102 protein-coding genes and 1 pseudogene (1 of these 103 running past the window's edge) are annotated in these 115,343 nt (G+C 53.8%); 43 read left to right on the top strand and 60 right to left on the bottom strand.

Going from position 1 to position 115,343, the window contains the following annotated elements; translation table 11 throughout:
• Positions 1-254 precede the first annotated feature (254 nt).
• The 7 genes from mglC to AC6HVW_RS08785 form a co-directional block, all read right to left on the bottom strand.
• The gene (gene mglC / locus AC6HVW_RS08815; protein WP_021805061.1) at positions 255-1,265 is read right to left on the bottom strand and encodes a galactose/methyl galactoside ABC transporter permease MglC; all 1,011 of its coding nucleotides are present in this window, start codon (positions 1,263-1,265) and stop codon (positions 255-257) included.
• A gap of 11 nt (positions 1,266-1,276) precedes the next feature.
• Positions 1,277-2,785, bottom strand: coding sequence for a galactose/methyl galactoside ABC transporter ATP-binding protein MglA (gene mglA / locus AC6HVW_RS08810; RefSeq protein WP_021180578.1), 1,509 nt, complete (start codon positions 2,783-2,785; stop codon positions 1,277-1,279).
• A 127-nt stretch (positions 2,786-2,912) separates the two neighbouring features.
• Positions 2,913-3,905 carry a galactose/glucose ABC transporter substrate-binding protein MglB gene (gene mglB / locus AC6HVW_RS08805; protein ID WP_021180577.1) on the bottom strand — a complete coding sequence of 331 codons (993 nt, stop codon included), beginning with the start codon at positions 3,903-3,905 and terminating at the stop codon, positions 2,913-2,915.
• Between the two features lie 257 nt (positions 3,906-4,162).
• Positions 4,163-5,200, bottom strand: a complete 1,038-nt coding sequence (gene galS, locus AC6HVW_RS08800; RefSeq protein WP_497569342.1) for an HTH-type transcriptional regulator GalS — start codon at positions 5,198-5,200, stop codon at positions 4,163-4,165.
• Between the two features lie 129 nt (positions 5,201-5,329).
• Positions 5,330-6,511 (bottom strand): DUF418 domain-containing protein YeiB, encoded by a 1,182-nt coding sequence (yeiB, locus tag AC6HVW_RS08795; protein ID WP_071682557.1) that lies wholly within the window; start codon positions 6,509-6,511, stop codon positions 5,330-5,332.
• 67 nt (positions 6,512-6,578) lie between these two features.
• The gene (gene folE, locus AC6HVW_RS08790) at positions 6,579-7,244 is read right to left on the bottom strand and encodes a GTP cyclohydrolase I FolE (RefSeq protein WP_021180574.1); all 666 of its coding nucleotides are present in this window, start codon (positions 7,242-7,244) and stop codon (positions 6,579-6,581) included.
• A gap of 314 nt (positions 7,245-7,558) precedes the next feature.
• A complete protein-coding gene (locus tag AC6HVW_RS08785) occupies positions 7,559-8,716 on the bottom strand; it encodes a YbfB/YjiJ family MFS transporter (protein WP_071682547.1) in 1,158 nt (385 codons plus the stop codon).
• 105 nt (positions 8,717-8,821) lie between these two features.
• Between AC6HVW_RS08785 and ptrR the strand changes: the two genes are divergently transcribed.
• Genes ptrR through fghA form a run of 3 tightly spaced genes read left to right on the top strand, consistent with a single transcriptional unit; the run spans position 8,822 to position 11,746 of the window.
• Complete coding sequence (ptrR, locus tag AC6HVW_RS08780) at positions 8,822-9,724, top strand: putrescine utilization regulator PtrR (protein WP_071682546.1); 903 nt, start codon at positions 8,822-8,824, stop codon at positions 9,722-9,724.
• Between the two features lie 39 nt (positions 9,725-9,763).
• Complete coding sequence (locus AC6HVW_RS08775) at positions 9,764-10,888, top strand: S-(hydroxymethyl)glutathione dehydrogenase/class III alcohol dehydrogenase (RefSeq protein ID WP_071682545.1); 1,125 nt, start codon at positions 9,764-9,766, stop codon at positions 10,886-10,888.
• Positions 10,889-10,903: 15 nt separating this feature from the next.
• The gene (gene fghA, locus AC6HVW_RS08770) at positions 10,904-11,746 is read left to right on the top strand and encodes an S-formylglutathione hydrolase (RefSeq protein WP_071682544.1); all 843 of its coding nucleotides are present in this window, start codon (positions 10,904-10,906) and stop codon (positions 11,744-11,746) included.
• Between the two features lie 305 nt (positions 11,747-12,051).
• Here the strand turns inward: fghA and gsiD are convergent, their stop codons facing one another.
• The 6 genes from gsiD to AC6HVW_RS08740 all read right to left on the bottom strand — a co-directional run bounded on the left by gsiD (position 12,052) and on the right by AC6HVW_RS08740 (position 19,242).
• The gene (gsiD, locus tag AC6HVW_RS08765) at positions 12,052-12,957 is read right to left on the bottom strand and encodes a glutathione ABC transporter permease GsiD (protein WP_024485755.1); all 906 of its coding nucleotides are present in this window, start codon (positions 12,955-12,957) and stop codon (positions 12,052-12,054) included.
• Between the two features lie 12 nt (positions 12,958-12,969).
• On the bottom strand, positions 12,970-13,890 hold the full coding sequence (gsiC, locus tag AC6HVW_RS08760; RefSeq protein WP_071682543.1) for a glutathione ABC transporter permease GsiC: 921 nt from the start codon (positions 13,888-13,890) through the stop codon (positions 12,970-12,972).
• Positions 13,891-13,947: 57 nt separating this feature from the next.
• Positions 13,948-15,483, bottom strand: coding sequence for a glutathione ABC transporter substrate-binding protein GsiB (gene gsiB / locus AC6HVW_RS08755; RefSeq protein ID WP_071682542.1), 1,536 nt, complete (start codon positions 15,481-15,483; stop codon positions 13,948-13,950).
• Positions 15,484-15,508: 25 nt separating this feature from the next.
• Positions 15,509-17,386 carry a dipeptide ABC transporter ATP-binding protein gene (locus AC6HVW_RS08750; protein ID WP_071682541.1) on the bottom strand — a complete coding sequence of 626 codons (1,878 nt, stop codon included), beginning with the start codon at positions 17,384-17,386 and terminating at the stop codon, positions 15,509-15,511.
• A 19-nt stretch (positions 17,387-17,405) separates the two neighbouring features.
• On the bottom strand, positions 17,406-18,365 hold the full coding sequence (locus tag AC6HVW_RS08745) for an isoaspartyl peptidase/L-asparaginase family protein (RefSeq protein ID WP_071682540.1): 960 nt from the start codon (positions 18,363-18,365) through the stop codon (positions 17,406-17,408).
• Between the two features lie 340 nt (positions 18,366-18,705).
• Positions 18,706-19,242, bottom strand: a complete 537-nt coding sequence (locus tag AC6HVW_RS08740) for a DUF924 family protein (protein ID WP_186486590.1) — start codon at positions 19,240-19,242, stop codon at positions 18,706-18,708.
• A gap of 107 nt (positions 19,243-19,349) precedes the next feature.
• Between AC6HVW_RS08740 and moeA the strand changes: the two genes are divergently transcribed.
• From moeA to AC6HVW_RS08725, 3 genes are all read left to right on the top strand, one after another.
• On the top strand, positions 19,350-20,588 hold the full coding sequence (gene moeA, locus AC6HVW_RS08735) for a molybdopterin molybdotransferase MoeA (protein WP_071682538.1): 1,239 nt from the start codon (positions 19,350-19,352) through the stop codon (positions 20,586-20,588).
• A gap of 2 nt (positions 20,589-20,590) precedes the next feature.
• Positions 20,591-21,352: a molybdopterin-synthase adenylyltransferase MoeB gene (gene moeB, locus AC6HVW_RS08730; protein ID WP_497569341.1), complete on the top strand. Its 762-nt coding sequence runs from the start codon at positions 20,591-20,593 to the stop codon at positions 21,350-21,352.
• Positions 21,353-21,638: 286 nt separating this feature from the next.
• On the top strand, positions 21,639-22,322 hold the full coding sequence (locus AC6HVW_RS08725) for a YdhT family protein (protein ID WP_447871045.1): 684 nt from the start codon (positions 21,639-21,641) through the stop codon (positions 22,320-22,322).
• A gap of 234 nt (positions 22,323-22,556) precedes the next feature.
• Here AC6HVW_RS08725 and AC6HVW_RS08720 read toward each other — a convergent pair whose 3' ends face one another.
• Together AC6HVW_RS08720 and cynR are read right to left on the bottom strand one after the other, a co-directional pair.
• Positions 22,557-24,149 carry an ABC-F family ATPase gene (locus AC6HVW_RS08720; protein ID WP_071682535.1) on the bottom strand — a complete coding sequence of 531 codons (1,593 nt, stop codon included), beginning with the start codon at positions 24,147-24,149 and terminating at the stop codon, positions 22,557-22,559.
• Between the two features lie 175 nt (positions 24,150-24,324).
• Complete coding sequence (gene cynR / locus AC6HVW_RS08715) at positions 24,325-25,212, bottom strand: transcriptional regulator CynR (protein ID WP_071682534.1); 888 nt, start codon at positions 25,210-25,212, stop codon at positions 24,325-24,327.
• A 118-nt stretch (positions 25,213-25,330) separates the two neighbouring features.
• On the opposite strand from cynR, the gene AC6HVW_RS08710 reads away from it, so the two are divergent.
• Together AC6HVW_RS08710 and cynS are read left to right on the top strand one after the other, a co-directional pair.
• On the top strand, positions 25,331-25,984 hold the full coding sequence (locus AC6HVW_RS08710) for a carbonic anhydrase (RefSeq protein WP_071682533.1): 654 nt from the start codon (positions 25,331-25,333) through the stop codon (positions 25,982-25,984).
• A 25-nt stretch (positions 25,985-26,009) separates the two neighbouring features.
• Positions 26,010-26,480, top strand: a complete 471-nt coding sequence (cynS, locus tag AC6HVW_RS08705; protein ID WP_059200294.1) for a cyanase — start codon at positions 26,010-26,012, stop codon at positions 26,478-26,480.
• 63 nt (positions 26,481-26,543) lie between these two features.
• On the opposite strand, the gene AC6HVW_RS08700 is transcribed toward cynS, so the two are convergent.
• Positions 26,544-26,888 carry an antibiotic biosynthesis monooxygenase family protein gene (locus AC6HVW_RS08700; protein ID WP_071682532.1) on the bottom strand — a complete coding sequence of 115 codons (345 nt, stop codon included), beginning with the start codon at positions 26,886-26,888 and terminating at the stop codon, positions 26,544-26,546.
• Entirely contained in the window at positions 26,869-27,846 is a 978-nt protein-coding gene (locus AC6HVW_RS08695) for a cytochrome P450 (RefSeq protein WP_497569340.1), read from the bottom strand. The genes AC6HVW_RS08700 and AC6HVW_RS08695 overlap by 20 nt, the downstream gene beginning before the upstream one ends.
• Positions 27,847-27,925: 79 nt before the next feature.
• On the opposite strand from AC6HVW_RS08695, the gene AC6HVW_RS08690 reads away from it, so the two are divergent.
• From AC6HVW_RS08690 to AC6HVW_RS08675, 4 genes are all read left to right on the top strand, one after another.
• Positions 27,926-28,609, top strand: coding sequence for an ArsR/SmtB family transcription factor (locus AC6HVW_RS08690; protein ID WP_497569339.1), 684 nt, complete (start codon positions 27,926-27,928; stop codon positions 28,607-28,609).
• Positions 28,610-28,686: 77 nt separating this feature from the next.
• Entirely contained in the window at positions 28,687-29,394 is a 708-nt protein-coding gene (locus tag AC6HVW_RS08685) for a glutathione S-transferase N-terminal domain-containing protein (protein WP_071682529.1), read from the top strand.
• A gap of 138 nt (positions 29,395-29,532) precedes the next feature.
• A complete protein-coding gene (gene phoA / locus AC6HVW_RS08680) occupies positions 29,533-30,945 on the top strand; it encodes an alkaline phosphatase (RefSeq protein ID WP_071682528.1) in 1,413 nt (470 codons plus the stop codon).
• A gap of 219 nt (positions 30,946-31,164) precedes the next feature.
• Entirely contained in the window at positions 31,165-31,608 is a 444-nt protein-coding gene (locus AC6HVW_RS08675) for a helix-turn-helix domain-containing protein (RefSeq protein ID WP_065686882.1), read from the top strand.
• Between the two features lie 99 nt (positions 31,609-31,707).
• Here the strand turns inward: AC6HVW_RS08675 and AC6HVW_RS08670 are convergent, their stop codons facing one another.
• The 4 genes from AC6HVW_RS08670 to AC6HVW_RS08655 form a co-directional block, all read right to left on the bottom strand.
• Positions 31,708-32,739, bottom strand: coding sequence for a fimbrial protein (locus AC6HVW_RS08670; protein WP_071682527.1), 1,032 nt, complete (start codon positions 32,737-32,739; stop codon positions 31,708-31,710).
• A complete protein-coding gene (locus AC6HVW_RS08665; RefSeq protein ID WP_071682556.1) occupies positions 32,736-35,294 on the bottom strand; it encodes a fimbria/pilus outer membrane usher protein in 2,559 nt (852 codons plus the stop codon). Before AC6HVW_RS08665 ends, AC6HVW_RS08670 begins: the two co-directional genes overlap by 4 nt.
• A 74-nt stretch (positions 35,295-35,368) precedes the next feature.
• On the bottom strand, positions 35,369-36,100 hold the full coding sequence (locus AC6HVW_RS08660; protein WP_071682526.1) for a fimbrial biogenesis chaperone: 732 nt from the start codon (positions 36,098-36,100) through the stop codon (positions 35,369-35,371).
• Between the two features lie 169 nt (positions 36,101-36,269).
• The gene (locus AC6HVW_RS08655) at positions 36,270-36,827 is read right to left on the bottom strand and encodes a fimbrial protein (protein ID WP_071682525.1); all 558 of its coding nucleotides are present in this window, start codon (positions 36,825-36,827) and stop codon (positions 36,270-36,272) included.
• Positions 36,828-37,298: 471 nt separating this feature from the next.
• Here AC6HVW_RS08655 and AC6HVW_RS08650 point away from each other — a divergent pair, with 471 nt between their 5' ends.
• The gene (locus AC6HVW_RS08650; RefSeq protein WP_071682524.1) at positions 37,299-38,015 is read left to right on the top strand and encodes an EAL domain-containing protein; all 717 of its coding nucleotides are present in this window, start codon (positions 37,299-37,301) and stop codon (positions 38,013-38,015) included.
• 21 nt (positions 38,016-38,036) lie between these two features.
• Positions 38,037-38,627: a helix-turn-helix transcriptional regulator gene (locus tag AC6HVW_RS08645; protein WP_166734567.1), complete on the top strand. Its 591-nt coding sequence runs from the start codon at positions 38,037-38,039 to the stop codon at positions 38,625-38,627.
• Positions 38,628-38,704: 77 nt separating this feature from the next.
• Here the strand turns inward: AC6HVW_RS08645 and AC6HVW_RS08640 are convergent, their stop codons facing one another.
• Genes AC6HVW_RS08640 through AC6HVW_RS08630 form a run of 3 tightly spaced genes read right to left on the bottom strand, consistent with a single transcriptional unit; the run spans position 38,705 to position 40,454 of the window.
• Positions 38,705-38,995, bottom strand: a complete 291-nt coding sequence (locus AC6HVW_RS08640; protein ID WP_071682522.1) for a pentapeptide MXKDX repeat protein — start codon at positions 38,993-38,995, stop codon at positions 38,705-38,707.
• 60 nt (positions 38,996-39,055) lie between these two features.
• Entirely contained in the window at positions 39,056-39,844 is a 789-nt protein-coding gene (locus tag AC6HVW_RS08635; protein WP_497569338.1) for a molybdopterin-dependent oxidoreductase, read from the bottom strand.
• Between the two features lie 10 nt (positions 39,845-39,854).
• Positions 39,855-40,454 (bottom strand): cytochrome b/b6 domain-containing protein, encoded by a 600-nt coding sequence (locus tag AC6HVW_RS08630; protein WP_071682520.1) that lies wholly within the window; start codon positions 40,452-40,454, stop codon positions 39,855-39,857.
• A gap of 150 nt (positions 40,455-40,604) precedes the next feature.
• Between AC6HVW_RS08630 and AC6HVW_RS08625 the strand changes: the two genes are divergently transcribed.
• Together AC6HVW_RS08625 and AC6HVW_RS08620 are read left to right on the top strand one after the other, a co-directional pair.
• Positions 40,605-41,318 (top strand): response regulator transcription factor, encoded by a 714-nt coding sequence (locus tag AC6HVW_RS08625; RefSeq protein WP_037375074.1) that lies wholly within the window; start codon positions 40,605-40,607, stop codon positions 41,316-41,318.
• A 3-nt stretch (positions 41,319-41,321) separates the two neighbouring features.
• A complete protein-coding gene (locus tag AC6HVW_RS08620) occupies positions 41,322-42,788 on the top strand; it encodes a sensor histidine kinase (RefSeq protein ID WP_071682519.1) in 1,467 nt (488 codons plus the stop codon).
• Between the two features lie 77 nt (positions 42,789-42,865).
• Here the strand turns inward: AC6HVW_RS08620 and AC6HVW_RS08615 are convergent, their stop codons facing one another.
• The 9 genes from AC6HVW_RS08615 to AC6HVW_RS08575 form a co-directional block, all read right to left on the bottom strand.
• Complete coding sequence (locus AC6HVW_RS08615; protein WP_497569337.1) at positions 42,866-44,953, bottom strand: fimbria/pilus outer membrane usher protein; 2,088 nt, start codon at positions 44,951-44,953, stop codon at positions 42,866-42,868.
• Positions 44,954-45,042: 89 nt separating this feature from the next.
• The gene (locus tag AC6HVW_RS08610; protein WP_497569336.1) at positions 45,043-45,531 is read right to left on the bottom strand and encodes a hypothetical protein; all 489 of its coding nucleotides are present in this window, start codon (positions 45,529-45,531) and stop codon (positions 45,043-45,045) included.
• Between the two features lie 412 nt (positions 45,532-45,943).
• Positions 45,944-46,609: a LuxR C-terminal-related transcriptional regulator gene (locus AC6HVW_RS08605; RefSeq protein ID WP_368439006.1), complete on the bottom strand. Its 666-nt coding sequence runs from the start codon at positions 46,607-46,609 to the stop codon at positions 45,944-45,946.
• A gap of 100 nt (positions 46,610-46,709) precedes the next feature.
• Complete coding sequence (locus AC6HVW_RS08600) at positions 46,710-47,369, bottom strand: fimbrial biogenesis chaperone (RefSeq protein WP_071682515.1); 660 nt, start codon at positions 47,367-47,369, stop codon at positions 46,710-46,712.
• Positions 47,370-47,378: 9 nt separating this feature from the next.
• Complete coding sequence (ecpD, locus tag AC6HVW_RS08595) at positions 47,379-49,022, bottom strand: fimbrial adhesin EcpD (protein ID WP_071682514.1); 1,644 nt, start codon at positions 49,020-49,022, stop codon at positions 47,379-47,381.
• Complete coding sequence (locus AC6HVW_RS08590; protein ID WP_071682513.1) at positions 49,012-51,495, bottom strand: fimbrial biogenesis outer membrane usher protein; 2,484 nt, start codon at positions 51,493-51,495, stop codon at positions 49,012-49,014. Before AC6HVW_RS08590 ends, ecpD begins: the two co-directional genes overlap by 11 nt.
• A gap of 115 nt (positions 51,496-51,610) precedes the next feature.
• Entirely contained in the window at positions 51,611-52,279 is a 669-nt protein-coding gene (locus AC6HVW_RS08585) for an EcpB family pilus assembly chaperone (protein WP_071682512.1), read from the bottom strand.
• A 77-nt stretch (positions 52,280-52,356) separates the two neighbouring features.
• Complete coding sequence (gene ecpA, locus AC6HVW_RS08580; protein WP_065686866.1) at positions 52,357-52,947, bottom strand: common pilus major fimbrillin subunit EcpA; 591 nt, start codon at positions 52,945-52,947, stop codon at positions 52,357-52,359.
• 1,039 nt (positions 52,948-53,986) lie between these two features.
• On the bottom strand, positions 53,987-54,775 hold the full coding sequence (locus tag AC6HVW_RS08575) for a winged helix-turn-helix domain-containing protein (RefSeq protein WP_071683283.1): 789 nt from the start codon (positions 54,773-54,775) through the stop codon (positions 53,987-53,989).
• Positions 54,776-55,391: 616 nt separating this feature from the next.
• Here AC6HVW_RS08575 and AC6HVW_RS08570 point away from each other — a divergent pair.
• Positions 55,392-55,520: a hypothetical protein gene (locus AC6HVW_RS08570; protein WP_497569335.1), complete on the top strand. Its 129-nt coding sequence runs from the start codon at positions 55,392-55,394 to the stop codon at positions 55,518-55,520.
• Here AC6HVW_RS08570 and ygbI read toward each other — a convergent pair.
• Positions 55,504-56,268, bottom strand: a complete 765-nt coding sequence (ygbI, locus tag AC6HVW_RS08565) for a DNA-binding transcriptional repressor YgbI (RefSeq protein ID WP_059200279.1) — start codon at positions 56,266-56,268, stop codon at positions 55,504-55,506. The two genes, AC6HVW_RS08570 and ygbI, sit on opposite strands and share 17 nt — an antisense overlap.
• A 260-nt stretch (positions 56,269-56,528) precedes the next feature.
• On the opposite strand from ygbI, the gene ltnD reads away from it, so the two are divergent.
• From ltnD to AC6HVW_RS08535, 6 genes are all read left to right on the top strand, one after another.
• Positions 56,529-57,443: an L-threonate dehydrogenase gene (ltnD, locus tag AC6HVW_RS08560; RefSeq protein ID WP_071683282.1), complete on the top strand. Its 915-nt coding sequence runs from the start codon at positions 56,529-56,531 to the stop codon at positions 57,441-57,443.
• Positions 57,443-58,705: a 3-oxo-tetronate kinase gene (gene otnK, locus AC6HVW_RS08555; RefSeq protein WP_081367096.1), complete on the top strand. Its 1,263-nt coding sequence runs from the start codon at positions 57,443-57,445 to the stop codon at positions 58,703-58,705. Before ltnD ends, otnK begins: the two co-directional genes overlap by 1 nt.
• Positions 58,706-58,707: 2 nt before the next feature.
• Complete coding sequence (gene otnC, locus AC6HVW_RS08550; protein ID WP_137751238.1) at positions 58,708-59,340, top strand: 3-oxo-tetronate 4-phosphate decarboxylase; 633 nt, start codon at positions 58,708-58,710, stop codon at positions 59,338-59,340.
• Between the two features lie 3 nt (positions 59,341-59,343).
• Positions 59,344-60,120 (top strand): HPr family phosphocarrier protein, encoded by a 777-nt coding sequence (locus AC6HVW_RS08545; protein ID WP_059200276.1) that lies wholly within the window; start codon positions 59,344-59,346, stop codon positions 60,118-60,120.
• Between the two features lie 111 nt (positions 60,121-60,231).
• A complete protein-coding gene (locus AC6HVW_RS08540; RefSeq protein WP_071683280.1) occupies positions 60,232-61,602 on the top strand; it encodes a GntP family transporter in 1,371 nt (456 codons plus the stop codon).
• Positions 61,603-61,701: 99 nt separating this feature from the next.
• A complete protein-coding gene (locus AC6HVW_RS08535) occupies positions 61,702-62,232 on the top strand; it encodes a GNAT family N-acetyltransferase (RefSeq protein ID WP_071683279.1) in 531 nt (176 codons plus the stop codon).
• Here AC6HVW_RS08535 and AC6HVW_RS08530 read toward each other — a convergent pair.
• Positions 62,215-63,090 carry a LysR family transcriptional regulator gene (locus tag AC6HVW_RS08530; RefSeq protein ID WP_071683278.1) on the bottom strand — a complete coding sequence of 292 codons (876 nt, stop codon included), beginning with the start codon at positions 63,088-63,090 and terminating at the stop codon, positions 62,215-62,217. The genes AC6HVW_RS08535 and AC6HVW_RS08530 overlap by 18 nt on opposite strands.
• 94 nt (positions 63,091-63,184) lie before the next feature.
• Here AC6HVW_RS08530 and AC6HVW_RS08525 point away from each other — a divergent pair, with 94 nt between their 5' ends.
• Positions 63,185-64,186: a nitrilase family protein gene (locus tag AC6HVW_RS08525; protein ID WP_071683277.1), complete on the top strand. Its 1,002-nt coding sequence runs from the start codon at positions 63,185-63,187 to the stop codon at positions 64,184-64,186.
• Positions 64,187-64,302: 116 nt separating this feature from the next.
• On the opposite strand, the gene ompX is transcribed toward AC6HVW_RS08525, so the two are convergent.
• Complete coding sequence (ompX, locus tag AC6HVW_RS08520; protein WP_024484558.1) at positions 64,303-64,821, bottom strand: outer membrane protein OmpX; 519 nt, start codon at positions 64,819-64,821, stop codon at positions 64,303-64,305.
• Positions 64,822-65,214: 393 nt separating this feature from the next.
• Here ompX and rhtA point away from each other — a divergent pair, with 393 nt between their 5' ends.
• Positions 65,215-66,102: a threonine/homoserine exporter RhtA gene (rhtA, locus tag AC6HVW_RS08515; protein WP_065686855.1), complete on the top strand. Its 888-nt coding sequence runs from the start codon at positions 65,215-65,217 to the stop codon at positions 66,100-66,102.
• Positions 66,103-66,235: 133 nt separating this feature from the next.
• Entirely contained in the window at positions 66,236-66,703 is a 468-nt protein-coding gene (gene nanQ, locus AC6HVW_RS08510) for an N-acetylneuraminate anomerase (RefSeq protein WP_071683276.1), read from the top strand.
• 43 nt (positions 66,704-66,746) lie between these two features.
• On the opposite strand, the gene AC6HVW_RS08505 is transcribed toward nanQ, so the two are convergent.
• The 6 genes from AC6HVW_RS08505 to AC6HVW_RS08480 form a co-directional block, all read right to left on the bottom strand.
• Entirely contained in the window at positions 66,747-67,952 is a 1,206-nt protein-coding gene (locus tag AC6HVW_RS08505) for an aldose 1-epimerase family protein (RefSeq protein WP_071683275.1), read from the bottom strand.
• Positions 67,953-68,228: 276 nt separating this feature from the next.
• On the bottom strand, positions 68,229-68,762 hold the full coding sequence (locus AC6HVW_RS08500) for a (d)CMP kinase (RefSeq protein WP_497569334.1): 534 nt from the start codon (positions 68,760-68,762) through the stop codon (positions 68,229-68,231).
• A gap of 66 nt (positions 68,763-68,828) precedes the next feature.
• A complete protein-coding gene (locus tag AC6HVW_RS08495) occupies positions 68,829-69,791 on the bottom strand; it encodes a PfkB family carbohydrate kinase (RefSeq protein WP_071683273.1) in 963 nt (320 codons plus the stop codon).
• Between the two features lie 23 nt (positions 69,792-69,814).
• On the bottom strand, positions 69,815-71,182 hold the full coding sequence (locus tag AC6HVW_RS08490; RefSeq protein WP_071683272.1) for a carbohydrate porin: 1,368 nt from the start codon (positions 71,180-71,182) through the stop codon (positions 69,815-69,817).
• A gap of 180 nt (positions 71,183-71,362) precedes the next feature.
• Positions 71,363-72,796: a glycoside hydrolase family 32 protein gene (locus tag AC6HVW_RS08485; RefSeq protein ID WP_071683271.1), complete on the bottom strand. Its 1,434-nt coding sequence runs from the start codon at positions 72,794-72,796 to the stop codon at positions 71,363-71,365.
• A gap of 18 nt (positions 72,797-72,814) precedes the next feature.
• Positions 72,815-74,056, bottom strand: a complete 1,242-nt coding sequence (locus tag AC6HVW_RS08480; RefSeq protein ID WP_037375204.1) for an MFS transporter — start codon at positions 74,054-74,056, stop codon at positions 72,815-72,817.
• Between the two features lie 245 nt (positions 74,057-74,301).
• Here AC6HVW_RS08480 and AC6HVW_RS08475 point away from each other — a divergent pair, with 245 nt between their 5' ends.
• From AC6HVW_RS08475 to glnQ, 6 genes are all read left to right on the top strand, one after another.
• Positions 74,302-75,309: a LacI family DNA-binding transcriptional regulator gene (locus tag AC6HVW_RS08475; protein ID WP_071683270.1), complete on the top strand. Its 1,008-nt coding sequence runs from the start codon at positions 74,302-74,304 to the stop codon at positions 75,307-75,309.
• Positions 75,310-75,799: 490 nt separating this feature from the next.
• Entirely contained in the window at positions 75,800-76,303 is a 504-nt protein-coding gene (dps, locus tag AC6HVW_RS08470; protein WP_021180512.1) for a DNA starvation/stationary phase protection protein Dps, read from the top strand.
• Between the two features lie 153 nt (positions 76,304-76,456).
• Positions 76,457-76,723, top strand: a complete 267-nt coding sequence (locus AC6HVW_RS08465) for a DksA/TraR family C4-type zinc finger protein (RefSeq protein ID WP_021805127.1) — start codon at positions 76,457-76,459, stop codon at positions 76,721-76,723.
• A gap of 337 nt (positions 76,724-77,060) precedes the next feature.
• The gene (gene glnH / locus AC6HVW_RS08460) at positions 77,061-77,804 is read left to right on the top strand and encodes a glutamine ABC transporter substrate-binding protein GlnH (RefSeq protein ID WP_021805128.1); all 744 of its coding nucleotides are present in this window, start codon (positions 77,061-77,063) and stop codon (positions 77,802-77,804) included.
• A 114-nt stretch (positions 77,805-77,918) separates the two neighbouring features.
• Positions 77,919-78,578 (top strand): glutamine ABC transporter permease GlnP, encoded by a 660-nt coding sequence (gene glnP / locus AC6HVW_RS08455; RefSeq protein ID WP_021805129.1) that lies wholly within the window; start codon positions 77,919-77,921, stop codon positions 78,576-78,578.
• Positions 78,575-79,297 carry a glutamine ABC transporter ATP-binding protein GlnQ gene (gene glnQ, locus AC6HVW_RS08450; RefSeq protein ID WP_021180508.1) on the top strand — a complete coding sequence of 241 codons (723 nt, stop codon included), beginning with the start codon at positions 78,575-78,577 and terminating at the stop codon, positions 79,295-79,297. Before glnP ends, glnQ begins: the two co-directional genes overlap by 4 nt.
• 119 nt (positions 79,298-79,416) lie before the next feature.
• Here glnQ and AC6HVW_RS08445 read toward each other — a convergent pair whose 3' ends face one another.
• The 10 genes from AC6HVW_RS08445 to ybiB all read right to left on the bottom strand — a co-directional run bounded on the left by AC6HVW_RS08445 (position 79,417) and on the right by ybiB (position 95,220).
• Positions 79,417-80,721, bottom strand: a complete 1,305-nt coding sequence (locus AC6HVW_RS08445) for a methyl-accepting chemotaxis protein (protein WP_071683269.1) — start codon at positions 80,719-80,721, stop codon at positions 79,417-79,419.
• A gap of 284 nt (positions 80,722-81,005) precedes the next feature.
• The gene (gene rlmF, locus AC6HVW_RS08440; protein ID WP_175415611.1) at positions 81,006-81,971 is read right to left on the bottom strand and encodes a 23S rRNA (adenine(1618)-N(6))-methyltransferase RlmF; all 966 of its coding nucleotides are present in this window, start codon (positions 81,969-81,971) and stop codon (positions 81,006-81,008) included.
• 381 nt (positions 81,972-82,352) lie between these two features.
• Positions 82,353-83,354, bottom strand: coding sequence for a family 8 glycosyl hydrolase (locus tag AC6HVW_RS08435; RefSeq protein WP_254698895.1), 1,002 nt, complete (start codon positions 83,352-83,354; stop codon positions 82,353-82,355).
• Positions 83,355-83,413: 59 nt separating this feature from the next.
• On the bottom strand, positions 83,414-83,899 hold the full coding sequence (gene bcsD, locus AC6HVW_RS08430; protein WP_071683268.1) for a cellulose biosynthesis protein BcsD: 486 nt from the start codon (positions 83,897-83,899) through the stop codon (positions 83,414-83,416).
• 2 nt (positions 83,900-83,901) lie between these two features.
• Positions 83,902-87,891: a cellulose biosynthesis protein BcsC gene (locus AC6HVW_RS08425; protein WP_071683267.1), complete on the bottom strand. Its 3,990-nt coding sequence runs from the start codon at positions 87,889-87,891 to the stop codon at positions 83,902-83,904.
• A 36-nt stretch (positions 87,892-87,927) separates the two neighbouring features.
• Positions 87,928-90,366 carry a cellulose biosynthesis cyclic di-GMP-binding regulatory protein BcsB gene (gene bcsB / locus AC6HVW_RS08420; protein ID WP_222436372.1) on the bottom strand — a complete coding sequence of 813 codons (2,439 nt, stop codon included), beginning with the start codon at positions 90,364-90,366 and terminating at the stop codon, positions 87,928-87,930.
• Positions 90,363-92,474, bottom strand: a complete 2,112-nt coding sequence (gene bcsA / locus AC6HVW_RS08415) for a UDP-forming cellulose synthase catalytic subunit (protein ID WP_071683266.1) — start codon at positions 92,472-92,474, stop codon at positions 90,363-90,365. Before bcsA ends, bcsB begins: the two co-directional genes overlap by 4 nt.
• A gap of 17 nt (positions 92,475-92,491) precedes the next feature.
• Positions 92,492-93,298, bottom strand: a complete 807-nt coding sequence (bcsQ, locus tag AC6HVW_RS08410) for a cellulose biosynthesis protein BcsQ (RefSeq protein WP_071683265.1) — start codon at positions 93,296-93,298, stop codon at positions 92,492-92,494.
• Entirely contained in the window at positions 93,289-93,822 is a 534-nt protein-coding gene (gene bcsO, locus AC6HVW_RS08405; protein ID WP_071683264.1) for a cellulose biosynthesis protein BcsO, read from the bottom strand. Before bcsO ends, bcsQ begins: the two co-directional genes overlap by 10 nt.
• Positions 93,823-94,266: 444 nt before the next feature.
• A complete protein-coding gene (gene ybiB / locus AC6HVW_RS08400; protein WP_186486914.1) occupies positions 94,267-95,220 on the bottom strand; it encodes a DNA-binding protein YbiB in 954 nt (317 codons plus the stop codon).
• 182 nt (positions 95,221-95,402) lie between these two features.
• On the opposite strand from ybiB, the gene AC6HVW_RS08395 reads away from it, so the two are divergent.
• The 3 genes from AC6HVW_RS08395 to AC6HVW_RS08385 are packed head-to-tail and all read left to right on the top strand — an operon-like array spanning position 95,403 to position 100,078.
• A complete protein-coding gene (locus tag AC6HVW_RS08395) occupies positions 95,403-95,945 on the top strand; it encodes a LemA family protein (protein WP_071683262.1) in 543 nt (180 codons plus the stop codon).
• A gap of 4 nt (positions 95,946-95,949) precedes the next feature.
• Positions 95,950-98,034: a DUF2207 domain-containing protein gene (locus AC6HVW_RS08390; RefSeq protein WP_497569333.1), complete on the top strand. Its 2,085-nt coding sequence runs from the start codon at positions 95,950-95,952 to the stop codon at positions 98,032-98,034.
• A 43-nt stretch (positions 98,035-98,077) separates the two neighbouring features.
• Complete coding sequence (locus AC6HVW_RS08385; protein ID WP_186486916.1) at positions 98,078-100,078, top strand: DUF2207 domain-containing protein; 2,001 nt, start codon at positions 98,078-98,080, stop codon at positions 100,076-100,078.
• A gap of 39 nt (positions 100,079-100,117) precedes the next feature.
• Here the strand turns inward: AC6HVW_RS08385 and AC6HVW_RS08380 are convergent, their stop codons facing one another.
• Positions 100,118-101,536 carry an MFS transporter gene (locus AC6HVW_RS08380; RefSeq protein WP_497569332.1) on the bottom strand — a complete coding sequence of 473 codons (1,419 nt, stop codon included), beginning with the start codon at positions 101,534-101,536 and terminating at the stop codon, positions 100,118-100,120.
• Positions 101,537-101,634: 98 nt separating this feature from the next.
• Here AC6HVW_RS08380 and AC6HVW_RS08375 point away from each other — a divergent pair, with 98 nt between their 5' ends.
• The gene (locus AC6HVW_RS08375; protein ID WP_021180495.1) at positions 101,635-102,465 is read left to right on the top strand and encodes a helix-turn-helix transcriptional regulator; all 831 of its coding nucleotides are present in this window, start codon (positions 101,635-101,637) and stop codon (positions 102,463-102,465) included.
• Here the strand turns inward: AC6HVW_RS08375 and dinG are convergent, their stop codons facing one another.
• Positions 102,466-104,667, bottom strand: a complete 2,202-nt coding sequence (gene dinG, locus AC6HVW_RS08370) for an ATP-dependent DNA helicase DinG (RefSeq protein ID WP_497569331.1) — start codon at positions 104,665-104,667, stop codon at positions 102,466-102,468. It lies immediately after the preceding gene.
• A 364-nt stretch (positions 104,668-105,031) separates the two neighbouring features.
• Between dinG and ompC the strand changes: the two genes are divergently transcribed.
• On the top strand, positions 105,032-106,126 hold the full coding sequence (gene ompC, locus AC6HVW_RS08365) for a porin OmpC (RefSeq protein ID WP_071683257.1): 1,095 nt from the start codon (positions 105,032-105,034) through the stop codon (positions 106,124-106,126).
• 192 nt (positions 106,127-106,318) lie between these two features.
• The gene (locus tag AC6HVW_RS08360) at positions 106,319-107,155 is read left to right on the top strand and encodes a GNAT family N-acetyltransferase (RefSeq protein WP_071683256.1); all 837 of its coding nucleotides are present in this window, start codon (positions 106,319-106,321) and stop codon (positions 107,153-107,155) included.
• Positions 107,156-107,200: 45 nt separating this feature from the next.
• Here AC6HVW_RS08360 and AC6HVW_RS08355 read toward each other — a convergent pair whose 3' ends face one another.
• The 3 genes from AC6HVW_RS08355 to AC6HVW_RS08345 form a co-directional block, all read right to left on the bottom strand.
• The gene (locus tag AC6HVW_RS08355; RefSeq protein ID WP_021805142.1) at positions 107,201-107,512 is read right to left on the bottom strand and encodes an AzlD domain-containing protein; all 312 of its coding nucleotides are present in this window, start codon (positions 107,510-107,512) and stop codon (positions 107,201-107,203) included.
• Positions 107,509-108,216: an AzlC family ABC transporter permease gene (locus AC6HVW_RS08350; RefSeq protein WP_071683255.1), complete on the bottom strand. Its 708-nt coding sequence runs from the start codon at positions 108,214-108,216 to the stop codon at positions 107,509-107,511. Before AC6HVW_RS08350 ends, AC6HVW_RS08355 begins: the two co-directional genes overlap by 4 nt.
• 70 nt (positions 108,217-108,286) lie before the next feature.
• Positions 108,287-109,132, bottom strand: coding sequence for an AraC family transcriptional regulator (locus AC6HVW_RS08345; RefSeq protein ID WP_071683254.1), 846 nt, complete (start codon positions 109,130-109,132; stop codon positions 108,287-108,289).
• 511 nt (positions 109,133-109,643) lie between these two features.
• Between AC6HVW_RS08345 and AC6HVW_RS08340 the strand changes: the two genes are divergently transcribed.
• Positions 109,644-110,012 carry a hypothetical protein gene (locus AC6HVW_RS08340; RefSeq protein WP_071683253.1) on the top strand — a complete coding sequence of 123 codons (369 nt, stop codon included), beginning with the start codon at positions 109,644-109,646 and terminating at the stop codon, positions 110,010-110,012.
• A gap of 312 nt (positions 110,013-110,324) precedes the next feature.
• Positions 110,325-110,543: a hypothetical protein gene (locus AC6HVW_RS08335; RefSeq protein ID WP_071683251.1), complete on the top strand. Its 219-nt coding sequence runs from the start codon at positions 110,325-110,327 to the stop codon at positions 110,541-110,543.
• Between the two features lie 28 nt (positions 110,544-110,571).
• Here AC6HVW_RS08335 and AC6HVW_RS08330 read toward each other — a convergent pair whose 3' ends face one another.
• Positions 110,572-112,020, bottom strand: a complete 1,449-nt coding sequence (locus tag AC6HVW_RS08330) for an MFS transporter (protein WP_071683250.1) — start codon at positions 112,018-112,020, stop codon at positions 110,572-110,574.
• 103 nt (positions 112,021-112,123) lie between these two features.
• Here AC6HVW_RS08330 and AC6HVW_RS08325 point away from each other — a divergent pair, with 103 nt between their 5' ends.
• Positions 112,124-112,777 carry a helix-turn-helix transcriptional regulator gene (locus AC6HVW_RS08325; RefSeq protein ID WP_447889424.1) on the top strand — a complete coding sequence of 218 codons (654 nt, stop codon included), beginning with the start codon at positions 112,124-112,126 and terminating at the stop codon, positions 112,775-112,777.
• A gap of 141 nt (positions 112,778-112,918) precedes the next feature.
• Entirely contained in the window at positions 112,919-113,833 is a 915-nt protein-coding gene (gene yedA / locus AC6HVW_RS08320) for a drug/metabolite exporter YedA (protein WP_071683248.1), read from the top strand.
• A gap of 99 nt (positions 113,834-113,932) precedes the next feature.
• Here the strand turns inward: yedA and AC6HVW_RS08315 are convergent.
• Positions 113,933-114,855, bottom strand: a pseudogene (locus AC6HVW_RS08315) (Rpn family recombination-promoting nuclease/putative transposase).
• 232 nt (positions 114,856-115,087) lie between these two features.
• On the opposite strand from AC6HVW_RS08315, the gene AC6HVW_RS08310 reads away from it, so the two are divergent.
• Positions 115,088-115,264 carry a YohO family small membrane protein gene (locus AC6HVW_RS08310; RefSeq protein WP_175415610.1) on the top strand — a complete coding sequence of 59 codons (177 nt, stop codon included), beginning with the start codon at positions 115,088-115,090 and terminating at the stop codon, positions 115,262-115,264.
• Between the two features lie 6 nt (positions 115,265-115,270).
• Here AC6HVW_RS08310 and AC6HVW_RS08305 read toward each other — a convergent pair whose 3' ends face one another.
• On the bottom strand, positions 115,271-115,343 hold the end of the coding sequence (locus AC6HVW_RS08305; RefSeq protein WP_137751136.1) for a phosphate/phosphite/phosphonate ABC transporter substrate-binding protein. Its footprint extends 710 nt past the window's final position; 73 of the gene's 783 nt are visible here — the last part of the coding sequence; its start codon lies off the right edge, out of view; the stop codon is at positions 115,271-115,273.

Raw genomic sequence — 115,343 nt, 5'->3', positions numbered from 1 at the left:
TTAAGCGATTGCCCCTCACCCTAGCCCTCTCCCACAGGGAGAGGGGACCGTACGTGCCACAGATTAACTCCTGCGTCTGACCACCGCTCCGGACTAGCCCCCTCTCCCCGAAACAAGTGTTCATAAGGTACGCCGTATGTACATTGGGAGAGGGTTGGGGTGAGGGCTTGTGCAGTCCCCCTAGGATGTGAGCTCAGCGAGAGAAGCAAAACGGCCAGCAGATGCTGGCCGTTATCGTAAAGCGCAAAACAGACTTATTTTTTCTTGGCGTACTTCAGGGAGTCCAGCGCTACCGCGAAGATGATAATGCTACCCTTGATGATGTACTGCCAGTAAGGGTTCACGCCGATATAGGTCAGGCCGTAGTTGATGACGGTAAAGATGATCACCCCGGTCACCACACCCAGCACCGTACCTACCCCACCGGCGAACGACACACCGCCGACCACACAGGCCGCGATTGCATCCAGTTCATACATAAAGCCGAGGTTGTTAGTGGCGCTACCGATACGGCCCGCTTCCAGTAAACCGCCAAAGGCGTAGAACACCCCGGACAGCGCATAAATCATGATCAGGTTCAGCGGGACGTTGACGCCAGAGACTTTCGCCGCTTCCGGGTTACCACCGATGGCGAAGATATTCTTGCCGAAGCGGGTTTTATTCCACAGCACCCAGACAAAGGCGATCGCAATAATGGCGTAGAAGGTGATATATGACAGCTTGAAGTCACCGAATCGCAAGAACCCTTGGGCAAAGGTGGAGAATTTCGGATCGAAACCGGCCACCGGTGAAGCCCCCACGTAATCGTAATACAGGGAGTTAATCCCATACACGATGATCATGGTGCCCAACGTGGTGATAAACGGCGTCACGTTGAGATAGGCAATAATCAAGCCGTTGACCAGGCCAATCACCGCGCCCACGGCGCAAACCAGCAAGATCACCAGCGGGATCGACCAGGTTTCCATATGCGGGAACACTTTGTTGACGTTATCCATCGATTGCAGCAGGGTCGCGGCAATTACCGCTGCCAACCCTACCTGACGCCCGGCGGAAAGGTCTGTCCCCTGCGTAACGATCAGCCCGGCCACGCCCAGCGCAATGATAATACGCACCGAGGATTGGGTCAGGATATTACTCAGGTTCATCAGGCTTAAAAAGGTGGGGTCCTGGATAATAATAATCGCCAGTAACACCAACAGGACCAGATAAATGCCACCCTCTTTAAAATAGGTGAACAAGGTTTTTTTATTCAGTGCGCTCATAATTACGATCCTTAAAGATGCAAGGAGGCTAGCCGCAATATTTCATTTTGCGAGGTCTGTTTGGTATTCACAATGCCCGCAACCTGACCATTACTCATCACCAATATTCTGTCGGTAATTCCCAAAAGCTCCGGCATTTCGGAAGAGATTATAATGATCCCCTTGCCCTTCTTCGCCAATTCGGTCATTAACTGGTAAATTTCAAACTTGGCCCCCACGTCGATACCCCGCGTTGGCTCATCCATCATCAGGATTTCCGGCTGTGTCAGTAGCCAGCGGCCAATGATCACCTTTTGCTGATTACCGCCGGAAAGCGATCCGATATTGGTATGATGGCCCGGCGTTTTCACCCGCATGGCATCGATCACCCATTGGGTGTCGCTTTTCATCCGGTTATTATCCAGCAGGCCCATCTTGTTTTTGTATTGGCGAATATTGGCAATCAACGAGTTAAAGCCAATATTCAGGTAAGCATAAATACCGGTGGAACGACGCTCTTCCGTCACCAGGGCAAAACCGTGGTTGATGGCTTCGTTAGCGCTGTTATTGTTGATATTTTTACCGTGCAGCTTGATGGTGCCGGCCACCTTCTCGCGGATGCCAAACAGGGTTTCCACAATGTCGGTGCGCTTGGCGCCCACCAGCCCGGCAATGCCCAGGATCTCTCCCTGATGCAGATCGAAAGAGATATCGCGGATCGAAGGCTGGCGCAAAGAGGTCAGGCCTTTCACCTCTAAAATCACCTCACCCGGCGTATTCTGACGATCGGGAAAACGCTGGCTCAGCGAACGCCCAACCATCATTGAGATAATCTTGTCCATATCCAGCCCTTCCAGCGGCTGGGTGGCGATCCATTGGCCGTCGCGCAGAATGGTGATTTCATCGCATAGCTGAAAGATCTCTTCCATCTTGTGCGAGATATACACGATGCCGCAGCCACGCTCTTTCAGCTTACGGATAATGGTGAACAGATGATTCACCTCCTTCTCGGTCAGAGAAGAGGTTGGCTCATCCATAATCACAATTTTAGCGTTGTAGGAGAACGCCTTGGCAATTTCGATCATCTGCATCTGGGATACCGAAAGCGTGCCGACTTTGGCGCGGGGATCGATATCGATATCCAGTTCGTCGAAAATTTCCTTGGTGTCTTTGTACATCTTGTCCTGATCGACAAACAGCCCTTTGGTGGGGTAGCGCCCCAGCCACATGTTGTCCATCACGGTACGTTGCAACACCAGGTTCAGTTCCTGATGCACCATCGAAACGCCCTGCTCCAACGCCTCTTTGGAACTTTTGAAATCAACTTCCTGCCCCTGAAACAGAATACTGCCGGAGTCTTTTTTATAAATGCCAAACAGGCATTTTAATAAGGTGGATTTTCCGGCGCCGTTCTCCCCCATTAGTGCATGAATGGAGTTTGGACGTACGCGTAAATTCACTTTGTCTAATGCCTTTACGCCGGGAAACGACTTACTGATATCCGTCATTTCCAGTAGCCACTCACGAGAGTTTTCGGCCATAAATAGTCCTGGCTAATTCTGGAACCAGCACTCTCCCAATCTGGCTTGCAGCAGTGGAGAATTAACGGGTTCTTCTAATAAGTTCCCCCGCCTAAATTCCGGCGGGGGCATTTCTCTCTATCTCGGTTTATTTCACAAACTGAGACAGGTTATCTTTATCTACACCCACGTAAGGAATACGCACAATTTTATCGACGATCTTCCATTGGGTGCCGTCAGCGGCAGGTTTGCCCGCGGCCAGGTTCTTCGCCAGATCGAAAGTCGCCTTCGCCTGATTGTCGGCATCGTTCAGCACGGTACCGGCCATCGCGCCGGATTTCACCATTGCCAGTGCTTCTGGCAGGGCATCGACACCAAACACCGGAATGCTGCTCTTGTTGTGAGCTTTCAAGGCTTCAACCGCACCCATGGCCATCGCATCGTTGTTAGCGATTACCACTTCGATCTTGTTGGCATTAGGGCCAGACAGCCAGGCGTCCATCTTGTCTTTAGCCTGAGCGGTATCCCACATCGCGGTGTCCATCTGCAGTTGCTGAGTCTTATCGCCTTTTTCATTCAGCGTTTTGATCACGTAGGTGGTACGCGCTTCTGCATCCGGGTGGCCTGGCTCACCTTTCAACAGCACATATTGGATCTGACCGTCTTTGTTCAGATCCCAGGCTGGGTTGGCTTTCCAGTGTTTGGCAATCAGCTCGCCCTGGATCACGCCAGACTCTTTAGAGTCGGTACCAACGTAATAGGCTTTGTCGTAGCTATCCAACGCCTTGCGGGAAGGTTCTTTGTTGTAGAACACCACCGGGATATCGTTGGCACGTGCCTTGTCAATCACCACCGGAGCGGCGGCCGGGTCCACCAGGTTGATCGCCAGCGCTTTTACGCCTTTGGCAATCAGTACGTCGATCTGGTCATTCTGCTTGGACTGGTCATTCTGTGAGTCATTCATCAGCAGCGTGACATCCGGAGAGGCCTTGGCATCTTTCTCGATCGCCTTACGCACCACCGACATAAAGTTGTCGTCATATTTGTAAATCGTGACGCCAATGCGGGTATCAGCATGCGCAGCTGCGCCAAACATCATGCTTGCGGCCAGCGCGGCCAGGGTGAAAACCTTCTTATTCATTGTCTGTCTCCGGTTTGTAGAGGGTCGTACTCGGTATTAAGCCTTTAGCCACAATGCACACAGTTGGGCGTGGCAGTTTCAAATGAATTTCTGTCATCCGTGTTGCTTGTTATTCCTGTGATGCTGTGTCAGCGCCAGATTAAAAGCTTGGCTGGCAAGAGCCTTTGCGCTGGAAAACGACTAGAGCATAGACGGCACTATGTTAATAATCTGTGAATTTTCTCACAGATTGAAAACGGTTACACAATATTAAATGTTCAGAGAGTGACCGAAGCCTCACTTTGCCACGGCGCGACAGAGTGGCGGCGTACCAGCGTCGGCATAAACAGGTGTGAAGCCTGAGGTTCAAGCTGCCCGGCAGCGCCCTTCAGCGCCAGCTCGGTAGCCAGCGTGGCCATTGAAACAATTGGATAACGGATGGTGGTCAGCTTGGGGCTGGTATAGCGGGCAATAGGGATATCATCGAAGCCCACCAGTGAGAAGTGCTGCGGCACTGTGATACCGTTTTCTTTCAGCACCGCCATCGCACCGGCTGCCATGGCGTCGTTATAGGCGAATACGGCGCTCAGCTGCAGGTTGCGGCCCAGCAGTTCAACCATTGCCGCTTCACCACCTTGCAGATCCGGTGAGCCGTAAGCCCGCCAGCTATCCGGTGGGGAAAAACCGGCCGCGGCCATCGCTTGGCTATAGCCTTGCTGGCGCAGCGGGCCGTCTTCAATGGGGTGATCGGAGCCCAGATAACCGATCCGCTGATGCCCCTGCGAGAGCAGCAAGCGCACGGCAACTTCAGCGCCAAACACATTGTTCAGGCCAACGCAGCGGTACTCATAGCCCGTTACAATTCTGTTAATTAACACCATGCCCGGGATCTGATCCATAAAGGCGATCAGTTCCGCGTCACCTAACGCTTTTGCATGAACAATCAAGGCATTGCAGCGTTGACGGATCAGCACCTCGATGGCATGGCGCTCTTTGTCCGCCTGATGATAACTGTTGCCGATCAGCAGGTATTTGTGGTTTTGCTGCGCCACCGTGTCTACCGCTTTCACTAACGCGCCGAAGAACGGATCGGAGACATCCATCACCACCACGCCCAGCGTTTCACTGCTCTGGGTAGCCAATGCCTGCGCGTTGGCGTTTGGCCGATAACCCAGTTCCGCCACCGCCTTCAGCACCTGTTCGCGGGTCTCTTTGCTGGTCAGGGCACTGTTGTTCAGCACTCGCGAGACGGTAGCGACGGACACACCCGCACGCTTCGCCACATCGCGAATGGTGGTTGAATGCACAGAATTCATGAAACGTCCCGAGGTCGACAGAGTAGACAGTGGCGCTATCCTACCCCGTTTGTCATCCTCCTCAGCGTGAATTACGTCACAGGAAAGAAAACGTTTACATACAATTTTTTAACCTACCTGCGCCAGATCTCATTTTGTCGGCTGACGTAGACTTTCGCCCGCAGCAAGGGAAGTCAGCTTGCGCCATAGCCATTCCATCGGGCCCTGCGTGAAGTACCGCAGCCACAGAGTGGAAAACAGCAGGTTGGCCAGCCACACCAGGGGAACGACCGCCAATAGCTGCAAACGGTCGAGCTGTTGATAGAGGCCAAAATGAAAGAACAGCGTGCTGCAAATCAGGGTTTGTAGCAGATAATTACTTAGCGCCATCCGCCCAATCTGGGTTAACCAGTGGCTGATACGCAGACGGGAAAGCGTTGGCCAAAAACCGTAGACCAGAGCCAGGTAGCCAATAGCCTGCAGCGGCGAACCCAACTCACGCGGCACCTGCAGCAAAAAGCCACTCCAGCGATAATCCCAATTCAGCTGCCACTGCAGCAGCACACCGGGCAACTGGATCAGCAATGAAAGCGGTATCAGCCAGGCGGCCTGGCGGCGGTAATAAGCAGGCGAATAGCTGTTACGCAGCCAACCGCTGCGCATCATGCCTGCACCAAACAGCATCAGCCCTGCCAATTGCCAGCCATACTGCGCACCGATGGCTATCAGGCTGGAAGAGAGCAGCTCCAGACGGCTGCGCCACGCTTCCGGTCCGCCTTGCAGCTTCCAGAACTTCTCATACTGCAATTCAGCCACGCTCGGCTGCCAGAAACTGCCCGGCTCACCGTGAGAGATAAACCCTAGCAGCAGCAATACCGCTACGCCGATCAGATACAGCACCGCACCGGTTTTCAACAGGGTGAAGGTATTCTGTGCGTCACGGATCATGCGCCAGCACACCAAGCCGATCAGCCCGTAGGCCAGCAGGATGTCACCATCCCATAAGAAAATGGCGTGCCCCAGGCCAATCAGGACCAGCCAGGACAACCGGGCACGGATCCAGACTTTGCCCCGCCGTAGCAGCAGTTGCAGACCGGCCCCAAACAGCAGCGCGAACATGGCCAGGAACTTGACCTGAGCGAACAGATCCAACAGTGCCCAGGTCCAGACATCGCGTGTAGAGGGCATACCCAGATAGGCGGGGTTGAGATAGGCGGCTTTCGGCAGGCCAAACGCGCTGATATTCAGCAACAGAATGCCAAGGATGGCGATACCGCGTACACAGTCCAGCGTAGCAATGCGTGGTAGCCGGGGAGTTTCGTTAGCGTTCATGTTATTCCGCTGTATTTCAATCAGTAAAAAGGCGCCCACAGGCGCCTTCATCGTCACAGCTCAGCCATCAACCGTGATGGTGACGCACCGCACGCAGGAACTCCTGGCGCGTATTCTGGCTGGATTTGAACAGCCCGCCCAGCGACGTAGTGGTGGTGGCACTGGTAGCGTCACGAATACCACGAGCCTTGACGCAGTAATGCACTGCATCGATCGATACCGCCACGTTGTTGGTGCCTAACAGCGTTTGCAACGCCACCAGGATCTGCTGAGTCAGCCGCTCCTGTACCTGTGGGCGACGGGCAAAGAACTGCACGATGCGGTTGATTTTCGACAGGCCAATTACCGAGTCTTTGGGAATATACGCCACGGTGGCTTTACCATCGATGGTGACAAAGTGATGTTCGCAGGTGCTGGTCAAGGTAATATCACGCACCGTCACCATTTCGTCCACTTTCATCTTGTTTTCGATGACGGTGATCTTCGGGAAGTTGGCGTAATCCAAGCCGGAGAAGATCTCATCGACATACATTTTCGCAATACGGTGTGGCGTTTCTGCCAGGCTGTCGTCGGACAGATCGAGGTTCAACAGCTGCATGATTTCCGTCATGTGCTCTTTGATACGGCGCTTGCGCGTCTCGCGATCCAACACTTCCCCACATAGCGGGGTTTCCAGGCCGCGCGCTTCAAGCGCCGCGTGCACCAGTGCAGCTTCATTACTTAACGATGTCATGGCGATGTATCTCCAGCAGGCGGCCCCGGCAATATCCCCGTGGTCTTTCAAATTGCAGCGTTGTTGTTGGCTGTTGGTTACTTGCCCCGAGTGATGAGGAGCAGTATACAGCGCCCCTACAAATCCAGGGAAAGAGCTAACTGCAGCTTGAAAGACGACGGATAGATAACGTGAACCCGATCAATATTTTCCCCCACTCTAGATGAGAGTGAGACGTTTATCCAGTGATTGTGTTTCATCCCAGTATGAAAAATCCGCATCCAGCCCGTAGCAGGCTGGCTGCGGCTATCCCACATTTTTTGTATGTATTTTACTCAAGATAACCTTGGCTTGCTGGCCATGGCCCGCGCCGGGGTATTGATCACCAGCACACCGGCGATCAGCAGCCCCAGCACCGCTACATACAGCGCGGGTTCCAGGCGATGCGTCAGCGCCGTTGAAACCGCCGAGAGCATCGGGCCCACCAACTGACCGATGGCATAACCCGTGGTCAACAGCCCGGCCATATAGCGTGCGTGATTGGGAGCCAACTCCCTACCGTGCTGGATAGATAGCTGGACCACACTGAGGAATCCACCGCCGGTTAGCATGGCCCCTAATGCCAGGCCGGTAACACCCGGCACCACTTCGGCACAAAGCACGCCCAGTGCCTGTACCCACAGCGTGATTGCCAGACGGGTCTGCGTGGTGAGCCGATGACGGGTTGCAATACCGATGATAATCCCCAGCACCGCCGCACCGCCAAAAATCGGCCAGACAAACTGGGCGAACAGGCTGTCAGGGAAACGAGCCGCCGCCATCTGTGACAGGAAGGTCGCAGGCAGGATATAGCCAAAGCCCGCCAGGCTGTAGCTCCACACCAAACGCTTCAATGCCGGGGTGAGCACTAACGGTTCAGGCTTCACATCGGGGCGATGCAACTCCCCTGCCCTTGGCAAGTTAATGCTGATCGCGACAATTAACACCAACGCCAATGCGCCATACACCAACCAGGCCTGCGAAGCGCTCAAGCCCCAGCTGTTGATCGCCACCGCCAGCATGCCGCTGATGAATATCCCGGCCCCAGGCCCGGCAAAGACCGCAGCACTTAACGCGGGACGGCCATAATGCGCCAACCGCTCGTTAGTCCAAGCCGCCACCAACACCATCGACCAACCGCTGGCCCAACCAATCGCAAAGCGCACTGCACCATGCAGCCACTCGCCCGACACCAAGGCAGACAGCAGCGTCAGCGCCACTGCTCCCCACACGCCAAGCCACAGACGGCGCTCCACATGGCGGCTGGCACGCATCGCATCATAGGCACCGCACAGGTAGCCCAGGTAGTTCAACGCCGCCACCAGCCCGGCCCCGGTCAGGGTGAACTGGTGCTCAGCAATCATCAACGGCACCTGCGGGGTAAAGGCAAACCGGCCAATCCCCATCGCCACGATCAAAGCAATAAAACCACTCAAGGCTATTTTTAGCGCCATCGCTGTATCCAACCTGTTAAAAGAAAGTTGCGGCTAGCATGCCGCAGTATTACACTCACAAAAACTGAATAATACTCATCAAGTTCATCACGAAAAGAGAAGGTTATGGATCTCACCCAACTGCGCATGTTCTGCTGCGTGGCCGAAACCGGCTCCGTCGCCCGTGCCGCCGAGCAATTGCACCGCGTGCCGTCAAACCTGACCACGCGCCTGCGTCAGCTCGAGCAGGAACTGGGCACCGATCTGTTTATCCGTGAGAAACAGCGCCTGCGCCTCTCGCCGATGGGCCATAATTTTCTCTGCTACGCCCATCGCATTCTGGCGCTCAGTGAAGAAGCCATGAGCATCACCCATGCCGGGGAACCGGCCGGTAACTTTGCGCTTGGCTCGATGGAAAGCACCGCCGCCACCCGGCTACCTACGTTGCTGGCAGCTTATCATCAGCGATTCCCGCAGGTTTCCCTTTCGCTGGCTACCGGCACCTCAGGAGAAATCATCGAGCGTGTACGCGCTGGTACCTTGGCTGCCGCCCTGGTAGATGGCCCGTTGCAACATGATGAACTGAACGGCTGCGTCGCTTTCCCCGAACGCATGGTGGTGATCACCTGTCTGGATCATCCACCCATTCACAGCGCCCAGGATGTCAAAGGGGAAACCCTGTTTGCCTTCCGCGCCAGCTGCTCTTATCGCCTGCGCCTGGAGTCCTGGTTCAAGCGTGACGGTTCATTGCCAGGCACCATCATGGAGATCCAGTCTTATCACTCCATGCTGGCCTGCGTGGCCAGCGGTGCCGGGCTGGCGATGATCCCGTATTCGGTGCTCAACCTGCTGCCCGGCTACAAGCGGGTCAAAGTTCATTCACTCCCTGCCGACATTGCCGAAACCGCCACCTGGCTGTTATGGCGGCGTGATGCGTTTGGGCCAAACGTCCGCGCGTTAAAACAACTGATTATAGAACAGGCTGAAAGTTCGGAGGTGGATGCCGAGTCCATCCTCCTGACAGAGTAGCCAAAATCTGCACCACTAGAATTTAATGAGGAGAGAATCATGGAATTTATCAAAACCCGTGCTGCCGTAGCTTGGGGACCGAACCAGCCGCTGAAGATTGAAGAAGTCGATCTGATGCCGCCACAGAAAGGTGAAGTGCTGGTGCGCATCGTCGCTACCGGCGTTTGCCATACCGATGCCTATACCCTGTCAGGCAAGGATCCGGAAGGCGTGTTCCCGGCGATTTTGGGCCACGAGGGCGGTGGCATAGTCGAAGCGATCGGCGAAGGCGTGACCAGCGTTGCCGTCGGCGATCACGTGATCCCGCTGTACACCCCAGAATGCGGCGAGTGCAAATTCTGTAAATCCGGCAAAACCAACCTGTGTCAGGCCATCCGTTCCACCCAGGGCAAGGGCCTGATGCCAGACGGCACCACCCGCTTTTTTAAAGACGGCAAACCGATTTTCCACTACATGGGCACCTCCACCTTTGCTGAACGCACCGTAGTACCAGAAATCTCACTGGCAAAAATCAGCAAAGAAGCGCCGTTGGAAGAAGTCTGTCTGCTTGGCTGTGGCGTCACCACCGGCATGGGCGCGGTGATCAACACCGCCAAGGTCAAGGCTGGCGATACCGTGGCTATCTTCGGCCTGGGCGGCATCGGGCTGTCGGCGATTATCGGCGCTCAGATGGCCGGTGCCAGCCGCATCATCGGCATCGATCTCAACACCAGCAAGTTCGATCTGGCTCGCAAGCTGGGCGCGACCGACCTGATCAATCCAAAAGATTACGATAAACCTATCCAGGACGTGATCGTCGAACTGACCGACGGTGGGGTCGACTTCTCCTTTGAATGTATCGGCAACGTCAACGTGATGCGTTCAGCGCTGGAGTGCTGTCACAAGGGCTGGGGTGAGTCGGTCATTATCGGCGTTGCCGGCGCCGGTGAAGAGATCGCAACCCGTCCATTCCAACTGGTGACTGGCCGCGTCTGGCGTGGTTCCGCCTTTGGTGGCGTGAAAGGCCGCAGCCAACTGCCGGGGATCGTGCAACGTTATCTGGACGGCGAGTTCGCACTGAACGACTTTATCACTCATACCATGGGGCTAGAGCAGATCAACGAAGCGTTCGATCTGATGCATGAAGGTAAATCGATCCGTTCCGTGATCCATTTCGATAAATAAGCCAGGAGGCAGAGGATGACGATGTCATTAGAACTTCTCGAAGAGCACCGCATGTTCGGTGGTTGGCAACAACGTTACCGTCACGCGGCGCAGAGCCTGAATTGCAACATGACGTTCAGTATCTATCTGCCACCACCGCGCGACGATAACCCGCCGCCGGTGCTGTATTGGCTGTCGGGTCTGACCTGCAATGATGAAAACTTCACTCTGAAGGCCGGTGCCCAGCGCGTTGCCGCAGAATTAGGGTTGGTGCTGGTAATGGCGGATACCAGCCCGCGCGGCGATGAGGTGCCGAATGACGAAGGTTACGATCTGGGCCAGGGGGCGGGGTTCTACCTCAATGCCACTCAGGCTCCTTGGGATCAACACTTTCGCATGTATGACTACATCAGCGATGAGCTGCCAGCACTGATTAGGCAGCATTTCAGCGTCAGCGATCGGCAATCCATTGCGGGCCACTCGATGGGCGGCCATGGTGCGTTAATGATGGCAATGCGTAACCCGCAGCGTTTTCGTTCGGCATCGGCCTTTGCGCCGATCGTCAACCCTTGCCAGGTGCCTTGGGGTCGTAAAGCCTTTGCGGCCTATCTGGGGGATGACGAAACGCAGTGGCTGCAATATGACAGTTGCCATTTGCTGGCCAGCGGGGCGGAGCAGCTGCCGATGTTGATCGATCAGGGAGATGGGGATCAATTTCTGGCAGATCAGCTGCAACCGGCCAAGCTGGCGGAGTTGGCACGCCAGCGTGACTGGCCGTTAACCTTGCGCATTCAGCCAGGTTACGACCACAGCTACTTCACCATCGCTACCTTTATCGAAGATCATCTGCGTTTTCATGCCGAGCATCTGTTTAAATAGTCGATATCCCCCTCACCCTAACCCTCTCCCTCAAGGGAGAGGGGACCGATCGAGCTCGCTGTTTTTTCTGTGTAATACTCTGACTTTCTCTTTACTTACCAAACACTTACCGAAGCAGCACGAGCCCACCAAAGGCTCCGGGCAGCTACCTTTCCCCTCAAGGGGACCGATCGAGTGAGTTTGAAAATGCAGTGACGCGCCTTCGATGAAGGAGTGATCGAATTTGCTGAGATAGCCTCTTTAACTTCCAAAAGAGCAGTGCCTGACAGCTCCCTCTCCCTGTGGGAGAGGGTTGGGGTGAGGGGCTACCCTTTCAGTTTCGGATCCAATGCATCACGTAGCCCATCGCCCAACAGGTTAAACGCCAGCACGGTGAAGAAGATTGCCAGGCTGGGAAAGATCGCCACATGCGGAGCAATCACCATATCCGCCCGCGCTTCATTAAGCATCGCTCCCCATTCCGGCGTTGGCGGCTGCGCCCCCAATCCCAAGAACGACAGGCTGGCAGCGGTAATGATTGAAGTACCGATACGCATGGTGAAATAGACCACGATCGACGAGATGGTGCCCGGCAAGATATGCCGCAGGATGATGGTCCAGTCCGAAGCGCCAATGCTGCGCGCCGATTCAATGTAGGTCAGATGCTTCAGCACCAGAGTATTGCCACGCACCAGGCGCGCAAACGCCGGAATGCTGAAGATGGCCACGGCAACAATCACGTTCGCCATGCCACTGCCCATGATCGCCACCACGCCAATCGCCAGCAGAATACCGGGGAAGGCAAACAGCACGTCACTGATACGCATCACGATGCGATCCCACCAGCCTTCGTAATAGCCCGCCAAGAGCCCGAGCACCGTGCCAATCACGCTGCCAACCAGCACCGAGAACACCCCGGCGGCCAAAGAGATCCGCGCGCCCATCAGAATACGGCTGAAAATATCCCGACCCAGCGAATCCACCCCGAGCCAGTGCACCAACGAAGGCCCTTCATTGAGCCGATCGTAATCAAAGAAGTTTTCCGCATCAAAAGGCACCAGATGCGGTGCCAGCAGCGCAGCGGCCACCAGCAGCAACACAAACACGCCAGCCACCATAGCGACCTGCTGGCGACGAAAGCGCCGCCAGAACTCATGCCAAGGCGTACGCACCGCGTTGGGATTAATCACCGGCATTGCCTTGAGCGCGGCATTACGCCGCCAATACTTCATCATACGGCCTGCCTATTGGTAACGAATCGAAGGGTTGATTGCCGCATACAGCATATCCACCAACAGATTAATCAGAATAAACTCCAGCGAGAACAGCAGCACTTCGGCTTGGATCACCGGGTAATCGCGCATTTCTACCGAATCCACCAGCAAGCGCCCCAACCCCGGCCAGTTAAACACCTTCTCGACCACGATCGAGCCGCCCAGCAGGAAACCAAACTGTAGGCCCATCATGGTGATCACCGGGATCATGGCGTTGCGTAGCCCGTGTTTGACGACCACCAGTGACTCCGGCACCCCCTTGGCACGGGCGGTGCGCATGTAATCTTCCTGCATCACCTCAACGAACGAGGCGCGGGTGAAGCGTGCCATCACCGCCGCTACCGCAGCGCCCAGCGTGATTGAAGGCAGGATGTAATGCTGCCAGGTATCCGCTCCAACCGTCGGCAACCAACCGAGATTGACCGAGAACACCTGCATCAGCAGCATCCCCAACGCAAAGGCCGGGAAAGAGATGCCCGAGACGGCCAGCGTCATCCCCAACCGGTCCGGCCAGCGGTTGCGCCACACAGCGGAAATCATGCCGATCGCCATGCCAAAAATCACCGCCCATACCATGCTGGTGATGGTCAGCCAGAAGGTTGGCATAAAGCGCGAGGCGATCTCTTCACTGACCGGGCGTTTGGACACCATCGACGTGCCGAAATCGCCCTGCAAGATATTGACAAAGAAATGCACAAACTGCTGCGGCAACGGCTTGTCCAGCCCCAGATCCTGGCGCACCAACTGGACGACGGCTTCGTCGGCCTCCGGCCCCGCGGCCAACCGCGCCGGATCGCCCGGCAGCATATGGACAAACAAGAACACCAGCACGGCCACGATCAGCAGCGTCGGGATCAGGCCCAGCAGACGTTTTAGAAAATAATTAAGCATTGCGCATAAATCCCCCTCACGCCGCCCTCCCAACAGGGAAAGGGCGGCGCCCAGCGCTTATTTCAAATCCGCGTTATCAAAGTTGAACGAGGTGTCCGGCATCACGTAGAAACCGCTCAGCTGTTTGTTGTTGGCAGACAGCAGGCGCTCGGTCACCAGGAAAATCCATGGCGCATCGGCCCAAATGCGATCTTGGGCATCTTTGTATAGCGCCTGCTTCTGGGCACGATCGGTGGTGGCCAACGCTTCGGCCAGATCCTTGTCCACCTGAGGGTTGCTGTAGAACGCGGTGTTGAACTGCTTAGGCGGTGCGGATTGGGTGGCGAACAGCGGCGTCAGCGCCCAGTCGGCTTCCCCAGTTGAGGCAGACCAGCCGGTATAGAACATGCGCACACCGGTATCCTTCACGCCGACGCTCTCTACCTGCGCCGCACGCTGGCCCGCATCCATCGCGGTGACGGTGACTTTAACCCCAACCTGCGCCAGTTGCTGCTGAGCAAACTGCAACACTTTCTGCGCGGTACTGTGGTTATGGGATGACCACAACGTGGTAGTAAACCCGTTCGGATAGCCCGCTTCTTTCAGCAGCTCACGCGCCTTGGCCGGATCGTATGGCCAAGCGTTGTAGAGGGTGGCAAAATCAATGGCCGGAGGTACCGGGCCTTCCGCCGGAACGGCAAACCCAGAAAACGCCACCTTAATCAGTGCGTCCTTGTTGATCGCATAGTTCAGCGCCTGGCGCACCTTCGGGTTATCGAACGGTTTCTGCGTCACGTTCATGCTGATGTAGCGTTGCAGGATCGACGGCGCGGCCACCAGATCCAGCTTGCTGTTTTTCTCCAGCACCTTGGCTTGCTCATAAGGGATGGGGAAAGCAAAGGTCGCTTCGCCGGTTTGCAGCATCGCCGCGCGGGTGTTGTTATCCACTACCGGCCGCCAGGTGATGCTGTCCAGCTTCGGTAAGCCCGCTTTCCAGTAGCCGTCGAATTTCTTCACTTTCACGTAGTCGGTCTGGTTCCAGGTTTCGAACTGGTAAGGGCCGGTACCCACCGGATGGAAACCAATCTCCTTGCCATACTGCTTGAGGGCCGCCGGAGAAATCATCGCCGCCGCCGGGTGCGCCAGGTTGTTGATAAACGCCGAGAATGGCGCTTTCAGCACGATCTTGACCGTGGTGGGATCAACCACTTCGGTTTTATCGATCATCTTGAACAGGTTATAGCGTTTCAGGCGATTATCCGGGTTACTGGCGCGATCCAGGTTAACCTTGACCGCTTCGGCATCGAATGCGCTGCCGTCGTGGAATTTAACCCCCGGCTGGAGCTTGATGGTGTAGGTCAGACCGTCTTTGCTGACCTCGTAACTGTCCGCCAATACGTTCACCAGCTTCATATCTTTATCAAAGCCAAACAGCCCCTGATAGAAGGATTTGGCGACCGCCTGCGACAAGGTGTCGTTGGCATCGTACGGGTCGAGCGTGGTGAAGTTGGACGCTACGGCAATCACCGCATCCTTGGCAGCCCAAGCCGGGCCAGCAGCGGCAGCCAGCAGTACGGCGGCCAAAACATTACGCTTGAATGTGTGCTTAGTCATATTGCTTAACTCTCCTGAGGCAAGGCTAAAAAGCACCGGCGATAGGGTGGCGGGCCACAAAGTGCCCTGGCCCTACCTGCACTAAAGGTGCGGTAACGGGTTCATCGTGCAGCCCACGGATCGGGCTGGGTATTTCATCCACCAGCAACGGCTGGCGTTTATGCGCATGGGTTGGATCGGCCACCGGCACGGCGGCCATCAGCTTACGGGTATAGGCGTGCTGCGGGTTTTCGAACACCGCACGGCGTGGGCCGATCTCCACAATCTGGCCCAGGTACATCACCGCGACGCGATGGCAGACACGTTCCACTACTGCCATATCGTGGGAAATAAACAGAAATGCGATGCCCAATTCACGCTGTAAATCGAGCAGCAGATTGACAATTTGCGCCTGAATCGACACGTCCAGCGCGGAGACCGCCTCATCGGCAATTACCACTTTCGGATTGAGTGCCAGCGCGCGGGCAATGCAGATACGCTGGCGTTGACCTCCGGAGAACTCATGCGGATAACGCCGCGCATGTTCCGGCTTCAGCCCTACCCGCTCCAATAACCAGGCGACCCGTTTTTCAGCCTCCGTCCCACGAGCAACATTATGCACCAGCAGCGGCTCCATGATGGAGAAACCAACGGTGAGCCGTGGATCCAGGGAAGCGTAAGGGTCTTGAAAGATAAACTGAATATCACGGCGTAAATGCTGTAAGGCGGAACCTTTCAAGCGGTTGATCTGTTGACCGTTGAAGGTAATGGTGCCGCGTTGGCTGTCTACCAGCTTTAACAGTGAGCGGCCGGTGGTGGATTTGCCACAGCCGGATTCGCCGACTAACCCCAGCGTTTCGCCGGGATAGAGGTCGAAGCTGATATTTTCCACCGCATGCACACGGCGCGTGACGCGGTTGAGAATGCCGCTGCGCAGATCGAAGCGCGTGACCAGATTTTCTACCTGCAAGATCGGCGTAGCCCCTGCGGGTATGGTGTCTTGCGGCTGGTCGTTATCGTCAACGCCAGCTAACGGAAATTTTGCCGGGAAGTCTTTATCTGCCATCGCGCCCAGCTGTGGCACGGCAGCCAACAAAGCTTGAGTGTAAGGCTGCTGAGGAGCGGCGAACAACGCCCGCACAGCCCCCTGTTCCACTTTTTCGCCTTGATGCATCACCAGAACCCGATCGGCAATCTCCGCCACCACGCCCATATCGTGGGTAATGAAGATCACCCCCATCTGCATTTCCTGCTGCAACACGCGGATCAGTTGCAGGATTTGCGCCTGAATGGTGACGTCCAGCGCGGTGGTAGGTTCATCGGCAATCAGCAGCGCCGGTTTACACGACAGCGCCATGGCAATCATCACCCGCTGGCGCATCCCGCCAGACAGTTGATGCGGATAGCGGCCAAGGACGTTTTTGGCCTCGGGAATGCGCACCAGATCGAGCATACGCAGCGCTTCACGTTTGGCGCCGCGGTGATCCATCCCCTGATGCAGACGCAAAGATTCGGCGATCTGCTCCCCCACCGGAAACACCGGGTTGAGCGAGGTCATCGGCTCTTGAAAAATCATCGCCATATCGGCGCCGCGCAAGGTTCGCAGGGTGCTCTGTTTCGCCTTGGCCAGATCGAGCACCTGGCCGTTACGCCGGCGAAAATGCATCACGCCGCTGGTCAACTCACCGCCACCCTGCTCTACTAGACGCATCAACGCCAGTGAGGTGACCGACTTGCCGGAGCCGGACTCTCCAACGATCGCCAGCGTTTCGCCACGGTCGACGTCGAAGTCCAGATGACGCACCGCCTCAATGACGTCGCCTTCTTGGCGAAATTGCACGCACAGATCGCTCACTGCCAGTACACGCTCCGGCGGTAAAATCAGCCCACGTTCTACCTGTGGCTGGATGGCCGTATCGGTCATTTGCCCTCCCGGCAAGCGTTCAGCGGTAGATACCTACGGAAGGGGCATCGCCGACGTAGCCGAAACCGCGATACATACCTTCACTGTTAAACGGTAGCGCGACGTTGCCAAAACGATCGATGGCGATCAGCCCACCGCTGCCACCCAGCGCCAACAGTTTTTCCATCACCACTTTATCGCAGGCCTGTTGCAGGGTTAGACCGGCATATTCAATCAGTGCAGAAACGTCGTAGGCCGCGACGGTGCGCATAAAGATTTCGCCGGTACCGGTGCTGGAGACCGCCACCGTGGCATTGTTGGCATAGCAACCAGCACCAATAATCGGCGTATCGCCAATGCGCCCTGCCGCCTTATTGGTCATCCCGCCGGTTGATGTGGCCGCAGCCAGGTTGCCCAGAGCATCCAGCGCTACCGCCCCCACGGTGCCAAATTTGCGATCGGGATCCAGTGGGTCGCCGCTGAGCGCCGCCGCGCCGTCGTGATCGAGCAACACCCGGCCCTGCTCTGCCTGAGCACGGTGCAGTTGGTCAAAACGTTCCTGGGTAAAGAAGAAATCGGGCTCGACCATTTCCAGGCCGTGATTGGCGGCAAATCTTTCTGCCCCTTCGCCGCCAAACAGTACATGAGTGCTGTTTTCCAGCACCGCACGCGCGGCCAGCACCGGGTTGCGTATCCGGCTGACCCCGGCGACCGCCCCTGCATCACAGGTACGGCCATCCATCACGCAGGCATCCAGCTCATGGGTACCCTGGTGGGTAAATACCGCGCCCTTGCCTGCGTTGAACAGCGGGCACTCCTCCAGCAGCCTGACTGCCTCCGTGACCGCGTCCAGTGCGCTGCCGCCTGCGGCCAAAATAGCCTGCCCGGCAGCCACAATGTCGGAAAGCGCCCGGATATAATCTTGTTCTTTCTCTGCACTCAATGCCGCACGGGTAATTGCGCCCGCACCACCATGAATGGCAATCACTGGTTTGCTCATTGACCTGACACCTGTTTCTATCCGCGGCAATTCAAGCAGGTACCGCATGAAAATGGAGAGAGAATTATTATTTAGTGTTTTTCGACTATATTTAGCCCGGCAATCGATGTAAAGCACAAACTCGTCGCCAAGCATTAAGCGTAGTCTGCTTAGACTGTTTTGTGCATAGAAAGAGCTAAATGGTATAAAAACAGTGGGTTATCTGGTTTTTCATTTACCGCTGACAAATTTAACCAGTCTATTGGCAGCAGCAGGAAATAGACCGGATTGGCTCATGCTTAATAAGCGTTATCCCATGCCCCTCTCCGCTATTCCCCGCTTACACACCAATGAAAAATATTCAGAAACCCGATCCCGGTTGTTGCAGAAATTCCTGCTCCTCAAACGTAGATTTCCGGCCTAATATCTCGTTACGATGGGGATAACGTCCAAAACGATCGATAATGGCTTTATGACGTATTTCAAACTCCAACTGGTCACCATTATTTAATTGGCGAAACAGCTCCAACGCCTGCTGGTGGATCAAGGCGGATTCGGAATGCATAAACGGCAAATAGAGGAAGCCGCGCTGCTCAACCGTCAGATTTTCACATAGCCCCGTGGCGATCGCTTCCTGAGCCAGCACCAGCGCCATTCCGTCACAAGCAAAGGAGCGTGGCGTGTTGCGGAACAGATTACGGCTGAACTGATCGAGCACGATGATTTCTGCCAGTCTGCCTTTGATGGTTGTACGCCAATGCGCCAGTTCTCCTTGGGACGCCGCCTGCCACAGCTGGCCAAAGCGGGTGTGCAGCAAACGGTCGAACTCATCCTCCTTCTTAAACCACATGGCTGGGTCAATCTCTTCGAACCAAAAATCCAGTACCTGCTGGTGCATGGCTGTCTCCTGTTGGTGATTGCCTGGGGCCGCTGACATTTCTCCCCTTCGGCGTTATCTGCCATAATAGCGAAAAATTCGCGCACGCCGATTACGGAGTTTTGTTTATGGATCACTGTCATACTTCTGACCTCATTTCTCTTGAGCAGGCACTGGAGAAAATGCTCTCCCAGATCGCGCCACTGCAACAGAGCGAATCTATCGCCTTGACCAGCGCAGCCGGGCGCATTACCGCCACTCCGGTGGTCTCCCCTATCGATGTCCCGCCCTTCGCCAACTCGGCGATGGACGGCTACGCGGTACGTCTAAGTGACCTGAACGGCAACTCTTCGTTACCGGTAGCGGGTAAAGCCTTTGCCGGGGCTCCGTTTACGGATGCCTGGCCTGCCAATACCTGCGTACGCATCATGACCGGAGCGCCAATTCCCGCCGGTGCGGATGCGGTGATCATGCAAGAGCAGGCTGAAGTCACCGAGGCTGGAGTGCGTTTCAACGCCCCGGTAACCGCCGGGCAAAATATCCGTTTGGCGGGTGAAGATATCCTGCGCGGGGCGAGTGTGCTGCCCGCCGGGATCACGCTGGGGGCAGCACAACTGCCATTGCTGGCCTCTCTAGGCGTGGCCGATGTGCAGGTGATGCGTAAATTGAAGGTGGCGGTATTCTCTACCGGAGATGAATTGCAGCCGGTCGGCCAGCCGCTGCAAGCCGGGCAGATCTACGACACCAATCGCTTTGCCGTACGCCTGATGCTGGAACAGCTCGGCTGCACGGTGATCGATCTGGGGATTATTCGTGATAATCAGGAAGCATTGCGCGCGGCCTTTATCCAGGCGGATAGCGAGGCCGACGTGGTGATCAGCAGCGGCGGCGTTTCCGTCGGTGAAGCCGATTACACCAAGCAAATGCTGGATGAACTGGGCAAAGTCAGCTTCTGGAAGCTGGCCATCAAACCGGGCAAGCCTTTTGCTTTTGGCAAACTCCAGCACGCCTGGTTCTGTGGCCTGCCTGGCAACCCGGTCTCTGCGGCTTTGACCTTCTATCAACTGGTGCAACCGCTGCTGGCCAAACTGGCCGGTCACACCGAATGGCAACTGCCACCTCGCTTGAAAGCTCGCGCCCTAACGCCACTGAAAAAGTCGCCGGGTCGCCTTGATTTCCAGCGCGGCATCTTCACCAGCAATGCCCAAGGCGAGCTGGAAGTGAGCACCACCGGCCATCAGGGTTCCCACGTGTTCAGCTCATTCAGCCAGGGTAACTGCTTTATCGTGCTGGAACGCGAACGCGGCTCGGTGGCCGCCGGAGAGATGGTGGAGATCGAACCTTTCAATGCGTTGTTGAGGAACTGAACATGCTGCCGGAATTAACCGATGCACAAGCGCTGCGCTACAACCGCCAGATCGTACTGCGGGGTTTTGACTTCGAGGGTCAGGAAAAGCTGCAGGCGGCGCACGTGCTAATCGTTGGGCTTGGCGGGCTGGGCTGTGCGGCGGCACCTTATTTGGCTGCCGCTGGCGTCGGCCATCTGACGCTGGTTGATTTCGACACGGTTTCCCTCTCCAACCTCCAGCGCCAGATCCTGCACCGGGATGATCGCATTGGTATGGCGAAGGTCGAATCTGCCCGCATTGAGCTGGGCTCCATCAATCCTCATATCCGTATTGACACCCTGGACACTCATCTGGGTGACGAGCAAATGGCGGAGCAGATTGCCGCATGCGACGTGGTGCTGGACTGTACCGATAACGTGGCGACCCGCGATCTGCTCAACCGCCTGTGCCATGCGCAGCGCAAACCGCTGGTCTCAGGGGCAGCCATCCGCATGGAAGGCCAGCTCAGCGTCTTTACCTATCAGCCGGAACAACCTTGTTATCGCTGCCTGAGCAGGCTGTTTGGCGAAAATGCGCTGACCTGCGTTGAGGCGGGTGTGATGGCGCCTTTAGTCGGCACCATCGGCACGTTACAGGCGATGGAAGCCATCAAGCTGTTGGCAAACTATGGCCAGCCTTTGGTAGGGAAGTTATTGATGTTTGATGCGATGAGCATGCAGTTTCGCGAGATGAAGCTGCCTAAGGATCCACGGTGTGAGGTGTGTAGCGGCAACCCCTTGTAGATCGTAAACATAGCGATGCAGATCAAGTGTGACTGTATTTACCCCCCTCTAAAGCCCTCCCTGCAACCCGCATATGGCGTGTCTTACACGCTAAGAAAACCGACTGCAAAAACCTCAGCAGTGCGCCCATGACACGGCTTAAAGGTGATGCAATGGCACGACTGATACAATCTCATGACTGTGGGTGTCCTGCCATCCACAGCACAAAGTAAATGCCGAGAGTTTAGGCCGGGTGTATGGAATATTAGCCACACGCAAAATTCACCATCACCTAAAAGGAAATATTATGTCTAGTGTTAATTCACCTATCGAAGGCACCATCATGATTGCAGGTACTCTGTATGGTGGGGTCGCTTTCTCTCAAAACAATCAGAATGTCGTTTGCAAATCCAGCCCGGTAAATATCGTACATTGTGGCGATAACGCAATGGTATACGATGATGTTGTTTCCGCTACCGGCGACGTTGACTTCCCCAACATCCGTGGAAGAATAGCAACAACGGGCGATAACTCGTACATTACAGGCGGTAACGAGTCGTTGACCTCGGCATTGGGTTTTTCTTCTTCTATCATGCTTGGATATCTCTACCCTGACGTAGAACAATTGACATTGACACAAGCCGTTGCCGTTACTGCCAATACAAATGGCACTATTAAAACCGCAGGCTATGTGGATAATTCTGTTTTAATGGCAGCTGGAGATACAAGCCAGATTATTGATCGTGGTAACAACAACGTACTCTTCTCCTCTGGCGTGGATAACACCATTCAGTCCGATGGCGGAACCGGTGCGGTTATTTTTACCGCAAAAAACCCACGCTATTTTACCCTCAATGAGCAAGGTGTTGCGGCTATTACCTGGCATGATGGTATTCGTACTCGCGTCACCGTTATTTACGAAGGGGAAAATGGAATCGAAAAAGGTGAGATGTATCGCCTGGATGAAAACGGCAGTGTCGTTGCCATCTGATTAAGTACTCGATGAGTATAAGAGCCGCCTTATTGAAGTGAGTTTCATTTATTGGACACTTTATCTGGCGGTTTTTTGCGATTGTGTACGAGGTAAAACGTAGTGCTCTATTATCTCCCGTGTTTCATTCAGCGTTTTGAACTGACCCAAGCACCTGAAAACCAAGTTTTTCAGGTGCTTGTCATCATTATGATGGGCCGTTGTATCAACCCATATTCTTCAGCAAGTAGCGGATCAGGAAATACCCTGGCTACGCAGATAGTCTTCGTAGTTGCCGGTAAAGTCGATCACCTTGTTCGGGGTCATTTCCAGAACGCGTGTGGCCAGCGAGCTAACAAACTCACGGTCATGGGAAACGAAGATCAGGGTACCTTCATACATTTCCAACGCCATGTTCAGTGACTCGATGGATTCCATATCCATGTGGTTGGTTGGTTCATCCATGATCAGGATGTTCGGGCGCTGCATCATGATCTTGCCGAACAGCATACGGCCCTTCTCACCACCGGACAGCACTTTTACACGCTTCTTGATATCGTCCTGGCTGAACAACAGGCGGCCAAGAATGCTGCGTACCGCCTGCTCATCGTCCTTTTCCTGCTTCCACTGGCTCATCCAGTCGAACACGCTCAGGGTTTCATCGAACTCGTATTCGTGATCCTGTGCGTAGTAACCGATCTTGGCGTTTTCGGACCATTTCACCGTGCCGTGATCCGGCTGCAGGTCACCCACCAGCGTTTTCAGCAGGGTAGATTTACCGATACCGTTGGCACCCAGGATCGCCACCTTCTCGCCCACTTCAACCATCAGGTTGAGTTTGCTGAACAGCGGGCTGTTGTCGAAGCCTTTGGCCAGCGCTTCCACTTCCAGCGCGTTACGGAACAGCTTCTTGTCCTGCTCAAAACGGATGAACGGGTTCTGACGGCTGGAGGCTTTCACCTCTTCCAACTGGATCTTGTCAATCTGGCGGGCACGAGAGGTAGCCTGCTTGGATTTAGAGGCGTTGGCGCTGAAGCGGCTAACGAAGGACTGCAATTCGTTAATCTGCGCCTTCTTCTTGGCGTTGTCAGACATCAGACGCTCACGAGCCTGGGTAGCCGCCGTCATGTATTCGTCGTAGTTACCCGGGTAGACACGCAGTTCGCCGTAGTCCAGATCCGCCATGTGAGTACAAACCATGTTCAGGAAGTGACGGTCGTGCGAAATGATGATCATGGTGCTGTTACGTTCGTTCAGCACCTGCTCCAGCCAGCGAATGGTATCGATGTCCAGGTTGTTCGTTGGTTCGTCGAGCAGCAGGATTTCCGGATCGGAGAACAGGGCCTGAGCCAACAGGACACGCAGTTTGAAGCCGGGAGCGATCTCGCTCATCGGGCCATAATGCTGTTCTACCGGAATACCTACGCCGAGCAGCAGCTCACCGGCACGCGCTTCTGCAGTGTAGCCGTCCATCTCGCCATAGGCCACTTCCAGATCGGCCACTTTATAGCCGTCTTCTTCGCTCATCTCCGCCATGGCGTAGATGCGGTCGCGCTCTTCCTTCACCGCCCACAGTTCGGTGTGGCCCATGATCACGGTGTCCAGCACGCTAAACTGTTCAAAAGCGAACTGATCCTGGCGCAGTTTACCCAGGCGCTCATTCGGATCCAGGAACACGTTACCGCCGCTCGGCGCCAGATCGCCACCGAGGATTTTCATGAACGTCGATTTACCGCAGCCGTTGGCTCCGATCAGACCATAGCGGTTACCGCCGCCAAATTTGACAGAGATGTTTTCAAACAACGGCTTACTGCCGAACTGCATAGTGATGTTGTTAGTGCTTAACACAGCGCTCGCTCTTAATTTGATTGGGAATGTGATTTGGCGCGCATTATGCCATAACGCAACACAGAGATCGTGGGAAGTTTTGGTGAAGATTTGCTCGGTGCTCGGGGTGTGGAGATATTCGCCAGCTAAATATCTCCTGCAGAACGAATTAACGGATAACCAAACCAGTCACTTTTTAGCCCATTTCCTTGACCTGATCTTGCAACATCGCAATAAATGCTCGTGAAGCTGCGCTGCGGTAGCCCTCTTTGCGTTGCAACACAACGGCATGGCGTTCGGGCATGGGAACCGAAAGCTTGATAGGCAGCAGCAGCGGATTACTCCGCGCTATGGCCTGCGGTAGAATAGTCGCGAGCTGGCCGTGGCGCACAATCTCGGCGATGGCGCTAATCGCATTCGCCTCCATGGCAACCTGAGGATAAATCGCGTGCTGTTGGCAATATTCGTCCACGTAATGACGCGTGGCGAAGTCACCGTTGAGTAGCACCAACGGCACCTGCTGCACCTCCGCAACGCTCAAGGCAACGCGGCGCTTGGCAAGCTGATGCCCCTTCCCCACCATCAGTTGCAACCGCTCCGTGAACAGCCTGGTCGCGGCTATATCCGCAGAGTGAACCGGCTCGAAGGCAATCCCCAGATCCAATTGGTCATCGCACAATAACGCCTCCATCTTATCCTGCGTCATCTCACGGATATTAAGGGTAATCCCTGGGTAGCGCCGGAAAAAACCGTCGACCAACGGGCCAATCAGGTAGGAGGTAAAGGTTGGCGTCATCGCCAAACGCAGGTTACCGCGTTCCAACGTCGCGACATCCTGAATGGCCCGCTTGCCGGCATCCAGATCCTGTAACGCCAGCCGGGCATAGCGCATCCACGCCTGACCGGCATCGGTGAGTTGCACCCTGCGCCCGGAACGGTCGAACAGCTCTACCTGCAGCGTCTCTTCCAACTGTTTGATCTGCTGTGACAAGGTGGGCTGAGAAACATGTAGCACCTCCGCCGCCCGGGTGAAGTTTCCCTGCTCCGCCACCGCCAGAAAGTAACGTATGTGCCGCAGTAACATAACGCCTCAACTATTAGTGATGCCTATCGAGGTGATTATAAATGGGTCTTGGACCCTATAGCTAGAAAAGTCCATTCTTGCCTCCATTGAAAGCGAGCCACACATTGATGGAGTCACCATGCAAGAGGTTATTGACGGTTTTCTGAAGTTCCAGCGCGAGGCTTTTGTCGAGCGCACAGAGCTGTTCAAACGCCTGGCCACCAGCCAGAACCCACGCACCCTGTTTATATCCTGTTCCGACAGCCGATTGGTGCCAGAGCTGATCACCCAACGTGAACCGGGCGACCTGTTCGTCATCCGCAACGCGGGCAATATCGTGCCTTCTTTCGGGCCTGAGCCCGGTGGTGTTTCAGCCTCGGTAGAATATGCCGTTGCCGCGCTGGGCGTAAAAGATATCGTGATTTGCGGCCACTCAGATTGCGGGGCCATGACCGCCATCGCCACCTGCAAATGCCTGGATCATATGCCCACCGTGGCCAACTGGCTGCGCTATGCCGATGCCGCCAAGGCGGTCAATCAGGCCAATGAACACGCCAGCGAGCACGATCGCATTAACTCGATGGTGCGTGAAAACGTCATCGCCCAGCTCACCAACCTGAAAACTCACCCTTCGGTCGCGCTAGCGCTCGATCGAGGCAATCTGCGGCTGCATGGCTGGATCTACGATATCGCTACCGGCTGTATTGATGCATTAGATGGCAATACCCGCCGTTTCGTACCGCTGGCGAGCAACCCAAGCGTCACCGCCAGCCCAGCTATGCAACGTTTCTAATCTACCCAAACCTCTAGGAGTTTACATGACACAATCACTACATAGCGTTTCAGCACGCCAAAGCCTGACCGACGTCATCATGGACGCTAAAGTCCGTAAGGGCCTGACCTTCGAGGCGATTAACCAAGGCACCGGCTTGAGCCTGGCGTTTGTTACCGCCGCGCTGCTTGGCCAGCATCCGTTACCGGAACAGGCCGCCCGTGCAGTAGCGGCAAAGCTGGATTTGGATGAAGATGCGGTGCGCCTGCTGCAAACCATCCCGGTGCGCGGCAGTATCCCCGGCGGTGTGCCAACAGACCCGACCATCTACCGTTTCTACGAGATGGTGCAGATCTACGGCTCAACCCTGCGGGCGCTGGTGCATGAACAATTTGGTGACGGGGTGATCAGCGCGATCAACTTCAAGCTGGATATCAAAAAGGTCCAGGACCCCGATGGCGGTGAACGTGCGGTGATCACGCTGGATGGCAAATACCTGCCAACCAAGCCATTCTAATAGTTATGTTATTAAATTATTAAGTTAATATAATCCAGCACCGGAACCCCGGCGCTGGATCACTCAACCATGAAAATAGCGGCTATCCGCTGGAGCCTCTTCACGCGGTTCCAACCCATAATCCCGCACCACCTCGGCCACCCGTAGCCGGTAATATTCCAGCACCTCATGCCTGCCACGCGCCTGGGCCCGACGGTGTTGCTCCAGGTTGCGCCACTGCTGCACCGCCGCCTCGTCACGCCAGAACGACAGCGAGAGCAACTTGTCCGGCTCGCTCAGGCTCTGAAAACGTTCTATAGAGATAAAACCGTCAATTTCCGCCAGCAGCGGTTTCAACTGCGCCGCCAGCTCAAGATAGGTTTCCCGCTGCCCAATGGCAGCACGTAGTTCAAAAATCACCGCGATCATCATCGTTCTCCTCGGCAGTATAAAATTCGGGTACGCGCGCATTTTGCGAAACGCGCCAGCGAAAATGGCTTAACAGTTCGGGCTTAAGGTTGAGTTTGGATAAATGGCCGATCCCCTCCAGGGCTATCAGCCGTGCCCAACGTTCTCCCGGGCAGCGATGAGCACCATAACCGAAGGCAAAACTTTCCTGCGGCGTTGTCAAATGCACCAATACGCTCTGCCCCACCGCCAGCGGTTGACCGTCAAGCAATGTCACCTGTCGCGCAAACCTGCGGGTAGTCTGGATCGGCGGAGTTTGCTGCAACACCGCCAAGATCAACGCTTCTGCCGATTGATGGCGCTGATTGGTCAACAGCAGCGTCTGGCCGATTAATCCGGCAGTACCTTCACAGGCCTGGAACAATAGCCCGATGGCATTGGCTATCGCCAGCGCCCGCTCGCCAATATGTTGGCACAGTTGTTCAAACAACGGTCCCTTTGCCAGTTGCATACGGATCTGCAACTTCCCGGCAGCGGCGGCTCCCACGGCCATCTGCTCTGCGCTACCGCCAGGAGCAATACAGCGCACAAAGTCCAACACTTCATCCACCAGGGCAGATCGATCCTGATGAGCCACACCCAAGACTTCAGCCAGCACGCAGACCGGCAAAGCGTAGTTAAACCGGGTGAGCTGTTCTGCCGTTGTCAAACTGGCGGCCAACCGTTGAGCCACACCAACCGTAAGCAGCCGGATCTCATCATCAGTGAACGCGGCCAGAGCCGCCTCGATCGCCCCCTTTAATTCACGCTGTCCGGCGCCATCATTCATGCGAACCAGAGAGGCGAAGATCGATTGAGCGGGCGTCCCAATTAAAGCTGCGGGTACCGGCTCATCCGAGGGGCGAACACCGAGGTGAGGATGGGTTAAAGCTTCACGCACCGCTTGCCGCGATGCAACAGAAAAGGGGCAGGCCGCCATGGCAATTTCCTTCCGATAAGAATAGAGAACAGCCATTGTCGGATTAGACGAGCAGCAATACTTCGGTTATTCTCGAAGTATGAATGACAATACGCTTGAAGACCGCCTGGCCGCATTGACGGCCGCAATCGCCGATCGCACCCGAGCGCGCATACTATGCCTGCTGATGGATGGGCGCGCCTATACCGCAACGGAGCTGAGTGCGGCAGTGGACGTCGCAGCCTCCACCGCCAGCAGCCATCTGGCACGCTTGCAGGAGCAGAACCTGATCGGCTGTGTCAAACAGGGCCGCAATCGCTTTTATCGCCTGGCGGGCAAGCCGGTGGCCGATATGCTGGAAAGCCTGATGGCGTTGGCCGGTGTAGAACGCCCGACGGTGAAAAGCAGCACTCCGGCCTCATTACGTTATGCACGCACCTGCTATGACCACATGGCAGGTGAGATCGCGGTTCAAATACATCATCAGTTGCTGGCGCGGGCCTGGCTAATCGGAGATAACGACTATCAGCTCAGTGAGTCCGGGCAGGCTGCCTTGACACAGTTGGGTATCGACTGCTCCCCGGCCCCGACCCGGCGGCGTTTTGCCTGCGATTGTCTGGACTGGAGCGAACGCAAGGCTCATCTCGGTGGCGCTCTGGGCGCTGCCATGTTGGCCGCATTTGAAAAACGTGGATGGGTTCAGCGCCAGCTAGATAGCCGTGAGCTGCAACTGACCGCCGCTGGTAGAAAAGCGCTGAGCGCACATTTTGGCCTGGCGCTTTGAATGCCTGGCGCGCTAGCTTAGCTGCCATACTCAATGGGTTTATCTGTTGACGATCCCGTCATATCCGAGGAGTTATCATGTCCGATATTAACCCATTCCCGATCGCCAAACGTTGGCCCGCCAAGCATCCTGAACGGTTACAACTCTACTCGCTGCCGACCCCTAATGGGGTGAAAGTCTCCATCATGCTCGAAGAGATCGGCCTGCCTTATGAGGCGCATCTGATCGACATCGGCAAAAATGAAACCTGGACGCCGGAGTTCCTGTCGCTCAACCCTAACGGTAAAATCCCGGCGATCCTCGATCCTGCTGGCCCGGACGGTAAGCCGTTTGCGCTGTTCGAGTCCGGGGCAATCCTGCTATATCTGGCAGAGAAATGCGGCAAGTTGTTACCCAAAGACCCCGCCCAACGTTATGAAACCATCCAGTGGGTATTTTTCCAGATGGCGTCCGTGGGGCCAATGTTTGGCCAGCTAGGCTTTTTCCACAAATTCGCCGGGCGCGAATATGAAGACAAACGGCCATTTGAGCGCTACCAGAAAGAGTCCAAACGGCTGCTTGGCGTACTGGAAGAGCGGCTGCAAGGGCGTGATTGGATCATGGGTTCGCAATACACCATTGCCGACATTTCCCTACTCGGCTGGGTACGCAACCTGATCGGTTTTTATGAAGCGCGCGACGTGGTGGAGTTCGACAATTTCCCCCTTGTTGGCCAATGGCTGGAACGTGGGCTGGCAAGGCCTGCCGTACAACGCGGCATTAATATTCCTGCCCGCCAAGTCTGATAACCTATTGGGATTGCCAGGAAAGGCTATCCCTTTTCCCACCTCTCTCGTCATAAAAATGTCACTTTCCTGCTCTACTCTCCGATGTAACAAAATAATGCCAACAATATTTTTGTATTACGACAAGGAGCCCTACCCATGCAGCAGTCCGTTTCTCTGATCGCCGGTGCCCTATTATCCGCTCTGTTATGTTCCACCGCTCTGGCTGACAACAATCAACTCAACAACCGCGCGGCTCGTGGCGATATTACCGAACCCGGCGGTGCACGCCGTTTGGCTGGCGATCAAACCGCCGCGCTGCAAGCGTCGCTATCGAATAAAACCGCTAAAAACGTGATCCTGCTGATCGGCGACGGCATGGGCGATTCGGAAATCACCGGCGCACGCAACTATGCCGAAGGCGCAGGCGGTTACTTCAAAGGGATCGATGCTCTGCCGCTAACCGGCCAATACACCCACTACTCGCTGGATAAGAAAAGCCATAAGCCAGACTATGTCACCGACTCTGCCGCCTCGGCCACCGCCTGGGCTACCGGCGTCAAGACCTACAACGGCGCGTTGGGCGTAGATGTGAACGGCAAAGATCAACCGACGATTTTGGAACTGGCCAAGGCCGCGGGTAAAGCCACCGGCAACGTCTCCACGGCGGAGCTGCAAGATGCCACGCCGGCAGCACTGGTTTCGCACGTAACCTCCCGCAAGTGCTACGGCCCAGAGGAAACCAGTGAGCAATGCGCCAGCAACGCGCTGGAAAACGGCGGGCATGGTTCTATTACCGAGCAGCTGATTAAAACCCGTGCCGACGTCACGCTGGGCGGCGGAGCAAAATCCTTCGCTCAGTTGGCGAAAAGCGGTGAATGGCAGGGGAAAACGCTGAAGGCCCAGGCTGCCGCATTGGGCTACCAATGGGTGGAGGATGCCGAAAGCCTGAACGCGATTAACCTCGCCAATCAGCAAAAGCCGCTGCTGGGCTTGTTTGCGCCAGGCAATATGCCTGTACGCTGGAAGGGACCGAAAGCCTCCTACCACGGTAATCTCGATCAGCCTGCAGTGACCTGTGAGAACAATCCAGAGCGCGGCACCAATGTGCCAACGCTGGCGGCGATGACCGAGAAAGCCATCGAGCTGCTGAAGAACAACCCCAACGGTTTCTTCCTGCAGGTGGAAGGTGCGTCCATCGACAAACAGGATCATGATGCCAACCCATGCGGCCAGTTTGGCGAAACGGTCGATCTGGATGAAGCAGTACAAAAAGCGCTGGAGTTCGCCCGCGCCGACGGTAATACCCTGGTGATCGTTACCGCCGACCACGCCCACTCCAGCCAGATTATTGCCGCCAAGGCCAAGGCGCCGGGGCTGACCCAATCATTAACCACCAAAGACGGCGCGGTGATGACCATCAGCTATGGCAACTCGGAAGAAGGCTCCCAGGGCCATACCGGTACCCAGTTGCGCGTTGCCGCTTATGGCCCGCATGCCGCCAACATCGTGGGGCTGACCGATCAGACCGACCTATTCTTCACCATGCGCGACGCCATGAACATCAAATGATCCACATGGGCACAGCATGCTGTGCCCCTACCTATCTCCCTATCCCCCCGCCCAATTCACTATACCCCTACCCCTTGCGGAGCATTTTTCGCCACGTCAATTATCCAAGTTTACCCTTGCGTAACCGCCCATGCGCGCCTATTATCAAAGAATAAACTTGGATTATTAAGTCCCATTTGACTGTGACCCGAATGTCGTCGCTGCAGGAGAATTAAACCAATGGATCGCGCCAATATCATTCACGACTTGCTGAACTGGATCGAAAACCACCTGGATCAACCGCTGCTGCTGGATAACGTGGCAGCAAAATCTGGCTACTCCAAATGGCATCTGCAACGTATGTTCCGCAGTACCACAGGCCATGCGCTCGGCAGCTATATCCGCGAGCGCCGTTTGTCCAAGGCCGCACAGGCACTACGCGCTACCCCTCGCCCAATTCTGGATATTGCCCTGCAGTTCCATTTTGATTCCCAGCCTTCATTTTCCCGGGCCTTTAAAAAGCAGTTTGGTGAAACGCCAGCGGTCTATCGCCGCACGCCGCAGCAAGATGAAGTGGCCCTCTCCTCAGAGCACAGCTATCGGCACGGCACACCGAGCCTGCATTCACTGTACAAGCGCCAATGCGTAGACGAAGGCTGCACTCACTGGGTCGGCCAGCGTTAAAAGCAAAAAGGCCAACGGGTGTATAAACCCATTGGCCTTTTCAGCTCCCGCTAAACGGGCGCAGCAGCACCTCACCCCATTGAACTGAGTGATGTTTTATCAGTTATATTCGAGGGTAAAGGTGGCAATCGATTTGATGGTGCCGCCCTTCATTTTCGCTGCGGTCTGGTAGTAACGCGCCTTGAGCGGCAAAGTGATGGTATTGGTCTGGTTGGCAATAGTATGCCCGGCATACACCGCCGTGCCGCTAGTGATTGGCGTTGAGTTATTGCCGGTCAGCAGTTGGACACCGACGCCGCTGGCGGCATTGCTATCCTGTACCGGCTGGAGTACGCCCGGTGCATTCGAGGCATCGCGAGTATAGTCAAAACGTACGTTAACCAGCCCCTCCCCTGTACCGCCAGGTAACAGTTCCGTCCCCGTACCACCCACACAGTTGATGTTAATCGAAAAGTCCTGCTCTGCGGCGGTACTGCCCACGCCTTTAAACGCCGCAGTAGCCACCGTACTCAGGTTGATCACCTTGTTTTTCGAACCGGCGTCCACCGAACAGGACGAGGTGACAATGGTGATACTGTTTGCCAATACGTGGGAGATCAGGATCGGTCTTGAAGGCCCCGTCCCATCCGCATAGTAAGAAGAATACTGCCCGGGGGCTAACGAGCCGGTACCGGTATTCTGGGCAATTTTGATCACCTCAACCACAAAATACCCCTCAGCCAGATACACCCCGCCGTTACGGTAGATCTCGTGCGGGTAATAGGCACCTTCCTGCGAGCCGATCTGGCGATAAAGCCGCAACCCCACCCCCGGCACGTTGGTGGTCCAGATTTTGTCGCTGATGGAGCTCGGGCCGCCTTGTAAAATGCGACCATACAACGTGCTATTACCGCTGCAAGAAATATTGTTATCCCGGCTGATATCGAACTTGCCGGTGGCCAGGATATCGCCCACCTTGGTATCCGGCGTAATCAATACCCTGCCGACGTTCATAATGATGTCCTGCGGCCTGGTCGTGTTAACCCGACATTGAGCATATGCCTGTTGCCCGGCCAACATCAGTAACAAAAACAGCATGGCTTGTTTAGGGCGCTGGCGCATGGCGGTGAATTTATGGATAACGTTGATCATTTGCAGCTCGCCTCGATAATTTCGTAATCAGTGCTGTTTTGTGTTTTGGCTTGGTAATTCACGGAACACTGTTGTGTCGGCTGAGTACCCCATTTCACCAACAGCAGCCCCTGTAACGCTTCGGTACGCAGATAGATGCGGCTGCCTTGGCCGACGATGCCGATCACTTGGTTACGGATATCCAATACTTCGGCACCAAAAGGCAATGCCGTGTTGTTCGGGCCCAACGCATGGATAATCAGCGCCTGGCCTTTGATGGTCTTGAACTCCAGCTTGGCAATCGCACCGGCATAAGGCGCTACCTGCTGGCTGCTGCTTTCCAACTCGACATCGCGTGACATACCGTTAGGATCCAGCGTGACGTTGGTCATGCGGTATGGGGCAACATAAGGCACCACCGCATAGCCGTTGTCATCGATTCGCACCCCAGGAGAGTTGGTGACGATTGCCCCTGCGGCATCCGGCGCTTCAACCAGCACCATGGTTTGGCCACGCTGAGGCGTCATGGTCACGCCACCGGCATGTGCCACCACACTGCCGGAGGCCCCGATGGACGACTGGCGGAAATCACGGCCATAGCTGTAAGAACCGTTCATGGTGGCGAAACGACTACGGTATTCCCCATTCACACTGGTGTTAGTCCCGCCGCTTTGATCGTTAGCCAAGGTGGCACTGTAGCTGATGTTGTTATCCTCCCCGGTGGAACCGTTAATCCCGATGCGGCTGCTGTCGTAGCCTTGGTCGTTGTAGGCCAATGCGCTGTTCAGGCTGATGTTTTGCGAGCCAATGTTGAACGGGATCGAGAAGTTCAGGAAGTAACGGGTTTCATCGTGGTTATAAGTATCGGTAGTACGCATGGCGGACAAACCGTAGGTAACTCGGCCGATGAAGTTGTTGTAACCCACCTGATACTGTTTGGAGGTACCGCCACGGTTCCAGTAATCGCGCACCGAACCGGTGATATACAGCGATCCCAGATTGGCACCCAGGCCCTGATTCAGCGTGAGCTGATATTCACTGCGCTGGCGGTTAACCGCATCGGCACTTAAGCCCCGGCTCTCGTTATCACGGGCATACACCGCATCACGCAGTGACAGATAGCCGGAAGTCGAGTAGCGGTAAGCCGCAATGGTGAAGTTGGTGTTGGTTTCCGACATCAGCTTGCTGTAGCTGATCTTGTAGCTCTGGCCGGACAGATCCCCCTGTTTCAGGCGGGTGTTAGCCTGAGTCACGTCGACGGCAAAAGCCCCCAACGGTGTTGCCACTGCACTCCCCAGCAGCACCGCGCTGTAACCGTCACTCACGGTCGCCCCGGTGTAACCAGTCAGAATATTGGTAAACCCGCGCTGATAAGTCGCCTGGAACATCTCGGGCAAGGTATGTAAATTATCATCGCGAACTTGGCCTGCGGTTAACGCATAGCGCTGGATCCCCGGGCGCAACATCTGCGCCACCGAAGCATAGGGAACGCTGAACTGGCGCACAGAACCATCGGCCTCATTGACCGTCACGTCCAGATCGCCGCCGTAGCCGGTAGGGAACAGATCGTTTATCACGAACTCGCCCGGCGCTACCGTGGTTTGGTAGATCAACTGGTTGTTCTGGCGAATTTCTACCAGAGCGTTGCTTTGTGCCACGCCGCGCACCACTGGTGCATAGCCGTTAAGAGAGTCCGGCAGCATGCGATCGTCGGTACTCAGTTGCGCACCGCGAAAACCGATCGAATCAAAGAAATCCCCGCTGGTAAAGGCATCCCCCAGGGTCAGCATCCCGCGCACAGCCGGAATGGCACGCTGCGCATAGGTGGCCGTGTTCTGCCAATGGGTGCTTTCCTGACTACGCCAGTTCACGTTCGAGTCATGGCGCAACTGCCAACCGGCAATGTTCACCCCGGCGTTCATCGTCAGATAAGCGTTGGTCGAGTCCGAGTTGCCACCGGAATTGGAGCTGTGCGAATTAAAGGCGTTGAAGTTATAGGACAGAAAACCAGCGGTGATGCCGCGATCCCAGAATTTCGGATCGACATAACCGCGTGCGGTACGGCGCAGCGCGACCTGCGGAACGCTGACATCCATACGCAAAGTGCTGGTATTAAGGCGGTAAGACGCTTCCGGCACCCATTCCCCCAGCGGCTTACAGCTGCTGGTCGTCACCGCCGGATCGCTGCCCATTGCCGCAGTATCGACGCCAAACTCTTCCAGAGACAGCAGGCTAAAGCAGGTATCGGCACTGTCTTTACCCGGCACGCTCTTGAATTCAATGTTCTTTTTGCCCTTCCATTCCCCGTTGACGTAAACATCCAGAGAATATTTCCCCGCCAATACCGGGTTGCCATCACGAAAGCGTGAAAGATCCACGCCCTGCGCCTGGCCAACCAGGAAATTGCTGTTGAAAGTGGCTTCGACCGGTGCAGCGGCCTGTTTGGCATCGTTTTGAGCCGCTGCCAGGGAAAATGCCGGAGTGGTCAGGCAAAGGGCACTACCGGTCAACAGCAGGATGGATCTGTAATTGAAAAGTGCCGACTTTACGGCGGCAGAGATAGGTAACTCGTTCATATCCATGCATTCCTTTACCAAATTAAGCGTCCCCGCCGGCTGACTTTACCTCGCGGCATGGGGCTTTCCAGGAGTTACTTTTGCTGATTTTTGCTGCGTTGAACCCGGCCACCAAAGTCATTGATGGTGGTGTACTCAATATCAGCGATCCGTGAACTGTCACCGGAAAAGGTCAGCGTTTTTTCCTGGCCAGGGGCCAGCATGTCGCCATGCGGTGCCAACGCGACTTTCTTGCGATTGGCAACGGCATTGATTTCGGTGAAGGAGACATAAAATGGCGTAGGATTTTTCACTTTCACACCGCCCGCCACGAAGCTCCACTGCAGTTTTTCTGGCGCGTCATTGGCTACGCCGCTCAGACCTTCCGGGCGATAGAACAACTTCACACGGGTTCTGAAGGCCACCTGCAGGAAGTTTTCTGGCGCGGTGTCGGCGGCCGTTCCGGTTGGTGCAGGGGGAATTTCCAGCACGTTCAACCAGAACAGAGATTCTTTGTCTTGCGTCAACGCCAAAGTGGTCAGCGAAACGCGCAGCGCCTGGCCGCCGTTGGGCTCAATACGGCTGATCGGAGGCGAAATAATAAAAGGAGCCTTGCTGTTTTCTGGCGTCGTTTCCGCGTTGCCCTCATCGATCCAGGCCTGGACCAGCGCTGGGGCGGTCCCATTATTGGAGAGCTGGACGGTCACTTCCCGCTGTTTGGCCGGATAAATAACGCGTGTGCCGTTCACAATAACGCTGGCAAAAGCGCTGCTGCTGAAAAGCACGGCCATCAGCAATACGCTGTATTTCTTAAACGATGTTTTCATTTTAATATCACTACTATAGAAATACAGCGGGGGAAAAGTTTCCACCCGCCAGAATAAATACCCGATGATTTTCACTCCCTGCAATTAGAGGCTATCAGGGCGAAAAAAATCGCCCCGAAAGGTCACAGGGAGGAAACAACTCTTAACTAGAAAAGGCGCGGGTAATAACTTATTGGTAGATGATGGTGTATTGTACGTTTGAAGTTACATCACCAGCGCCCGCCGCTGCTGTTGCGAAATATTCCGCATAGTAGTTCAGGTCTGCTGAATCACCTTCATTGGCAACGGTAACCCACTGGGAGTTAGTCTGTGCACCGTTGTTGGTGGCAGCCAGAATTGGCAGGAACTGGTTGTTGCTACCCAACAGCTGGATTTGCACGTTGGTCGCAGCATTGGTTTTGGTTTGGTTATTCAAACGACCCGTTTTGAAATCAACGGTTGAACCTGGTTCGAAATAGGTTGCTACCTGGCCTTTAGAACATTTGGTCAGGTTAATTGCGAATGGAGTACGGCCCGCAGTAGCGCTAACCGCATTCAGGGTAGAAGAAGATACCGTCGGCAGAGTAACGGTAAAATCTTTACCGCCTGGGGTGCTGATAGTACAGGTCTGGTCGGTCACTTTACCGTTAAAAGTAATAGTACCATCGGCAGCCTGTGCTGAAAGAGAAGTAATGGTAGTGGCGCATACAGTCAGTGCTAATACAGCAGACAGCTTGGTGATTTTCATATTTTTGACTCTCGGTGAATTAATACAGCCGTTAAGTACATTCAACGATGCTACTCCCTGTCAGGAATGAAGCCCGATGAATCCATTTCCCGGCGAAATATAGACCAAGATCATTCCTATTGATAAATCGTTTAAAACATTCATAACGCCCTTCATGATAGGAAAAAACTATCAACAAATACCTATCGATCGATGTTGACGATTTACCCAGTTCGTAATAATCTTCATTCGTCAAGGTTGGTGGTCAAAAAACTAGATAAAACGCCGATAAACCAGAATATAACTCTGTTATTGCGCACACCGCCATCTTGAGCGCGACCTTGTTCCCTCTGAAATTTCAATCTTTTAGAGGAATTTACCACCAGATAAGATGATTCTTTCCTTAATAAGATTATTACCAATAAACAGCCATTTATTTCTTTGTTTATTGTTTAAAATCATACAGATAAATTTCAATCAAAGGATTGGGAAATGCGCAGCGTTTTTAACGATAAAAATAACGGCATTAATTATGTTTTCCAGCCTATGTTCGCCAAATCTGGGCAACTGCTGGCCGTTGAATGTTTATCGCGTTTCTCTTTTGATAGCGAATTTGCGCATTTCTCTCCAGAACAATTCTTCCAGCAGGCCGATCGGGAAACCCGCGTCGAGATCCTGCATCAACAAATTGAATTGATAGAAAAATACCGTGACTGGTTTCAACAACACCAGATTATTGCCACCATCAATGTCGACGACCATTCGCTGCAGGCGCTGGCAAACGGTGCGTTGGCCGATAAAGTCCGCGCGATGAATTGCCTGCATTTCGAAATCAACGAAAATGCCAGCAGGCTGGTAAAAAACCGCGTCCATAACGATCCCTCTTTGAATAATTATTCATTTTGGCTTGATGATTTTGGTTCTGGCTATGCCGGGTTTTCCGCCTTGTATAACAGCCGTTTCCGCTTCGTAAAACTCGATCGACAACTGCTGTGGGACTTTATGAAAAAGCCCGGCGGTGATGGGTTGATGCGCGCCTTGTTGCGTTTTTTTCACCTGAATCATTACCGGGTGATTATTGAAGGAGTTGAAACGCACGAACAAAAAAAATGGCTGGACGAAATGCCCTATTACGCACTTCAGGGGAAGCTGTGGCAGGAGTCCAGCATCAAAGATTTAAATCAGCTGCTTGCTGCTGAATACTTTTAACTCATTATGGGTATCCCCAATATGTCTAAAAACAATGTCCTGGTGATTAGTGAGTGTAAGTACAGCTATGTCGGGCTTTCAATGCTGTTGAAAAAGCATTATGGCAAGTACGATATCAAGCTGTTTTCAGACTTTATGCACGGTGGTGCAAAGGCGGAGAAAATTATCAAACATGATATTGCGCTGATTTTCACCTCGCAAAATCTGGAACAAAGCGTCAACGTGATCGAAAGCCTGGTGTCTATGCATCAGCAACACATGAGCTCAACGCGTATTCTGGTGTTTTATGATGATGAGCGGGTGGCCAAGCTGTTGGCGATCCTGGGGATCTCGGTGGAACTGGTATCGGCACGCATGCCGCTTTATTTACTGCAGGAAAAAGTGGAAAACCTGTTGGCGAGTGAAGAGTCTGGGCAATTAAAGGTGCAGAAAACCCGCGAGCTCAGCCCGGCAGAAAGCGATGTGATCTTCAACCTGCTGCGCGGCGATAGTCTGCTGAACATTGCGGCCAAGCGCGGCACCCATCCAAAAACCATTTTTTCACAGAAATACAGTGCATTAAAGAAATTGCGCCTGCGAAATATGAGTACCATTTTCGTCGCTGGCAATTGAGCAACAGGGGCGGACTCAGCAATTGAGCGCGCCCCCTGCCGTACCAGAGACAGGATAGCTGGCGGTCATGGCGCCTTTTACTGGCTCATAGCGTCTTTCTTCATACCCTCTTTAGCCATGGAATCTTTCTTCATGCTGTCTTTGGCCATGTGATCCTGCTTCATATCATCTTTGGCCATAGAGTCCTTCTTCACGCAGTCTTTACCCATGCACTCTTTTTTCATGCCCTGTTTAGCCATCCCATCGTGAGACATCTGGCTCATACCGTCCTTTTTCATCGCATCCTTGCCCATGCTATCGGCCGCATTGGCTCCGGTGATACCCAGCATCAGTGCGCTACACATCATCATGGCAAATAACTTTTTCATGGTATTTCCTTTTCTTGGTTAATCGGCACGCGTCGTGCCATGAAACTGCACCGGCGGCAATCAACTACCGCCAAACCAGTTGTAGCCTTGGTCTTCCCAGTAACCACCGGGAAAGTGGTTGGTGACTTCGATCACTTGAATATGTTTGGGATTCTTGTAACCCAGCTTGGTGGGCATCCGCAGTTTCATCGGATAGCCGTATTTACGCGGCAAAATCTGCCCGTCGTAGGTCAGCGCCATCAGCGTTTGCGGATGTAACGCCGTGGCCATATCGATGCTGGTGTAATAGTCATCGGCACATTTAAAGCCGATATAGCGGGCGTTAAGATCTGCGCCAATCGCCTTCAGGAAGGTGGCAAACGGCACCCCACCCCATTTGCCGATGGCACTCCAGCCTTCGACACAGATGTGCCTGGTGATCTGGCTGATTTGCGTCATCTGGTGCAACTGTGCCAACGTCCAGGGTTGCTTGTGCAGTACCAGCCCCGCCACTTCCAGACGATAATCGTCACCGTTGATATCCGGCGCCTGATCCTCGCTATAGAAGGCATTAAACGGGAATGGCCGAGTGATCATCGATTCGGCATACTCTGGTGCCAGATGGTTGGTATTGAACAGCCAGCCCTGAACCCGATCGTTGAAGCGTGAGATGCGGCTCAAGGCCTGATCTACCTGAGCATTATCACTGAGATCGCAGCCAGTCAGCATCGCAACGCCCCCCAGGGTCAAGCCATTGCGCAGAAAACGGCGGCGCGATGACGATGCCAACTGGCGTGCTAACAGGCGTTGCGCCTCTTTAACGATATCCTGGCCTTCGCTCAGGCTGAGAGGTTCTTTTTCCGTTTTCATCGGTGTCTCCTTAGCGTCCACGCAACATGGCCAGCAACGTACGTGGCACCATGGCCACCATCACCAGATGGATCACCACGAAGCCAACCAGCGCCGTCATGGCAAAAAAGTGGATATAGCGAGCCGCTTCGTAGCCCCCAAGCAAGGTACGTAGCAGAGGAAACTGCACAGACTTCCACAACACCAGCCCAGAAAGCACCATCAGGATGCTTACCACGATAGCCACCAGATAAGCCACACGCTGCACCATGTTGTAGTGGCGCAGATCGGCGTGTGACAACTTGCCGCACAGTGCGGCCCAGAGATCGGCCACAAACTGCCTGGGGCTGAGCGGCCAGAATTGGCGTTTAAAGCGGCCACTGAACAGGTTGATCAGCAGATAGCACAGGCCGTTGATGCCAAACAGCCACATACCGGCAAAATGCCATTGCAGCGCGCCCCCCAGCCAACCGCCTAGCGTCAGCTCGTTGATAAAACTAAAGTTAAACAACGGGGAAGCGTTATAAATGCGCCAACCGCTGGTGACCATAATCAGCATGGCAAGTGCGTTCAGCCAATGTGTCAGCCTTAGCCACAGCGGGTGGATAAGGGTCTGTTTCGCCGTGATCATCGCTTCTCTCCTGCCCCGTATCGGTTGAATGTCTGCAGTATTCAACGGATTTGTTCCCCAAGACCTCACGCAAAGTTAAATAAAATGTGATCACTTCCAAGGTGGGGGTTGTGTAGACTTCAGGTAGGCCAGTTAACCGCGGTAGAGAAAATGGAAAAGGCAAAACGAATTTTGATCGTCGAAGACGATGGACATATCGCCGAACTGTTGCAACTGCATCTGAGCGATGAAGGCTATGACATCAGCCATGCGGCCGATGGCAATCAGGGTATGGCAATGCTGGAACAAGGGGGTTGGGACGCGCTGATCCTCGATCTGATGCTGCCGGGTATCGATGGCCTGGAAATCTGCCGCCGCGCTCGCAATATGACACGCTATACCCCCATCATTATCACCAGCGCCCGCTCTAGTGAAGTCCACCGGGTACTGGGGTTGGAATTGGGTGCAGACGACTATTTGGCCAAACCCTTTTCCATGCTGGAGCTGGTCGCCCGCGTCAAAGCCCTGTTCCGCCGCCAAGAGGCGATGACCCGTAATCTCCGGATGGAGGCGGGAACGTTAAGTGTGAACGGGCTGGTGATCGATCCCATCGCCCGCGAAGTGTTTCTGAACCAGCAAACGGTGGAACTAACACCGCGCGAGTTCGACCTACTGTATTTTTTCGCCCGTCATCCCGGCAAAGTGTTTTCCCGCCTCAGCCTGCTCAATCAGGTCTGGGGCTATCAACATGAAGGGTATGAACACACGGTGAACACCCATATTAACCGGCTACGGATCAAGATTGAGCGCAACCCGGCAGAACCCGAGCACATCCTGACCGTGTGGGGCATGGGCTATAAATTCGCGGCTTCGCCGCAAGGGTAAAAGATGAAAAATCTCACGCTGACACAACGCCTGACTCTGGTTTTCGCCCTGCTTCTGCTCATCTGTTGTTCGATCTCCGGTTGGTTACAGGTGCGCAGCAGCACGCAATATAGCCAGGCGGTGATCCAACAGCTTTCCACCAATCTGGCGCAGCATATCGCCACCAGCAACCCCCTGTTGAGTTCGCAGGGCTGGAACGATCGGTCGGTGCATACCCTGTTCGATAAACTGATGGCGGTTAATCCGAGCGTTGAGGTTTATCTGCTGGATAAACAAGGCAATATCGTCGGCAACGCGGCGCCTGCCGGGCACATGAAACGCCAAAAGGTCGATCTGTTACCGATACAGACATTGTTGAACGGGGCCGAAATGCCCCTCTATGGTGACGACCCGCGCAATCTTGATAACCAAAAAGTCTTCAGCGCCGCGCCGCTGCGGGTAAATGGCGAGATTGAAGGCTATCTCTACGTAGTGCTGCTGGGGGAGGATTATGATGCGCTGGCCAATAGCGCCCAGATCAACTCTGCCATTTATACCGCGCTGTGGTCGATGGGGCTGGTGGCGCTGTTCGGCCTGCTGGCTGGGGGCTTTGCCTTCCACTGGGTGACACGCCCGATCCGCCGTCTGACCCAGCAGGTTAGTGCGCTGGATGGCGACGGCATCTCAGCACTGCAAACCTATGCCAATACCCCTGCGGAGAGCCACAGCCGTGATGAGGTCAGCCAGTTGCAGCAAGCATTCCGCCGAATGGCACAGCGCATTACCGAGCAGTGGCAAACCCTGTCACAACAGGACCAACAACGGCGCGAGTTTATCGCCAATATCTCTCACGATCTGCGTACTCCATTGACCTCGCTGCATGGTTATCTGGAAACGCTGTCGGTGAAATCCGCCAACCTGACCCCCACCGACCGTCAACGCTATCTGGAGATAGCCCTGGCGCAGAGCCGCAAAGTTGGGCGGCTGGCGCAAGAGCTATTTGAGCTGGCCAGGTTGGAATACGGCGTGGTGAAACCGCAGAAAGAACCATTCTCTCTCAGTGAGTTGGTGCAGGACGTATTCCAGAAGTTCGAATTGGCCGCCGAGGCTCGCCAGCAGCGCCTGCTTGCCGATATTCAGCCGGGCATCCCCCAGGTGTTTGCCGATCTGAGCATGATGGAACGGGTGCTGACAAACCTGCTGGATAACGCGATCCGCCATACGCCAAGCGGTGGAGAGATTGAAGTGCGCCTGTGGCCGCAGGGCAATAAGGTGATGGTTCAGGTCAATGACAGCGGGCCTGGCATTCCCTTGGAGCTGCGCCCAGATCTGTTTATCCGCCCGTCAATTCTCAACCATGCCCGCCGCCATGCGGGGGGTTTGGGGCTGATGATTGTCAAACGCATTCTGCAGTTACACGACAGTGACATTACGCTAGTGGATCAGCCGCATGCTGGAGCCTGCTTTCGTTTCTCCGTGTCGGTACTTTAACTGAAGTACCGACGGCCTGTCCCCAGGGAAGGGGGCTTACGGCATGTCGGCGTCCTGTACCTCTTCGGCACAGCGATTTAATTAAGCAACTCATAATAGGATAAGGCCCCTAATGTCGGCACTTTAACGACTTCATTGGCTGGCTCACCAAACTCCCTCTCCTGGCCTATCTCATCATTGACCACGTTGACCTGATAGGGAATGAGATTGGGGATAATGGCATAACCGCGGCTGTCGGTAACCACATCAATCTGCTCAGGGATCGTCGCATTGGGATGCTTGTTGCTATAAACCAGTGCGTTAGTGTCACCTAACGTTGGCCCTAAGGTAATCCCCGCCTGGTGGGCAACCAATGAACCTGAGCTGTTCGCCGAGTAAAGCGCATAGTTTGTTCCAGACTGGTATCTGATAGCAGATTCACCGGCGGCATAGCGGTAATTGGCACTCGCCTGATAACTTGCCTTGCTCTGTTTGCCCTTGCGGCTAGTCACCCGGTAGTTAAGGTTGTTATTTAAATGCCTCCCGCTAACGCCAAGCTCCGTTTGATAGTGATCGTAGGGGTTATAGCTGTATCCCAGATTCAGGCTGGTGTTATCAATCCCCATTCTCTTTAAGGGTACTCTGAAGGTAATACCAAATAGCATTTCATTTTTTTGCGTAGGGTATTGATAGTATGACAGGTCAAGATCATAGGATAAGTTGACGGTGTTTTGCATAAACCTCAGCGAGTAGAACGTCCGCTTGCCTTGATCCTCTTTGTATTTTTCCTGGTTAATATTGAACGACAAGCTCTGTGAAGTACCAATCAATGCACTTATCGAAAAATCAAAACCATATTCTTTTTTATAGTAATCACAGCAATAATAATCTGTTTTAGCATTATAGGCATAACTATTGAAATCATTAAAGTGAGGCTGTAGATAATACTCGCCATTTAACCTGATGCTGGCATTCGCCTTGTTGATATTAGCCACATACTGTAAACGCAACTTCTCACCGTTTACCTTGCCCTGCTCTGCCGATGTTATGCTGCTGTACTGGTGATTAAAGGTGACATCACCGAATTGATTGAGTCGTTGACCAATACCTAATGAGTGACTGTAGTAATTGGGCGATATCAGCGCTCCGCCAAATAAAGAGCTTTGTGCAGTGAGGCCATATCCAGCGCCTCCCTGAAAGAAAATGGGATTAGACTCTTCCATTCTCTCACTACTCATAAACTTGCCGAATGAGACATCATATTTCCACATGTTCTTATCCAGGATATTGTCCAGTCGACTCCAGGGTACGTCATAATAAGCGATGCTACCGTCGCTTTCTCTCACCGTCATGGTAATAGAACCCGATTTGTCAAACAGTTTGATATTTCTCAGCACGAAATCCCCAGCTTGAACCATCGTGCGGTAAACCGGTTTGCCGTTCTGCCGGATCTCAACTTCAGCATCACTGGTAGCTACACCGTATACCCAAGGCAACACTGGCCCCTGTGACGAAGGAAACATATTATCGTCCGATGACAATTTTATCCCGCGGTTGGGGAAGGGATCCAGATAGAATGTATTATTGTAGCCCTCACCAAAATACAGACGAGAGTTTATCGCGGGGATGTCTCTTTCAGCGTAAAGATCGGAAAACCTAATCCGTTTCTGTGGCATACCCTCATTATCATGAAATTGCCGTGATCTTAATCGCCAATGTTGGTAGTTGATGCCAGACTCTAACTCAACGACTAAGTTATCTTTTCTTCTGACATAACGTTCTCCCTGATATTTTTTATAGTTAACATCATAGTTTATCAGGATAGCTGGAATACCCTCATCTCTATACTCGATAGCCAGGCGAGGATCGGCCTTGACCTCCGTCGACTCTAGGAATATAAAAAAAAGGAAATTCACCTTATCAATTAAGGTAACGGTAATATTTAATGGATAAAGATCTTTAGCTTTGATACAGCCGGTTTCTGGTACCGCACTCATGTTTGCTGGTGAAAGGATTTCCCATTCTATTAGCTTTTGTCTATCAAAACACGGAAAACCGTCCTCCGCCATGTCCAATTCAATATGACCTATATCCCGATCCCCTTGGGAGATATAAAAATACTCACCTGCATTGGCAAAACAGGCTGCCATGAATAGAATAGGAAAGGCGAATAAACTTATATTCATACTGTTCGGGTGGGAATAATAGAATTTATAAAAATGCACCGGCAGTCATCATTAAACATGCCGGTACATTATTATTTAATTAAAACAGTTTACTTACCTTCGACGGAAGGCAGGATCGCATCCAATTTATCCAACTCACTCATCATGGCACGATAGACATAGAGTTTAGACTGAGCATGGCGCCCATCTAATTTGTTTGTTGCGCCAAGATCACGCAGCTTTTTGAGCAATTTCTGAGTATTTGGTTTGTTGGCATCGCCCTTAGGAATGGCGCTATATTCTGCAAAGAGATCCTGCCACTCAGCTTCCCAAGCCTCTTGCTGGTTGTACCCTGGCGTGATTGCAGTTCTGGTTTTAGCGGCAACGGAACCGCAATACTTATGTGCACCACCGCGTGTGCCGTAAATAACCCAGAGAGGCGATTTTTCCCGAGGATCATTGCCATATGACTGGATATCACTGACGCACTTGGTGACTTCATTACGCATATTTTGCTCTTGGCTGCTGATACCAGCAAAAACATTCGCAGAGAACACCAGAGTACCGAGCATCAAAAGCCCAATTTTGCTTTTATTCATCTATATAGATCCTTCTAGAATAATTAATTAAAAACATGAATACGCCGTTCTTAAAGGCAGAAGGACATTAATTTATAATATTTATTAAGACAATAAAATTCAGCTGAAATATTTTACTTTCGGATCTTTCATGAGAAATTCTTTAATGTAACCAGTAAATTCTCAAATTAACACCGGGAATGATAATATTATCACGCTATTAATAACACCAGGCCGATCATTTTGTGGTCAATTGTAATGTAAAACAGCGAACGGTTCGCTTACCAGTGTTATATATATCATTAATAAAAATCCTGGAATTAAGAATAAAACCAGAATAAAAGTGATTTGCACTGATTTAAGCCAGGTAGATTGACAGTGGAATTGTTTGAACTAACGCAGCTGGCATGACCTGAGAAAGAGCCCTTCTCTCTCAGAGAGGTGGAGCAGAATGTATGCCCGAAATGGCAGTTTCATCCCAGTAACGGGTTCTGAACGCCAACAGCAGCTGCATAAAGCCAACCTGATTCAGCCCCAGCTTGCGCATAATATTCAGCTTATGGGTGCAGACGGTCTTATAGCTGCGCCCGATAACCTGAGCGGCATGCTGTGCATTGGCTCCGGCAACCATCAATCCCAGGATACGCCATTCACAACCTGATAATGGCCGCAGTTCCTGCAACAACAGTTGCCGCATCGCTGGGCTACGATAACTGGCTGTGGGATGAGCCGCCGAAATGGCTGCCAGTAAATAATTCACACTATCGCGCTTGGCCACTAATGAGAGGTGTTTTTGCGTTGCAAGCAGCGACAAAATATCCGTGTTGATGATATCGGTGAAAACCACCAAGGACGCCTTTGGCCAAAGCGTACCGAAGGTCAACACGAATCGCACTACCTGATAAATTTCTTCGTTATGATGGTAGAGCTCCATAATAACCGTTTGCTGTTCATTATCATTGAGTGATGAGACAATATCTTTCAGTCTACTTAGATGGCTGATTTTTTTATTTTTCGGATCAATCAATGCCTGCAGGCCGATCTTTACCAAAGGATGGGGCTCAAAGAGAATAAAATTCTCGTTATAGAAGGCATGCATAATTAATTATCCTATTGAAAATATTATATTTTTTAGTTTATAAAAACCACCTGAAACCCGCGTTCCTTGCCGAACGGTCAATAAAATCCAATCTAGCTAATTAAATACAACTTTTATCCACGTTGATAAACTTATCGTTATAAATAATAAATTTCTGACCTTGCAGTTTGATACCCGGATGCGACAGCGTATCCCCTGGGCGTAAATATTCGGTGATCCCCTCTTCATCAGTGCTATCACAACCGGGTTTCAGCAGAAACTTAAAAAAGGTATTACCGGTGTTTTTGAGCGTACCGCGCTGCTTGTCAAGCTGGTAGTCAAACTGGGTGACACGCGGTCTGACCACCAGAATGGTATCCATTACCACGATCGGCTCCAGATTGGCACCGGCTTTGTTGCTCTGCCCGGTGGTCAGCAGGTTAGTCGGTACCTCGCGAAATGAGACACGATAATAACGCTCTTTATTATCCTTGGGCCCATGGTAGTAGAACTTGTAATATTCCCCCTGCCCTGCCCGCAGCGTCAGTTGCTTGGGGGCAAACAGCAATTCACCCTCTGCCGGGCGGGTTCGAACCTCTTGCTCCCCTGGCCGATCGATGGCACGAATGGAAACCTGATAAAACCGGGCGCTGGCGTTATTATTCAACACCCGTTTGGCGACAAAGGACTGATCCTGATCCATCGCAAACGTCATGGTGCCCACGTTGATCGCCCCGGCGGTAAAGGGCAGGAAGATTAGCCATAGCAGCAGAGTTTTCACATCATCCCCTTAATTGATATTGCGCCAGGTTGCCTCAACGTGGATTTCACCGGCGGCATGCACATCACCATACCAGGCGTTACCTTCCACCGTTTTCAGCGAGATCGGTGCGTTCATCGGGATCCTGAACTTGACCTTGGTCTTGTTCATCACCCCCACGTCACCGGAAATATCGTTCCATGGTGTGCTGCTCCACAAGGCGTTGGTCATATCGTGCCACTGGCTGTCACAACCGGCATCAAACACCTGCTCCGTCCCCGTGCTGGTGGTAATACTAAGCTGGGCCGGGAATGGAACCTTAGTGGTATTGTCCGGCGAGGAGAAAATACAGTAGTTGATCCCTCCCAGTGACTGCGTTGGGCCGGTCGCCATCACCCTGACCTGATCGGCATTGGTCTTGGCGCTGGTGGTCACAATATAGCCAAACTCCAACGGTGGCTCTGAGGGGCCAACATAGCCTTCCCGGTGCGGGCTGTTATCGAAATCCTCGGAAATAATGCTGATACTGAAATCACGAGGCTTGATGATCAGTTGGTTAGAGGTCGAGAACTCATACCAGCCCGATTCCGGCGAGGTGGTGTTCTGGAAACGGAAGTTAATCAGATCGTGCGTACCACCGTCGGTGATCCCCAGTCTGACCATCTGTTTGAAGAAGTTACTGGCAAAAAACACGTAAACGGCATTACTGCTCTTCAACTCGTTAAACGTATAGTAACTGCCGGTACCCGAGGTATTTTTCCAACTGTTGCCATTCAAACTGAATTGCAGATCGGCCGCATTAACCGCCGATGACAGTGCGGCGTGGTTGATCGACGGAAAAATATGGATCGAGGTGTTACTGACGCTGCCATCCGTTTGCAGATCGTAGCTGACCATCTTGCACATGATACCGCTGCGGGCACCGACGGTTTGGTTGCGGCAGTCCGCATTACCTTCACCGATGATCGGTATCCCATCGCTGTTGACGAACACTTCCGATACCGCATTGGTATTGATAAAACGCAGGTGTGCCGCCTTGGCATGGGTGACGGTACGTCGATACCAGGTGCCACGGGCCTGATCCTGGCAGCGTTCGCCGTTGCTGGCATTGTAGACAACGTTGGTCTGACAACCGTTGATCTGCATGCTGAACGAACTACCCGTTCCCATCTGTTTCAGGTATTGATAAAAACTCGGCGACATCATGCCATGCATCCATTTTGCCCCGCCGGAGGTGACAACAGCACCGTAAAACCCTTTTTCATCAGTGGTTTCAGGCAAGATCAGACTGGTATCCATATTGCAGCCGGCATACCAGTTGATGCAACGCAAGCCAAGGAATGGGCTTTTAATAGGCGCATTTTCCAGCCACATATCAAAGCGGTTGTTAGCCGTCAGCAAATAGTTATAGCCATTATCGACGTAGCCCAGGCTCTGCTGGTAAATAGTGCCGGAACCCCCATATTTCAGGCCGGTCCATTTATTGGCACCGGTCAGACGCGGCTCGAGCCCCCCTGCCGGGGTCACAAAGAAGTTATCGTCCGCATTGTTCTCAACAAAGACAAACTTCATCGTGGCGGCATCTCCCAGATTGGTCGGGTTCACCGCCTGCGCCGGGGCGATGCTCAGCAGGCCACCGATCAACAGCGCCAAACGTATGCTATTAGCCTTCATTGCTCATATCTCCTGATTGGCCCACTTTGGCGTAGGACTTCAAGCCGCGGCAAACCACGTCGCCGACCCAGACCGCACCCTGTGCCTTGCTCAGATCCAGTGCCACTTCACAGCTTTGATTGTGGCGGTAGGTAAAGTCGATCACCGGGAATTTCTTATCCACATCCATCACGAACTCCCCTTTCTCATCCGTACGGGTACGCCCGATATGGTTGTTGATATTGGCGTTGGCCAGCAGCGTGCCATCCTCGGCCTTGATACGGCCAAATACCGTGACCATCTGTTTGATTTGGGGTTCGATAACCGCCACGTTGCCCGGGTACAGCGTCAGGCTGTTCTTACGATTGGTGACGATATCGAAGCTTTCCGCCGAGTTTTTGTTGTTCATCAACTCCACCACATACTGACCATAAGGGGACAGTGGCAGATAGTTCTTGTCGCCGGTCAGCTTGACGACGCGGCCATCCACGCGCGCGGTCAGCATGCCTTCATTTTCCAGGCCGGTATTGATAATGATCCCTGAGTTACCTTCATTGCGTCCACTTGCCGCGATATGGCGCCCCTGCCAACCGACGCTGCCGTTTGCGGTCAGGCTGGTATTCACGTAGCCGTCTGCGGAGCTGCTAACGTTGACGGTGCCGGTAGAATACTTGGTGTCAAAACGGGCGTAGGCACCGCCGTTAAAGCTGTTATCCCCGTTGGTATCGCCGGAGATAGCGCGCGACAGGTTTGCCCCCACGGTACGGATCGGCCCATCGGCGATCTCTTTACGCGCCGCAATATTTGCCGTGGTGTAGCCGTTCTGGTTAGAAACCCCGGCACTGAACCAGTTGCCAAGCGGCAAGGAGAAATCGAGCGCAATGTACTTACCGGTATTGCCGCCGGAATGGCCATTATTGTATCGCTGTACCCCGGCGCGTATGCCCAGCGTGCCGTAACGGCCGGTGAACAGATTCTGGTAGTAATCCACGTTGTAATAATGGCTGCTATTTTTCTTGTCGTCGTTATAACTGACGCTGAGCGTGCCAAGGTGAGGCACAATCGCCCCCAAGTTTAGCGAGCCGCCGATCGCCCGGTTATGGGCATCGTTTTGGCGCAGTTTATCGCCGATCACCGTTTTTTCTTCGTTGGCCCACAGCGTACTGAAACCGCCGGGCAGCGTGGCGCTTACGGTGTTGATCAGCGTCCAGGATCGGTCGGTGGCCACCATGCTCTGCGTGCTAACCTGCACTGAATCAATGATCGGTATGCTTAAACGGCCTTCCGCCACCGAAGTGCTGTCCAGGGAATAGCCGGACAGCGCCCAGTTAAAGCGAGACAGGTTGCCAGAGGCAGAAGCCCCCAACAGGTAGCTATCTTTAGCCTCAGCGAAGCGATCGTTGTCGCCACGCCACTCATCCATACGCACCATGCCCCCCCAATACTGCCAGAACATCGGCGCACCCGCGGCGTGCAGCGGACTATAGAGTTTGTTAACCCGCTGCATACGGCGGTTGATCACCTGACCATTGACGATCACCTCAACCTGCACATCATAAATACCAAAAGGCAGCGTGCCGGTATCCACTTCGTGGTTACCCATGGAGAAATTCTGTACGCTGAGCAGACGGCCATCACGTGACAGGTGAACCTCACCCGCCGAGGGGAAGAAGGCGACAATCGGTGTTAACGACTGGCTATTATCAAACACCGTCGAATTGGCCCGGCTGCCATAGGACATGCCGTAGATTTTGCTCGAATTGATGGTGGTCACTGGCCCCAGCGATTGCAGGTTCCAGCTGTCGAGCATGCCTGCGGCAAAGCGTCGGCCAGCGAAGTCACGCTCATACATCAGCTTATACAGCGTCGAATCCTGGTTGCTGCTGCCAATGCCATAGACAGAACCGTTCACTTCCACATGATGCTCACGCAGAGAGGTGACGTTATTCAGCGATAAATAACTGGAGGTAAAACCTTCACTGGCTTTGGTGCGGTTGTCGTAAACGCCCAGGTTGTAGGCCAGCGTGCTGCTTATCTCATCAACACTCGACGCACCAATATCGCTGGCGCGCTCACGCAATACCGTACCCAGAGCCGATTGCTTCACCACCAATTGCAGGTTCAACTGGCGGAAATCCAACGCCAGCCAGGCATCATCCGACAGCGTAATGCGTTGCTTATCGTCAAAGTTGGCATCATTGAGCGCATTGAGCTGCTTGGTGATCGCGGCGGTCAGTTGTGCGCCACCCTCGTTATCTTCCAGGGTAATTTCGCTGATTTTCAGATGGTTATCATCAAGCACCAGCAATGCGCGCCCAATGCGTTGATCGTCTTTCAGGGTGCTGTTTTGTTCAAAATGCAGCAATAACGGGATGCTCATCCCCTCACGCAATGCCATGCTGAAAGTCTGGGGGATCAACACGCCATCAATTTGGGTTAACCCGGCGGCAAGAGCCGACTGCCCAGGGATCATCACGGCCGGGATAACGCTCATCCCCACCGCTACTGATATCTTGAGTAATGCACTATCCAGTGCTAGTTTCACGTCTAACTCCTTGAACTATTATGCATCCCTTTACTGCAACATCCCGTGGCAGCCCAACTCGGTGTTATTTGACTTGAATAAATTGCTCTCCATACCAAAGCGCAACGTGGCTTTTCTTATCATTGATATCCACTTTGGACAGGCCACGATCTTTACCTGGCATGACAAAATAGTTTTCCTTGCAGCTGCTGCCTTCTTTCTTATTCTTGCAGGGGCCGTAGGCCACCATTTTGAAGGTAGCATTGCCGGTATTGGCGACTTTGTTATTGGCAAACTGATGATTAAAATTAACCTGACGTGGCGTAACCACTAAAATGGTGCCAATACGCGCCGAGGTGGTGGCCACGCCATTGCGTTTGGCGGTATTCTGCCCCGCATCGGTTAATGCCTGATCAAACCAGACAATCCGGTAATAGCGTTCTTGATTATCTTCTGGCCCCTTATAATAAAAACGGATCACGTCCCTGGCGTTGGCTGGCATCATCAGGCTGGCCGGTGACAACAGCATTTCATCTTTCGTCGCCATCGGGATCACCACGCCGGATTCCGTCGGGTCGGAAATCCTTTCTATTTTTATATTCACCAGGCGGCCGCTATCCGTCGTATTTTTAATTTCTTTACTTAGCGTCGCGCTATTACTGGGCATAAAGGAACTGACCGCGCCAACATCCAGCGCCAAGGCGCTATGGCATAGGGAAAGCAACAGGGGAATAGAAAAATAGAAACGATTCATAGCGGTATTCCAAACTCTTTAGCTGACAAAAACAGGGGGTTTCCCCCCTGTTAAGACGCATTACTCTGGGGAAACGATTATGCGGTAGTCCAGGTAGCGTTGAACTCTACGCTCACGTCGCCACTCCAGATACCTTCAGGCAGGGTGCTGAAATCAGTCACAGCAGTTGCGCCATCAGCCGTTGCGCCGATGATGCTGAAGGTGAACTGATCTTGTGCGCTGGTACGAACAGCTTTGTCGTAAGCGCCAGACAGTGCGCTCAGGTTGCCACCCATAATACCGGCATTAACGTCGATCATGGTGGTTTCAGCGGTTTTCTCTACGGCAGCGCCGTTGTAGTTAACGCCTACTTCCAGGGTAGAACCAGAGGTGTCGAGCTGAGTCAGAGTATTGGCCACCAGCTTGGAGGTCAGTTTAAAATCGGTGGCAGTTCCTTCGCCCTCGATAGTCACGTCGAACAGACCTTTCTGGCTGTTGAAGCCTTTGATGCCTTCAGCATATTGGAAAGACAGGCTGCCGATTGGCGTCACAACCAACTTGCTGGTGGTATCTTTCTTGGCAGTGGCTGACCAGGTAGCCAAGGCTTGTGCGGTAACGTCTGCTGCCTGAGCGGTGCCCACTACTGCGAATGCTGAAACGATTGCCAGAGCAAGTGTGATCTTTTTCATGGTAAAACTCCCTAAGTTATAGATTTCTATTGTCCGTTAAATGTACCGATCTTTGTCATCTCCACTCACTCCGGTATTGCCAGTTGCTAGCGGGATAACGCCAAGTATTGATATGCAACGTGAGTATGCCTCTCGTCCTACTTGGCGAGAAAAATCTTAACCCAAACAAATCTTAAGATAATCATTAACTGTCAAATGTGAAATGTTTAGATTTAAATCCCGTATTTAATGTTTTTAACACCAGATTAAGGATAAAAACTCCAATCACGCAAGTCGGGCAGCAGAATTATCCTAGATTAATTCGATCAAACATTAACCATATTATAACTACCGTTATTCGGCGTCCTTTCTGGTGAAAAATCAACCTGTACATTTAATGCCTGTCAGTTAAGGCAACCCATTTCCCCTCACCCCAACCCTCTCCCAAAGGGCGAGGGAGCTAGTACGGTGCAGTGTTCAAGTGCAGAGAAAAGCTGCGACAGGGTTGATGCAGAGGAGGTGTACCGTAATAAAATTGTGGCACGCTCGGTCCCTTCTCCTTTTGTACGAGAGAGCTGGTACGGTGCCGTGTTCAGGTACAGAGAAAAGCTGCGACAGGGTTGATGCAGAGGAGGTGTACCGTAATAAAATTGTGGCACGCTCGGTCCCTTCTCCTTTTGTACGAGAGAGCTGGTACGGTGCCGTGTTCAGGTACAGAGAAAAGCTACGACAGGGTTGATGCAGAGGAGGTGTACCGTAATAAAATTGTGGCACGCTCGGTCCCTTCTCCTTTTGGGCGAGAGAGCTGGTACAGTGCCGTGTTCAAGGTGCAGAGGTGAGAGGAAAGAGGGTTATTGCAGAGACGGTGTGCCGTAATAAAGTTGTGGCACGTTCGGTCCCCTCTCCCTTTGGGAGAGGGCTAGGGTGAGAGGCATTACTGTTTCGGGGTAGTGAGCCGGCGGAATAAGAGGGCGGATAACGCTAATGAAGTGGTCTATTCTAAGGTCATGATACTCTGGCTGTCAGTCGTTTACCCCGCCAGCCAATCAGCATCACTCAGTTAAAGGTAGGATTCGCTTTCCAGACCAGAGCAAAGTTCAATCTTATGCTCTCGCAAAATCTTGCAGCGGAGAAAAAATAGCCGTGAGATGCCAGAAATATACGACTTCACCTGATTTCCACGCATCAGCAACAGGTATTCATCCGGCTGGCATTGGATTTTTTGCCTTGCCACCTGCGCCAGCACATCATCGCTGAATGCCGGATCTGCCCGAACCGTGGAGTACGACATAAATACCGCGCAGTTACCCGATTTACCCAGATAGCTCTCTTGCCGGATACTTGGATTGAAAATATAGAACGCTATGCCAGCCAACACCACACACACAAAGCCCAGCATCCCCCAACCATAGCGCAAGGAAGCACGGGAGAACACCTTGCCCACCACCACGGGTATGGTTTTAGCGGCTAATACCGGCGGTTCGGCACCAAGGATCGGCGTATCCTTATCATCTTCACAAGGCACAACCTGGATTTCGCTGTGCAGCATAAAACCCACCTTGGGAACCGTGACGATCACCTCCTCATCAATTCCCAGCGCCTTGATCACTCTACGTAACTTGCTCACGCACTGGTTAAGATTATTGTTGCTGGAAATCATCCCATAATCATCCCACACCTTTTTGAAGATCACTTCACGGCTCACGGCATCGCCCTGGTGGACAATCAGTAACTGCAGCAAGCGCTTGGATGGGTTGGAGATGGTGACAGTATCGTCAAACAGATCGCTCAAACTCAGCGTTCCGCTATCGACATCGAAGATAATACGGTCATTAAGCTTATATTTCATTATATTCACGACTTTCACTATAAAAACAGACAGCCCAGGCATTAATCGTTAATAAAATCATTTAATTGAAATTAAAAAAAAGCCTTCGTGAACGTTTTTATCGCTAGTAAATAGACCGCGGGTAATTGTCATTAACTGTGGCATTTTTCCCTCTCCCTGGAATAAGAATTTTCTCATGACCAAAACAAAGATTATCGAAACACGCTGATTATTGATATATTGATTCGTTGAATTTCATAAGGTTAGATTTTTATGTTGCTAAAAATAAATTTTTAGCTAAAAAATTCACAAAATGACCTTGTGGAGCCTGTTTTAATGTAAAAATATCGCAGATTTAACCATCTCTAAGATCTTACAGGACTGGGAAAGTAGGTATTTTCGACTAGCGTTGATAACCTTTATCATTTAAATCAATGATTTTAACCTGTCACTCTGCCAGATAACCGCCTTGGCATGACACTGACTTCACATAGCGATAAAACCTGATGTTACTCATACTCATTAGGATGTATATCAGCTCCGCATTAAGGTGAACCCATAAAAATAATTTATTAACTTTTTATAGGTAAATATTATGTAGTAGCGGGCTGACGGTGCCACCTGATGGCACTTGGACGTGATGGAATTATTGCGGCTCAATGCCTGGTTTATCTGCTGTGGCGTCTGTAGCCACGAACTTGGGGCAGCGATAACCACCCCGGTGTTTATCAGATTGGCGGGATTTAAGGTCACTGCACCGCAGTAAGCAACGTAATATTTGCCTGCGTAATCGCCTCACGCGCCGCTTCCGGTAGGTGATCGTCAGTGATGATCACCTCAAAGACCGAAATTGGCAGCGCCAGATAGGTGGCCACCTTGCCATATTTGGAAGTATCACTCAGCAAAATGCGGCGGCGGCTGGCCTCAACGATGGCGTTTTTCACCACCACCTTATCCTCGTTCGGGGTGGATAAACCACGCATACTCCATGAAGAAGCAGAGATAAATGCCAGATCGATAAACAGATTACGTAATGCCTGAGCCGCAGCGGCCCCCACACAGGAACGGTTTTCCCGGCATACCGTACCGCCGGTGTGGATCAGCTTGCACTGGCTATGTTCGAGCAGATAGGCGGCAATAACAAAATCGTTGGTCACCACGGTGATATCGTCACGATCGCCGAGCTGACGAGCCAGGGCCAACGTGGTGGTGCCTGCGTCCAGGTAGATGCAGCTGTTGGCCGGGATCTGCCGCGCGGCCAGTTGCCCAATGGCGGCTTTCTGCTGGCTAAACATCCCTTCCTTATCCTGATGCGAAGGCTCAATCGCCACTCGTTCGGCCGACTGCACACCGCCGGAAACGGGCAGTACGCTGCCCTGCTCTTCCAGTTTTTGCAGATCGCGCCGGATGGTCATGTGTGAGACCCCCAGCCTTTCGGTCAGTTCAGCTATGCTGACTGCGCCGCGCTCGGACACCAGCGCCAAAATTTGTTGGTGGCGTTCAACAGGTATCACGGTTCCCCCTCTGTGACTACGATGATAATAATTGTGATTTTACGTCAATTTTCGTGCGACGGTAGTAAAGCTTTTCAGGCTGTGAAGTCGATCATAATCATAAAAAACATTTAAAAGCATTATGTTAGCAAGCGTAACCGTTTTTTCGACCGTCCGTTGCATTGTTAATAATTGTGAAGGTGATCACCGATATCCGCGTCAATAACGCTTACATTTAACACATCAAAACAAATAATCACTAAAATTAACAGAGGTGCATCATGGCACAACCAGGAAACTACGCAGTTTGTATCGTCGGTTTGGGTTCAATGGGCATGGGCGCGGCAACGTCCTGCATCAATGCCGGGCTGACTACCTATGGCGTCGATCTCAACCCACAGGCACTGGCGACGCTACAGCAAGCCGGTGCCAAACAGGCCGCCACCAGCGCAGCAGACTTTGCAAACGAACTGGATGCGGTGCTGCTGTTGGTGGTTAATGCCAACCAGGTAAAACAGATCCTGTTCGGGGATAACGGCCTGGCGGCACAGCTGAAACCCAATACGCCGGTGATGGTGTCATCCACCATTGCTGCTGCGGATGCCAAGGAGATCGAACAGAAACTGTTAGCGTATAACCTGCCGATGCTGGATGCCCCGGTTTCCGGCGGTGCTGCCAAGGCAGCGGCTGGCCAAATGACCGTGATGGCCTCGGGCAGTGAGAGCACCTTTGCCCAGTTGCAACCGGTGCTGGATGCCGTAGCCGGGAAAGTGTACCGCATCGGCGACGAGATCGGTCTGGGGGCAACGGTCAAGATCATCCATCAATTGTTGGCAGGCGTACACATTGCCGCCGGTGCCGAAGCGATGGCACTGGCCGCACGCGCCGGTATCCCGCTGGACGTAATGTACGATGTGGTAACCAACGCCGCGGGCAATTCCTGGATGTTTGAGAACCGTATGCGCCACGTGGTCGATGGCGACTACTCACCAAAATCTGCGGTAGATATCTTCGTCAAGGATCTTGGGCTGGTGGCCGATACCGCCAAAGCGCTGCACTTCCCGCTGCCATTGGCCTCCACGGCGTTCAACATGTTCACCTCCGCCAGCAACGCAGGTTTCGGCAAGGAAGATGACAGCGCGGTGATCAAGATCTTCGCCGGGATCGAGCTGCCGAAGAATAAGGAGAACTCATAATGTTACTTGGAGTGATTGCAGACGACTTTACCGGTGCCACCGATATCGCCAGCTTCCTGGTAGAAAACGGTTTACCTACGGTCCAGCTCAATGGCGTTCCGCAGGATGATATCCCTGTCGACTCGCAGGCGGTGGTGATCAGCCTAAAATCGCGCTCCTGCCCGGTTGACCAGGCGGTCGAGCAGTCGTTGCAGGCTTTAGCCTGGCTACAGCGCCAGGGTTGCCGCCAGTTCTACTTTAAATACTGTTCCACCTTCGACAGCACAGCCCAGGGCAATATCGGGCCGGTTACTGACGCCTTGCTCGATGCACTTGGCGAACAGCAAACGGTGATTTCCCCTGCGCTACCGGTAAATGGCCGCACGGTCTATCAAGGCTATCTGTTCGTGATGGACCAGCTGCTGTCGGAATCCGGTATGCGCAACCATCCGGTGACGCCAATGACCGACAGTAATCTGATGCGGCTGATGGAGGCCCAGGCCAGCGGGCGTTGCGGGCTGGTCAACGCGGCAGAGATGGATCGTGGCGCCGGTGCAGTGCAGGAAAAACTGCAACAACTGGCACAGCTTGGCGTGCGCTACGTGGTATTGGATACCCTGAACGAACAGCATCTGCTGACACAGGGCGAAGCGCTGAAAACCATGAAGTTGGTCACCGGAGGTTCAGGGCTGGCGATCGGCATTGCCCGCCAATGGGCGCAGCCGGGCCAGGAAAAAGCCCAATCTGCCGGAGCACCACAGGGGAAGAAAGCCGTGGTCCTTTCCGGCTCCTGCTCTACCATGACCAACGAGCAGGTAGCGCGCTACCGCCAACAGGCTCCGGCACAGAGCATTGATGTCTCTCGCTGCATCACAGCCGGCGAACGCAGCGCCTACGCAGCAGAGCTAAGTTCATGGGTAGAACAGCAGGCCGCACAACCACTGGCCCCATTGCTGTACGCCACCGCCGAACCGGAGCAACTGCAAAAAACCCAGCAGCAATACGGCACCGAAGCCGCCAGCCAAGCGGTTGAAGCCCTCTTTGCCGAAGTGGTTAAACGCCTGCAACAACAGGGTTTCAGCCGCTTTATCGTCGCCGGTGGTGAAACCTCTGGCGTGGTCACCCAGGCATTGGGGATCCGCGGCTTCCATATCGGCCCTTGTATTTCTCCAGGCGTGCCTTGGGTACGCGCAATTGAACAACCGGTATCACTGGCCCTGAAATCGGGCAACTTCGGCGATGAAAACTTTTTCGCCAGAGCACAAACGGAGTTTCCAGTATGACGATGACCGCTGACACTGAACGGCTGGCAAGGGAAGAGATGGTGCGCCTGGGGGCTTCGTTCTTCCAGCGCGGCTACGCTACCGGTTCAGCAGGCAACCTTTCGCTGTTGTTGCCAGATGGTACCCTGCTTGCCACCCCCACCGGCTCTTGCCTGGGGGAGTTGCAGGTAGACAAACTGTCGAAAGTCAGCCTGAGCGGTGAATGGATTTCCGGCGACAAGCCCTCGAAAGAGATCAGCTTTCACCGCGCGCTGTACCAGAACAACCCGGCGTGCAAGGCGGTAGTGCACCTGCATTGCACCTATCTGACCGCGCTTTCCTGTCTGCAAGGGCTGGATACGGCAAACGCCATCAAGCCGTTCACCCCTTATGTGGTGATGCGCGTCGGCCAGGTGCCGGTGGTGCCTTACTACCGCCCCGGCGATCTGCGGCTGGCGGAAGATCTGGGTAAGCTGGCCCCAAGCTACAAGGCTTTCCTGTTGGCGAACCACGGCCCCGTGGTCACCGGCGAAAGCCTGCGGGAAGCCGCGAACAATACCGAAGAAATGGAAGATGCGGCCAAGCTGATTTTCACCCTCGGCAACCGCCCAATTCGCTATTTAACCGATGATGAAATTGCCGAGTTACGGAGCTGAACCATGCCAAAATTTGCTGCCAATTTATCAATGATGTTTACCGAGCACTCGTTTCTGGATCGTTTTGATGCCGCTGCGGCGGCCGGATTTAAAGCGGTAGAGTTCCTGTTCCCTTATGATTACCCTGCCGATCTACTGGCGGATAAACTGCAACAAAATGGTCTACAGCAGGTGTTGTTCAATACCGCGCCGGGCGATGTGGGCGCAGGCGAATGGGGGCTGGCAGCATTGCCAGGCCGTGAGCAGGATGCCCGTGCGGATATCGATCGCGCTCTGGAATATGCCATCGCCCTCAAGTGCCCTAGCGTTCACGTGATGGCTGGCGTAGTACCGCCAGGGGAAGATATTGCCCGCTATCGGGAAACCTTTATCAGCAATATCCGTTACGCCGCCGACGCCTTTGCCCCTCACGGCATCAAGGTGTTGATCGAAGCGCTCAGCCCACCTATCAAGCCCAACTACCTGTTCTCTAGCCAGCATCAGGCGGCAGAGCTGGTGGCCGCCATCGATCGCCCGAACGTGTTTATACAGTTCGACTTCTTCCACGCGCAGCTGGTGGACGGCAATATCGGCAATCTGATCGCAACGCTTGCCGGGCGCTATGCCCATATCCAGATCGCCTCGGTGCCAGACCGTAATGAACCCGATGACGGTGAGCTTAATTATCCTTGGCTATTCGCCCGATTGGATGAGGTGGGCTACCAAGGCTGGATCGGTTGTGAATATAAACCTCGTGGAGAAACGACGGCGGGTCTGGGTTGGGTGAAACCTTACCTGTAATCAAGAACTCGTAGCGCCAACACCAGTTTCAATAACATAAAAAATAAACGCACCCGTATCGCCCCAGGGCGATCGCGGTGCCGGACTCTTACCTGAATTAAAGGCTATGCTATGTCTCCAACTATGCTACTGATCATTGCCGTACTGGGTGTCGTACTGCTGCTATTGATGGTCATCAAGGCGAAGGTTCAGCCGTTTGTCGCCCTGCTGGTCGTTAGTCTACTGGTCGCGCTTGCCAGCGGGATCCCAACCGGTGAAGTCATGAAAGTGATGACCGCCGGGATGGGCGGTGTACTCGGCTCGGTGACCATTATCATCGGCCTGGGTGCCATGCTGGGTAGAATGATCGAACATTCGGGCGGCGCAGAATCCCTGGCGCAGCGTTTCAGCAAAGCGCTGGGGCCAAAGCGTACCATTGCCGCGCTAACCAGTGCCGCATTCGTCCTGGGTATTCCGGTGTTTTTCGACGTCGGCTTTATCATCCTGGCCCCGATCATCTATGGCTTTGCCAAAGTGGCTAAAGTCTCACCGTTGAAGTTTGGCTTGCCGATGGCTGGCGTGATGCTGACGGTCCACGTAGCTCTGCCACCTCACCCAGGCCCGGTCGCGGCTGCGGGGCTGTTGAATGCCGATATCGGTTGGTTGACCATTATCGGCCTGGTCATCTGTATCCCGGTGGGCGTTATCGGTTACTTCGCGGCAAAATATCTCAACCGTAAAGCTTACCCCCTCTCCATTGAGGTGTTGGAACAGCTGCAACTGGCAGCCCCTGAGCCAGCACCAGAGGGCAAAGCCCCACTCAGCGATCGGATCAATCCTCCGAGCGCCGGGTTGATTACCGCGCTGATCGTTATTCCTATCGCCATCATTATGCTGGGCACCGTTTCTGCCACCATGCTGCCACCAGGCTCAGCGCTGCGTGATGCCTTGTCATTAATCGGCTCACCGGGCGTAGCGTTAATGATCGCCCTGGTGCTGGCGTTCTATCTGCTTGCTATCCGGCGTGGCTGGAGCCTGCAACACACCAGCGATGTGATGGGAGGAGCGTTACCGACAGCGGCAGTAGTCATTATGGTTACCGGTGCGGGCGGGGTGTTTGGCAAGGTGCTGGTCGAGTCTGGCGTGGGTAAAGCGCTGGCAGATGTGCTGACCACCATTGGCCTACCGTTGATCCCGGCTGCATTTATCATCTCGCTGGCACTGCGTGCCTCGCAGGGATCGGCTACCGTTGCCATTCTGACGACCGGCGGATTGCTGTCCGAAGCGGTTATCGGGCTTAACCCGATGCAGTTGGTGTTGGTCACGCTCGCCACCTGTTTTGGCGGCCTGGGCTTATCGCACGTTAACGACTCCGGCTTCTGGATTGTCACCAAATACCTTGGCCTGTCAGTGGCTGATGGCCTGAAAACCTGGACGGTATTAACCACCCTGCTCGGTTTAAGTGGCTTCGCCTTTACCTGGCTACTGTGGCTGGTAGTGTAACTGCCCGGTATTGCTAGAGCCAAAGCAGTTCGGCTACAGTGGTGAGTATCTTGTGGCGTTGCTCCGGCGACGCCTTTTCCCTTGTTCAGGAAGGAAGCCATGACCACTCACACCGTTGCCCCCACCTTGATCACCGAACGTCTGATCCTGGATGCCCACCGGCTGGAAGATTTTGACGATTTGGCCGCCATGTGGGCCGATCCTGCGGTGGTGCGCTATATCGGCAGCACGCCACGCAACAAGGAGGACAGCTGGGGACGCCTGTTACGCTATATCGGCCATTGGAAATTACTGGGTTACGGCTACTGGGCGGTGCGGGAGAAAAACAGCGGCAGGTATATTGGCGGCATTGGCTTCGCCGATTTTCACCGTGATATTCAACCCGCACTCGATGTCCCCGAAATGGGCTGGACGCTGATCACGGCTGCGCACGGTAAAGGCTATGCCACCGAAGCCTTGAACGCCGCGCTGGTCTGGGCCAAAGAGAATTTCTCACAGGACAAAGTCGTTTGTATCATCTCGCCGGATAACCGCCCTTCGCTTGGCCTGGCGAAAAAAGTCGGCTTTGTGGCAAGCCACCGCAGCGAATACCACCAACTGCCAACGGTGGTGTTATACCGATCGCTCTGAGTCCAAGATATCCTGGATAAAATTATCCCGTAGCGCATCAGGCCGCTGCGGGTTCCACGCCAGCCCAACCTGCCACTGCGTCTGCTCGCCGCTCAACGGCAGAATATCGACCCCAGCCGGGGCAATAAACGCAATGCTTTGTGGCAACAGCGCCACGCCTATCCCCGCCGCCACCAGCGCCAGCAAGGTTTGGATGTCCTCTGCCTGCTGCACCACGTTAGCCCGCAGTCCCTGAGCGGCAATAAAACGCAGCACCTGCTCACTCAACCCTCTGCCACGCGAAGGTTCCAACTGCAACAGAGGAAAACGGTGGAAATCTGCCAACAAGTTCTCCTCCAGCAACGCCATCGTTCGCGGCGCGGCCAGCACCAGCCGATCGTTCAGCAAAGGCAGTGCCTGCAGAGGAGCAACAACGGGCAAACGCACAAAGCCAGCCTGTAGATCGCCACTTAGCAACAATTGGTATTGCCGTTCCGAAGGAAGATCCTCCAGGCCCACCACCACCGTCGGAAAGCGCTGGCGAAAAGCTGCCACCCGTTGCGGGGCCAGATAAAAACTGGAAAGCCCAAAACCCAAGGCCAGACGCCCAGTTTCCCCCTTCACTACCTGCACCGCGTACAGATGAAACTGCTCGTATTGGGTCAATAACTCCCGCGCTCTGGGGAGCAGTGCAGCACCGTTGGCCGTCAGTTGCGCACCTTGGCGGCCCCGTTCAAACAGGCGGGTGCCCAACTGTAGTTCGATGGCTTGAATTTGCTTGCTCAACGCGGGCTGGGTGATGCACAGCCGCTCAGCAGCCAGGTGATAGCGCCCTAGTTCGGCCAAGGCGACAAAGGCTCGTAGTTGACGATTATCCATTCCATTAGGTTATCAAAAGAGGATTTTAATTGATTATACAGTAATCGATACGGCTGCTGTAATTAACGGACAAAAAACCCCACAGGAGCTTGCTATGACCACGACCCTTCGTGCTGCGTCGGTACAATTTCAACACCGCGCCAACGACAAGAACTACAATCTCGGCGTTATGGAAGACTTTATCGCCCAGGCCGCCGCCGATAACGTGCAGGTCCTCGCCTTCCCGGAAATGTGCATTACCGGCTACTGGCACGTACGCCATCTGGCGGACAGCGAAATCACCGCTTTAGCTGAGCCTATCGCCACCAGTCCTTCGCTGGCACGCATCCGCCCACTGGCAGAACGGTACCAGATGGCCATCGGCGTTGGATTGATTGAGCAGGGTGAAGACGGCCAACTGTACAACGCTTATGCAGTTTGCCTGCCGGATGGCCAAACCCATGTGCACCGCAAGCTCCATCCTTTTGAACACCCGCTAATCGCTAAAGGCGATAGTTATACCGTGTTTGACACCCCTTGGGGCGTACGCATGGGGATCCTGATCTGCTGGGACAACAACCTGGTGGAGAACGCCCGTGCCACCACGTTGCTGGGTGCCGATATTCTGTTCGCGCCTCACCAGACCGGGGGGACAAATTCACGCAGCCCGCACGGCATGAAGCCGATACCGCTGGCGCTATGGCAGCAACGTAAAGAAAATCCGACGGCGATCGAAGAGGCTTTTCGTGGCGAAACTGGCCGCGGTTGGCTACTGCGCTGGCTGCCTTCTCGCGCCCATGATAATGGCCTGTTTATTTTGTTCAGCAACGGTGTGGGGCGAGATGATGATGAAGTGCGCACCGGCAATGCGATGCTGCTGGACCCTTATGGCCGTATCCTGTCAGAGACCTGGGCGGCGCAGGACGCCATGGTCACCGCCGATCTGGATCTGAGCTTAATCCCCATGAGCAGCGGGCGGCGTTGGATCCACGGCCGTCGGCCAGAGCTCTATGGGTTGCTGACCGAGCCGCAGGGATATGAGCGCGATCCCCGTACGGCGCGTTTTTCATTGCAACCGACCACGGTATTGGGCAAGCCAAATAAATCGCTGGATTAACACGTTTGTCTGCAGTTTCAATCTGTTACTGGCAAAAAAATCCGCCCCTAAAGGCGGATTTTCATTGAGTATGACCAACAAGGCCACACGCTCATGCCCGAAGGCATGGGGAAATCTTAGAAGCGGTAACCTACGCCCACGTTCCAGGTGCCAACGTCAACGCTGCGGATACGGCTCTGCTCGTAACCCACGTCCAGAGCAACCTGTTGCATTGGGTTGAACTGCAGACCAGCACCGTAGGTGAAGCCGTAGTCGCTGGTGTTGTTGTGGTCAGAACCGTCTTGAGCGTTGGAAGTGAATTTACCATAGCCCACACCGATCACACCGTAGATGCTCGCCCAATCGTTGAAACGATAAGCAGGACCCGCAGTGATGGAGTTGTATTGTGCTTTGTTGTAGAAGCCGTCTTCAGAGTTGTTCTTTTCCAGATGGGTGAAAGAACCGATTACACCCAGTGGGCTGTTGTCGTACTCGTAACGGTACTTCAGGTTGAAACCGCCGGCCTTGTTGGCAACGCCTTGGAGATCGCCCTGGGCATAGCCAGCGGATACGGTGCTTTCACCAGCAAATGCGGTACCTGCTGTTACGGCCAATACACAAGCTGCTACTGCGGAAAGACATGCAATTTTTTTCATAACCACCTCAAACGCGTTTTATTATTAAAGTGCTTCAATTTCTCATACATTGAAAATATAGCAAAAATTAGCGTGAAACTCTGCCTTTAAATGAGTGTCTAAATCTTTGTATCGTGTAACAGAAGATTTCAAGAACACTATAGCATGCTAATTTTCCTATACTTTTCACGAATTATACCCCTTTTTGTGACGCTAATCACCTATCCGAGATCCAGAATACTCTTAAAAAAAGCGCACTTATTGCTTGCTTGAACCAAGTTGGCGCATATTTTTGACAGATTCAACTCGGCCCCCCGTTTTTCGCCAACACCTTGCTGTCAATTCCTTTACACTGTGCAACACCTGTACTCAATACCTCCCCAGACGTTGGGGAGCTCCATAAGGCCAGAAAGGATGTCTTCGTCTGTAACCACTAAAGCGTCTTCCACGCTGGTGCCCGTGTGTTTACTGATCATTGCAATGATCTCGATCCAGAGCGGGGCTTCATTAGCCAAAAGCCTGTTCCCGCTGGTGGGTGCCGAAGGCATCACCACCCTACGCCTGAGCATCGGTACGCTGATCCTGTTTATCATTTTCCGTCCGTGGCGCATGCGTTTCGCCGCCGGTAGCCGGTTGCCATTGCTAATCTATGGTCTGTCACTGGGGGCGATGAACTACCTGTTTTATCTTTCATTACGCACGGTGCCACTGGGCATTGCGGTGGCGCTGGAGTTTACCGGTCCGCTGGCGGTGGCAATGTTCTCTTCCCGCCGCCCGATCGATTTTATCTGGGTGGCGCTGGCGATTGCCGGTTTGTGGTTTCTGCTGCCGCTTGGCCACGACATGGGCAGTATCGACCCTGTTGGGGCAGCCTGTGCGTTGGGTGCCGGTGCCTGCTGGGCGATATACATTATTTTCGGCCAGAAGGCCGGGGGAGATCACGGACCGGGCACCGTAGCCGTGGGGTCATTGATCGCCGCCATCGTATTCTGCCCGATCGGTGCCTGGCAAACCGGCAGTGCGCTGTTGAACGTGGATATTCTACCGGTAGCGTTGGCCGTCGCGGTGCTGTCTACCGCGTTGCCTTACTCGTTGGAAATTATCGCGTTACCCAAGATCCCCGCCCGTACCTTTGGCACCCTGATGAGTCTGGAACCGGCAATGGCCGCCCTTTCCGGCATGATCTTCCTCAACGAACACCTTAACCAAACGCAATGGTTGGCATTGGCCGCTATCATTACCGCCTCGATGGGGGCCACGTTGACCATCAAACCCAAGCCACAGGTTGAAAGCCTCTCGTGAGCCCACTGGCGCCTGGTGGAAAGTCCCCGGCGCCACGCTCAAAAGGTTGCATGATTGCAAGCCAGTTAACTTTTTTCCTGAACAATAATAGACATACTCTCAGCAGGTCTTTTATTTATTAGGGAGCATCAGGATGATCTATGGCAGTTTGTTCAACCCCCGCTTCGGGCGTGGTCTCTCACCCGCTTTAGCCAATATCCTCAATACCGTACGTCAGTATGATTTGCCTAACCTGCCGTTGGGCCGGCACGAGATCGATGGTGATCGGGTGTTTATGAACGTGATGGAGCTGATGACGGAGCCAGCAGAAAGCAAACGCGCCGAGCTTCACCAGGAGTATCTGGATATCCAGATCCTGATCGGCGGTGAAGAGCGGATCGATTTTGGCCTGCCAGACAGTTGGGAAAGTAACGATCTTTACGATGAAAGCAAAGATCTGCAATGGTTGGATATTAAACGCAGCCCGCAAACTCTGAACCTAATGCCGGGCATGTATGTGATCTTCTTCCCATTGGAGCCACACAAACCCGGCTGCCAGATAACGGAACCGAAAAACATCAAGAAAGTGGTGGTGAAAGTCCACTACGAATTGTTGCTTTGACTCCAGAGAGCCGGTCGCTTGACCGGCTTCCCCTCACCGGTCGCTATTCCACCGCAATCGGAGCATCGACCAGTTTAACGTCACGGTCACCTTGCAGCGTTTTTATCTTGTTTTGGTACTCTTTTACTTGTTCAGCATTGTTCAGCAACGTGTAAGTCAGCTCGAAATCGGTACTTTTCCCAGGCTGTAATTGTTTGATTCGCCCCTGCTCACGTTCGATTTTTACCGGATACGCGTAGTTGGTCCCTGGCTCAATCCCGGTAACATAGCCCTGGCGTTCCGTATCCGTGTTTTTCCACAACGTCAAAACCGGTAACTGGTGAGTATCAAAACCAATTGCCACTCCCCGATCCCCTTTCTTGTTGTTCATCATCGCCAGGGTTTTTCCTTGCGAATCACTGTAAGGCACGATGTTGAACACCATCTCATCGAAGCCTTTGGTAGGCCCCTGGTAAGTATGCCAATCTTTCAAACCGCCCTTGGCATAATCATTAAACGGCGAAATCTCCTTGATTGCCGCACTGAACACGGCTCCCTCTTCCAGCAGCGGCTTACCGAAGTTACTGTGATAAATAATCTGATAGTCACGCGGATAATCGGCATGATTGGTTAGACGATCGTGAACCGTAAACTGCTGAGTACCGGGGATGTAACGCAGTTCAGTCCAGGTTTCCAGATTACTTTTCTTAAAGGTATTTTCTTTCAGCAGGCCTCGGATACGGATTTCATACGGCGCTTTTTCAGCAATATCTACCACCACCTTGGAAGCTGGGGTATTTCCTGCACGGCCATGTAGCGTATACAGCGTGCCGTTTTCTACGCCCGGATGCCCGGTCCATTCGTAGCCGCAGCGCACCATCATTTCATTAAAACCGTCAAGCCAGCCCAGCCCATTGCGACTCTCCAGGTTGATATAAGCCGGGTTGACCACCTCGGTTACCGGTGAATCCCACCCCAACCTTACGCCGGAACCGTTGACATGCAGAATATCCATACCGCGCGTTGGGCTAAGGGTGATGGTCAACCCCTCACTGGTCAGGGTAAGGACTTTCGATCCCTCTTGCTTGCCACCATGCAAAACTTGCTGTTGCAAGCTGAAGCGCTGAGCGGGAATTTTCAGCTGTGAGCTGTCAATCCGCCAATTGCCAAGTTCAATACCGTTCTCACTGTCGGTCAATACGATAGTTTGAGCACCGGCATATCCAGAAATCAAAGAGATAGCGAGCGAAAGTACAGTAAGCTTGTTCATTTATTGTTCCGTCCTGGTTAGCTGAATGGTTTTAGCAAAACCATCACAAACTAAGTTCTTAGCCCATTTTAAAATGCGATGAGGGTCACTTTTTCTACAATGAGGATGGAGATAACGAAAGTTACGTGACGTTCATCAAACAAAATTATGAAAATTGAATTTTAGATGACAAATTAATCAGATGCGGATCATGTTTTAAGCTGAAGCAGATTCAGCTTAAAAAGAGACTCATGCCTAGCGAACATAAAAAGCTGAATCGAATAAAGCCTCTCTCAACTAACAGAGGCTAGCCAGAAAAACCGCTGTTTCCGCCGGAGAGCGCAGTTGGATAAAACGAATATGGCGATTGGCTGGGTCCTGCCGGTCTGCCAGATACTTTCTACGATTCTTGCGGTAGGTTTTGATGGTCCATAGGACAATCGACTCCCGGCTAAAGAAAGAGCGGCGATAGCTCTCACAATTGCCGGTATCGGGCCATAGCTCAGTCTGGTGCCAAGCCCGCACCGCTGCGCGGCGAACCGCCTGCCACAGCGTGCGACAAAATCCGTAGTCAACCCAGACAACCCAATCAACGTCCCGCCACTTCACTGCCAGAGTCCGGGTATAGTTGCCATCCAATACCCACCCCGCAGGGGCTGATGCCAGCGCCTGTTCGACCAGGTGCAAGAGCTCGTCATCTGAGGCATTTTGCCAGTTTGGCCGCCAGTAAAGCTTATCCATCTCGATATAGGGTACGGCCAGCTTTTGCGCCAATTGGCGGGCAACGGTGCTTTTACCGCTGCCGCTGGTGCCCACCACGTTAATTTTCATGCTTTCCGTCGATATCCACTTTAACTGACTTATAGACATCTTATATTACAATAGGTCTGCTGCATTTCACTCATGAGGGTTTATAGAATTAACCTTAAATATCAGTCTATGCTCAGATCCAATAAAACTTCTGACACCCTCCGCATCGGGTAATGCTGATAATGCTCCTTTTTGTGTCGTCGCCAGCGCGCCACAGGCGCTGGCTTGCGTCAGGGCTAATTTCAATTGTTCAAAATCCTGCAAACCATTGCCAAGAGAGATATTTGCCAACAGCCCAGCGATAAAGGCATCTCCTGCCCCCGTCGTATCTAAACTGTTCACCTTGTACGAGTCTACGTGTATGACCAAGTCTTGCCATAAGACAATAGCCCCTTGGATACCACAGGTGACAATTTTAAGGCTAGAAGGAAATCTCTTTAGTATTTCCAACGCTTTTTCATCATGAGTAGTACCGGTTATCCAGTATAATTCCTCTTCTGAAAGTTTTAAAATATCTGACTGATGAGCAAATTGAGTTACCGTTGCCAGCATCTCCTGTGGATTCCCCCACATTTTCTCCCGCAGGTTAACATCAAAGCTCAAGATGCCACCGCGTTGCTTTAGTAAACTCATCGCCTTGACCAAGGTCTCACGGCTCTGCTTGGCAACCAGAGCCAACGAACAAAAGTGCAATATATCATCACCAAAATCGGGTAGATTTTTAGAGGATAAAAACTGGTCGGCAGAAGGATTTACCAGAAATGTAAAACTGCGATCGCCATCATCCCCCAGCGCTACCAGCACGGTACTGGTATGATATTGCTCATCAAATTGTATATACTGCGTTTCGACTCCCTCTGAATAGAGGGTTTGCTGGAGAAAGTGGCCAAATGGGTCATCACCGACTCTGCCAATAAAACCACAATCACATCCCAAACGAGCTGCACCCACAGCAACATTTAACGGCGCACCACCAGCACAAGCTTTATATTGCCTATCTGGCTGAGGTAATAAGTCGATTACCGCATCGCCAACTGTCCACAGTTTCATAGTGTTTCCTTAACCACCCAATTTTAGAATAAATATTTGAAGCGCACCCTCATGCCATAGCGCATATCGGTGTCACCTGGATTTATCGTCGAAGCATCCAGCCAGGAAGCATAAGCCCCTAGGTAGGTATTAAAGTTTGGCATATCCATAATATTCGGCAGTTGCCAGGAGGTATGAATGGTGTGGATATCGTAGTTTCCTGGTGCCAGGATCGCGCAATCGCCGTCGCATTCAGCATTCACACTGTTCATATTGAAACGGTCGATTTTGTTATGCGCGTAGATATAGCCCAGCTCAACGCGATGCCATAGCGCATTGATACCGGCGCTGAAGTTCTTTTCATCCGTCGCATCAAGATATGCGGTGCTAAGGTTCACCACCGCCCCGTTCTGCGCATCGGTTTTCAGCGTGTTCCAACTCATGGTCATACCGTAGCCGGTACGCCTGGACTGATCGACCCAAAGACCCTGCTGATTCTGATAGCCGTAGGCATTATTAACGAGGTTGCTCTCCAGCGCTGCAGCCACCGACCACTCGCCGGATTGCCACGCGGCAACAGGGCGCACGTAAACCACGTTTTTACGGCTATCCAGCGCGTTGCCATGATAGTTCTGGTCGACAAACAGCGAACTGCCGTCCTCCACCAGGGTATTCACTTCAAAATACCAGTTATCAAGTGTTTTACTGAGCAGGAAATTGCCGCCGCTGCTGCTGCGCCCGCGCCCCTCTTTCATCATGTAAATGTAACCGTAGCCGTCGGAATACAGATCGTTGGCCGTATTACCAGAATATTCAATAAAGGTATCCTGATTAAGCGGAAACATATCAAAGGCCTCAAAACGACCCATTTTAATCTTCCAGTCATCCTGCTGACCGAAGAAAAATGCCGCATCATCAAGATTCATCTTGCCATTTATATCCGCAAGCGGCTGTACGCTGAAACCGGCATATTTCCCATTCGACCCTTTACGTAATCCATCAAAGCCAAGCAGTATACGCCCGTTAATATCCCAGCGTTCCTTATCGCCCGGCGCCCAGTTTTTATTTGCGCTGGTTTTCAACGAGGTCAGGCTGCCGGTACGGCTAGCGCCATCCATATTAAACTCAACGTCACCATAGAATTTTAATTCGCCATAGTCATTAAGCCGTAACGCTGGCTCGGTCGGCGTCGCATTGGCCACCGTTATCGGTGTATCCTGCCGTTTCAGCGCACGAATCTCCGTCTCCGCACGGACGGCGCGCTGCTCGGTCTCTTTCAGTCGCTGTTCCAGGTGCGCCAAACGCTCCTCGATAGATAGCGGTGCTTGGGCGTTCGCGCAAGCGCTTGCTAAAAACGTGAGCAAACATCCGACTCGGACTTTTTTTACCTGTAAACCATCATTATTTTTCATCGTTAATCCATTATTATTTAATTTATATTTATGGGTGAAACTCGATGATGACGACAATAATTACCCACCCGCCATGACAAACGGATTGTTAACACATTTAAACCTATGCTTTAAATCATTCGGGATGCGGTACCAGCATGCGCAATACTTTATTTACCACATCCCTGACATATAAATAGATTATTCGAGCTGCCAGGCCCCCGCCTCTGATAGAGAAGCCGAACCGCTCCAGGCAAATAGCATTAGCTCACGGCGCGCAGCGTCCGGGTAAATACGACTACTGAGGCACGCCTCACCATCATTAACAAAAACTTCCACGGAGGAGCTATCAAAGAACAACCGCAGTTTCAGCGATGCGCCTGCTGTCAACGGTACGCTTCGTACCCCGCACAGGCCATACTGCGGGTAACGGCGCTCCAGAACCAGACGCTGCATCTGCGCATCAACATAAACGCGCAGACCGTCCCCGAAGCTGATGCCATACTGTTCTGCGCTGCTGTTAGCACAATCCCAGTTTAGGATCACCTCCATCGCCTCACAGTTTTCCACCATCGTGGTCTGCTGATTTTTCAACGTACTCACTGGCCATGGGAACCATGCGCCGCGCAGACCCTCTACCTCTTTGGCCGGACGCATTTGCAGACGGTTATCTGCGCCGAGGCTCAGTTCTCGCGGAAGAGAGAGCATTCCCGCCCAGCCATCTTGCTGTTCGGGCAACGGCGATTCCCACATATCCAACCAGCCGATAACGATGCGGCGGCCATCGGGAGTCAGGAAGCTTTGCGGTGCATAAAAATCGTGGCCGTGGTCGAGTTCAATAAACTCGCTTTTGCGAACAAACGGCTGCCCCGGTTGCCATTCACCGATCAGATAACCGCTCTGGAACAGATTACGGTTGTTGAAACCCTCAGCCGCCATCCCCTGAGGAGAAAACATCAGTATGCGTTTATCCTCGAGGGTAAAGAAGTCCGGGCACTCCCACATATAACCCATCTCTTTTTCCGCCTCATCAAGGACTCCGGCTTCATGCCACTGATGCAGGTCGGCGGAACGATACAGGCGCACCTGGCCGGTCTCGCCATCGCGAGCGCCGACTATCATGTACCAGCTATCCCCTTCACGCCACACCTTCGGATCGCGGAAATGGTGCAGACCCGGCGGAGTATCTACCACGATCCCCTGACGCTCAAAGCAGACCCCGTCGCGGCTAGTCGCAAGACACTGCACCTGATAAAGGTTAGCCTCATCGCTGGTGTCGCCATGGAATTTATGCCCGGTATAAATCAACGCCAGAGTATCGCCATCAACAACCGCCGAGCCAGAAAAGCAGCCGTCTTTATCTTCCGGGCCTTCCGGAGCCAACGCGACCGGCAGGTGCTCCCAATGAACCAGATCTTTACTGCGCGCATGGCCCCAGTGCATCGGCCCCCACTGCGTGGAATACGGATGATGCTGGTAAAAAGCGTGATACCAACCGTCAAACCAGACCAGACCGTTAGGATCGTTAATCCAGCCCGCGCGCGCGGCAAGGTGGTAGCGCGGATACCAACGCAAGTTCAGCGTTTCACGTTTAGCCTGCAGTTCCTGTTCAGCCTTGGATATTGAATACGTCATAGTCTTTACTCTTTTCAATCATATAGCGGAAGGTTGCGACATCAGAGGATCTGAAGATAACTTACTGGAGCGCAACAGGAAGATGGAGATAAAGGTGGTGCAGAACACCAGTAGTCCCATAATCAGATAGGACTGGGCAAAGCCGTATTTTTCGTAGCTATAGCCTGCCAGCGGCGACAGTACCGAGGCGATAACCGAGCTGGTGCAGGCGAACCCCACCAGATAGAGGGTGGCAGACAGGCGTTTGTCGAAATTCAAGCTGTTGTATTTAAAGATAGCGACCAGCAGGATCGGCAGTTCTACCGCGTGCAACAGTTTAGTGATGGAAATCAGCAGCGGCCCTTCGACCAGCCCGGAGGCCACCATCCGCAACGCCATCACCATCCCGGCGAAAATCAGGCCATTTTTCGCGCCGATGCGGTTAACCAACCACGGGGCGCAAAACATCCCGGCGGCTTCGAGGAATACCTGGAACGAGTTGAGATAACCGTACATGGCGTTGCCTTCCTGCAACGTGGCGAATTGTGAAGAGAAGTAAACCGGGAACTGCTGATCGTAAACGCCGTAAATACAGGTACCGATGACGAAAAACACCAGCGCCCAGAAGCGCGGTAGCGTCAGCAGACGCAGCACGTCATCCAGCTTCACTTTGCCACCGGACACCGCCTCCTGCATCGCGTGCGGTGCAGAAGACACCCGCAGCCGCGCCAGCAGGATAAAGAACACCAGACCGGCACAGCTGGAGACTGCGAAGTTTAGTTTCGGGTTGATGTTAAACAGGAGCCCTGCGAAGAAGGTCGCTACCGCCCAGCCCAGCGATCCCCACATCCGCGCCTTACCGAATTCGAACTGGCTCTGGCGCGCCACGCGTTCGGTATACGATTCCAGTACGCCGATACCGCCGTTAAAGGTTATGCCGATGTAAATCCCACCGAAGAGACTTCCGAGCAATATATTGATTTGCAACAGATAACTAAACAATAAATAGGCTGGCCCGGAAAGGATTAACAGCCCGGTAAGGGTCCAGAGCAGGTTTTTACGCAGGCCGAGTTTATCCTGGATAAAGCCGTAGCAGATTTGAGCCAATAGCGCGGAGACGGACAACACCGCGTAGATAATACCGGTATCTCCCGCTTTCAGCCCCACTTCCTGGTGCAACCAGATCGAGAGTAAAGAGCCAGTTGAGGACCAGGACACGAAAAAGAAGAACAGTAATGCACTGAGTAGTGGGTAGCTATGAGAGTGATGCGCTTTCATTATGGCATTCTCGTATTGGAATAATGCTCGCATGGTAACGTTAACAAATAAAAAGGCGCTTGTCGTTTTGCTGAGATTCATGATGTTAATCACAAAAGTTAACGTTAACATTTAAAAAGTGAGATCGCGATCAAAAATTTCTCGCTACGGTTCTTTCGCTTTCTACGACAGAATAGCCGCTGAACCTTTTACATCAACAACTTCGTCGTATAGCCTGTTGCCTGAAGGTAATGACGGGAGTAATAGATATGGCTTCTCTTAAGGATGTGGCGAAACTGGCCAATGTGTCGCTCATGACGGTTTCCCGCGCGCTCAATAGCCCGGAAAGGCTAAAGCCTGAGACCCTGGCGCGCGTGCAGGTCGCCATCAAGGAGACCAATTACGTTCCCGACCTGTCAGCGAAAAAAATACGCGGCGCCCATGCTACGCCGAATACTATCGGGGTGCTGGCCCTCGATACTGTTACTACACCATTCTCGGTGGAAATCACTCTGTCGATCGAAGAGACCGCCCGGGCGTATGGCTGGAACAGTTTCGTGGTAAATATGTTTTCTGACGATAATCCAGATACCATTGTCGACCTTCTGCTTTCACACCGGCCAGACGGCATCATCTACACCACCATGGGGCTACGTCAGGTGCCGCTGCCAACCAAACTGCTCACCCTCCCGTGCGTACTGGCCAACTGTGAAAGTTTGCACGATCCTGTAGCCAGCTATATTCCGGACGACGAACAAGGCCAGTTTGAGGCGGTGCAGGCTCTGCTCGCAGCAGGTAATCGTCAACCACTCTGCCTGCATCTGCCAAAACACCATCTTGCCACCTTGCGCCGGCGTCAGGGATTGGAGCGCGCCTGCCGGCAAGCAGGTATCAACCCTGACACTCTCATGCATGTCTATATGGAGCATGGCGATGAGCACTACCGTGATATCCCGGCCATTGTGCTAGCACATATCAAGCAGGGTAATCCGATGTTCGACTCGGTCATTTGCGGCAACGATCGTATCGCCTTTATGGTCTATCAGACGCTACTGGCGCAGGGCCTGCGCATCCCGCAAGATGTGGCGGTCGTGGGTTACGACAATATGGTTGGCATTGGCGAGCTATTCTTACCGCCGCTCTCGACGGTACAACTGCCGCATTACGAAATAGGTCGCCATGCTGCGCTGCATATTATCCAGGGCAAGGCACAGACCGATACTGTCAAAATACACGCGCCCTGGCTCAGCAGAGACTCGATCCATAGCAACCTGTGATGGTACATAAAAGAGTTACGGCGCATACCCTGGGGATAATTGGCTATCAATATGAATTGATGGAAAAATAATCCCTATTTCAACGTTCAGAAACACCCTGCAATAATTGCGCATTGAAATATCCCTTCAATCGGTGTCTATTATTAGTGGGGATCTCAACCCTTAACCTCTAAAAGCTTAAAAAACCTCTCTTATCAACACCTCACGAATCACCAAATATGCCATACGCCTTTCTGATGAAAATATCCAGCAGTTATTACCTATTTATTTAATCGCCCTTTTCGCCCTGCAAAATAAATTTAAGCTGCTATAATTTCTCCCGTAACAAAATAGGAAGAATACCCTATGGATTTCAAGTTGCAGCTAGGCGACAAGCTATCTCATCCTCAGGAGCTTACGTTTAGTAAGTGACTGGGGTGAGATAGTGCAGGTAACAACGCTGCAGCTTGAAAGACGACGGGTATACACCCATCAAGAAGAGGATATCTATATGAGTACCGCTAAACTGGTGAAAACGAAATCTTCTGACCTGTTGTACACACGCAATGATGTGGATGAGAAAACCAAGCAGGCCGCCATCAAGGCGCTGAACCATCAGGTTGTGCAGTTTATCGATCTGTCGTTGATCACCAAGCAGGCGCATTGGAACATGCGTGGTGCCAATTTTATTGCCGTGCATGAAATGCTCGACGGCTTCCGCACCGCCATCACCGACCATCAGGATACTTTTGCAGAACGTGTCGTACAGCTCGGTGGCGTTGCGCTGGGTACGGTACAGGTGGTGAATGACAAAACCCCGCTGAAAAGCTATCCGACCAATATTCACAGCGTGCAAGATCACCTGAAAGCGCTGGCCGATCGTTATGCAGCCGTCGCCAACGATATCCGCCAAGCCATCACGGAAGTTCCGGATGAAGACACCGCAGACATGTTCACCGCCGCATCGCGCGATCTGGACAAGTTCCTGTGGTTTATCGAATCCAACATCGAATAAACCAGCCATCCTGGCGCGAAACAACAGGTTGTGGGCCTTGCCCCAGCCTGTTTTTTTATCTGTAAGCCGAGTTGTATAAAAAACAGGCTGGATTACACTGGTTATGATCCAATCAGGATTGCAAGCATTCACAGGTTCAATAGTGAGGTGGGCATGGCAGGCGGATGGACAGCGGACGGCGCGGTGCAGGATCAAATCGACTCAACGGTAGATGATGCCGTACAACGTGCTCGCCAGGCGCTCGGCCACGGCGAAAGCGAACACTATTGCCAGGAATGTGGCACAGAAATCCCCGAAGCCCGACGTCTGGCGCTGCAAGGAGTGCGCTACTGTGTTAACTGCCAGGCGGAAATGGATAAAAAACAGGCTGCCAGCAGCCTGTTCAATCGCCGGGGCAGCAAAGACAGCCAGCTGCGTTAACCCTACTTCCCTTCAAAACACGCCTGTTTGCACCAAATGAAATCGGACTATGGCTATAAAGTTAGAGTTAGTTATCATTATTGATCGATAATTGTTAATTATCGGTTGTTTCCCGGCTATTGTTTAGTTGATGATAGCTCAATTGCACCACCAAGGTCTCACTGCACCATTTTGGTGCCCGCAAGTGGTGCATAAAAATTATAATTGGCTATCCAAACCCAACATCATAACGCAACCCCTTGTTTTTATAATGATTGCAAACTTGGCACGATTCTTCCATAGCACAAAATGCAACATAAAAAATGGGTAATCCGCAACCTGTACAGGAATTCCTCTCATGAAGTCTATTTTTAAAGTTTCCCTGGCCGCACTTTCCCTGGCCTTCGCCGTTAGCTCTCACGCAGCAGACAAGCTGGTTGTCGCCACGGACACCGCTTTCGTGCCGTTTGAATTCAAACAAGGTGACCAATACGTCGGTTTCGATATCGACTTGTGGGCGGCGATTGCCAAAGAACTGAAGCTGGATTACACCCTGAAGCCAATGGACTTTAGCGGCATCATTCCTGCGCTGCAAACCAAGAACGTCGATCTGGCGCTGGCCGGTATCACCATTACCGACGAACGCAAAAAAGCGATCGACTTCTCCGATGGCTACTACAAAAGCGGCCTGCTGGTGATGGTCAACGCTAACAACGACAGCGTGAAAGGCATCCAGGATCTGGACGGCAAAGTGGTGGCAGTGAAGAGCGGCACCGGCTCGGTGGATTACGCCAAGCAGCACATCAAAACCAAAGATCTGCGCCAGTTCCCGAACATCGACAACGCCTATATGGAACTGGGAACCAAGCGTGCTGACGCCGTGCTGCACGACACGCCAAACATCCTGTACTTCATCAAGACCGCGGGCGCTGGCAAGTTCAAAACCGTTGGCGACTCTCTGGAAGCCCAGCAGTATGGCATCGCCTTCCCGAAAGGCAGCGACGAGCTGCGTGAAAAGGTGAACGCCGCGCTGAAAACGCTGCGCGACAACGGGACTTACAACGAAATCTACAAAAAATGGTTTGGTACCGAACCTAAGTAACTGATGAAGTTAATAAGCCAGTAAGTTATTAATTGAGCACAGGGGAGGTGTACCCGCCCCCTGTGCTTTGTTGTTTATTGATCCCCTTGCTTGGGATCACCGGGAGATAACATTATGCAATTCGACTGGAGTGCCATTTGGCCCGCCATCCCAATTTTGTTAGAAGGCGCAAAGATGACCCTGTGGATTTCGGTCCTCGGTCTGATTGGCGGCCTGATCATCGGCCTGGTTGCCGGTTTCGCCCGCACCTATGGCGGCTGGATCGCCAACCATGTGGCACTGGTATTCATTGAAGTGATCCGCGGCACGCCGATTGTGGTACAGGTGATGTTTATCTACTTCGCCCTGCCCATGGCCTTTAGCGATTTCCGCATCGATCCTTTCACCGCCGCCGTGGTCACCATCATGATCAACTCGGGCGCCTACATTGCGGAAATTACCCGTGGCGCGGTGTTGTCGATCCACAGCGGTTTCCGTGAGGCCGGGCTAGCGCTGGGTCTGTCACGCCGCGAGACCATCCGTTATGTGATCATGCCGCTGGCACTGCGCCGCATGCTGCCACCGCTGGGTAACCAGTGGATCATCAGCATCAAGGATACTTCGCTGTTCATCGTGATCGGGGTAGCGGAACTGACCCGACAGGGGCAGGAAATTATTGCCGGTAACTTCCGCGCGCTGGAAATCTGGAGCGCCGTTGCGGTGGTGTACCTGATTATTACCCTGATGCTTAGCTTCGTGCTGCGTCGTCTGGAAAGAAGGATGAAAATCCTGTGATTGAATTTAGAAACGTCTCCAAGCACTTTGGCCCGACCCAGGTGCTGCACAATATCGATCTGCATATCAAACAGGGTGAAGTGGTGGTGATCATCGGGCCTTCTGGTTCCGGTAAATCAACCCTGCTGCGCTGCATCAACAAGCTGGAAGAGATCACCAGCGGTGAACTGGTGGTCGACGGCCTGAGGGTGAACGATCCGAAGGTGGACGACCGCCTGATCCGTCAGGAAGCCGGCATGGTGTTCCAACAGTTCTACCTGTTCCCGCACCTGACGGCGCTGGAAAACGTGGCCTTTGGCCCAATCCGCGTACGCGGTTTGAAAAAGGCCGATGCCGAAAAGCTGGCACACACGCTGTTAGCCAAGGTTGGGTTGGCCGAGCGTTCTCACCACTACCCTTCCGAGCTTTCCGGCGGGCAGCAACAACGTGTAGCTATTGCCCGGGCGTTGGCGGTGAAGCCTAAAATGATGCTGTTCGATGAGCCAACCTCGGCGCTCGATCCAGAATTGCGTCACGAAGTGCTGAAGGTCATGCAGGATCTGGCCGAAGAAGGCATGACGATGGTGATCGTGACTCACGAAGTCGGCTTCGCTGAAAAGGTGGCCTCACGCCTGATCTTTATCGACAAAGGCCGGATTGCCGAAGATGGCAACCCTCATGACCTGATCAACAACCCGCCAAGCCCACGCCTGCGCGAGTTCTTGCAGCACGTTTCCTGAAGCGATAATAATAAGCCCCGTAAGGGGCTTTTTATTGATGGCAATGTTGCTCAATCACATGTTCAACCGCAGGGCCATGCTCGCTGCCCCCGTTTAACGGTATGCAACTCTGCAAAACCTCAGTGGATCAAGTCACTCTGTTTGACAGAGGTAAACGCCTGCATCAGCTTGACCACGTCCTGCATACCCACATTGACCTGATTGATTACCTCCCCGGCATCCTTGGCTAGCGCCACGCCGCCGCCCGCCTGTTCCACACAGGTCACCATCTTGTTGATTGCCGCCGTTACCCCTTGCTGAATGGTTTTGGTGACTAGCTCAATCTCGCTGGCCGCTTTACGGGACTGTTCGGCCAAGGTACGCACCTCATTAGCCACTACGGAGAAACCGCGCCCATGCTCGCCCGCATGCGCCGCTTCGATCGAGGCGTTAATCGCCAGTAGATTGGTCTGGGCGGCAATTTTGCGGATCGCCTCAACCATATTGCCAATCTGTTGCGAACAGCGCCCCAAGTCGCTGACTACGTCCGAAGTCTGCCGTGCGGCCTTCTCCACCTGCTGCATCCCCTGCACCGCCTGCTGCACAATGATCGCCCCTTGGGCAGCGGTTTTATCGGTCCCCATGGAGAGATGATGGACATTTCGCACCATTTCCTCTTCATGCTGCTGTTGGAAAGTCTGGCGGGTAATGTCCTGGGCGATTTTCACCACCTTTAATACCCGCCCTTCATTGTCGATGATTGGGTTATAGCTGGCCTCCAGCCATACCCGCTCTCCACGCCGGTTGAGGCGTTCGAAACGCCCGGTCAAAAACTCCCCCTGGGCCAACCGTTGCCAGTGCTGATGATACTCGTCAGAGTCGGCGAACTCTGGCGTACAAAGTATGCTGTGCGCCTGGCCGCGTGCTTCTTCCAGCCGATAGCCCATCAGATCGAGCATATTGTCGTTGGCATCCAGGATAATGCCGGTTGGCGAGAAGGTGATCATCGCCATTGAGCGATTCAACGCCGCTAACAGACTCTGATGCTCCTGAGCCTGAGTAATACGGCGGGTCACCTCGCTGGCAATCTTGATGATCTCCACCACCTCACCGTGCTTATTTAACACCGGGGTATAGGTTCCCTGCAGCCAGACTACTTCACCATCCTTGCGAATACGCCTGATATTATCGGTAATAGCTTCGCCGCTATTTAACTTTTGCCAATGCCGCTGATAGGCCGGGCTGGCGACATAGCGTTGATCGCAGAAAATACGATGATGCTGACCAATCACTTCCTGGCGCTCAAACCCCATCGTTTGCAAGAACAGATCGTTGGCACGTAATACGGTGCCGTCGGGTTTAAATACGATCATCGCTACCGCGTCTTCAATGGCTGCCAATTCAGCATGCCACGGGCTATTTGACTGACGGAGGTTTAAAAACATCGGGTAAATCCTTCTGGCAGATGGAGTTAACGGCAAGCACTCTCTATTTTTTCTGCATATATTGCTCGCCAGTAAGCGCGCTATCGCCCTGAACATTGCGCACGACAATGCTCCAGATTAACTGGATAAAAACGGTTATTAAGCTATGTAATGATTGTTTTTTTAACTAATGAGCAGCGTGGGAATTTATTAACAGTATTGAGGATAACGCAAGCCAGACAGAATGAAAGGAACCAAAGAATAAATAATCGTTGCCGGCACGATCGCCGGCAACGGTCGGGCAATTACTGCCAGCGTTCTGCCGCCCAGGCGGCTTGCTGCTCGGCATCAAAGAAGGTCCAGGCCACAAAGCGGCTAATCTTCTGCCCCTGTGCCATTTCGATGGTGCGCACCTCAGCGGCCCCGGCCTGCTTGAGCGCATAATAAATGGCAGGCAGTGTGGTGTTTTTCGAGATCAGCGAGGTAAACCACAGGCAGTTCTTCGCTTTGCCGACGCTCTCTTCCACCATCTTGCGAACAAAGGCCTCTTCGCCTCCTTCGCACCACAGTTCGTTGTTCTTGCCACCGAAGTTCTGCACCGGCTTTTCTGCCACCGCCCCTTTGCCCAGCTTATGCAACTTGAGGCGGGTGCTGGCGCGCGCTTCCTGCTCGGAACCGTGGAACGGCGGGTTACACAAGGTGGCATCGAAGCGCTCAGCAACGCCGATAATGCCGTTGAAGATACAGTCCTGCTGTTTCTGCTGGCGCAGACGCACGGTATTTTTTAACGTCGGGTTCATGGCCACGATCATCTTGGCAGCCCCCAGCGAGACCGGATCGGTCTCCGAGCCGGTAAAGCGCCAGCCATATTCGCGCTGGCCGATGATCGGATAAATACAGTTGGCCCCCACGCCGATATCCAGGATCGCCACGCCTTTGCCACGTGGGATCTCGCCGCCGTTGCTGGTCGCCAGCAGATCGGCCAGGTGATGCAGATAATCGGCACGCCCCGGAATCGGCGGGCAGAGATAGTCGGCCGGGATATCCCAATGTTCGATGCCATAAAAGTGCATCAGCAAGGCACGGTTGAGCATTTTCACCGCGGCAGGATCGGCGAAATCCACCGAAATATCGCCCCAGGCGTTGGGCTTCACAAAGGGTTCCAACCCCGGACAGGTGGCGATCAGGGTAGGGAAATCATAGCGTGAGCGATGGCGATTGCGCGGATGCAGGCCGCTTTTCTGCTGCGGGAAACTTTTCTTTTTTTCCACCGTGACGGGCTCTCTGAAAGGGTTTTCTGGCGCGTAAGATAGCATAAAGCCCGGCGAGGCGCTTGCCGCTGAGGTGAAAAGCGCCAAAATGGTAAGATTGCGGAACTGGTGAATACCCCTCACCCTAACCCTCTCCCCAAGGAGAGGGGACCGATCGAGTTGGCTTCAAATTAGCGTGACTCACCTTAGATGAGGAGGCGATCGATATTACTAGACCACATCACCTCCAAACGAGCAGAGGCTATCAGCTCCCTCTTTTGTATCAGGGAAGTTTATCACCCTTAGTTGATGTCCAAGATCATTAAGCCACAAAACATCCCCCAAGGAGAAGAGATCGAGTTTGCTGAGATTATCTCTTTACTTCCAAACGAGCGGGGGCTATCAGCTCCCTCTCCCTGTGGGAGAGGGTTGGGGTGAGGGGACCAGTTGGCTGCGCTGTGCCCAGTAGGCCAGCAGGTGCAGGCTGGCAGAATAGTAATCCTCATCGGGTACCAGGCGATCTTTCAGCGGCCCCCGATCCCCCACCGTCAGATCTCTGACCGCCCTCATTCCTGGGCTTTGATTATACTCAGAGCGCTGGCCGTTCAGCACATCCAGCCAGGCCGGTGTCGCCCGGCGATCAAAGCCGCGCCAAAAGCTGGCAAACGGACTCAGTGACAGGCTGTCGGCCTTGTCCCAATAAAGATAGAGCGGAACCCGCACCGCATCAAAACCAAAGCGCGACGGCCAATCGCTAGCCGGAGCCATCTGCCCATTGGCCTGTAGCGTGACCCAGTCGCTGGGCAGATGCTGTTTGCCAAAGCGCATTCTGCTGACCATGGTCATGCTATCGTCGATAAGCTTTTTCCACGCTGGCAAATGGCTTTCCTGGTAAAACGCGTGCCAGGCAGGAAAGACAAAATAGGAAGGATTAACGATCACCGAACCGTTTTGCCTGAAACCGTTAGCACCAGGTAACATCACCCGATATCCGGCATAGTCGATCACGGTATGTTTGAGCAGGGCTTGCTGAATCTGCGCCGAGGAGGTCAGATAGGCGGGCACATTCCAGCGTTTCCCCGCCTGCAGCAAGGCCCAGGCGATTAGGATATCACCATCGGTGGCATTATTTTTATCGGCTATCGGCACCGCCTTCCCCGGCTCATAGCGCCAGGAAAACAGGCCGATATCCTGGCGATACAGGGTGTTGCGGGTCCATTGCCAGAGGTTGTCAAACGCAGGACGGTCGTCATTGTAGACCGCCAACAGCATGGCAAACCCTTGCCCTTCGGTATGGCTGACGTTGTTATTGCCGGTATCGACAATCCGTCCGTCTGCTAATAGGAAACGCTGTTTGTATTGCGCCCAACCGCTGTCGGCAGCCTGGGCACCAAGGGAAAACATCAACCCCAGCCAAAGCAGGAGTATGCGGAGCCTACCAAACCTGCTTTTCGTCATCATATTTACCTGCGTTGCTCGTTTCTGTAGCAAAAGACCAGGGTGTTATCTTTAGCCGGGCTGCGCCAGCGCAGGGAAACATGCGGCTCACCGCCCTGAGCCAGCAGCCAGGTGTCATAGGCCCCCTCAAGCACCGTGGCAAAAGAGAGTGCCCAGACGTCCTCGTTGGCCGGATCTGCACTGTGCGGGTAGGCATAATGGGTCAGGATCATCTGTTCGCCATTCGCCTCAATCTGCACCCTCCCCCAGTCAAACTGACGTAGTAAGGCATTAAGAGCATCCTCCAACTCTCCCACCGTTTCCGCCTCCGGCAATGGCAGCTTCTTCGCCAGGTTGCTCCCCATCAAACGCAGAAAATCGCGGCTATCCGTATCATCAGCAGAAGCCAGGATGCCGGAGAACACCACTTCGATCAGATCCTGCCAACCCGCCTTAAACTGACGCTGGCGATAATAATCAAGCTCATACCAGGTAGTGTTAATATCTTGCATGGTTATTTTCCATCTAACAGATATTTAAAATAGAGCAAAGCCGTGCTCTCGGAATAGCTGCCGAAAGTGTCATAACCCAACTGCCCCCCAACCAACACGCTTGGCGTGACCTTATAGGTCCCCCCCGCCTTCAGGCTGTAGCCAATGCCACTCTTGTCCTCGCTGGCATATCTGGCCTCTTTGCCGTACCCCTGGCTCACCAGACTTTCCAACTGAGACTGGAGCTCCGGATCGTTCGGGTAGTACAGGCTTTCCTGATTGTTATAGGTCTGATAACCGACGTTGCCGCTCAGAATATAGGTGAAGTTATCCTGCTTTTTGGTGTACTCCACCGGCAGCGAGATGCTCAGATAGTCCTGCGGGCTGAAGTAACCCCCTTGGCCGTAGCTGAAATAGCTGAGGTTTTTGTCAAAATCCATGTAGTTGACGTTAACGCCCACCTTCAGCTCGCTATCATCATCCTTATAAGGACGGATGTAGGCTCCCAGGATGCCGGTCACGCTATGGTTATCCGCCACGTTATCACCCACGTAGCTGTAATATCCCGCGCCACCGTAAGCTCCGAGCACGCCATCATCGTATCCAAGATTTACGCCGCCGCCGTTTTTGGTCACCGCCCCCCATTTCTTGCCTGTGATGGTATCTTCGGTCCCGACATAGGAGAGCAGGCTATCTTTTACCGCGCGGCGTTCAAGCGTCATATCCAGCGTTGAGTGCTCGGTCAGCTTGGGTGACCATTTCACGCCACCCACCACCGAACTGATGCCGCTGCCCATTGGCGTACTGCCCACGTCCAGCTTATAGCTGTCGCCGCTTAACGCTAATGCCAGTTCAACCCCGGTATCTTGCTGCTGTCCCGGTGAGTCGGCATAGATATCGTTAGGGCCAAAGGTTTTCGGCTGCGTCACCAGGCCCGCCAGCGTCTGCCTTTCGTTAAAGGCCTGATCTTGCGCCACCGTGGCGGCGGCGCACTCTGGCGAAGTGGCGTCAATAGAACACAGGCTATCGCGGGTGGCATGCAGTTGCTGATAGCGCAGATCGGCGGCCTGTGCAGCAGCAATCGAGTTCTGTGAGGCAATGACGGAGGCCTGAGTTGCGGCCTCGATAGCCCTGGCCTGTTGCAGCGCCCCGGTACCAAAACGGCTGTTGGCGCTGTCGGATGGCGTACCAGATTTCAGCATCACTGGCGTCACATCAACACTGAGCCTGCCATTATCGAACGGCATGCCTGACAGAGTGATCGGGCTTCTCACTTCCGTGATATTACTCAGGCCATTTTCACCACTGCTGTTATCGCGCAGAGAAATGTTTCCCTGTACCCAAGTGGCAGTCTTGTCCTGCACCTCATCCATCAACTTATCAATCTGCTGCAAGGTCGGGTTTTTCACCACCGCCGCAGGAGCTCTGGCGTAACCCGGGGCAGCAACCTGCCAAGGCAGCACCTCACCGTAAGCCGAGGAGGAGGTATTCACGCTCGACGATGCCGTGCTCTGCGCGACAAACGGATTATCCGCCAGCCGCAAACCGCCAATCACTGCCGGCCCACCGCCTGGCGCACCTGTTACGCCATTGACCCGGTTTTTCGCCTCGCGCAGAAACACCATCGCCTGCGGATAGTTACCGTCCGCTTGAGCAACGCGTGCCGCCAGCAGCAACTGATCCGGCGTTTTAAGCGCAGGCAAGCCGCGCAGCAACTGTTTGGCCCGATCGACATCGCCTTCTGATAATGCGACCCCGACGGCACCTTCGCGCGCCCCCTGGTTCAGGCTGTCACGGCTGAGCAGGTAGTTGTAAACCTGCCCGGCCTCTTTGTTCATGTTGCCAGACTGATAGAGCCGCCCCATCGCCAGCATAATATCGGTATTTTGCGGATCGTTTTGCAGCGCGCCGATCAGCTTGTCATACGCGGCGCTGTACTGCCCTTGTAAACGCAGTTTATCCGCCTCATTGATCACGCTGCCGTTGCGCAGTTGGCCAATCTCGCGGATTGAACTGCGCGCCCGCAGCGCCGGGTTATTCAGCCAGGCATCGGCCTCCTGGCTTAATCCGGCCTGATTGAGCACCGCGATCTGGGCCGCGTAATCGCCCGCATTGCCTTTAACCCCGAGGCGCATGTTGTCACGCACCAGTTGGACCGCCGTTGAGGTGTCCCCCACCGTCATCAAATCTTTTGCCAGTTCCCCAAGGGCTGCGGGTTCAGTCGGCGGCTTCTGTGCCAGTTGCCGCAAGATGACCGCTGCGCTGGTGGTATTGCCCTGGCGAAGATAACTTTCTGCGCTGGCCCGCTGCTGGTTGGCCGACGCAGTGGCCGCCAGAGCCCGCATGCTGCTGCTCTGCCTCCCTTGCGGGATACGCGCCATCAGGGTGGACACGTTCAGCCAGTCGTTACGTTCTGAGGCAAACAGCGCTGCCGCGTACAGGCTGTCTGGCGAAGCGCCAACCTGCATCAGCGGAGAGATCAAGGTTTGCGCCTGCAACTCTTGCCCCTGTTTATTGAGGATGCGAGCCATATCCAGCCGCACCCAAACGTTCGATGGCTGCTTTTCCAGCGCCTGTTGCAGGATCATCATCGCTCGCTGCGGATCGCCATTCTGCATGGCGGCCTCGGCCTGCCTGCGCTGGGGATCGACATTCACCCCCACCACCGCCTGCGCGACTTTAGGCCGTTGTTCGGCTGGAATAGTTTGCAGTATCTGCGCAGCTTCCGCGCCTTTGTCACGCTGTTGCTGCAACAGATAATACAGCCCCAGCCTGGCATCATTATTCTGCGGATTTTGCGTCAACAAGCCGCGATACATCTGCTCAGACGCCGTGAAATCCCCTTTCTTACGAGCCAGATCGGCCCGGAACAGCGTCGCCGCATTGCCTTTATCCCCGGAGGCACGGCTCAGGGGGGCACTGATCGCCAGGGCTTCATCCAATTGCCCTGCGTTAGCAGCCTGCTTGGCTTTATCCAATGTCGCGTAAAACGCCGCTTCCTGAGCCAAGGCTCCCCACTGCGCACTCTGTGGGCCGCCCTGTTTTGCCGCCTGGGTGAGGTAGTTTTCTGCCTGCGCGAAGTCGCCGCTGCGCATCGCCGTAAATCCCATCCCGGCCAAAGCATCCGCATCATTCGGGTTGCTGGCCAGGATAGCGGCAAACTGGTCCTTGGCGCTGCCCAGATCCCCTTTATTCAGTTCGGAGAACCCAACGCCTTTAGCCGAGCCAGCAATATTCTGCTGATAATAGGCTGCCACGGCCTTGTCCGCCGGGTGCCGTTGCTGATAGGCATCATACAGCGGCTTATCAGCCGGAAGCGGAGCCAGCCACAGCAGCGCCTGTTTCAACGCCTGGTCCGCCTCATTATTGTTCGGGGCCATCGCTGCCAACATATCGATCCCCTCACGGCGGGTCGATTCCTGATAGGTCAGCACCTTGCCCAGTACCACGCGGGTTTGCGAGTCATTGGGTTGCATAGCCAGCCGCTGCTTGAGGCCATCAATCGCCTCCTGCCTGCCCGCCGGTGACCCCGCCAAGGTGAGGTAATACTCGTTGGCGAGGTTATCGATCGGTGTCTTACCGTTGAACACCGCCTGATAGGCCGCAGCCGCCTGGGCAAACTCCCCCTTGGCCGCCAGCTGCCGGGCCTGCGCCAACAGATTCTTGGAGACCGACGGAGCCGCTTCGGTGCTGCTCAATGCCTGGAGACGGGGATCGTTAGGCGCGACGGCACTCAGTTTTTTGCGCCAGATTTCGGCCTTGGCCTTATCCCCGCCCTGCAGGGCATACAGGGATAGCAGATACATCGCCTCGGCGTTGTTCTCGTCGATCAGCAGGACTTTCTGCAACGCCCCCTGGGCCAGTTCGTCATGCGACTTTTCATGCCAGTAGGCCGCCTGTTGAAACAGGGCTTTCAGCGCCGGGTTATTGTCATCCGCCAGCGCCGACACCGAAAAAATCGTCAGCCCGGCCAGAGAGACCCAATACAGTTTCTTTTTCAGCAATAGGTTCATTGGCGGCTCCTGTCTAGCTTCTGGTCGAGACGTGTTTTAACGTTCATCTTCTGCATCTCTCCCCAGGCGTTTGGCGGCGTGCTTGCGTAGCAAAATATACAGCCCCAGCCCCAACACCACGGAAATCCCCAAACCAGCCAGGGATAAAAGCACCACATGTTTACTGGCATACCAGATAAAGATCAGATACCAGGGCAGTTCCCCGCTCGGGAACTGTTCGCCAACCTGGAAACTGCGTACGCCGTTCTGATCGGTGATCACCGCCAGATCGCCACGCACCCCGGCGTTGATCCGGGCCGATTTCAGATCGCCATAGATCTTGTTCAAGCCATCGTCGGAAGAGGCGCTAGCCACCACCACCACCCGTTGCGGATCCCAACCGGAACGGAAGCTGAAAAATCCACGCCAGTCCGTCAATGAGGAGAGATAGCGATCGGCGTCGATGCCCTGGGTCCGCCAGTTACCTTTCAGGTAGGACTGCAATTTTTCCAGCGTAGACTGCGCCTTCACCACCAGCCCGCCGCTATCGTTTAGCGCAAAAGGCACCTGTTGCAACAGCCGCTGATAGAAGGCGCTCTGCGCCAGTGAGGCGACCACCAGCACGTCTTTGCCCTTGAAGTCGTCCAACTCGCTCTCGTTGCCCCGCAGGCCAAAGCGGATATCCACGTTGCCAATCGAGCTGCCGGTAGCCGCACCTGAGCGAGCGGTCAGGTTCAACAGCATGCGTACTTCGCTGGCCGTCGGTTTGTCCGCCATTAACAGCACGGTTTGCGAAAAATCTGCCAGCTTGGAGAATGGGAAGGAAGCCCCGACGTAATACGAGAGATTGGGCAACTCGGTGAAATGGTAGGTATCGCTCAGATCAATATACGAGTTGGGCCCGATATGGCTCTTGAGGGTATTACTATCCGCCGGATCGCAGGAGGTGCCGTTTTTCGGCACGATAGAGAAATAAAGCTCCAGCATGTTGTCGCCGTAAATCAGATACGGTGGCAGGGCCAAGGTGTATTGTTCCTGGCGAATATCGCCGCCAAACTGGTGCCACAGCAGCTCCAGCAGTCCGTGTTTGTTCACCGAAAGGTTACGCAGGAAGGTGCCGTTCAGCGTGGCGCTGAGCTGGGATTTATTCTCATCGATCCAGTTGTCGGTGGGGAAACGGTAGTTGATTTGCAGCGGGACGTTTCTACCATCCCACATAAACAGGTCCGGAGCGGCACGGAAAGCAATGCGCACCGCGTCATGGTAAACGCCTGTGACGGTCAGTTCCTCAGTACTGGCCACCAGCTTATCAAAGCTGACCGGCTTGCTGGTATCGATCCAGCGCGGGGCGTCGTAGGGCTGGCGCACCGGAATAGCCACCGGCTTCACCGCCAGCGAAGCAGTTTTCTCCGGCAACGGCTGGCTGACCAGACGATAGGCAACCTGTCGCATCTCGGTGGCGTTATGCCCCATCACCAGCAGCAGCTTGTAAACCGGATTCAGTGGATTATCAATCATCTGAATGGTCGGGCCATCGGCCTGTGGCAGAGTCAACTGGCCAATCTGCTCGCCGGGGCGCGCAAAGATAATGCCGTTCTGCTCAGGCAAGCTGTCCTGCAACACCTGGAAGTTCAGGTTGTTATGGCGCGTAATTTTCCCCAGATAAGAACTGACGATAGCGGCTGCAGCCACCTCTTCCGGCCGTTTTTCCTGGCCGAAGATCACGTCCACCAAGGTGGGTTGCATGGCCTGAGGATCGAAGAACGGATTAGGGAATCGGCCAAGGTTCGGGCTGATATTCAGCACCTGGTTTTCCAGATGCAACTGGCTGGTTGGCAGCACCTTGAGCCAATACTTATTGGCCGCCCCCTTTTCGCACAACATGGCCGCATTGCTGCCGTTGCCGATGCTGAAACTCATGTTGTTGCGCGCCACAATCATCGCGGCAGGGATCGGCACCTGCAAACTCACCTTAGCTTCTTGCAATTGGTTAAGCTTCTGGGTGCTCAAGGGTTGTCCATTGAGCATCAGTTGCAGCTCGGTATCGGTTCCCATCAGTGCTGGGGAGACCTCGAGATCCAGCACCAGATTGCCGTCCGTTACCACCCAATCTGAGGGTAAGGTAAAGGTGAAGCCGGACTGCTGCTGCCAGTTGCTCAACGTCAAGCCGTTGCTCTGCCCCATCTCGCCCACGCTGAGCGTGGAAGCGAGGGACTGATTGAAGACGGTAACCGGTGGTGTAGCGATATCAAGCGGAGCTGCTTGCGTAGCCGGTTGCTCAGCACTGCCCGGCACTGCACCCGCTGGTGGCGCATCTGTCGGGCGCGGCAAGGTAGGAAAACCTGGCATCTCGGCACCCTCGCTGGCATAGGGCGGCACAGGCTGCGGATCGGCAGCAATCGCGAGACCAGAAATCCCCATCCCCAACAGCAGGCCGCTGACCAGGGCAATAAGCGTAGATCTGCCTGTTGGCAACTTGGTATTCACCCGGCTCATAGGGCTTGTTCCTTATCCCGCTTTAGCTCAGGCCGTTTCTGCTGTTTTTTGGCCCGACGATCGCGCCAGGAAAAATAGAACAACTCGAAAATGCAGCGCAGGACGCCCAGCAACGAACGCAGTGGCCGATCCTGCGGGAAAGGTTTGGTTTGGATCCAGGCATCTGCCCGCGCCAATACCACCCGTACCAACTCCCGACGTTTTTCAATCGGCATCTCTTTGAACATTAACCGGGTCACCGACTTGTCGGCATCGATAAGCTCAACCGGGAAACAGACGGCGCCGGACTTGAGCGATATTTCCACCTCTTCGATCGGATCGTTGAGGAAACGTTCGTCCGGCGTTTTCAATTTGACCCCGCCCATCGAAAGATCCAGGGTTTCGGTACGCATCGCCGCGCCGCTGGCAAAATACAGCACCGCTGGCAAAGTGGCATCGATACGGATGGTTTTTCGGACCTGACGTGTTTCCCGCGCTACGGCAATGGCGGCCAGCAGGATAATCATGCTGAAGCTGGCCCAGGCAATATTTAGCCAGATAACCTGCGGGTTAGCGCCATAGTGATCCGGCATCACCAGACGGATCACGCCCCAGGCGGTACCGATTAACAGCAAGGACACGGCGATAATATGCGGCCGGACAATATGGGAGTCGAAATAGTTAACGTCCAGCAACGCGCCTTTATCCGTCACGTTAAACTTGCCGTGCTTTGGCGAGATCATCGTCAGCAGGGTCGGTATCACCAGATGGAAACACATCACCGTCTCATAAATCTCCCCCCAGAACGAATAGCGATAGCGTCCGTTGGCTCTGGAGTTGATATAGATCGACATCACCAGATGCGGTAACACATAGGCGAAAATCAGCCCGGCGGAGGAGGCGATGATATTGAGGTTGAACAGCAGATAAACCAGCGGTGCCACGCAGAATATCACCCTGGGTAAGCCGTACTGGAAATGCAGCATGGCGTTCAGATAGCATAAACGCTGCTGCCAGGTCAGGCCGCGCCCCAGCAAGGGATTATCCACCCGGAAGATCTGCGTCATGCCACGCGCCCAGCGGGTACGTTGGATCACGTGCAACCCCAAGCGTTCGGTGGCCAGCCCGGCGGCCAATGGCAATGCCAGGAATGCCGTGTTCCAGCCCCGGCGCTGCATCTTCAAGGCGGTGTGGGCATCTTCGGTCACGGTTTCTACCGCAAAACCGCCCACCTCTTCCAGCGCCGAACGGCGGATCACGGCACAGGAGCCACAGAAGAAAGTGGCGTTCCAGTTATCATTACCCTGTTGCACCGGCCCGTAGAACAGTGCGCCTTCGTTAGGGACTTTGCTCGCCTCTGACAGGTTGCGTTCAAACGGATCCGGGGAATAGAAGTAGTGCGGGGTCTGGATCAACGCCAGGCGCTCATCCACCAGGAAGCTGCCGACCGTCGCCTGCAAGAAGGCGCGGGTTGCCACGTGATCGCAGTCAAACACGGTGATCAATTCGCCGTGAGTCACTTTCATCGCGTTATTCAGATTGCCAGCTTTGGCATGGTGGTTATTGTTGCGGGTAATATAGCCTACGCCCGCATCGGCACAGAATACGGCAAACTCATTACGTTTGCCGTCATCCAGCACGTAGATTTTCATTTTGTCTTTCGGATAGTCAATGCACTGTGCTGCCAGGATGGTATCGCGCACCACGTCCATACTTTCGTTGTAAGTAGGAATATAGACATCTACCGTTGGCCATAGCGACGTGTCGTCGGGCAGCGGTTCAATAGTGCGTTTTAATGACCAGGTGGTCTGAATATAACCAAACAGCAATATCACCAGGGCATACAGCTCGGTGATAAACAGGGCAATACCTAGCACAGCCTCCAGAGTACTGTTGAAATGCAGGGTTTCTGTCGCGCGCCAGTAGATGTAACGTAATGACATCAGGGTCGACATCACAATCATTACCAGGGTAACTTTTTTGCTTTTACTTACCCCTAAAATAAATACGATCGCAATGCAGATCAGGCCAAAGATATACTGATTATCACTGCTCATGGGGGCAATGATAATCAACAGGATAAAAGGTAAGGCCAACAGCAGTAAGAAATAAAAGAGTATTTTATTCATAACCAACCAGACAATCCTTACGAAGAGCCATAAATAGACGTAGTATGATGATACGTCCCATCTCCAACACTAAGCCCTAAAATTACTGCGACCTTTTTACTGATCTGCTCAATATCAAATGCAGCGGCCGACACCGGGCTTATATCCATGATCGCCCGTTGCGATGCGTTGGCCTCTGGAACACACTCATCGCGGTGGATGGTTCCCAGCAGTTTGTCTTGCAAACGCTGCTCGAAGAATTGCGTCACGTCCCTGCTCAGGGTGCGCCGCATGTCACTCTGGTTTACCACGTAATACTCGCCAATTTCATTGCTGGCGGGCGCACTCATAAACTTATGCTGCTCAATTGTGGGCAATAAACTGAGCGACGCGGTATCGGCCAGCAACACCATAATGCGCATGTCCGCCGCGGCCTGCATGGCCTGCACTGCCGCGTTGCGCCCCGGCGGCATATCGGCGATCACTACCATGCCGGGGATCTTCAGCACCGCACTCAGGCCACGTTGAATAAACATGGGCTCATTGAGCAAATTGTCATCGAACTGAAGGCGCTGCTCATCGGTAACGTCACCGTAAGGTAAAACAAACAGGTTCGGCCCAACTTTGAGAATAAACTGGCTCCAATCGGATAAACTTGCCGACTGGGCAACAAAACCTCGGTTATCGGAAATGGGCACGCCAAAATGCAGCCTTAACGCATTCTGCGTGTCGAAGTCGACCACCAACACCTTACTGCCGCTACGGGCCAATGCGTAAGCCAGATTAGCAGTAACCGTGGTTTTCCCTACCCCTCCTTTCGGAGAACAAACACAGACTAACGGCATGAGGCAATAGACTCTAAAAGTGGTTTGAGTAATGTATTACGACCAGCATCCATCACATCACCGGCAGAGGACGTTTTCTTGCTGAACATCTGCTTAAAACGTTGGTTCTCTGGCTGCGGAGCGGACGGCGGAACGCTTGCTGGGGAATTAAAAGGGTTACCCTGAGCAAGAACGGCACGCGGGCTTTCCGGCTGGGCGGTTTTGGTGAGTTTAGACTCCACCGGTGGAGCAAAACGATCGAAATTATGAGGAATGTGGCCGGGCAAGGCGGTATTTTCTGTTATCACCGTCTTGGATTGCGCAGGAGGCTCGAACCCTAAAGGTGCATTGGAAGAGAGATCCGTACTAGTGATCGGCGTTGGCTGCGAGCTGCTGGTAGGGATGCCACCATTACCAGCCACCTGATCAACAATAGACCAGCGGTGCGGGGCCGATGCCACATCGTCGCGAGGAAATTCTTTATAATCAATATCTTTCAGATTCGTCTTATCTTTAAACCCTTGCACATCATCATATTTGCTCATAATCCAGACCTATAAGATTACACTTGGCACCGCATGAATACATAAAAATCACGAATGTAAAATAACGTGATCTATAACCCAAATACATAATAAAAAACCGTCTATGTATTTTAAGCGCTTCTCTTCTTATGGTTTAGATAGAGTAGCTTACAAGTCCTTTTTTACAACCAAGACGGAGAAAACCTCCGTCATCGATGGAAAGTCATGCAAGACCCCAAAGCTGATGAGTTGAGTGTAATCTACTTCTTTAAAGTTATACACCTGAGTTTTAAACGCTTTTACCCCGATTTATCACATATCCCACCAGCTTATGCCATAATTTAAGTGGTTAGTAATTTATAGCCTGTCATTTAAGATTTTTTTTACTAAAAATAACCCCGACAACAGTGATAAATACTCGGGGCAAAGGTATTCGCCCCTGGTAATAGAAATTAATAAGGCAGATTATCGCAGCCTGACCAGCCCCTGCTCCAATGTCTCCACTTGGCCGGTAGCGACCAGACAACAGGCAACCTGTCGAGCTATAGGCTCGGGAATGGCAACCTCACCAGCCAGACAACGTTCCGTCCAACGCGCCGTAGTTGCGGCATCCTTGGCGGCAGGCACCTCAGCTAACGCATCCTGTTCTGGCCGTTCCAGCAAAATCTGCTGCTGACCGCCGACGATATAGTGAATTTTTGGACAGCGTTGCGGATTGGCGTAAGCCTCCCCTTCGGTGCCATGCATCAGCAATCCCCGTGCACCGATCTGGCAGAAAAATGAGGCAACCCGCTCGACGTATTCCGGATGAGAAACGCTGGCGATGCGCAGCACGTCCTGCTCACCAAATGGCGTCGCCAATTTTGCCAGGGTGTGGGCGCTGTTACGCACGCCCATATTCCAGCGCAGGCCAAGCTGTTTTTCCAACGCTGGCGCAAGCGCCGACACGGGGATAAACACCGCATCTCCGCCGTCCAAACGCCGTTGGGCAGTCTGAGGATCTTCAGACCACGGCACCCCAAGCTCACGGAAAATCTCTGCGCTGGTGACACGCGTGCTGTCGTTCACTACGCCGTGAACCACGACCGGCAACCCTACCTTGGCCAGTAACAGCGCCAGTAACGGCGTCAGGTTGGCCTGTTTACGAGCGCCGTTGTAACTGGGTAGCACCACCGGCATCGGGCGGCCTTGTGGGAGTTGCAACTGCATCACCTGCTGTTGCATTGCCTGATAGAAACCAAGCATTTCCTCCTCGGCCTCTCCCTTGATACGCATGGAAATCAGGATGGCTCCCAACTCCAGGGGCGGCACGGCATCGGCCAGCATCGCCTGATAGAGTTCAAAAGCCGTTTGCCGATCCAGATCGCGCGCATGGTTCTTGCCACGGCCTATTTCTTTGATAATTTTGCTGTAATCCATCGTTCGCTCCGCTGATTCGGTTTGCGATAAGCATACCTTATCCGCGACGGCGCTCAACCCCGGTAGATTGGCCCTTACCAAGGTTGGCTAGACATAGCAAGATTTACCGCTATAGCGGAATAAGATAGTATCCGTAACCATACAATGGAATGATGTATTCCCCGTCGAACATGGAATGAAAAATGGAAATTTATCTCGTTCTGGCCGCGATAGCCGTGGTGTTGATCTGGGCCGTGATGACTTATAACCGCTTTATCTCACTGCGCCGTTTCAAAGACGACGCCTGGAGCGGTATAGCGGTGCAGCTCAAACGCCGTCACGACCTGGCCCCCAACCTGTTAAGCCTGGTGAGGCGCTATGCTGAGCACGAAAAAGATCTATTTGAGAGCCTCTCCCGCCAGCGTAGCGCTCTAGTTGGCAACACCCCTCAGGTTGCCGAGAGTGAAAAAGAGTTTTCTGGTGCCTTGAGCCGCATTTTTGCGCTGGCAGAAGCCTACCCGGAGCTGAAAGCCAACGAGAACTTCCTCTCCCTGCAACAATCTCTCGCAGAGATCGAAGAACAGCTGCAAATGGCACGCCGCTATTTCAACGGTACGGTGCGCGATTTCAATATTCTGGTGGAGTCGTTCCCCAGTTTAATCCTGGCCCGGCTGTTTAATTTTAAAGCGGATGCGTTCTTCGAACTCGAAGATCCCGAGGAAGCTAAAGTTCCACGGATGGACTAGCACCATGACTGCATTATCTGGTTGGGTAGTACGCGTTGTATGGGTGTTATCGCTATTGATGACGGGAGCCACGCTGGCTACGGCTGATGATCTCGCCGTTGGGGCAGCCCCCGTTGCCGTGGCCCCAGACAGAGAGGCGGCGGAACCAAATGCTCCCCGTTGGGTGCGCGCCTATGAGCATATTCTCTCATTTGATACCCAGGCGCACTTTAACCCGGACGGCAGCATGGAGATGCGGGAAAACATCAAGGTGCTGTCTTTAGGGCAAGAGATACGCCGTGGGATTTTCCGCACCCTACCGCTCACCTGGAACCGCCAGGACGGCAAGATTTTCAGCGTCGACTATCAGATTAAAGAAGTGTTGCGCGACGGAGTCGCCGAACCTTACAGCCTGGATAAGTCTTCGAAGACGCTGACGGTGCGTATTGGCAGCGCCGAGCACATCCTGCAACCGGCGATCTATAACTACCAGATCCGCTATCAGGTCAGTAACCACTTCAGCCGCTTCCCGGAGTGGGACGAGCTCTACTGGAACGTCACGGGTAACGATTGGGCCTACCCGATCACCAAAGCCAGCTTCCAGTTGGAACTGCCAGACGCCAGCAATTATCTGGATAACGAAGGCAGAGATACCCGGCTGCGCACGATTGATGTGTATACCGGAACGCGGGGAGCAAAAGAGCACAACGCCAGAATACTTCCCAACGGTGGAGTGCAAACCACGCAACCGCTGGACCAAGGCGAAGGCCTGACCGTTGTCTACACCTGGCCACGAGATATTCTGGCCGGTGCCGCCGCCCCACAAGCCTCTTCACCGTTGGTACACCTGCTATTACCCACGCTGGCAACCAGTGCAATCTGGATACCGGTGCTGCTACTCGTTGTCTATTGTTTGTGGTGGTGGCGTAACAACGTGACCGCCATCGGCTTGAAGATACCGCCAGTTGTGCCGCTATATGCGATGCCGACCAACCTGTCGTCAGGCTATCTGCGGTTTATTACCCAGCGTAAGTACGACGATGTGGCCTTCAGCAGTGATTTGCTGGATCTGGTCGCCAAACGCGGCGCGGCGATCACGCTCAAAGCGAGCAAATCCACAGGCCCGTGGTTTTCCAGGTTTCAATCGGCGGATGAGCAGTGGTTATCGTACCAATCGGATAACAATAACAAACGGCTGACCGCCGGAGATAAGCAGTTACTTGGCCTGCTGTTTAGCGGCAGCCGAAAAAATATCAACCTCGGCCTGGCCTATCAGCGGCCAATGCAAAATGCCCGTAAATGGTTGGAAAAACGTAGCGAAGACCAGCGTGATAAATTATTGAACAAATGGGGTAAACCGGTGCGCCGTGCGGTCTATATCATGCTGCTGATCCCGGTGATCTGCGGGGCGCTGTTTAATCTCGGCGCGGCAGTGATCACCATTCCTGCCCTGATATTCCTGCTGCTCGGGATCTCGCTACTCTCTTTACCGCTGAGATTTTTATTTAGCCCGAGAAAAACCTGGAATACTCTTGGGTTCATCCCTTTGGTTATTTCGCTGATATTTGGCCCGCTAGCCACCCTTGGCGGTGGCGCTTTCTTGTTTGGCATGTTGCCCCCGACTCAGTTTCCAGCCGGCTATATTGGCGCGCTGCTGGTCGCCATTGTGCTATGCATCGTCTTTGGCTTTATGATCCCGCGTTATACCCAGCAAGGGTTCAATGATCTAGCCACCGCACAAGGGCTGAAACTGTACCTGGGCACGGCAGAGCGGAATCGCTATCAGGCGCTTTACCCACCCGATCAGTTGGTTGCCCACTTTGAGAGCTTGCTACCGGCTGCGCTAGCGCTCGGTGTGGGCAAAACCTGGGCCAACACCTTTGCCGAATATCTCAGTAAATCCGGAGCTATGTCGGAAGCCTTTGCCGACGCAGACTGGCAGCGCGTGAATCGCTTTAGCCGCTCCTGTACCGCATCGTCTATGGCTACCCCCAGCAGCAGTTCAAGCTCCGGTTCAAGTTCATCAGGCTCCAGCTCTCGGGGATCTGGATCTTCTGGAGGTGGTTCATCGGGTGGAGGTTCCGGTGGCGGCGGCGGTGGCGGTTGGTAAATGCCCCAATCAAGTTGAAAAGCTATTAAGCATGGAAGGATAAATGGCTGGTTTTTTTGATAAGGCATTACGTATTTTCTGGCTGCTGTTGGTGTTGGTGAGCGGAGCTGCTCAGGCGGCTGACAGCGAAGTGCCACAGGGAGAAGAACATATTCTCTCGTTCGATACCGTGGCACACTTTAACCCTGACGGCAGCATGGAGGTACGGGAAAACATCAAGGTGCTGTCTTTAGGGCAAGAGATACGCCGTGGGATTTTCCGCACCTTGCCACTGACCTGGTATCGCCAAGACGGCAAGATTTTTAATGTCGATTATCAGATCAAAGAGGTGCTGCGCGACGGAGAACCGGAGTCATTCAGTCTGGATCAGGCCGTGAAAGCGCTGACCGTGCGTATTGGCAGCCCCGGTCACATTCTGCAACCAGGGATCTATCATTATGAGATCCGCTATCTGATTGGCAACCACTTCAGCCGCTTCAGCGAGTGGGATGAACTTTACTGGAACGTAACGGGTAACGACTGGAGCTATCCGATAGATCAAGCCAGCTTCAAACTGGAACTGCCTGATGCCAACCACTATCTGAATAGTGCAGGTAAAGACACCCGGCTTCGCTCAATTGACGTTTACACCGGAGTCCTCGGGGCAAAAGATCACCATGCTCGGATCCTGCCCGATGGTCGTGTCCAAACCACACAACCACTCCGCCAAAGCGAAGGCCTGACCGTTGCCTACACCTGGCCACGCAGCATTTTGGCAAGCGCAAGCGCTCCGCAGGCCTATTCGCCGCTGGCGCACTGGTTATTGCCCACAGAAGAAACCCGCGTGATCTGGATCCCCACGTTGATCCTTATTGGCTTTTGCTTGCTGTGGTGGCTTAAAAACGTGACCTTCACCAGGCTGAAAATGCCGCCGGTTATACCGCTGTATGCCATGCCCGCGACGATGTCGCCAGGTTATCTGCGCTTTATTACACAGCGTAAGTACGACCACGTTGCCTTCAGCAGCGATCTACTGGATTTGATCGCCAGACGCGCCGTGGCAATTACGCTCAAAGGGAAAAAGAGCCAGGGCCCCTGGTTTTCCAAATCCCTGCCGAAAGAGGATCAATGGCTATCGCGCCAACCCGCTGGTAATAACAAACGGCTAACGGCCAACGATAGACAATTAATGAATCTGTTGTTTAGCCTCGATACCAGCCACATCAATCTCGGCGAACCCAATCACAGGCCAATGCAAAAGGCCCGCGCATGGCTGGCAAAGCGCTGTGAAGACCAGCAAGAAAAATTATTCAGCAAATGGGGTAAACCAGTTCACTATGCTGCGTATATCACATTGCTGACAATGTGGATCTGTGCGGCATTCTTTAACCCCACCGCAGCAGTGGTCGGGATCGCCGCCCTGCTATTGTTACTGCTCAGCATCACGCTGTTTATTGTACCGTGGTTATTTTTATTTAGCCCAGGAAGAAAATGGTCCCCCTGGGGACCTGTCACTTTAGTTTTTTCACTGATAATTTGTCCTATTGCCCTCGCTGGCAGCAAAATTTTGCTGTTTACCGTGCTGCCCCTCAACCAATTTCCCGCAGGCTATTTAGGCGCGCTGCTGACAGGCTTTCTGCTATGCCTCGCCTTTGGCTGGTCGATCCCACGCTACACTCAGCAGGGGCTGAATGAGCTAGCCATTGCGCGGGGACTGAAGTTATACCTTGGCACTGCCGAGAGACACCGCTATCAGACGCTTTATCCACCCGATCAGTGGGTCGCCCATTTTGAAAGTCTGTTACCGGCGGCGCTGGCGCTAGGCGTGGGCAAGACCTGGGCCAATACCTTCGCCCAGCTCCTGAGAGATACCGGTGTCAGGTCGGAAACCTTTGGCAATGCCGATTGGAACGGGGTGAACAGCTTCAGCAAATCATGTGGATCATCTTCCACCCCCTCCAGCGGCGGCAGTTCAGGATCGGGATCAAGCTCCAGCGGTTCTGGATCGTCGGGTGGGGGCTCATCCGGTGGGGGTTCCGGCGGCGGAGGTGGTGGTGGCTGGTAAATAGCAACGCTGCGCCGTGCAAACCGGCGCGATGACATCTTAATTGCCCCTTCCTAGCTGACGGTGGGTGTAGAGCAGCAGAATCAAGGCAATCAACATCGCCAGCAGGTTATAACCCATAGCACCAGCAAAGGCTCTGGCATAATGCTGTGGATCTGCGCCCCCAGCCAGCAACGGAACAAAGAACATGCCGCTGGCCGCAATCCCCAGAGCACCGCCTACCTGCTGCACCGTTGACACCAAGCCAGCCGCCATACCGGCCTGATGCTCCTTCGCCAAGCCAAGCACCCAATTAAGCAATGGCGTCATACTCAATGCCTGACCAAAGCCCAAAATCATCAGGCCGGGTAAAAGTTGTAACGGATGGCTGAACGCTCGCCCCCATAGCACCTGCACCACCAGCAATACCAAGCCACTGGCGTAGACCACCACCCCGCCTGCCAACACAATATTACCCCAACGTTGCACCCAGCCCGGAGCCAAAAAGGAGGCCAGCATAAAGGCGGCACTGGCCGGAGCAAACAGGCAACCCGCCTGGAACGGCGTCAGCCCTATTCCGGCCTGTAACAGCAGGGCAAAACAGAGAAAGAATGAGGATGCGGTGGAGTAAATCGCCAGCACAATTACCGTGCCGCGGGCAAAGTGACCTTGGCGAAATAGCGCCGGATCGAGCACCGCATCACCGGAGTGACGGGCAAGTTGACGTTCCCAACGCACAAACCAGGCTAACAGCGCCACTGCCAGCACCATCATCGGCACGGTCCACCAAGGCCAGTGACGCGATGGGCCTTCCAGTAACGGGAACAGTAGCAGCAGCAAACCGCCAGCGGCCAGCAGCAGACCTTTAGCATCCAGCCGCTGCGCCTGCTCCAGCCTGGACTTCGGAATACGTCGTGCCGCCATCACCGCCAGCACGCCAATCGGCAGGTTGATCAGAAAGATCATGCGCCAACTGCTGCCCAGAATATTGGCCTCGATAATAAAACCGCCCAACACCTGGCCACAAATCGCCGCCAGCCCCAGCGTCATCCCCAAACGAGCAAAGGCTCGCCGCCGCTGCTCTTCGCCATACAGTACGCGCAATAAGGCATAAATTTGTGGAAACAGCAGCGCCGCCGCCGCACCTTGCAAAAAGCGGGCAACAATCAGCACCCACAGCGAACCTGCCAAACCGCAAAGCGTAGACGTCAGCGCAAAAGCCAACATGCCATAGCTAAACATACGCCGCCGGCCGAAGCGGTCTCCCAAGCGCCCACCAGCAATCAGCAAGATGCCGAAGGCCAGTTCATAACCAGCGATAATCAGCCCAACTTCAGCAAAGCTGGCGTTGAACTGTTGCTGGATCACCGGCACCGCTACGTTAACCACAAACAAATCGAACATGGTGACGAACCCACCAAGTAACAACACCGGCAGTCCCGGTAATCCGGCCTTTCTGTCAGACAAGGTATGCTCCATAACGCCTCCTGATAACATGATGGCGGCAGTATGGAACATGCTTTAAACTGTTACTATATAGCCAATTATACTATTACCAAGAGTAACAGGACCCACCGATGCCACCACGAACCCTTAACCGCACCCGTCAAGAGCTGGCAGATTTTCTGCGTATGAAGCGTGAAAAACTCTCTCCCCAGGCCGTTGGCCTTCCGAGCGGCACGCGGCGGCGTACGCCTGGGCTAAGGCGTGAAGAAGTTGCCGCCTTGGCTGGCGTGGGCCTGACCTGGTACACCTGGCTGGAGCAAGGGCGGGAAATCAATGCTTCGGTGGGGTTTCTGGAGGATCTGGCGCGGGTTCTGAAGCTGGATGCGACCGAACGCTATCATCTGTTTTTACTGGCGCATCAGCGGCCCCCGGTAATAGCAGGCCACCAGTGGTGCCAGGTCACGCCGTTGGTACGCCGCTTGCTGGACGATCTTACCCTGCGCCCGGCCTATGTGATGAACCTGAGCTGGGATATTATCGCCTGGAACCCGGCGGCAGACCGCCTGTTTGCCATCGCTGAGCGTCAGCCACAGCAGCGCAATATGCTGTGGATGCTGTTTGCCGATCCCGAACTCAATCAACGGTTGATGGGATGGCAGGAGCAGGCGCCGCAAATCCTGGCCAGCTTTCGCCGTGATTACGCCCGCGCCCCACAAGATGCCACCATGTTGCAACGCATTCAGGCACTGAGCGAAGTATCCCCTCAATTTCGCCAACTGTGGCAGCAGCACGATATTCATGGCCGCTGCCAGGGGCAACGCACTTTCCTGGTTGCAGGGGCAGGTGAAGTGACGTTTGAACACGCCTCGTTTATTGTCGATGAAGACAACCACCTGCGGTTGGTCATGTACAGCGCACAGCCTGATTGTCCCGCCAGTGCCGCCTTTGAGGCAATGCTGTAATCAGCGGGTACGGCGGCGAGCAAACGGATTCTTACGCTTTTTCTCTTTCTTGGCGGCCTCTGCTGCAGATTTCGATGCCGCCTTGTGGGCTTTGTCCGCTTCCGGCACTTCGCGCTGTTCGATCGGGAACACCGGCAGCGCCGCCAACAGGCGTGAACCATAGCTTTTGGTCAACAGACGGCGGTCATAAATCACGATTTCACCGTGGCACTCGTTGCTTCGGATCAGGCGGCCCACCTGTTGGATCAGGTTAAACGACGCGCTTGGCAGGCTCTGCACCTCAAACGGATAACGATTGAGGGACTTAAGCCATTCGCCCTCGGTGAGGATCACCGGGCTGTCGATCGGCGGGAAGGCAATCTTGTGGATATGCACCTGGGTCAGCAGTTCACCTTTCAGATCCAAGCCTTCAGCAAATGATTGTAGCCCGACCAACACGCTGGCAGTGCCCTTCTCTACCCGCTTACGGTGTTCTTCCACCAGCCGGTAGCGTGGCTGATCTCCCTGCACCAGCAACATCAGACGCAGATCGGTGACATAGCTGAGGAAGGTCTGCATCGCACGGTGGCTGCTGAACAGGATCAGCATCCCCTTGTGCTGGCCGCTGGCCTGCTCGCCACGGAAAAAGCGCGCCATCTCTTCCAGATGCTCGGCCTCGTTGGCCATCGCCGGTTCAAAACGCATCTTGGGAATGACGATTTTACCCTGTTCGACGTGATTAAACGGCGAAGACAGCGTTTCGAAGCGATCGCCCGCCTTCTCGCTCAGCCCGCTCATCTCTTGCAGCCGCGAAAAGCTATTCAATGAACGTAACGTTGCCGAGGTGATCACCACGTGCGGCACCTTGCGCCACAGCAGTTTTTCCAACTGATCGCTGACGCGGATGCCCACGCAATGCAGATAAAGATGGGTAACGTTATCGCGCAGTTCACGCGCAATCCATTTGGAGATCGGCGCATTGGAGGATTTATCCATCGCCGCCAGCCGCCACAGCTTGCTCATCGCTTCCAGGTAGCCCAGCGTGCGGCTCATCTGGATAATGGAACGATGCAACCGCACAATATCGTGCTTGCCGGTCTGCTCGGTGAGGTCGTTAAGAATAAATTCGGCCAGGCCGCGCAGGCCGTCCGTCAGTTTGAACAGGCGCGCGCAGATCTCGACCATTTCGGCAGGAAGTTCACCCATTTCGAAGCGATATTCGGCGTTGCCGCTGTCTGGCGGCAGATAGGCGTTGGCCTGGTGCTCAAAAATCTGGATCAGCTCGCGCAATTCTTCACAGTGGTTTTTTAGCCGTTCGCTATTGGCCAACCCCGGCGGGTTCTTTGGCCGGTACTGCGTCATGCACTGTTCCACCTGGCGCACGATCATATCGAGCTGGAGGTTGGTTGACAGCGCGGTGATCTCACCGTCAATCTCCAGCGCATCACGTGCCACCTCCGGCAGATGATGGCCTTCGTCCAGCACCAGCAGCAGCTCTTTCGGGTTCGGCAATACCGACTCGGTTTCCAGCGCAGCCATCACCAATGCGTGGTTGGCTACCACCACGTCGGCGGTTTCAATTTCTTTGCGGGCGATGTAGAACGGGCATTCACGAATATAGTGGCAGTTGCGCCCCAGGCAGTTGGCCTTGTCGGTACTCAGCTTGCCCCATAGGGGGTCATCGATCGATAGCGGGTAGTGATCGCGCAGGCCATCCCATTCATGGCGCGCCAGGGCTTTCGCCAGCTTTTGGCACAGCGCCTGCTCTTCACCACTGGACGGCGCCAGCTCGTCTTCGTCCAGGTACAGCATCAGATCGCCCTGTTCGACCACGTCGGTGCTCATCGCCGCCAGATTACGCGGGCAAACATAGCGCCCACGGCCAAACGCGCCGGTGAATTTCAGATCGGGAATGATCTTTTTCAGCAGCGGTAAATCTTTGCTGTAGATCTGATCCTGCAGCGCCACGTTGGCGGTACTGACCACCAGCGGTTTGCTTTCGGCACGGCCAACGGCAATACCCGGTATCAGGTACGAGAGCGTTTTACCCACGCCGGTTGGCGCCTCGATCGCCAGATGGCGAGGGTAATCTCCGGCCAGGGTCTTCGCCACTTCAGCGATCATCTGCCGCTGAGGGGCACGGGAAATAAAATCCGGTATTTGCTGCTGCAGGGCTTTGTACCACTGGCCGATCTGATCTTTAACTGCGGGGGAAAGCGCCATTCAACTCTTATCTATACGAAATGATGGCGCTATTGTCCCACAGACCGCCCGCGGCGTCAGCCCGAGTTACGGTTGGCTTACCAACATTGCGAAACGCACCGCAATGCCCCCCTTCTCTCACAGTGAAACAGTGATTTTTTTGCGCATAACCTCGCATGTTTGCACAACAGAACCCCGCCCCTCTGAAACAAAAAACGCCTCTCCTGGATTATTTTTCACCCTTCGATATCCATTTACCTGACCTGTCATAAATACATCACACAACTGCGGTAAAAAATCTTCGCTGCGCTAACTCCGGCAGTAAAGTAAAACAGCGATACAGCTGATGATAAGCGTCTTTCAATCGTACAAAGCAGGGAACACCATGAAACCTAATCTTCTTGCCGTTATTGCGGCACTTTTTATTGCCCAGACCGCACAGGCAGCAGAGATATACAATAAAGATGGCAATAAGCTTGATTTTTATGGCCGGGTAAAAGCACTGCACTATTTCTCTGACGATACCGGCAATGATGGTGATAAAACCTACGTACGTATCGGCTTTAAAGGGGCAACCCAGATTAACGATATGCTGACCGGCTACGGCCAGTGGGAATATCAGATCGCCGCCAACCATAGCGAATCGGATGGCACTAAAGACACTAAAACCCGTCTTGGTTTTGCTGGTTTGAAAGTGAAAAACTTTGGTTCATTCGACTATGGCCGTAACTACGGCGTTATTTACGACGTTGCTGCCTGGACGGATATGCTGCCGGAATTTGGCGATGACACCTATATCAAAACCGACAACTTTATGACCGGGCGCGCCAACGGCGTGGCTACCTACCGTAACAACGACTTCTTCGGCCTGGTCGATGGCCTGAAGTTCGCGTTGCAGTATCAGGGCAAGAACGAAAACGATGCCCGCGCCAACAGCAAAGCTAACGGCGACGGCTTCGGTCTGTCTTCCAGCTACGAAATCATCGATGGCGTCAGCGTTACGGCCGCCTATGCCTCTTCTAACCGGACTACCGGCCAGAAACAGAGCAGCTATGGCAAGGGGGATAAAGCCGACGTGTGGGCAACCGGCCTGAAATACGACGCCAACAGCGTGTATCTGGCCGCCACCTATGCGGAAACCCATAACCTGACGCCAATTTCCGGTACCGCGACCATTAATAATACCCCTACCTCAGTAAGCGGGTTTGCCAATAAAACCCAGAACGTGGAAGTGGTTGCGCAATATCAGTTCGACTTTGGCCTGCGCCCGTCACTGGCTTATGTCCAGTCCAAGGCTAAAGATATTGAAAGTATCGGTGACACCGACCTGGTGAAATATATTGATGTGGGTGCTTACTATTACTTCAATAAAAACATGTCCACCTATGTGGATTATAAAATCAACCAACTCGATGACAACAACAAGCTAGGTCTGAAAACCGACGACGTGATTGCCGTGGCTCTGACCTATCAGTTCTGATTTACGCTGTGACACATAACCACTACTGCAATTTATAGCTACGGCTATTTCTGAAGTGACTTCGCCGGGCGAATTCGCCCGGCTTTTTCATTACGACCATTGCTCACAAATCCGACACAAACAGCTTAATACTTGCCTGATTGGCCAATCGCAGCTAGATATAGAGGTCTCATCGCTGCCTTTGGAACCGCCATGCCTATCGATAGCCAGTTCGAGTTTCACTCCGCCTTGCACTACAGCAGTATGCAGTTGGCGCAAATACTCAGCCACTGTTTTGAGAACTACATTGTTCCCTTTGTGATCGACGGCGAAACCTTTAGCAGCCGCTTTGCCGCCGAAGACCTCAGCCTGAACCACTGCATTGTCGTCACCCACCAGCAGCATCCGGTGGCACTGGCCCTGATCGCGCGCCGGGGCCAACATAGCCGTGTGGCGGCCTTATCTATCCGCCCGGAAATGCGTGGCAGAGGGTTAGGCAGGACGTTGATGCAACGCATTATCGCGGATGCCCGTACGCGAGGCGATCGTCAGCTTTCGCTGGAGGTGATCGCCGGTAATCAAGCAGCCCTGGCGCTGTATCAACAGGCTGGCTTAGCCATCACCCGCACGCTATTGGGATTTCACGCCCCCTTGGCAACCCCGGAACCCTCGGCAACCTTGCAACCGATCGACCCGTTAGCACTTGCCCAGCAGATGACCGCCGACGGCCAGCGTGGCTTACCGTGGTTGATCGCCCCAGAGTCGCTGTATAAACTACCTGGCTCCCCGCGCGCCTTCACTCTGGAAAAGCAGGCTTTTGCTTTGGTGATACCGGGCGCACAGCAGTGCCATCTGCGCATGATTTATGTGCCGCCAGCGCTTCGCGGCCAAGGCCAGGCACGCCTTCTGTTGCAAGCACTACAAGCACAGTTTGCCCCGCTGGCGCTGTCGGCCAATGTGTTTGTCCCAGACGACGTCGCTCCCTTCTTCCAGCACCTTGGCTGGCGTGAAGATCCGTTGCGTCAGTTTGAAATGACAATGGCGATCTGATGCTTTCCCCCTAAATGATTCAGGGGGAATATTGCGGGGAACGGATTACAGCAGTGTACGTAGCAGAATAAACATCAGCATACTCAGCACCACAACCGCCAACGTATTGCGCAGGAAAACGGCCAGAACAATGGCGAACACGGCACCCCACAGATAAGGGTTTTCGGGCAGTGCGCGCCATTCATCCCCGTTGAAGGCGATGATTGGCCCGCAGATGGCGGTCAGTACCGCGGGCACCGAGAAGCTCAACAAAGTTCTCATCCGTTGCGATAAGCGCACCGGCAGGCCAGGTGCCAGGAAACAGTAGCGGTTGAAGAAGACGATCACGCCCATCAACACAATGGTCAGCCAGATCATTCTTTCCCCCTGCTGCACAGCAGCCCAACCAACATCGCCACCACGGTGGTAATAATCAAAGCACCTGGCACCTGATAATGGTGCAAACCGATCGACAGCATCAATGATGTCAACACGCAGGCCAGCACCGGCAGATTACGTACCAACGGCACAATAATGGCGATAAATGTCGCGGCGATCGAGAAATCAAGCCCGTAGCTATCCAGATCGATACTGCTGGCCGCCACTACGCCGAGCAAGGTGGCAAAGAACCAGCTCAGATAAAACGCCAGCCCAGCCCCCAGTGCATACCAACGGTTAAAACGCGCCGGGCCATGATCGCCGGTCAGAGCAAACAGCTCATCGGTCAGCAAAAACGCCAGCGCGACACGCCACCTCAGCGGTAGCGGAGCAATACATTCCCGCAAGCGTAGGCCATAGAGGAAGTGCTGGGCGGTGACAAAAAAGGTGGAGATCAGGATCGCCAGCATACCGGCACCGGTCTTGATCATCCCCATCGCCACCAGTTGGGAGGCCCCGGCAAAAACGATCGCCGACATCCCCAGCCCCTCAGCCGCCGTCAGGCCACTCTGGATCGCCATTGACCCCGCCAGGATCCCCCAGGGCAATACCGCCAGGCACAGCGGCAGGATAGCCACCGCCCCTTGCAAGGCCGGGCGCAGGCGCAACGTTGGCGGCTCCGTGAGTGTTGATTGGTAAGTCATTCTTTTCTCCTTGGAACGAAGGAGTAGCATAGCGCAGGAAAGAGGGCGAGTATTGTATTCGCTTGCGTATTTATCTCAACGATTTGACATAGTCACCGGGCGTCACGCCGATGGACTTGCGGAAATGACGGTGGAAATGGCTCTGATCGTGAAAACCGCAGGCCAGTGCCGTTTCCAGCACGCCATTGCCCGCCTTTAACAGCTGGCGCCCTTTACGTAAGCGCGCCTGGATCTGATAGGCATGGGGCGGCAAACCGGTCGCCTGCTGAAACTGACGCAGCAAATAATAAGGACTCAGCCCGGCTTTCTCTGCCAATTCCAGCAGGGAGATATTGGCCTCGGGGAAATCATCCAGGAAGGCTTTGATCCGCGCAATCTGGCTTTGCGCCTTACTTTGGGTGGCAGGCTCTATGCGGCTTTTGCCGTGGCGCAGCATTAACCAGGTCAGCGCCGAAAACACCAATGTCTCCTTCACCAGCCGGTTTTCGTTACTGCGCATCATGCCGAAGGCTAAGCGTAATTGCCCGGCTAGCCCGGCGTCCTGTACCACTGGATTTGGGAAATAAGGCGTGGCCCCGGCGACGGTTTTCAGATCGCGGGATAAGAATGCCAGCAGCTCTGGTTTGGGGTACATGGCCTGATAGGACCAGCCGTCTTCGCTGGCGGAACTGCCGGTATGGATATCATCGGCGTTGACCAGGATCACACTGCCCAACGGCGCGACATGCTCGCCGCCAGTACGGTAAAAACGCTGGGCTCCCTCGTCAATCACGCCTACGCAGAAACCCTCGTGACTGTGGCGAGAGAAGGTCTGGCGGCGATAAGTGGCCTGCAACACTTCCAGCCCGCCGAGATCGTCGACGTGCATGAAATTAGTCTGTTCCTGACGCCCTTTCCTGCTCACGCTCTCTGCCATACTTACCTTCCACGCGGATTGAAACTCATTCTAGCACTCGGCAAGATCGGGCGTTTGTACAAAATTGCCCATATCCTACTGCAGCTAAATAGCTGGGTTTAATGGTGCGACAGGTAGGAAGCATGCAGAACCCCGACACGCCGTGGCTCCGTCCATGAAGGCTCGTACCGCGCCTCCATGCGCTTAACGGTCGTCTAACCTGCACGCTTCTCACCGGTTTCACACTTAAATGAGTATTAAACGGCTAAATGATAAAATTAAAATATCTATTTTAGTCCATTCAGTTAAACCTTCCAATAATATTAGCGACCTTAGTGTCATCATAATAGTAAGTTAGATTATCTACGGAATTTAAAAACATATTACATTTTAAACTTACGACAACCATTACAAATAAAAACATCACAATCATTTCATCAAAAAAACATTGATATACAATTATGGATGAGTTAATAATAACTTGCATTTAGAAAAACACACTCAAAAAACACCTCATCAAAAGGAGTTTCCTATGGAAGTTATTGACTTATCGTTATTAGGCTATGTAGCTGGCGGACGAGGTAATAATGGTGGCGATCGTTCGGATAACGGAGGAGGAAATCGCAACAACCGTGGCAATAATAGTGCCGGAAATAGCTCCGGTGGTTTCTATAACAAGTATGGCAATACCGATTGTATCGAAGGCATGCTGGCAAACATGGCTAAAGGCACTGTTGGTGGTCCGGTAGGTATGGCTGCTGGCCTGGCTTATGGCGCTGCGACCGGCGGCTGTTTCAAAGATAGTGACCGAGGAGGTGGTAATGTCGGCACTGGCCCTGGCGGAAATAAAAGCTCTGGCAGCTGCAGCGGTAAAAATGGCAGCGGCGGTTGCAGCTGGTAAGAAAAAATGAATAAACTCTATTGGATCGTTTCTGTCGTCATCGGGCTGGTTTTATCCTCAATTTTTCTGTCCGGCGCCGGAATTGAGGATAATCGTTTCTACTCTGCCCCTGAGAGAATATCCAAACTTGTCGTCTCTATGGTTTTTTCAATTTACTTTATCATGGTACTCCATAAAGTTATTTGTGCCATCTTTAAAAAAAACAAGCCCTAAAGGCCTCCATCCATCGGCAACTGCATGGATGGAGGCTACATTAAATAACGGCGATTACTACTGCACCACTTAGGTCTGAGACCGTTACTAAGGAAAGACATGAAAAAAACCTATTGGAGCCTTTCTGTCGTCATCGGCCTGGTTTTATCTTCATTCTTTACATCCGGTGCAGGTATCAGCGTTAACTATCTCTACTCTGCCCCCGCGGGAATATCCAAACTTATCGTCTCGGTATTTTTTTCAATTGCCGTGATCATCGTTATACATAAGTTTATTTGCGCCATCTTGCAAAAACCGCCATCTATAGATGGCGGCTGATTAATTTAGCTCGCTCACCGTTTCGTTATCAAGAAGTCGATGATGTGCTCGGAGAATGGCTAGATTCCTCGACGGGCTGGCTAATGGCCGCACTGCGCCAGGCGCTGTAGATCGCCAACAGCGGGGCCAAGGCAAACAGCAGGAACAGCCAATGAGCAGCGGAAGCCGCGCCCTCAATGCCACCCGGCGTGGTAAATCCGGCCAGGTTGGTGACCATCCCCGCCAGCGCAGCACCAAACGCCGTGGCGAACAGCTGCACCGTGGTGATCGAGGCACCAGCGATATCCTTATCGGCCTGAGGGGCCACCTGCAAAATACGCGTCAGCAGGTGCGGCCAACCAAAACCGATCCCGAAACCTACCAACGTCAAAGCCAGCACGATCGGCCCCAGTGCCTGCCAGTGGCCGTTAGAAGGAATTGGCATCAGCACTGCCAACCCCAGCAAACCAAGCAGCACCAGGATCGGCCCGCTGATTATCGCCAAACGGATCCCCACGCCGCGCCAACCGGAGCTAAGAATTTCCGACAGGGTCCAACCTGCTGCCATAGTGGCAGCAATATAGCCGGAAATCAGCGGTGACTGACCATGCAGGGTTTGCAAGAAGTAAGGCACAAAGATCTCGCTGGTCATGCCGATCACCAACAAAGTCACTGTCACGTACAGCGAAGCCAGCGCCGAACCACGACGCAGTGCCTGATGTGGCAGCAGGCGAGCGCGGGAATGTCCCTCACGCCGGATTAACCCAATCAACAACAGCAACGCCAGCACGATACCGCCCACGTTTAGCCAACCGCTCTCTGCCAGGCTGCCAGCCGATACCACCAATACCGCGCCAGCCAGCAGCAGCAACTGCATCAGCGGTAACGGCGTTGGCCGCTGCTGCGGTTTGCCTTTGGGCAGGATAAGGAACGTAAAGGCGGCGTAGAGCACCATAATCGGCAACAGAATACCGAACGCCCAGCGCCAGGCGTTCAATTCGGCAAAAATCCCGCCGACGGCTGGCCCCACCAACGTGGCGATCCCCCACATTGCGGAGATCAACGCCATGGCGCGTGGCCAGAGTTTCTGTTCAAACACCAGGTTAATCATCGCGTAGGACAGGGCAAAGATCAGGCCACCGCCAAACCCCTGTACCGTGCGGCCAATCAACATCACCGGCATGGAAGGGGCCAGCGCACACAGCATCGCGCCCACGATGAAGAACAGCGACGCCACCAGATAAGCACTACGCGCACCGTAGCCACTCAGCAAACGTGCCGACAGTGCCGAGCCTAATATCGAGGCCACCACAAACAAGGTGGTGTTCCAGGCATAGAGATCCAACCCACCGATGTCCTGTACCACCGAAGGTAAAATGGTGGTCGCCACCAGAATATTGATCGCATGCAAAGCGACGCCAAGCGACAGTGCGATGGCACTGGCAGCATTTTTGCCGGAAAAGAGATCGCTCCAACGGCTGTTCTCATCGGTTATCACGGTTATCGTCCTGTTTTCAGAGGAATGGCATTGAGTTGATCTTGCTATTAGGCTAAATTTAACAAGCAATATCTTGGAATAATTAAGGGCGAGGCGCTGTAATATGTCAAGAATTAACTTGGAAAATGGCGAATGCACCGCACATTCGGTCAGTGACCGCTTGCTGAAGCTGTTGAAAACCCACGGTCCGCAGCAAGCCTCAGAAGCGGGAAAAGTCCTCGGCACCACTGGTGAAGCCGCTCGTCAGCAATTCGTCAAGCTGGCAAAAGAGGGTCTGGTGGAAGCCAAGGCAGAAACCCGTGGCGTTGGCCGCCCGGTACAGCTCTGGCAGTTGACCGCCGCAGGTAACGCCCACTTTCCCGACGCCCATGCCGAATTAACCGCCCAACTGTTGCGCACGGTGCGTGACAAACTGGGTGAACAGGCGATGGACCTGCTGATCGACAGCCGAGAGCAGGAGACCCGAATTAACTATAAACAGGCGATGGTCGGTGCAGCCGATCTACGTGAACGTGTTGCTCGTCTGGCGGCCATCCGTTGCCGTGAAGGGTATATGGCCGAGTGGAGTGAAGAGAAAGACGGCGAGTTTCTGCTGGTGGAAAATCACTGCCCCATCTGCAGCGCCGCGGCGGTTTGCCAAGGATTTTGCCGCGCCGAGCTGAACGTATTTACCGAGGTGCTGCAAGCCAAGGTTGAGCGCAGCGAACATATTCTTACCGGTGCCCGCCGCTGCGCCTACCTGATCTCCCAGTCGTAATCCCTTGATTGTAGGCCAGGGACTGGCAGCCTCCCCCGGTACCACGACACCACTAAACGAGTAGAAAAGCATTGCTTATCGGCCATGCCTTAAGGTTTACTGAGTGCCCTAACGATTTTTCACCCTACCGAATAATAACCCATGCTGAGCCAACAAAATCGTCATCTCCTGCCGTTAATCGGGGCGCTGTTTACGTTATATATTGTCTGGGGATCGACCTACTTCGCTATCCGAGTGGGAGTGGCAAGCTGGCCTCCCTTGATGATGGCGGGCATTCGTTTTCTGATTGCCGGTATCATCCTGTTCGTTTTCCTGTTGCTGCGGGGCCATGCCCTGCCCACTCTGAAACAGTGGATCGCCGCTGGCACCATTGGCATTCTGTTGCTGGCCGTGGGTAACGGCCTGGTCACGGTTGCCGAGCACCAGGATGTGCCTTCCGGCATTGCCGCGGTGATGGTCGCTACGGTTCCGCTGTTCACCCTCTGCTTCAGCATGTTTTGGGGGATCCGCAATACCAAGCTGGAATGGACCGGTATCGCCCTTGGACTGGTGGGCATTGTGTTGCTCAACACCGGCAATAACCTGGTGGGTAACCCGACCGGCGCGCTGTTAATCCTGTTGGCTTCCGCCAGTTGGGCCTTTGGTTCGGTACTCGGCTCACGCATTTCGCTCCCTGCTGGGCCAATGGCCGGTGCCGCAGAAATGCTGGTGGCCGGCGTGGTGCTGACCATCGCCAGCCAACTGAGCGGTGAGCATTTGGATAAAATGCCCACCTTCAGCGGCTTTATGGCGCTCGGTTATCTGATTGTTTTTGGTTCAATGCTGGCGATCAGCGCCTATATGTTCCTGCTGAAAAACGTACGCCCGGCGGTAGCGACCAGCTATGCCTACGTCAATCCGGTGGTAGCGGTACTGCTCGGCGTCGGTTTTGCTGGCGAATCCCTGGGCCCGCGCGAGTGGCTGGCGTTGGTGATTATCGTCTCGGCGGTGGTGTTGGTGACGCTGGGTAAATATCTGTTTGCCCGCCCGGCCAAGGTGCAACCGGCCGTGAAGTAAGGCATTTGTACCACACAAGGAAAGGGAAGCAGGCATTCTTCCCTTAGCCTGTCTGCTGGGGAATAAAAAACTGGTGTCACTATGTCACCAGCCCGGCCGTCAATGTGAGTGGTGAATTTGTGCCAAATCGTTTTCCGAAAGACCGGTCAACTTCATCACCATGGCACGTTCAAAGCCTTCAGCCAGCATAGAACTCGCTATTTCCAACACGGTTTCCCGCCCTTTTTCCATGCCTTGCTTTATCCCTTTCTCGAAACCTTTTTGCTCAAGATATTCTGCAATAGTCATCAATTCCTCCTCATGCCGCGGTGCGCGTCTGGCCAACTCACGGAGCAACGTCTCCGGCTCGGTTGCCTTCCCCACCAACAGCATATAGTTCACCAATGATATGAGTTGCTCTTTGGTAGTGTATCCGGCCAACAACAATGTGACCAGTTGTTCTAACAGCTCAACCAGGCCACGCTGGCGTACATGCTTTTGCAACAACTCAAGAATGGCCATGCGGCGGTGCTGCATGATTTCATCGTCCGGAATGACGGTAACGTCAACCAACGGAAAATGCCCCGCATAGAGCTGCCTGGCTAGTTCAGGCTCACTGAATTCCTCTAACCAACTCATTGAGTAAGGATAAGGCGCCACCTGGCCGTGATAAAAGAGCACAGGAATAACCAGAGGAAGCTGGTCGTGTCCTGCCTCAAGGTGGCGTTGCATTGCCGCAATGGCATAGCGTATTAAACGAAATGCCATATGTTTGTCGGGCGAGCTTTGATGTTCGATCAAAACGTACACATAACCATCCCCTCTCTCGGTTCGCAACGAGTAAAGTACGTCAGAGTAATGGGCACGCAGGTCGCTCTCGATAAACTACCGGGTTCCAGCTTTAGCGTGTTCAGATCGCAATACTGCAGTAAGGCAGGCGGCACATGTAATTCCAGGAAATCACGGGCCGTGTCTGGATGGGTGAGGAACTGCTTAAATACCACATCATGCGGGGTGGAGGTGGCTTTTTCCATGTCGGTCATCCTTGGACTTAACATAAAAAAACCTACCATAGGCTGTCATCGGCGCACATTATGAACGAATGGGTTCTGAATCCGCCTCGCAAAACCTTTGAACATCAGTTGCGAACCAGATCCCGCCCAAAAAGACGAGAGGATCGGTGCAGCCCGCATACCCCCAATTAAACGAGTGTTGTTTCACCCGGTGAAGGGGCTATAATTCCCGCTGTTCTGGACAACCTGCGAAATCATCATTATGCGGAAAAAAGCGTTCCTCATCGTCATCGCCTTATGCGCCTTCGGCTCTCTGGGCGGCGTGTTTCTGGCCGGGCTGAATATGTACACCCGTTCCACCACGCCACAAGAAGAGACCACAACTACCAACGATGCCTCTGCCGATAGCGCCCCAACGGCCACTATCCAAGCGAAATAACCCGCTTTATAACGCCGTGACGCCAGCGTTGGCCGCCAGCCTTTCAAGCTCGGCCACCCGCTGATAAGCAGTACGCGGC

Source organism: Serratia sp. NCCP-200, from assembly GCF_059697885.1.
This window is presented reverse-complemented; position numbering and strand designations above follow the sequence as displayed.

Coding starts and splice junctions, on each gene's coding strand:
- mglC (WP_021805061.1), bottom strand. CDS start 1,265: ATGAGCGCACTGAATAAAAAAACCTTGTTCACCTATTTTAAAGAGGGT.
- mglA (WP_021180578.1), bottom strand. CDS start 2,785: ATGGCCGAAAACTCTCGTGAGTGGCTACTGGAAATGACGGATATCAGT.
- mglB (WP_021180577.1), bottom strand. CDS start 3,905: ATGAATAAGAAGGTTTTCACCCTGGCCGCGCTGGCCGCAAGCATGATG.
- galS (WP_497569342.1), bottom strand. CDS start 5,200: ATGAATTCTGTGCATTCAACCACCATTCGCGATGTGGCGAAGCGTGCG.
- yeiB (WP_071682557.1), bottom strand. CDS start 6,511: ATGAACGCTAACGAAACTCCCCGGCTACCACGCATTGCTACGCTGGAC.
- folE (WP_021180574.1), bottom strand. CDS start 7,244: ATGACATCGTTAAGTAATGAAGCTGCACTGGTGCACGCGGCGCTTGAA.
- AC6HVW_RS08785 (WP_071682547.1), bottom strand. CDS start 8,716: ATGGCGCTAAAAATAGCCTTGAGTGGTTTTATTGCTTTGATCGTGGCG.
- ptrR (WP_071682546.1), top strand. CDS start 8,822: ATGGATCTCACCCAACTGCGCATGTTCTGCTGCGTGGCCGAAACCGGC.
- AC6HVW_RS08775 (WP_071682545.1), top strand. CDS start 9,764: ATGGAATTTATCAAAACCCGTGCTGCCGTAGCTTGGGGACCGAACCAG.
- fghA (WP_071682544.1), top strand. CDS start 10,904: ATGACGATGTCATTAGAACTTCTCGAAGAGCACCGCATGTTCGGTGGT.
- gsiD (WP_024485755.1), bottom strand. CDS start 12,957: ATGAAGTATTGGCGGCGTAATGCCGCGCTCAAGGCAATGCCGGTGATT.
- gsiC (WP_071682543.1), bottom strand. CDS start 13,890: ATGCTTAATTATTTTCTAAAACGTCTGCTGGGCCTGATCCCGACGCTG.
- gsiB (WP_071682542.1), bottom strand. CDS start 15,483: ATGACTAAGCACACATTCAAGCGTAATGTTTTGGCCGCCGTACTGCTG.
- AC6HVW_RS08750 (WP_071682541.1), bottom strand. CDS start 17,386: ATGACCGATACGGCCATCCAGCCACAGGTAGAACGTGGGCTGATTTTA.
- AC6HVW_RS08745 (WP_071682540.1), bottom strand. CDS start 18,365: ATGAGCAAACCAGTGATTGCCATTCATGGTGGTGCGGGCGCAATTACC.
- AC6HVW_RS08740 (WP_186486590.1), bottom strand. CDS start 19,242: ATGCACCAGCAGGTACTGGATTTTTGGTTCGAAGAGATTGACCCAGCC.
- moeA (WP_071682538.1), top strand. CDS start 19,350: ATGGATCACTGTCATACTTCTGACCTCATTTCTCTTGAGCAGGCACTG.
- moeB (WP_497569341.1), top strand. CDS start 20,591: ATGCTGCCGGAATTAACCGATGCACAAGCGCTGCGCTACAACCGCCAG.
- AC6HVW_RS08725 (WP_447871045.1), top strand. CDS start 21,639: ATGTCTAGTGTTAATTCACCTATCGAAGGCACCATCATGATTGCAGGT.
- cynR (WP_071682534.1), bottom strand. CDS start 25,212: ATGTTACTGCGGCACATACGTTACTTTCTGGCGGTGGCGGAGCAGGGA.
- AC6HVW_RS08710 (WP_071682533.1), top strand. CDS start 25,331: ATGCAAGAGGTTATTGACGGTTTTCTGAAGTTCCAGCGCGAGGCTTTT.
- cynS (WP_059200294.1), top strand. CDS start 26,010: ATGACACAATCACTACATAGCGTTTCAGCACGCCAAAGCCTGACCGAC.
- AC6HVW_RS08700 (WP_071682532.1), bottom strand. CDS start 26,888: ATGATCGCGGTGATTTTTGAACTACGTGCTGCCATTGGGCAGCGGGAA.
- AC6HVW_RS08695 (WP_497569340.1), bottom strand. CDS start 27,846: ATGGCGGCCTGCCCCTTTTCTGTTGCATCGCGGCAAGCGGTGCGTGAA.
- AC6HVW_RS08690 (WP_497569339.1), top strand. CDS start 27,926: ATGAATGACAATACGCTTGAAGACCGCCTGGCCGCATTGACGGCCGCA.
- AC6HVW_RS08685 (WP_071682529.1), top strand. CDS start 28,687: ATGTCCGATATTAACCCATTCCCGATCGCCAAACGTTGGCCCGCCAAG.
- phoA (WP_071682528.1), top strand. CDS start 29,533: ATGCAGCAGTCCGTTTCTCTGATCGCCGGTGCCCTATTATCCGCTCTG.
- AC6HVW_RS08675 (WP_065686882.1), top strand. CDS start 31,165: ATGGATCGCGCCAATATCATTCACGACTTGCTGAACTGGATCGAAAAC.
- AC6HVW_RS08670 (WP_071682527.1), bottom strand. CDS start 32,739: ATGATCAACGTTATCCATAAATTCACCGCCATGCGCCAGCGCCCTAAA.
- AC6HVW_RS08665 (WP_071682556.1), bottom strand. CDS start 35,294: ATGAACGAGTTACCTATCTCTGCCGCCGTAAAGTCGGCACTTTTCAAT.
- AC6HVW_RS08660 (WP_071682526.1), bottom strand. CDS start 36,100: ATGAAAACATCGTTTAAGAAATACAGCGTATTGCTGATGGCCGTGCTT.
- AC6HVW_RS08655 (WP_071682525.1), bottom strand. CDS start 36,827: ATGAAAATCACCAAGCTGTCTGCTGTATTAGCACTGACTGTATGCGCC.
- AC6HVW_RS08650 (WP_071682524.1), top strand. CDS start 37,299: ATGCGCAGCGTTTTTAACGATAAAAATAACGGCATTAATTATGTTTTC.
- AC6HVW_RS08645 (WP_166734567.1), top strand. CDS start 38,037: ATGTCTAAAAACAATGTCCTGGTGATTAGTGAGTGTAAGTACAGCTAT.
- AC6HVW_RS08640 (WP_071682522.1), bottom strand. CDS start 38,995: ATGAAAAAGTTATTTGCCATGATGATGTGTAGCGCACTGATGCTGGGT.
- AC6HVW_RS08635 (WP_497569338.1), bottom strand. CDS start 39,844: ATGAAAACGGAAAAAGAACCTCTCAGCCTGAGCGAAGGCCAGGATATC.
- AC6HVW_RS08630 (WP_071682520.1), bottom strand. CDS start 40,454: ATGATCACGGCGAAACAGACCCTTATCCACCCGCTGTGGCTAAGGCTG.
- AC6HVW_RS08625 (WP_037375074.1), top strand. CDS start 40,605: ATGGAAAAGGCAAAACGAATTTTGATCGTCGAAGACGATGGACATATC.
- AC6HVW_RS08620 (WP_071682519.1), top strand. CDS start 41,322: ATGAAAAATCTCACGCTGACACAACGCCTGACTCTGGTTTTCGCCCTG.
- AC6HVW_RS08615 (WP_497569337.1), bottom strand. CDS start 44,953: ATGAATATAAGTTTATTCGCCTTTCCTATTCTATTCATGGCAGCCTGT.
- AC6HVW_RS08610 (WP_497569336.1), bottom strand. CDS start 45,531: ATGAATAAAAGCAAAATTGGGCTTTTGATGCTCGGTACTCTGGTGTTC.
- AC6HVW_RS08605 (WP_368439006.1), bottom strand. CDS start 46,609: ATGCATGCCTTCTATAACGAGAATTTTATTCTCTTTGAGCCCCATCCT.
- ecpD (WP_071682514.1), bottom strand. CDS start 49,022: ATGAAGGCTAATAGCATACGTTTGGCGCTGTTGATCGGTGGCCTGCTG.
- AC6HVW_RS08590 (WP_071682513.1), bottom strand. CDS start 51,495: ATGAGCGTTATCCCGGCCGTGATGATCCCTGGGCAGTCGGCTCTTGCC.
- AC6HVW_RS08585 (WP_071682512.1), bottom strand. CDS start 52,279: ATGAATCGTTTCTATTTTTCTATTCCCCTGTTGCTTTCCCTATGCCAT.
- ecpA (WP_065686866.1), bottom strand. CDS start 52,947: ATGAAAAAGATCACACTTGCTCTGGCAATCGTTTCAGCATTCGCAGTA.
- AC6HVW_RS08575 (WP_071683283.1), bottom strand. CDS start 54,775: ATGAAATATAAGCTTAATGACCGTATTATCTTCGATGTCGATAGCGGA.
- ltnD (WP_071683282.1), top strand. CDS start 56,529: ATGGCACAACCAGGAAACTACGCAGTTTGTATCGTCGGTTTGGGTTCA.
- otnK (WP_081367096.1), top strand. CDS start 57,443: ATGTTACTTGGAGTGATTGCAGACGACTTTACCGGTGCCACCGATATC.
- otnC (WP_137751238.1), top strand. CDS start 58,708: ATGACCGCTGACACTGAACGGCTGGCAAGGGAAGAGATGGTGCGCCTG.
- AC6HVW_RS08545 (WP_059200276.1), top strand. CDS start 59,344: ATGCCAAAATTTGCTGCCAATTTATCAATGATGTTTACCGAGCACTCG.
- AC6HVW_RS08540 (WP_071683280.1), top strand. CDS start 60,232: ATGTCTCCAACTATGCTACTGATCATTGCCGTACTGGGTGTCGTACTG.
- AC6HVW_RS08535 (WP_071683279.1), top strand. CDS start 61,702: ATGACCACTCACACCGTTGCCCCCACCTTGATCACCGAACGTCTGATC.
- AC6HVW_RS08530 (WP_071683278.1), bottom strand. CDS start 63,090: ATGGATAATCGTCAACTACGAGCCTTTGTCGCCTTGGCCGAACTAGGG.
- AC6HVW_RS08525 (WP_071683277.1), top strand. CDS start 63,185: ATGACCACGACCCTTCGTGCTGCGTCGGTACAATTTCAACACCGCGCC.
- ompX (WP_024484558.1), bottom strand. CDS start 64,821: ATGAAAAAAATTGCATGTCTTTCCGCAGTAGCAGCTTGTGTATTGGCC.
- rhtA (WP_065686855.1), top strand. CDS start 65,215: ATGTCTTCGTCTGTAACCACTAAAGCGTCTTCCACGCTGGTGCCCGTG.
- nanQ (WP_071683276.1), top strand. CDS start 66,236: ATGATCTATGGCAGTTTGTTCAACCCCCGCTTCGGGCGTGGTCTCTCA.
- AC6HVW_RS08505 (WP_071683275.1), bottom strand. CDS start 67,952: ATGAACAAGCTTACTGTACTTTCGCTCGCTATCTCTTTGATTTCTGGA.
- AC6HVW_RS08500 (WP_497569334.1), bottom strand. CDS start 68,762: ATGAAAATTAACGTGGTGGGCACCAGCGGCAGCGGTAAAAGCACCGTT.
- AC6HVW_RS08495 (WP_071683273.1), bottom strand. CDS start 69,791: ATGAAACTGTGGACAGTTGGCGATGCGGTAATCGACTTATTACCTCAG.
- AC6HVW_RS08490 (WP_071683272.1), bottom strand. CDS start 71,182: ATGAAAAATAATGATGGTTTACAGGTAAAAAAAGTCCGAGTCGGATGT.
- AC6HVW_RS08485 (WP_071683271.1), bottom strand. CDS start 72,796: ATGACGTATTCAATATCCAAGGCTGAACAGGAACTGCAGGCTAAACGT.
- AC6HVW_RS08475 (WP_071683270.1), top strand. CDS start 74,302: ATGGCTTCTCTTAAGGATGTGGCGAAACTGGCCAATGTGTCGCTCATG.
- dps (WP_021180512.1), top strand. CDS start 75,800: ATGAGTACCGCTAAACTGGTGAAAACGAAATCTTCTGACCTGTTGTAC.
- AC6HVW_RS08465 (WP_021805127.1), top strand. CDS start 76,457: ATGGCAGGCGGATGGACAGCGGACGGCGCGGTGCAGGATCAAATCGAC.
- glnH (WP_021805128.1), top strand. CDS start 77,061: ATGAAGTCTATTTTTAAAGTTTCCCTGGCCGCACTTTCCCTGGCCTTC.
- glnP (WP_021805129.1), top strand. CDS start 77,919: ATGCAATTCGACTGGAGTGCCATTTGGCCCGCCATCCCAATTTTGTTA.
- AC6HVW_RS08445 (WP_071683269.1), bottom strand. CDS start 80,721: ATGTTTTTAAACCTCCGTCAGTCAAATAGCCCGTGGCATGCTGAATTG.
- AC6HVW_RS08435 (WP_254698895.1), bottom strand. CDS start 83,354: ATGTTTTCCCTTGGTGCCCAGGCTGCCGACAGCGGTTGGGCGCAATAC.
- bcsD (WP_071683268.1), bottom strand. CDS start 83,899: ATGCAAGATATTAACACTACCTGGTATGAGCTTGATTATTATCGCCAG.
- AC6HVW_RS08425 (WP_071683267.1), bottom strand. CDS start 87,891: ATGAACCTATTGCTGAAAAAGAAACTGTATTGGGTCTCTCTGGCCGGG.
- bcsB (WP_222436372.1), bottom strand. CDS start 90,366: ATGAGCCGGGTGAATACCAAGTTGCCAACAGGCAGATCTACGCTTATT.
- bcsA (WP_071683266.1), bottom strand. CDS start 92,474: ATGAATAAAATACTCTTTTATTTCTTACTGCTGTTGGCCTTACCTTTT.
- bcsQ (WP_071683265.1), bottom strand. CDS start 93,298: ATGCCGTTAGTCTGTGTTTGTTCTCCGAAAGGAGGGGTAGGGAAAACC.
- bcsO (WP_071683264.1), bottom strand. CDS start 93,822: ATGAGCAAATATGATGATGTGCAAGGGTTTAAAGATAAGACGAATCTG.
- ybiB (WP_186486914.1), bottom strand. CDS start 95,220: ATGGATTACAGCAAAATTATCAAAGAAATAGGCCGTGGCAAGAACCAT.
- AC6HVW_RS08395 (WP_071683262.1), top strand. CDS start 95,403: ATGGAAATTTATCTCGTTCTGGCCGCGATAGCCGTGGTGTTGATCTGG.
- AC6HVW_RS08390 (WP_497569333.1), top strand. CDS start 95,950: ATGACTGCATTATCTGGTTGGGTAGTACGCGTTGTATGGGTGTTATCG.
- AC6HVW_RS08385 (WP_186486916.1), top strand. CDS start 98,078: ATGGCTGGTTTTTTTGATAAGGCATTACGTATTTTCTGGCTGCTGTTG.
- AC6HVW_RS08380 (WP_497569332.1), bottom strand. CDS start 101,536: ATGGAGCATACCTTGTCTGACAGAAAGGCCGGATTACCGGGACTGCCG.
- AC6HVW_RS08375 (WP_021180495.1), top strand. CDS start 101,635: ATGCCACCACGAACCCTTAACCGCACCCGTCAAGAGCTGGCAGATTTT.
- dinG (WP_497569331.1), bottom strand. CDS start 104,667: ATGGCGCTTTCCCCCGCAGTTAAAGATCAGATCGGCCAGTGGTACAAA.
- ompC (WP_071683257.1), top strand. CDS start 105,032: ATGAAACCTAATCTTCTTGCCGTTATTGCGGCACTTTTTATTGCCCAG.
- AC6HVW_RS08360 (WP_071683256.1), top strand. CDS start 106,319: ATGCCTATCGATAGCCAGTTCGAGTTTCACTCCGCCTTGCACTACAGC.
- AC6HVW_RS08355 (WP_021805142.1), bottom strand. CDS start 107,512: ATGATCTGGCTGACCATTGTGTTGATGGGCGTGATCGTCTTCTTCAAC.
- AC6HVW_RS08350 (WP_071683255.1), bottom strand. CDS start 108,216: ATGACTTACCAATCAACACTCACGGAGCCGCCAACGTTGCGCCTGCGC.
- AC6HVW_RS08345 (WP_071683254.1), bottom strand. CDS start 109,132: ATGGCAGAGAGCGTGAGCAGGAAAGGGCGTCAGGAACAGACTAATTTC.
- AC6HVW_RS08340 (WP_071683253.1), top strand. CDS start 109,644: ATGGAAGTTATTGACTTATCGTTATTAGGCTATGTAGCTGGCGGACGA.
- AC6HVW_RS08335 (WP_071683251.1), top strand. CDS start 110,325: ATGAAAAAAACCTATTGGAGCCTTTCTGTCGTCATCGGCCTGGTTTTA.
- AC6HVW_RS08325 (WP_447889424.1), top strand. CDS start 112,124: ATGTCAAGAATTAACTTGGAAAATGGCGAATGCACCGCACATTCGGTC.
- yedA (WP_071683248.1), top strand. CDS start 112,919: ATGCTGAGCCAACAAAATCGTCATCTCCTGCCGTTAATCGGGGCGCTG.
- AC6HVW_RS08310 (WP_175415610.1), top strand. CDS start 115,088: ATGCGGAAAAAAGCGTTCCTCATCGTCATCGCCTTATGCGCCTTCGGC.